Annotated in this window: 100 protein-coding genes, 3 tRNA genes and 2 pseudogenes (2 of these 105 cut by a window edge); 46 read left to right on the plus strand and 59 right to left on the minus strand. The window is 37.3% G+C overall.

Annotated elements, in window-relative coordinates; translation table 11 throughout:
- Positions 1-19 carry the 5' end (the start) of a LysE family transporter gene (locus BEN71_RS18040; protein ID WP_068975637.1) on the minus strand. The gene continues 602 nt to the left of window position 1, outside the view, so only the first 19 of its 621 coding nucleotides appear in the window; it begins with the start codon at positions 17-19; the stop codon falls past the left edge of the window.
- 161 nt (positions 20-180) lie between these two features.
- Here BEN71_RS18040 and BEN71_RS18045 point away from each other — a divergent pair, with 161 nt between their 5' ends.
- A complete protein-coding gene (locus BEN71_RS18045; RefSeq protein WP_068975636.1) occupies positions 181-1,101 on the plus strand; it encodes a Dyp-type peroxidase in 921 nt (306 codons plus the stop codon).
- Between the two features lie 38 nt (positions 1,102-1,139).
- On the opposite strand, the gene BEN71_RS18050 is transcribed toward BEN71_RS18045, so the two are convergent.
- The 5 genes from BEN71_RS18050 to BEN71_RS18070 all read right to left on the minus strand — a co-directional run bounded on the left by BEN71_RS18050 (position 1,140) and on the right by BEN71_RS18070 (position 9,333).
- Positions 1,140-1,625, minus strand: a complete 486-nt coding sequence (locus tag BEN71_RS18050; protein ID WP_068975679.1) for a hypothetical protein — start codon at positions 1,623-1,625, stop codon at positions 1,140-1,142.
- A complete protein-coding gene (locus tag BEN71_RS18055; protein WP_227542633.1) occupies positions 1,622-2,041 on the minus strand; it encodes a hypothetical protein in 420 nt (139 codons plus the stop codon). Before BEN71_RS18055 ends, BEN71_RS18050 begins: the two co-directional genes overlap by 4 nt.
- Before the next feature lie 4 nt (positions 2,042-2,045).
- Positions 2,046-4,178: a LysM peptidoglycan-binding domain-containing protein gene (locus BEN71_RS18060; protein WP_117276792.1), complete on the minus strand. Its 2,133-nt coding sequence runs from the start codon at positions 4,176-4,178 to the stop codon at positions 2,046-2,048.
- Positions 4,179-4,198: 20 nt separating this feature from the next.
- A complete protein-coding gene (locus BEN71_RS18065) occupies positions 4,199-7,477 on the minus strand; it encodes a type VI secretion system Vgr family protein (RefSeq protein WP_068975634.1) in 3,279 nt (1,092 codons plus the stop codon).
- A 158-nt stretch (positions 7,478-7,635) separates the two neighbouring features.
- Positions 7,636-9,333 (minus strand): NAD-dependent malic enzyme, encoded by a 1,698-nt coding sequence (locus BEN71_RS18070; protein ID WP_068975677.1) that lies wholly within the window; start codon positions 9,331-9,333, stop codon positions 7,636-7,638.
- 314 nt (positions 9,334-9,647) lie between these two features.
- On the opposite strand from BEN71_RS18070, the gene BEN71_RS18075 reads away from it, so the two are divergent.
- Positions 9,648-10,241, plus strand: a complete 594-nt coding sequence (locus BEN71_RS18075; protein WP_068975633.1) for a hypothetical protein — start codon at positions 9,648-9,650, stop codon at positions 10,239-10,241.
- Between the two features lie 35 nt (positions 10,242-10,276).
- On the opposite strand, the gene BEN71_RS18080 is transcribed toward BEN71_RS18075, so the two are convergent.
- Positions 10,277-10,549, minus strand: a complete 273-nt coding sequence (locus tag BEN71_RS18080) for a DUF2798 domain-containing protein (protein WP_068975632.1) — start codon at positions 10,547-10,549, stop codon at positions 10,277-10,279.
- Between the two features lie 282 nt (positions 10,550-10,831).
- Between BEN71_RS18080 and argS the strand changes: the two genes are divergently transcribed.
- The 7 genes from argS to BEN71_RS18115 all read left to right on the plus strand — a co-directional run bounded on the left by argS (position 10,832) and on the right by BEN71_RS18115 (position 18,497).
- Positions 10,832-12,622 carry an arginine--tRNA ligase gene (gene argS, locus BEN71_RS18085; protein ID WP_068975631.1) on the plus strand — a complete coding sequence of 597 codons (1,791 nt, stop codon included), beginning with the start codon at positions 10,832-10,834 and terminating at the stop codon, positions 12,620-12,622.
- A 242-nt stretch (positions 12,623-12,864) separates the two neighbouring features.
- Entirely contained in the window at positions 12,865-13,458 is a 594-nt protein-coding gene (locus tag BEN71_RS18090) for an SPOR domain-containing protein (protein ID WP_068975630.1), read from the plus strand.
- 494 nt (positions 13,459-13,952) lie between these two features.
- The gene (gene creB / locus BEN71_RS18095) at positions 13,953-14,690 is read left to right on the plus strand and encodes a two-component system response regulator CreB (RefSeq protein WP_068975629.1); all 738 of its coding nucleotides are present in this window, start codon (positions 13,953-13,955) and stop codon (positions 14,688-14,690) included.
- Between the two features lie 3 nt (positions 14,691-14,693).
- Positions 14,694-16,184 (plus strand): two-component system sensor histidine kinase CreC, encoded by a 1,491-nt coding sequence (gene creC / locus BEN71_RS18100; RefSeq protein WP_068975628.1) that lies wholly within the window; start codon positions 14,694-14,696, stop codon positions 16,182-16,184.
- Between the two features lie 155 nt (positions 16,185-16,339).
- Positions 16,340-17,749 carry a cell envelope integrity protein CreD gene (gene creD / locus BEN71_RS18105; protein ID WP_068975627.1) on the plus strand — a complete coding sequence of 470 codons (1,410 nt, stop codon included), beginning with the start codon at positions 16,340-16,342 and terminating at the stop codon, positions 17,747-17,749.
- Positions 17,750-17,848: 99 nt separating this feature from the next.
- Positions 17,849-18,064, plus strand: a complete 216-nt coding sequence (locus BEN71_RS19410) for a hypothetical protein (protein ID WP_068975626.1) — start codon at positions 17,849-17,851, stop codon at positions 18,062-18,064.
- A 79-nt stretch (positions 18,065-18,143) separates the two neighbouring features.
- Positions 18,144-18,497 carry a RidA family protein gene (locus tag BEN71_RS18115; protein WP_068975625.1) on the plus strand — a complete coding sequence of 118 codons (354 nt, stop codon included), beginning with the start codon at positions 18,144-18,146 and terminating at the stop codon, positions 18,495-18,497.
- Positions 18,498-18,592: 95 nt separating this feature from the next.
- On the opposite strand, the gene BEN71_RS18120 is transcribed toward BEN71_RS18115, so the two are convergent.
- Positions 18,593-19,126, minus strand: coding sequence for a DUF2726 domain-containing protein (locus BEN71_RS18120; protein ID WP_068975624.1), 534 nt, complete (start codon positions 19,124-19,126; stop codon positions 18,593-18,595).
- 484 nt (positions 19,127-19,610) lie between these two features.
- Positions 19,611-22,025 carry a YgiQ family radical SAM protein gene (locus tag BEN71_RS18125; protein WP_068975623.1) on the minus strand — a complete coding sequence of 805 codons (2,415 nt, stop codon included), beginning with the start codon at positions 22,023-22,025 and terminating at the stop codon, positions 19,611-19,613.
- 290 nt (positions 22,026-22,315) lie between these two features.
- Between BEN71_RS18125 and BEN71_RS18130 the strand changes: the two genes are divergently transcribed.
- A complete protein-coding gene (locus BEN71_RS18130) occupies positions 22,316-23,332 on the plus strand; it encodes an alpha/beta hydrolase (protein WP_086322700.1) in 1,017 nt (338 codons plus the stop codon).
- Positions 23,333-23,363: 31 nt separating this feature from the next.
- Here BEN71_RS18130 and BEN71_RS18135 read toward each other — a convergent pair whose 3' ends face one another.
- Both BEN71_RS18135 and BEN71_RS18140 read right to left on the minus strand, forming a co-directional pair.
- Positions 23,364-24,590 carry an MFS transporter gene (locus BEN71_RS18135; RefSeq protein WP_086322699.1) on the minus strand — a complete coding sequence of 409 codons (1,227 nt, stop codon included), beginning with the start codon at positions 24,588-24,590 and terminating at the stop codon, positions 23,364-23,366.
- A gap of 175 nt (positions 24,591-24,765) precedes the next feature.
- Entirely contained in the window at positions 24,766-25,419 is a 654-nt protein-coding gene (locus tag BEN71_RS18140) for a response regulator (RefSeq protein ID WP_068975621.1), read from the minus strand.
- Between the two features lie 377 nt (positions 25,420-25,796).
- Between BEN71_RS18140 and msuE the strand changes: the two genes are divergently transcribed.
- From msuE to ampC, 3 genes are all read left to right on the plus strand, one after another.
- Positions 25,797-26,534: an FMN reductase gene (msuE, locus tag BEN71_RS18145; protein WP_068975620.1), complete on the plus strand. Its 738-nt coding sequence runs from the start codon at positions 25,797-25,799 to the stop codon at positions 26,532-26,534.
- Between the two features lie 42 nt (positions 26,535-26,576).
- Positions 26,577-27,701 (plus strand): dimethylsulfone monooxygenase SfnG, encoded by a 1,125-nt coding sequence (sfnG, locus tag BEN71_RS18150; protein ID WP_068975619.1) that lies wholly within the window; start codon positions 26,577-26,579, stop codon positions 27,699-27,701.
- Positions 27,702-27,846: 145 nt separating this feature from the next.
- Complete coding sequence (gene ampC, locus BEN71_RS18155; RefSeq protein ID WP_068975618.1) at positions 27,847-29,010, plus strand: class C beta-lactamase; 1,164 nt, start codon at positions 27,847-27,849, stop codon at positions 29,008-29,010.
- A 104-nt stretch (positions 29,011-29,114) separates the two neighbouring features.
- Here ampC and BEN71_RS18160 read toward each other — a convergent pair whose 3' ends face one another.
- Complete coding sequence (locus tag BEN71_RS18160) at positions 29,115-30,293, minus strand: acyl-CoA dehydrogenase family protein (protein ID WP_068975617.1); 1,179 nt, start codon at positions 30,291-30,293, stop codon at positions 29,115-29,117.
- A 619-nt stretch (positions 30,294-30,912) separates the two neighbouring features.
- Positions 30,913-32,868: an acetate--CoA ligase gene (gene acs, locus BEN71_RS18165; protein WP_068975616.1), complete on the minus strand. Its 1,956-nt coding sequence runs from the start codon at positions 32,866-32,868 to the stop codon at positions 30,913-30,915.
- Positions 32,869-33,160: 292 nt separating this feature from the next.
- Here acs and BEN71_RS18170 point away from each other — a divergent pair, with 292 nt between their 5' ends.
- Both BEN71_RS18170 and BEN71_RS18175 read left to right on the plus strand, forming a co-directional pair.
- Positions 33,161-33,742: a DUF805 domain-containing protein gene (locus BEN71_RS18170; protein WP_068975615.1), complete on the plus strand. Its 582-nt coding sequence runs from the start codon at positions 33,161-33,163 to the stop codon at positions 33,740-33,742.
- A 159-nt stretch (positions 33,743-33,901) separates the two neighbouring features.
- Positions 33,902-34,879 carry a mechanosensitive ion channel family protein gene (locus BEN71_RS18175; protein ID WP_068975614.1) on the plus strand — a complete coding sequence of 326 codons (978 nt, stop codon included), beginning with the start codon at positions 33,902-33,904 and terminating at the stop codon, positions 34,877-34,879.
- Here the strand turns inward: BEN71_RS18175 and BEN71_RS18180 are convergent.
- From BEN71_RS18180 to prfB, 5 genes are all read right to left on the minus strand, one after another.
- Entirely contained in the window at positions 34,862-35,575 is a 714-nt protein-coding gene (locus BEN71_RS18180) for a 16S rRNA (uracil(1498)-N(3))-methyltransferase (RefSeq protein WP_068975613.1), read from the minus strand. The genes BEN71_RS18175 and BEN71_RS18180 overlap by 18 nt on opposite strands.
- Positions 35,572-36,852, minus strand: coding sequence for a 3-deoxy-D-manno-octulosonic acid transferase (locus BEN71_RS18185; protein WP_068975612.1), 1,281 nt, complete (start codon positions 36,850-36,852; stop codon positions 35,572-35,574). Before BEN71_RS18185 ends, BEN71_RS18180 begins: the two co-directional genes overlap by 4 nt.
- 238 nt (positions 36,853-37,090) lie before the next feature.
- Positions 37,091-38,149, minus strand: coding sequence for an alkene reductase (locus BEN71_RS18190; RefSeq protein WP_068975611.1), 1,059 nt, complete (start codon positions 38,147-38,149; stop codon positions 37,091-37,093).
- A 38-nt stretch (positions 38,150-38,187) separates the two neighbouring features.
- Positions 38,188-38,487, minus strand: a complete 300-nt coding sequence (locus tag BEN71_RS18195) for an ArsR/SmtB family transcription factor (RefSeq protein ID WP_068975610.1) — start codon at positions 38,485-38,487, stop codon at positions 38,188-38,190.
- Between the two features lie 182 nt (positions 38,488-38,669).
- Positions 38,670-39,765 (minus strand): peptide chain release factor 2 gene (gene prfB / locus BEN71_RS18200; protein ID WP_100249700.1). Its coding sequence is split into 2 segments (ribosomal slippage): positions 38,670-39,692 and positions 39,694-39,765, totalling 1,095 coding nucleotides; the frame shifts between segments, so codons are not numbered across the junction.
- Between the two features lie 190 nt (positions 39,766-39,955).
- Between prfB and BEN71_RS18205 the strand changes: the two genes are divergently transcribed.
- From BEN71_RS18205 to BEN71_RS18215, 3 genes are all read left to right on the plus strand, one after another.
- The gene (locus tag BEN71_RS18205) at positions 39,956-40,813 is read left to right on the plus strand and encodes a putative porin (RefSeq protein WP_068975608.1); all 858 of its coding nucleotides are present in this window, start codon (positions 39,956-39,958) and stop codon (positions 40,811-40,813) included.
- Between the two features lie 300 nt (positions 40,814-41,113).
- Positions 41,114-41,881, plus strand: a complete 768-nt coding sequence (locus tag BEN71_RS18210; protein WP_068975607.1) for a putative porin — start codon at positions 41,114-41,116, stop codon at positions 41,879-41,881.
- Between the two features lie 344 nt (positions 41,882-42,225).
- Complete coding sequence (locus BEN71_RS18215; protein WP_068975606.1) at positions 42,226-42,987, plus strand: DUF3883 domain-containing protein; 762 nt, start codon at positions 42,226-42,228, stop codon at positions 42,985-42,987.
- 213 nt (positions 42,988-43,200) lie between these two features.
- On the opposite strand, the gene guaA is transcribed toward BEN71_RS18215, so the two are convergent.
- The 3 genes from guaA to BEN71_RS18230 all read right to left on the minus strand — a co-directional run bounded on the left by guaA (position 43,201) and on the right by BEN71_RS18230 (position 46,074).
- The gene (gene guaA, locus BEN71_RS18220) at positions 43,201-44,769 is read right to left on the minus strand and encodes a glutamine-hydrolyzing GMP synthase (RefSeq protein WP_068975605.1); all 1,569 of its coding nucleotides are present in this window, start codon (positions 44,767-44,769) and stop codon (positions 43,201-43,203) included.
- A 110-nt stretch (positions 44,770-44,879) separates the two neighbouring features.
- On the minus strand, positions 44,880-45,518 hold the full coding sequence (locus BEN71_RS18225) for a hypothetical protein (protein ID WP_068975604.1): 639 nt from the start codon (positions 45,516-45,518) through the stop codon (positions 44,880-44,882).
- Between the two features lie 139 nt (positions 45,519-45,657).
- Positions 45,658-46,074 carry a DoxX family protein gene (locus BEN71_RS18230; protein ID WP_068975675.1) on the minus strand — a complete coding sequence of 139 codons (417 nt, stop codon included), beginning with the start codon at positions 46,072-46,074 and terminating at the stop codon, positions 45,658-45,660.
- A 198-nt stretch (positions 46,075-46,272) separates the two neighbouring features.
- Here BEN71_RS18230 and BEN71_RS18235 point away from each other — a divergent pair, with 198 nt between their 5' ends.
- Complete coding sequence (locus BEN71_RS18235; RefSeq protein ID WP_068975603.1) at positions 46,273-46,935, plus strand: DedA family protein; 663 nt, start codon at positions 46,273-46,275, stop codon at positions 46,933-46,935.
- A gap of 91 nt (positions 46,936-47,026) precedes the next feature.
- On the opposite strand, the gene BEN71_RS18240 is transcribed toward BEN71_RS18235, so the two are convergent.
- The 4 genes from BEN71_RS18240 to BEN71_RS18255 all read right to left on the minus strand — a co-directional run bounded on the left by BEN71_RS18240 (position 47,027) and on the right by BEN71_RS18255 (position 49,094).
- Positions 47,027-47,440: a hypothetical protein gene (locus tag BEN71_RS18240; RefSeq protein ID WP_086322704.1), complete on the minus strand. Its 414-nt coding sequence runs from the start codon at positions 47,438-47,440 to the stop codon at positions 47,027-47,029.
- A 13-nt stretch (positions 47,441-47,453) separates the two neighbouring features.
- Entirely contained in the window at positions 47,454-48,290 is an 837-nt protein-coding gene (locus BEN71_RS18245; protein ID WP_068975673.1) for a ParA family protein, read from the minus strand.
- A gap of 85 nt (positions 48,291-48,375) precedes the next feature.
- Positions 48,376-48,768: a SirB2 family protein gene (locus BEN71_RS18250; RefSeq protein ID WP_068975602.1), complete on the minus strand. Its 393-nt coding sequence runs from the start codon at positions 48,766-48,768 to the stop codon at positions 48,376-48,378.
- Positions 48,769-48,785: 17 nt separating this feature from the next.
- A complete protein-coding gene (locus BEN71_RS18255; RefSeq protein ID WP_068975601.1) occupies positions 48,786-49,094 on the minus strand; it encodes a BolA family protein in 309 nt (102 codons plus the stop codon).
- Positions 49,095-49,327: 233 nt separating this feature from the next.
- On the opposite strand from BEN71_RS18255, the gene BEN71_RS18260 reads away from it, so the two are divergent.
- The 3 genes from BEN71_RS18260 to BEN71_RS18270 all read left to right on the plus strand — a co-directional run bounded on the left by BEN71_RS18260 (position 49,328) and on the right by BEN71_RS18270 (position 49,644).
- Positions 49,328-49,400 (plus strand) — tRNA-Gly (locus tag BEN71_RS18260).
- Positions 49,401-49,447: 47 nt separating this feature from the next.
- Positions 49,448-49,523, plus strand: a tRNA-Gly gene (locus tag BEN71_RS18265).
- A gap of 45 nt (positions 49,524-49,568) precedes the next feature.
- A tRNA-Gly gene (locus BEN71_RS18270) sits at positions 49,569-49,644 on the plus strand.
- 318 nt (positions 49,645-49,962) lie between these two features.
- Here the strand turns inward: BEN71_RS18270 and BEN71_RS18275 are convergent.
- A complete protein-coding gene (locus tag BEN71_RS18275) occupies positions 49,963-50,631 on the minus strand; it encodes a GntR family transcriptional regulator (RefSeq protein ID WP_068975600.1) in 669 nt (222 codons plus the stop codon).
- A gap of 133 nt (positions 50,632-50,764) precedes the next feature.
- On the opposite strand from BEN71_RS18275, the gene madL reads away from it, so the two are divergent.
- Genes madL through nhaA form a run of 10 tightly spaced genes read left to right on the plus strand, consistent with a single transcriptional unit; the run spans position 50,765 to position 59,408 of the window.
- Complete coding sequence (gene madL / locus BEN71_RS18280; protein ID WP_068975599.1) at positions 50,765-51,172, plus strand: malonate transporter subunit MadL; 408 nt, start codon at positions 50,765-50,767, stop codon at positions 51,170-51,172.
- Positions 51,173-51,215: 43 nt separating this feature from the next.
- Positions 51,216-51,977 carry a malonate transporter subunit MadM gene (madM, locus tag BEN71_RS18285; RefSeq protein ID WP_068975598.1) on the plus strand — a complete coding sequence of 254 codons (762 nt, stop codon included), beginning with the start codon at positions 51,216-51,218 and terminating at the stop codon, positions 51,975-51,977.
- Positions 51,978-51,992: 15 nt separating this feature from the next.
- Positions 51,993-53,648 carry a malonate decarboxylase subunit alpha gene (gene mdcA, locus BEN71_RS18290; RefSeq protein WP_068975597.1) on the plus strand — a complete coding sequence of 552 codons (1,656 nt, stop codon included), beginning with the start codon at positions 51,993-51,995 and terminating at the stop codon, positions 53,646-53,648.
- A gap of 16 nt (positions 53,649-53,664) precedes the next feature.
- Positions 53,665-53,982 carry a malonate decarboxylase acyl carrier protein gene (mdcC, locus tag BEN71_RS18295; protein ID WP_068975596.1) on the plus strand — a complete coding sequence of 106 codons (318 nt, stop codon included), beginning with the start codon at positions 53,665-53,667 and terminating at the stop codon, positions 53,980-53,982.
- Complete coding sequence (locus BEN71_RS18300; RefSeq protein WP_068975595.1) at positions 53,975-54,877, plus strand: biotin-independent malonate decarboxylase subunit beta; 903 nt, start codon at positions 53,975-53,977, stop codon at positions 54,875-54,877. The genes mdcC and BEN71_RS18300 overlap by 8 nt, the downstream gene beginning before the upstream one ends.
- A gap of 1 nt (position 54,878) precedes the next feature.
- Positions 54,879-55,595, plus strand: a complete 717-nt coding sequence (mdcE, locus tag BEN71_RS18305) for a biotin-independent malonate decarboxylase subunit gamma (protein WP_068975594.1) — start codon at positions 54,879-54,881, stop codon at positions 55,593-55,595.
- Positions 55,596-55,607: 12 nt separating this feature from the next.
- Positions 55,608-56,285 (plus strand): malonate decarboxylase holo-[acyl-carrier-protein] synthase, encoded by a 678-nt coding sequence (gene mdcG / locus BEN71_RS18310; protein ID WP_068975593.1) that lies wholly within the window; start codon positions 55,608-55,610, stop codon positions 56,283-56,285.
- Entirely contained in the window at positions 56,251-57,138 is an 888-nt protein-coding gene (gene mdcB, locus BEN71_RS18315; RefSeq protein ID WP_068975592.1) for a triphosphoribosyl-dephospho-CoA synthase MdcB, read from the plus strand. The genes mdcG and mdcB overlap by 35 nt, the downstream gene beginning before the upstream one ends.
- On the plus strand, positions 57,116-58,042 hold the full coding sequence (gene mdcH / locus BEN71_RS18320) for a malonate decarboxylase subunit epsilon (protein WP_068975591.1): 927 nt from the start codon (positions 57,116-57,118) through the stop codon (positions 58,040-58,042). Before mdcB ends, mdcH begins: the two co-directional genes overlap by 23 nt.
- Positions 58,043-58,073: 31 nt before the next feature.
- A complete protein-coding gene (nhaA, locus tag BEN71_RS18325) occupies positions 58,074-59,408 on the plus strand; it encodes a Na+/H+ antiporter NhaA (protein ID WP_068975590.1) in 1,335 nt (444 codons plus the stop codon).
- A gap of 396 nt (positions 59,409-59,804) precedes the next feature.
- On the opposite strand, the gene BEN71_RS18330 is transcribed toward nhaA, so the two are convergent.
- The 6 genes from BEN71_RS18330 to BEN71_RS18355 all read right to left on the minus strand — a co-directional run bounded on the left by BEN71_RS18330 (position 59,805) and on the right by BEN71_RS18355 (position 65,937).
- Positions 59,805-60,995 (minus strand): hypothetical protein, encoded by a 1,191-nt coding sequence (locus BEN71_RS18330; RefSeq protein WP_068975589.1) that lies wholly within the window; start codon positions 60,993-60,995, stop codon positions 59,805-59,807.
- Positions 60,996-61,050: 55 nt separating this feature from the next.
- Entirely contained in the window at positions 61,051-62,379 is a 1,329-nt protein-coding gene (locus BEN71_RS18335; RefSeq protein WP_068975588.1) for an MFS transporter, read from the minus strand.
- 176 nt (positions 62,380-62,555) lie between these two features.
- Entirely contained in the window at positions 62,556-63,209 is a 654-nt protein-coding gene (locus tag BEN71_RS18340) for an N-carbamoylsarcosine amidohydrolase (RefSeq protein ID WP_068975587.1), read from the minus strand.
- A gap of 12 nt (positions 63,210-63,221) precedes the next feature.
- Entirely contained in the window at positions 63,222-63,977 is a 756-nt protein-coding gene (locus tag BEN71_RS18345; RefSeq protein ID WP_068975586.1) for a maleate cis-trans isomerase family protein, read from the minus strand.
- 14 nt (positions 63,978-63,991) lie between these two features.
- Complete coding sequence (locus tag BEN71_RS18350) at positions 63,992-64,798, minus strand: alpha/beta fold hydrolase (protein WP_068975585.1); 807 nt, start codon at positions 64,796-64,798, stop codon at positions 63,992-63,994.
- Positions 64,795-65,937 (minus strand): FAD-dependent oxidoreductase, encoded by a 1,143-nt coding sequence (locus BEN71_RS18355; protein WP_068975584.1) that lies wholly within the window; start codon positions 65,935-65,937, stop codon positions 64,795-64,797. The genes BEN71_RS18350 and BEN71_RS18355 overlap by 4 nt, the downstream gene beginning before the upstream one ends.
- Positions 65,938-66,168: 231 nt before the next feature.
- On the opposite strand from BEN71_RS18355, the gene BEN71_RS18360 reads away from it, so the two are divergent.
- Together BEN71_RS18360 and BEN71_RS18365 are read left to right on the plus strand one after the other, a co-directional pair.
- The gene (locus tag BEN71_RS18360; protein ID WP_068975583.1) at positions 66,169-67,206 is read left to right on the plus strand and encodes a 2,5-dihydroxypyridine 5,6-dioxygenase; all 1,038 of its coding nucleotides are present in this window, start codon (positions 66,169-66,171) and stop codon (positions 67,204-67,206) included.
- 107 nt (positions 67,207-67,313) lie between these two features.
- Positions 67,314-67,754, plus strand: coding sequence for a MarR family winged helix-turn-helix transcriptional regulator (locus BEN71_RS18365; RefSeq protein ID WP_068975582.1), 441 nt, complete (start codon positions 67,314-67,316; stop codon positions 67,752-67,754).
- Between the two features lie 82 nt (positions 67,755-67,836).
- On the opposite strand, the gene BEN71_RS18370 is transcribed toward BEN71_RS18365, so the two are convergent.
- The 4 genes from BEN71_RS18370 to BEN71_RS18385 form a co-directional block, all read right to left on the minus strand.
- Entirely contained in the window at positions 67,837-69,093 is a 1,257-nt protein-coding gene (locus BEN71_RS18370) for an HlyD family type I secretion periplasmic adaptor subunit (protein ID WP_227542634.1), read from the minus strand.
- The gene (locus tag BEN71_RS18375) at positions 69,090-71,222 is read right to left on the minus strand and encodes a type I secretion system permease/ATPase (RefSeq protein WP_068975581.1); all 2,133 of its coding nucleotides are present in this window, start codon (positions 71,220-71,222) and stop codon (positions 69,090-69,092) included. The genes BEN71_RS18370 and BEN71_RS18375 overlap by 4 nt, the downstream gene beginning before the upstream one ends.
- Positions 71,219-72,772, minus strand: coding sequence for a TolC family protein (locus BEN71_RS18380; RefSeq protein ID WP_068975580.1), 1,554 nt, complete (start codon positions 72,770-72,772; stop codon positions 71,219-71,221). Before BEN71_RS18380 ends, BEN71_RS18375 begins: the two co-directional genes overlap by 4 nt.
- 278 nt (positions 72,773-73,050) lie before the next feature.
- Entirely contained in the window at positions 73,051-76,896 is a 3,846-nt protein-coding gene (locus BEN71_RS18385) for a BapA/Bap/LapF family large adhesin (protein ID WP_161553514.1), read from the minus strand.
- Between the two features lie 344 nt (positions 76,897-77,240).
- On the opposite strand from BEN71_RS18385, the gene BEN71_RS18390 reads away from it, so the two are divergent.
- On the plus strand, positions 77,241-78,611 hold the full coding sequence (locus BEN71_RS18390) for a phosphohexomutase domain-containing protein (RefSeq protein WP_068975671.1): 1,371 nt from the start codon (positions 77,241-77,243) through the stop codon (positions 78,609-78,611).
- A gap of 63 nt (positions 78,612-78,674) precedes the next feature.
- On the opposite strand, the gene galE is transcribed toward BEN71_RS18390, so the two are convergent.
- The 15 genes from galE to rfbB all read right to left on the minus strand — a co-directional run bounded on the left by galE (position 78,675) and on the right by rfbB (position 94,520).
- Entirely contained in the window at positions 78,675-79,694 is a 1,020-nt protein-coding gene (gene galE / locus BEN71_RS18395; RefSeq protein WP_068975578.1) for a UDP-glucose 4-epimerase GalE, read from the minus strand.
- Positions 79,695-79,710: 16 nt separating this feature from the next.
- Positions 79,711-81,372 carry a glucose-6-phosphate isomerase gene (gene pgi, locus BEN71_RS18400; protein WP_068975577.1) on the minus strand — a complete coding sequence of 554 codons (1,662 nt, stop codon included), beginning with the start codon at positions 81,370-81,372 and terminating at the stop codon, positions 79,711-79,713.
- Positions 81,369-82,628, minus strand: a complete 1,260-nt coding sequence (locus BEN71_RS18405) for a UDP binding domain-containing protein (RefSeq protein ID WP_068975576.1) — start codon at positions 82,626-82,628, stop codon at positions 81,369-81,371. The genes pgi and BEN71_RS18405 overlap by 4 nt, the downstream gene beginning before the upstream one ends.
- 15 nt (positions 82,629-82,643) lie before the next feature.
- Positions 82,644-83,519: a UTP--glucose-1-phosphate uridylyltransferase GalU gene (gene galU / locus BEN71_RS18410; protein WP_068975575.1), complete on the minus strand. Its 876-nt coding sequence runs from the start codon at positions 83,517-83,519 to the stop codon at positions 82,644-82,646.
- 21 nt (positions 83,520-83,540) lie between these two features.
- Positions 83,541-84,161 (minus strand): sugar transferase, encoded by a 621-nt coding sequence (locus tag BEN71_RS18415; RefSeq protein WP_068975574.1) that lies wholly within the window; start codon positions 84,159-84,161, stop codon positions 83,541-83,543.
- Between the two features lie 326 nt (positions 84,162-84,487).
- Complete coding sequence (locus BEN71_RS18420; protein ID WP_068975573.1) at positions 84,488-85,516, minus strand: CgeB family protein; 1,029 nt, start codon at positions 85,514-85,516, stop codon at positions 84,488-84,490.
- A gap of 1 nt (position 85,517) precedes the next feature.
- Positions 85,518-86,654: an NAD-dependent epimerase/dehydratase family protein gene (locus BEN71_RS18425; RefSeq protein ID WP_068975572.1), complete on the minus strand. Its 1,137-nt coding sequence runs from the start codon at positions 86,652-86,654 to the stop codon at positions 85,518-85,520.
- Positions 86,655-86,718: 64 nt separating this feature from the next.
- Positions 86,719-87,507, minus strand: a complete 789-nt coding sequence (locus BEN71_RS18430) for a glycosyltransferase family 2 protein (RefSeq protein ID WP_068975571.1) — start codon at positions 87,505-87,507, stop codon at positions 86,719-86,721.
- Between the two features lie 6 nt (positions 87,508-87,513).
- Positions 87,514-88,641 (minus strand): hypothetical protein, encoded by a 1,128-nt coding sequence (locus BEN71_RS18435; protein ID WP_152033052.1) that lies wholly within the window; start codon positions 88,639-88,641, stop codon positions 87,514-87,516.
- 125 nt (positions 88,642-88,766) lie between these two features.
- Complete coding sequence (locus BEN71_RS18440; protein ID WP_068975569.1) at positions 88,767-89,717, minus strand: glycosyltransferase family 2 protein; 951 nt, start codon at positions 89,715-89,717, stop codon at positions 88,767-88,769.
- A complete protein-coding gene (locus tag BEN71_RS18445; RefSeq protein WP_086322697.1) occupies positions 89,710-91,017 on the minus strand; it encodes an oligosaccharide flippase family protein in 1,308 nt (435 codons plus the stop codon). The genes BEN71_RS18440 and BEN71_RS18445 overlap by 8 nt, the downstream gene beginning before the upstream one ends.
- A gap of 10 nt (positions 91,018-91,027) precedes the next feature.
- Positions 91,028-91,576 (minus strand): dTDP-4-dehydrorhamnose 3,5-epimerase, encoded by a 549-nt coding sequence (rfbC, locus tag BEN71_RS18450; protein WP_068975567.1) that lies wholly within the window; start codon positions 91,574-91,576, stop codon positions 91,028-91,030.
- A gap of 51 nt (positions 91,577-91,627) precedes the next feature.
- Positions 91,628-92,530, minus strand: coding sequence for a glucose-1-phosphate thymidylyltransferase RfbA (rfbA, locus tag BEN71_RS18455; protein ID WP_068975566.1), 903 nt, complete (start codon positions 92,528-92,530; stop codon positions 91,628-91,630).
- Complete coding sequence (rfbD, locus tag BEN71_RS18460) at positions 92,527-93,435, minus strand: dTDP-4-dehydrorhamnose reductase (protein ID WP_068975565.1); 909 nt, start codon at positions 93,433-93,435, stop codon at positions 92,527-92,529. Before rfbD ends, rfbA begins: the two co-directional genes overlap by 4 nt.
- 14 nt (positions 93,436-93,449) lie before the next feature.
- The gene (rfbB, locus tag BEN71_RS18465; protein WP_068975564.1) at positions 93,450-94,520 is read right to left on the minus strand and encodes a dTDP-glucose 4,6-dehydratase; all 1,071 of its coding nucleotides are present in this window, start codon (positions 94,518-94,520) and stop codon (positions 93,450-93,452) included.
- A gap of 398 nt (positions 94,521-94,918) precedes the next feature.
- On the opposite strand from rfbB, the gene BEN71_RS18470 reads away from it, so the two are divergent.
- The 5 genes from BEN71_RS18470 to BEN71_RS18490 all read left to right on the plus strand — a co-directional run bounded on the left by BEN71_RS18470 (position 94,919) and on the right by BEN71_RS18490 (position 100,266).
- On the plus strand, positions 94,919-95,989 hold the full coding sequence (locus BEN71_RS18470) for a polysaccharide biosynthesis/export family protein (protein WP_227542636.1): 1,071 nt from the start codon (positions 94,919-94,921) through the stop codon (positions 95,987-95,989).
- Between the two features lie 2 nt (positions 95,990-95,991).
- A complete protein-coding gene (locus BEN71_RS18475) occupies positions 95,992-96,420 on the plus strand; it encodes a low molecular weight protein-tyrosine-phosphatase (protein ID WP_068975562.1) in 429 nt (142 codons plus the stop codon).
- Between the two features lie 21 nt (positions 96,421-96,441).
- Entirely contained in the window at positions 96,442-98,637 is a 2,196-nt protein-coding gene (locus BEN71_RS18480) for a polysaccharide biosynthesis tyrosine autokinase (RefSeq protein WP_068975561.1), read from the plus strand.
- A 188-nt stretch (positions 98,638-98,825) separates the two neighbouring features.
- Positions 98,826-99,533 (plus strand): FKBP-type peptidyl-prolyl cis-trans isomerase, encoded by a 708-nt coding sequence (locus BEN71_RS18485; RefSeq protein ID WP_068975560.1) that lies wholly within the window; start codon positions 98,826-98,828, stop codon positions 99,531-99,533.
- 43 nt (positions 99,534-99,576) lie between these two features.
- Positions 99,577-100,266: an FKBP-type peptidyl-prolyl cis-trans isomerase gene (locus BEN71_RS18490; RefSeq protein WP_068975559.1), complete on the plus strand. Its 690-nt coding sequence runs from the start codon at positions 99,577-99,579 to the stop codon at positions 100,264-100,266.
- A 223-nt stretch (positions 100,267-100,489) separates the two neighbouring features.
- Here BEN71_RS18490 and BEN71_RS18495 read toward each other — a convergent pair.
- A pseudogene (locus tag BEN71_RS18495) lies at positions 100,490-100,623 on the minus strand (IS481 family transposase); the annotation flags it as partial.
- A gap of 77 nt (positions 100,624-100,700) precedes the next feature.
- On the opposite strand from BEN71_RS18495, the pseudogene BEN71_RS18500 reads away from it, so the two are divergent.
- Positions 100,701-101,086 (plus strand): annotated as a pseudogene (locus BEN71_RS18500) (IS1 family transposase).
- Between the two features lie 407 nt (positions 101,087-101,493).
- Here the strand turns inward: BEN71_RS18500 and BEN71_RS18505 are convergent.
- From BEN71_RS18505 to ampD, 3 genes are all read right to left on the minus strand, one after another.
- Positions 101,494-102,522, minus strand: a complete 1,029-nt coding sequence (locus tag BEN71_RS18505; protein WP_068975558.1) for an acyltransferase family protein — start codon at positions 102,520-102,522, stop codon at positions 101,494-101,496.
- A 50-nt stretch (positions 102,523-102,572) separates the two neighbouring features.
- A complete protein-coding gene (gene murJ / locus BEN71_RS18510; RefSeq protein WP_171405004.1) occupies positions 102,573-104,123 on the minus strand; it encodes a murein biosynthesis integral membrane protein MurJ in 1,551 nt (516 codons plus the stop codon).
- Between the two features lie 123 nt (positions 104,124-104,246).
- On the minus strand, positions 104,247-104,828 hold the full coding sequence (gene ampD / locus BEN71_RS18515; protein ID WP_068975556.1) for a 1,6-anhydro-N-acetylmuramyl-L-alanine amidase AmpD: 582 nt from the start codon (positions 104,826-104,828) through the stop codon (positions 104,247-104,249).
- Between the two features lie 137 nt (positions 104,829-104,965).
- On the opposite strand from ampD, the gene nadC reads away from it, so the two are divergent.
- The 4 genes from nadC (at position 104,966) to BEN71_RS18535 (ending at position 111,079) form a co-directional block, all read left to right on the plus strand.
- Positions 104,966-105,811, plus strand: a complete 846-nt coding sequence (nadC, locus tag BEN71_RS18520) for a carboxylating nicotinate-nucleotide diphosphorylase (RefSeq protein ID WP_068975555.1) — start codon at positions 104,966-104,968, stop codon at positions 105,809-105,811.
- A 177-nt stretch (positions 105,812-105,988) separates the two neighbouring features.
- The gene (locus BEN71_RS18525) at positions 105,989-107,152 is read left to right on the plus strand and encodes a YfaP family protein (RefSeq protein ID WP_068975554.1); all 1,164 of its coding nucleotides are present in this window, start codon (positions 105,989-105,991) and stop codon (positions 107,150-107,152) included.
- A gap of 151 nt (positions 107,153-107,303) precedes the next feature.
- A complete protein-coding gene (locus tag BEN71_RS18530; protein ID WP_068975553.1) occupies positions 107,304-109,166 on the plus strand; it encodes an LTA synthase family protein in 1,863 nt (620 codons plus the stop codon).
- Between the two features lie 80 nt (positions 109,167-109,246).
- Positions 109,247-111,079, plus strand: a complete 1,833-nt coding sequence (locus tag BEN71_RS18535) for an LTA synthase family protein (RefSeq protein ID WP_227542637.1) — start codon at positions 109,247-109,249, stop codon at positions 111,077-111,079.
- Positions 111,080-111,095: 16 nt separating this feature from the next.
- Here BEN71_RS18535 and BEN71_RS19245 read toward each other — a convergent pair whose 3' ends face one another.
- The 4 genes from BEN71_RS19245 to BEN71_RS18550 form a co-directional block, all read right to left on the minus strand.
- Positions 111,096-111,251 (minus strand): ABZJ_00068 family colistin stress protein, encoded by a 156-nt coding sequence (locus BEN71_RS19245; RefSeq protein WP_162994891.1) that lies wholly within the window; start codon positions 111,249-111,251, stop codon positions 111,096-111,098.
- Positions 111,252-111,488: 237 nt separating this feature from the next.
- Positions 111,489-113,684, minus strand: coding sequence for a phosphocholine-specific phospholipase C (locus BEN71_RS18540; protein ID WP_068975551.1), 2,196 nt, complete (start codon positions 113,682-113,684; stop codon positions 111,489-111,491).
- A gap of 337 nt (positions 113,685-114,021) precedes the next feature.
- Complete coding sequence (gene rph / locus BEN71_RS18545; protein WP_068975550.1) at positions 114,022-114,738, minus strand: ribonuclease PH; 717 nt, start codon at positions 114,736-114,738, stop codon at positions 114,022-114,024.
- Positions 114,739-114,938: 200 nt separating this feature from the next.
- A complete protein-coding gene (locus BEN71_RS18550) occupies positions 114,939-115,202 on the minus strand; it encodes a DUF4031 domain-containing protein (RefSeq protein WP_068975549.1) in 264 nt (87 codons plus the stop codon).
- A 100-nt stretch (positions 115,203-115,302) separates the two neighbouring features.
- On the opposite strand from BEN71_RS18550, the gene BEN71_RS18555 reads away from it, so the two are divergent.
- Positions 115,303-115,343, plus strand: partial view of a DUF523 domain-containing protein gene (locus BEN71_RS18555; RefSeq protein WP_068975548.1) — the beginning only. 430 nt of this gene lie beyond the right edge of the window; only the first 41 of its 471 coding nucleotides appear in the window; it begins with the start codon at positions 115,303-115,305; the stop codon falls past the right edge of the window.

Below are 115,343 nucleotides of genomic sequence, written 5' to 3' on the forward strand. Positions count from 1 at the left end.
ACCAAACTTGATATGACATAACAACAGAAGAGGAGATTTTCAAAGTTTAATTATAGCTTTTTTAAATCGAAATTTTTCGATTAATTTAATTGTTAAAAAGTATAAGTCTTGTCTATGCTGTTCTCACTTGATCATGCACAATAAGCTTTGGATAAAAAATAATTGAGGAGCCATCACCATATGACAGCCCAATCTGTAATTCTGCCATTACCTTCAAACCATGCGCGTTTTATTGTTATTAATTTAAAAGATCTGTCTATTGATGGCTTAAAAGAACAACTCAATGCTTTGTTTAGCACTCGCGATCGTTTAATCACACAACATCCTGATGCTGAAATTAAGACTTCTGTCGCTTTTGGTCCTGAACTTTGGGCGAAGCTGTATGATCAATCCCCTGCTGGTTTTAAACAACTTGAACCGATTCAGGGCTCTTTTGAAATGCCAGTCGTTCCAGCGGATGTATTTATTCACATTGCCTCGGCACGTGCTGATCTGTGTTTTGCTATGAGCCAATCTTTTTTTAATGGCATCCAAAATCAAGTTGAAGTTTTGGATGAACGTGTTTGTTTCCGTTATTTGGATGGTCGTGATTTAACAGGTTTTATTGATGGAACTGAAAATCCTCAATTCCCTGATGATCGTGATGAAGTGGCTTTATTAGGTGAAGATGCTGGAATTTTTGCAAAAGGTTCGTTTGTATTTGCTCAACGTTATGTTCATGATTTAGATAAATGGAAACATTTAAAAGTTGATGCGCAAGAGCATGTGATTGGTCGTACTAAGTTAGAAAGTATTGAGCTTGATGATGATGTGAAACCTGATAATGCGCATGTTGCCCGTGCTGTGATCGAAGATGATGAAGGTGAAGAGCTTGAAATCTTACGTCATTCTCTTCCTTATGGTGATGGTCAAGGTGAGCAAGGTTTGTTCTTTCTTGCGTATACCAAAGATTTAACGCGTATTGATAAAATGTTAGTGCGTATGTTTGGTACGAGCGGTGATGGGATTCATGACCGTCTTCTTCATTTTGTCACTGCTGTTGATGGGGCTTATTTCTTTGCGCCAAGTGAGCATTTGCTGGAAGAGATTTTGGAAGGGTAATCTTAAAAGGGCTTTAGTATTTTCTAAAGCCTTTTACTTTATAGCTTACATTTATTAATAATTTGAAATTTTGGTGTACTATCAAAACTTATCAATGTAAAACCACGATCTATAAAGTTATCAGATTCTTCAGTTGCATCATGATAATCCCATTCAGAAATACCATTATTTTTTAAAGCTACGTCAAAATTAAAATTAATACCACCATCTTCATCATAAAAGACAATTTTATAATGATTATTATCAATTTTTTTAATCTTGCTGACTTTATAAAATGGATGATCTGGCGAATCAAAAGTAAATTGGATAGATTTCTTTTTTTTATCAAAATTAACAGTATTAATATTTAATCCTTTCTTTGTCATATTTGCATAAACTAAACAGTCATAGTTCCATTTAGACTGTTTATCTTTATAAATGTAATAATTAGATTTAGCTTTAAATTGATCAAAAAAAGTATCAACAATATTACCAAATGATAAAGTTGGGAAAAGTAACAATAAAATTAAATAATTTTTTTTCACTGACATTTCCCTTCTGTTTTAAATTTACCTATATCATTCTTATCCACCGCATAAAAAGATAAATCATCCATCCTTCTACGACCTTCGTAAGCATCCCATTGATAAACATTACCATTATTCAGTTTTTTTATTTTATAAATATAATTTACATTAAATTCATTACGGACAAATAAAGAATTATTTGTTTTTTTTAAAATTAAATAATCAGTTTTCTCTGGCAAGCCTAAATATAAATGATTCTTTGTCAAAACTATATTTTCAATCTCGTTCGTTGTTTCAGCTTGACATAATCTAACAAATTTATCTTTTTTCTTTTCAACCATCACATAATCACCAGGAGGAACTAATGCAAATGCTGAGGTTACAAAAAAAGATAATATTAAACCTAATAAACTAACCAAAATCTTATCTTTCATGTCATTAATTTCTTCTAACTTGTGTCATTGTATAAGTACTGCCATTGTAAGCAGTTTTACCACGTAAAAAACCATTAGTTATGTAAAGTTTATTAGTTTCACTTGCCCCTTTATCTTTATGTCTAGTTCCTACATCATAAAAACGATAATAATTTTTTCCATTCTCACAACCTCTACCAATAACTACTATAAAATGATCAGTTGTGTTTTCATTGTAACCATAGTTTAGCTTATGATCCACGCCCACCATAACAGGATGACCTGCATCAAGCTCTTTATCTAAATAATTCAATCCATTTTGAAAATCATTTGTTGGATTAATAGCATTATGAACCGAATTTTCTAATGCAACCTGGAATAACTTTGTAGAGGAACCAGCAGTTGAACTTAAACCACTCTTTTTTAAAATCAGTACGCAAGTTCTTGCACAAGCAACATTCGGTCTTGGTTGTGTAAATTGAGAAATCCAATCAACAGATCCACTTAAATCAACATGATTCTTATGACAATCAGGGCATAAGCCTTTTGCTGTTTCTGTTTTCTTTATAGAACATGCAAAGTTTGTTTCTAAATTTTTAGCATCTAACCCTTGTGTAAGATGCTTATTAATTTCCTCAGTTACTTCCCATACATAAGTTTTACCATCATCAAACCCTCTTATTGGAATTTTATTCCCATTTTTATCTGTTTTAAAACTACCATCTTTCTTAGTTCTGTATGCAAAAACATTTTGATATTCTCCTTTCTCTTTCATGAAAGAAGGGTTTGCATGATAAGGACTTGTTTTCCCTCCACCCTCATATACAATATCATCAGGCTTGTTTTTACCTGCCAGCAATGGTCTTGGATAATTTATATACAAATACATATCTGTTAATGATTTCATCAACTTATGACGATTTGCTTTCATAAAATGTTTTTTTACAAGGTCTAATTGCTGAACAGCAGACATATTTGTAAGCGTTTTTACTGAAATTTTTAGGTCTGTACGAACATCTGGACCAAATTGAATTAAACCATAATAGCCCAAACCATTAGGTTGAGCTGGACTAAATGATCCTCCAGTTTCCAAGTGCATACATGCCATCAAATTATTCGCCATATTTTTAATATCATTTGGCCACATGTCCTTACAAATTTGAATAACCTTTTTTCTAAATTCACAATTTACAAACTTTCCACTTTTTCCCCATGCTATTCCATAATCCTTACATACACACCCACTTAAGCTTGCTACAGCTACAGGCTTTTTATCTTCATTATGCTCCTGTTGCACCTCTATCTTTTGAGGTGGAGGTGGTACAGGTTTTTGCTGAGGTGACACAGGGGGTGTCAGTTCTTTTTTAGATTCTATTGCCTTTGGTTGAGGTTGAGGTTGAGGTTGAGGTTGAGGTTGAGGTTGAGGTTGAGGTTGAGGTTGAGGTTGAGGTTGAGGTTGAGGTTGAGGTTGAGGTTGAGGTTGAGGTTGAGGTTGAGGTTGAGGTTGAGGTTGAGTATTTGCAGTTTTCTGCTCGATAGTTTTACTTTTTGTATCTGTTGAAGCTGAGGACTTCGAACCTGAAGACTTATTTTTACGATCTAGAGCAACTGTACCCGTTTTCTTCACTGGTGGAACTTTCACAGTTGAGTTTTCGTCTAATTTTATTATTGCATCAGCATTTCCCTCTACAATGTCTATTTCTTGTTTTTGATAAATTTTATTTGGAGACTTAATATTTGGGTTTAAAGCCAATAGAGCAGAAACCGTTGTATGATGTTCTTCTGCAATTTTAGAAAGTGTATCACCACTCTTAACTTTATATGTCCCTCTCCAATATTTACCTTGCTCTTGATGTGGCAATAAAGTCACATCAAACTTCATTTTTGGACTAATAAGCTTTACTTTTATATTTTTACTTGGTGTATGTATTTCACCAATTTTCTTCATAGTTTTATCAATATCTTTACGAACAAAAACAGTTAGCGTATTCCCTCCAACATATTTAAGAGAAATTTCCCCTTGTCCATTCGTATTACCCTTTTTTACTAACTCTTTACCATTTTTAATTTCATAATATAAATTTGGAATTGGCTTATGTGTTAAATCATGTAAAGTAAAAGTAATATTGTATAATTTGTCTTTTAATGCTGTATTCATTTTCTTTTGCCTTCTTTTTATTAAATGTTTTGATTTTCAGATTCAACCTCTGAATCATCTTCTTCAATTTCTACCACCCAGTCAGTATTAGTATCTACAAATACTTCTGCTGGCTCAGAAGAGTCAGAACCAATTCGTGCAGTTCGACCATTTTCATCTAATGAACCTCTTGAAATTCTTCCATCTTTAAACTTAGCTACATAAGATAAATTTGGTAAATCAAAATCCCAGAACAAATCATAAACATCCAACTTATTACTATACATCACATTATTTGGTAGCTGAGGAACCTCATAAGATACTTTCGCCCCACTCATAAACACCTGCTGCCCACTCTTCACTTCAAACTTGCCACCCGTTTTAATGAAGACACCGCTACCATTCACAATCAGCTGAGTACCACCCGCTTTTAGATCAATCTCTTTGGTACTGGTCAGCTCAATTTTATCTTCTGTCGAAATCAGCTTAATCACTTTTTTGGCAATAATCTCGACCAAATCATCCTGAGCCTGAACTTTTAACGGACCTTTTGCTGCATAAGCACTCAAGCCCTTTTGTGCAGCAAACAAACTCAGCTTATCTTGCGCATGCGCCACAATATTCTTCTGCGCACTCAAATTAATCGAAGCACCAGAACTCTCAGCAATGTCTTGCGAAGCTTGTAAAATAATGTCTTCAGGTGTGGTTAAAGCAATACCGTTTGGAGAAGCCAATAGCATCAATGCTTGACGGAAAATTTTACCTTGTTCTTGTTTTTTATCATCACTACTGGTTTCAAGACCTTGGGTATAACCTTCCATAAAACCTTGTAAAGAGCTTAAAGCTTGCATTGGATTGACATCCAACTTACTACCCTTACCAAACGATCCGCACACACTGGTTAAATCAAAATCTTTAATTTCAACATTACCCAAGACTTTACCAACATCCTTTAAAGCTTCGAGTGGATTAGAATCAAACTTGTCTTTTATGTCTTTAAAGCTAGATAATTTCCCTTTTAAAATATCCGAGCCGTGCTCTTCAATATTTTCAATAAAGTCTTTTAAATTTTCGACTGATTCTTTTGCATCATCAAAAAAGTCTTTAAATTCACTGACAATATTTTGGGTATCTTTGCCAAAGCTTTTAATATCATCAATGAAGTCACCACTACTTTTCAGTGCAGAAATAGGGTCAGAGCTAATCGCATTTTTAAACAAACCTACGGTTGCTTGTAATGCTTCATTTGCACCTTTTAGTTCTAAAGAGTTAATCAGTTTAGGTAGGCGATTGATCACATTTAAAGAGTCTGTTTGTTGTTTAACAGCAATTACACTCAAAGCTTTCATGCTTTCAGCACCTTGATTGAGCAAGGACTGTGCCTGTGCCGCTTCAAGATGATCCGCGATTGCATTTTCCTGTGCATAGGTGGTAATCAGCATCCCTTTACCTGCACGCATTGCACCATAAGCATCGGTTCGGAGTTCAAAACCTTCGCCACGACCATCGCTGACTTCTTTATCTTTAGGATGACTTAAATTACCTAGATTTAACTGTGTCGCTGCATGGCTACTTTGCAACTGAGCACTGATTTGCCCTGTCGTGTCATCGAAACGGAGTTGGTTAAAACCAGAACCACCTACTTCAGAAGAACGAATACCACTGAGTTTTTTGGTATCAGGAAGCTGTCCTTTGATATCGAACATAGTTTGATGACGTTCAGCTTCATGTAAGCGTCCCATCACAAATGGACGATCTACATTGCCATCAAAAAAGTCGATAACGACTATTTCACCGATACGCGGATGGAAACGTGTTCCATAGCCCTCACCTGCCCAAGAGGTCAACACATCGACCCAAGCCGAGTCCGTATCATTATCATTCGAACCTGCACCACCATCATGGGCATTATCATCGGTACGGGTAAAGAGGAAGCGAACCTTGATTCGTCCCCATTGATCCACATAGATGGTTTCGCCTTGAGGTCCAACGACTTTGGCACGTTGTGGGAAAGCCGATGGGCGATGGTCTAAAGGATTATATTCAGGAACAATCGAAATCCCGCGACGAACTAAAGACAACTCATTGGCTTGACGTTGATCTTTAATTAAGTGATTCCAATAACTTAAATTTAAAATCCTAGAGAGCTGATCTTGCAATTCTTTCGGTAAATTATTTTGATTATAAAAATTTTTGCCTAAAATCAAAAATTCGCGATCTGAACCTTCGTGTTGATCAATTTCAGGATGTTCTTTGAGTTCAAACCAATAACCGACTTGTGCATCGCGGACTGAACTGGTCGCAGTGAAATATTTAGACTGCAATTCCTGATATTGCGTAAGTTGATTATTGAGCTTTTCAATTTGTGCAGAACTTGAAGTCGTAGTCTGATCTTCACCCTTTAAGTCACTTGTCCAAGCAGGACTAATGGTCCAAGCTTGTTCCAAACTTAAGGTTTCATTATCTTGTTGATCACTATGCGTATGATGGCTTAATACACTCTCACCTTGATCTTGCAACAAACTGTCTGCTTGCCAGCGTTGCACTTGAATTGCGGTAGATTGAATGGAACGTTGTGCGATCAAATTGGTAATGGTATCAAAACGTTCAGTTGCATGACTGCGATGAAAACGAATACTGCGTCTTGGCATCGCTTCATATTGAGAATTATCATCAATTAAGCGTAATTTCTGCGCTTGAATTTGAGCGGCTGAAACTGGAACAACTCTAGCCGCTTCATCGACCAGCCAATTTATCCCCTCACTACGCCAGAGGCGTGTTAAAAAGTCATAATCCGTTTCATTAGCTTGCATGACAAATGGGCGGACATCATACTCTTTTTTAAGACCACTACTGTCTAGACTCAAACTTGAAGCAAACAACGCACTTTTCGCTTGCCATTCCTTAAACAATATCTCGGTAATTTCAACCACGCTTTTATTCATAAACACACGGCTGTTGCGACGTTTATGCCAAAGTGTAGAAGCATCCTCAAGTGTCAGCTTATACACCGTCAATGCACCATCGCTCTGCCCTTGACTCGCCCCTGTGATAATTCCTGTCGTACGATATAACTCACCAAAATCAGTCACTTGATCGACTGCAACTTGGCAACCAATGAATTGCTTTAACGGAATATGCGCATTGGTCGATAAACACAATAACTCAGCTTTTAAGCCTTGATTGATAATGTGCTGACCTTGAATGCATTGTAAAAATACACTGCTATTTAAATTCTGATTGGAAAACTGCACATGAATGGCACGTTTCTGCATACTTAAGCCGAAGCTTTCAAGTAAGCTATTAATATTTTTTAACATTTTAATGATGAATAGTTATTTTTTATGAAGTTATTTTAAACAATGAAGAATCAAAGGAAAGCTTAAAATTGTTAAATTTTTTATTTTTAGAAAAATCAAACATAAAAAATGAGATCTATTTAAGATCTCATTTTCTTCATTTCAAATTAAATGCATGATTAAAAAGGAACTCGCTTATAATCACGATATTCTGGTTTCCAGAAGTTCTTTTCAATGCTTTCATGCAACTGTTCATCTGTAATCAATGGCGCAACACCATCTTCAATTGCAGCTTTAGCAACTTTGAAAGCAATGATTTTAGACACTTTTTGCAGTTCATTTAAATCAGGCAATAAATCTGCTTGGATGTCTTTTAACTTCGGTGAACAATCTGCCAACGCAGAACTTGATGCCATGAGCATATTATCCGTGATGCGAGTTGCATTCGACGCCACAACACCCAAACCAATTCCTGGGAAAATATACGAGTTATTGCACTGTGAAATATTAAAGGTTTGACCATGATAATTCACTGGAGTAAATGGGCTTCCCGTCGCAATCAAAGCCTTACCTTCAGTCCATTGAATAATATCTGCAGGGACAGCTTCTACACGAGAAGTTGGATTCGACAAAGGCAACACAATTGGATATTCACAATTCTGCGCCATAGTTTTGATGATTTCTTCAGTGAATAAACCTGGTTGACCTGATACACCGATCAATACTGTTGGTTTGGCATTTTTCACAACATCGATCAGGGAAATAATTTCTTCGGCATTGCCCCAATGCGCAACATCTTCAGACTTTTGTGCCAATTTACGTTGAAAATCTAACAGATTCGGCTGATTTTCAGTAATTAAACCAAAACGATCAACCATAAAGACTTGCGCACGTGCTTCAGCATCAGTTAAACCTTCTGAAACCATTTGCGCAATGATTTGTTCTGCAATACCACAACCTGCCGAGCCTGCACCTAAAAAGGCAACTTTTTGATCTTTAAGCTGTTTACCCGCTGCACGACTCGCTGCAATCAATGTACCGACACACACCGCTGCTGTACCTTGGATATCATCATTGAAACAACAAATCTGATCACGATATTTTTCAAGTAAAGGCATTGCATTCTTTTGCGCGAAATCTTCAAATTGAATCAACGCTTTAGGCCAGCGACGCTTCACCGCAGCAATCACTTCATCAACAAATTCATAATATTCATCACCACTGATGCGCGGCTCAGACCATCCGAGGTAAATCGGATCGTTAAGTAATTGCTGATTATTGGTTCCGACATCAATGGTAATCGGTAGTGTATAAGCTGGGCTAATCCCACCGCACGCGGTATACAGCGATAATTTACCGATTGGAATACCCATTCCACCAATCCCTTGATCACCTAAACCAAGGATACGTTCGCCATCGGTAATCACTACGACTTTGACGTTTTTGCGGTTTACATTATGAATAATTTCATCGATATATTTACGGTCTGGATAAGATAGGAACACCCCGCGATGACGACGATAGATGTCTGAAAAACGCTGACATGCTTCACCCACAGTTGGTGTATAAATAATCGGCATCATTTCACTCAAATGATTTTCAATCAGGTGATAAAACAATGTTTCATTGGTGTCTTGGATATTTCGTAAATAAATATGTTTATTGATCGCTTCACTAAAAGAACAGTACTGTTGATATGAGCGTTGACTCTGTTCTTCGATGTTTTCGATCACATGAGGGATTAAACCGTGTAAGTTAAATTGGGTACGCTCTTCTTCTGTGAAGGCTGAACCTTTATTGAGTAATGGTAGTTCTAGCAAGGCATTGCCAGCATAATGAATATATAAAGGATATTTTTTCGAGGTTTCCGTTGGCATTTCCATTCTCATCGAAGCAATCGCTGTGCTTCTCTCTTTTACTAAACTAAGACTTTGGTCGGGTACTAGCTTAAGCCTATTTTAGGATGAATTGGTATTTAGATACGTGATAATGATATTCCAAGTATTTTACAAAATGATAAATTCTGCTCAGTTTAATTTTATTGTTGCTTTTAATTTCAGTTTGTAGCTCACCTCTCATTTAAAATCTATTGAATCTTATATAGATTTGTTAGCAATATTTACCAATGATTGCTTTTTTTTAACTTTAGATTTATTTTGTCTGCAAGATAATAATCTCATAACTTATAACAATGAATGTAAAACTACCTATTCTTCTTTTAAGCACTGTCATCGCATGTACTGGTTGCCAAACCGCTAAAAAAGTATCTTCTGGTGTCTCTAAAACCACGGAAAAAGTAAAAAGTCTTGTCGGTTTAGGTGAAGCAAAAATTCCTGAAATTGATAAAAAAGGCGTAGTTGATGTCAGTAAAGCGACATTAGAAAAATTGGAACAAATGAAAATCAATATGCCAACAGGTCAATGGGTCTATATTGAAAATGATCTCCAAGGCATTTATACACTTCAGAATAAATCAACAGATGGAAATATTTTATATTTACGCCTGAATTGTAAAATTACAACGCAGAAAACCAGTTTTAGTATTGAAGACAAAGATGGCAAAGAACTTTTAAAAGCGCATGATCCAGAGGCAGGTCAAGTCCAGTTTTTGATCGACAATAAAAACTATGGCAATCCTTTTGACTTGGTCAATGCGAAAAAAATGCCGACTTTTAAAACCGCATTAAGTAAAGCCAAAAGCATTAAAGTATTTAATAATGCAAAACTTTATACTTTTGCCAATGGCAAAGCAGAGTTATTAGAAAAACCTGTGACCTGTAATTAAAAATGGGTGAATAGCCAAAAATAGATGGATAGAAATCAATTTTTCGGCATATCTACAAATACAGCAGTTAAACGTCGAACCAAAGGTAAAACGAATAATACGACGGGATATGCCACAGCCCACGACACCATCCATGCAGAAAACCACTTGATAAAGAAGCCATTAATCAAACCGACATTGATCAGCATATTAATCAGTGACACCATGCCACTCATTAAACAGGACAAGAAGAATGGCATGATCCATGTGGCGAATTTCGCAGGAAGTTTTGGAATATTGCCGATAATCGTGGGAGGTGTATTTGACATCATGCTTTCATGAAAAAAATTTCGTCAATTTTAGCCTTAACAATTCGGGCTGACAAACAAATTTCTTGCCCCATTCCACACGATTTATCTCGTCTATTTTCATCAATTAATCATTCTAGAAGTGATTCACTTCTCTATAAATCACTACACGATCTAGCAAAATGTCGAGTAAGTACATTTTTCTAATCGAATAAGTTTTATTCTATACAAATGCATTCACCTAAAAGGCTCAAAATTTGCTATATTTACCGTTTTTCTGCGACATTTATTTCTCTATAGATTATGAATACGGCCATACAAGCAGCTCTCGATCATGCAGTGCAATCCCTACAAGCTGAAGGGACTCTTCCATCTGACTGGAAAAACACAAGTGTTTTAACGCGAACTAAAGACCGAAGCCACGGCGATTTCGCTTCTAACATTGCCATGATGGGTGCAAAAGTTGCGGGTATGAAGCCACGTGATCTTGCTGAGAAAATTTTAGCAAATCTGCCAGAAGTGGTTGATATTGCTAAAGCTGAAATTGCGGGTCCTGGATTTATCAACTTCTTTTTAAATGCAGATCAACGCTTTACGGTACTTGATCAAATCCAAGCGCAAAAAGATCAGTTTGGTAAAACCCAAGCCAATGCTGCGAAGAAAATTCAAGTTGAATTTGTTTCTGCAAACCCGACTTCAAGCCTGCATGTGGGGCATGGTCGTGGTGCAGCGTATGGTATGACTGTTGCAAACTTACTAGAAGCAACAGGTGCTAAAGTTGACCGTGAATATTATGTCAATGACGCAGGTCGTCAAATGGACATACTTGCGACTTCAACTTACTTACGTTATTTAGAATTGACGGGGCAAACTTTAGTTTTCCCTAAAAATGCCTATCAAGGCGATTATGTTAAAGAAATCGCACAAAGCATTATCGACAAAGATGGCGATGCCTATGTACGCCCTGTTGCTGATGTCTATAAAGACGTGCCTGAAGATGTGCAATATGCTGAAGAATTGGATGCCGATGGTAACAAAGTGGTTCTGTCAGGCGATAAAGAAAAGCATATTGATGGTTTAATTTTTAATTCTCAAACTTTGATTGGCGCAGGTTATCGTGTATTCCTACAAGCTGCTTTAAAAGCCATTCTTGATGATATTAAAGATGACTTGGGCGAGTTTGGTGTAACCTTCAATCAATGGTTCAGTGAAGAATCATTGACTGACAAAATTGATGAAGCATTACAAACGCTTGACCAACGTGGTTTCTTATACGAAAAAGACGGCAATATTTGGTTCAAATCAACTGAATTTGGCGATGAAAAAGACCGTGTTGTAAAACGTCGTAATGGTCAAACCACTTATTTTGCGTCTGATATTGCGTACCATTTGAATAAATTACAACGTGGTTATACTGACCTTGTGGATATTTGGGGCTCAGATCACCACGGCTATATCGCACGTGTTAAAGCTGCGATTGATGCAATGGGCTATGACTCTAAAAAACTCACTGTACTATTAGTTCAATTCGTGAGTTTATGGCGTGGCGGTGAGATGGTGCAAATGTCATCTCGTTCAGGTCAATTCGTGACTTTACGTGATCTTCGTAAAGAAGTGGGTAATGATGCTGCACGTTTCTATTATGTAATGCGTAAGTCTGAACAACACATTGATTTTGACTTAGATTTAGCTGTTTCACAAAGCAAAGATAATGCAGTGTATTACATCCAATATGCACATGCGCGTATTTGCCGTATGTTAGAAAAAGCGACAACGACAGGTCTTCAATTTGATGCAGCAAATGCACGTCAATTTGCAGCGAAATTAGACCTTGATGCTGAAACTGAGATTTTGGCGAAGCTTGCGGCTTATCCTGAAATTGTTGTTCGTGCTGCCAACAACTTTGAGCCACATCAAGTGGGTAACTACTTGAAAGAATTGGCTGCGTTATTCCACGGTTGGTACAACGAAAATAAAGTTTTAGGTGATGATGCTGATTTAACTCAAGCACGTTTATTGCTTTCTGTGAATGTACAGCAAGTTTTACGCAATGGTCTTGAGTTATTGGGTGTGTCTGCGCCTGAGAGCATGTAAGCAAAACATCGTTTTGCATGCTCGCAAGACGAGAGCTAAGCTCGAAGTAAAAAGCATGTAAAGCATCGCTTTACATACTCGCAAGACGAGAGCTTGGCTCAATGTCAGCATGCAATGTGTGCATGACTAAAAGTCTCAATATCAGAAGTGTCTAACAAAGTAATAAATCATTACTTTACATCAAGCTAAAGCAAACTTATGCTTTAGCTTGATGTTAAAAATAAAGAATAAGAGGGTTCCAAGTGTTTGGAAAAACGCAACGCGGTGTATCTGAAAGACCGACAAAGCCGAAACAGCCATTAATTCCTAAATGGTTAGGCTTACTTGTGGTCGTATTAATCGTGTTAAGTTTTGGCGTAGCCTTGCTACTCTGGAAACCTTGGGCACCTGTTCAACCTAGAAATGAAGTTACTTCTGAGCATTATCAAGAAGATACTAACAAAGACTATCGTTTCTATGACCTTCTACCTCAACAACAAGTGACGCCAATCCCTCAACAAGCTGTACCTGAAACTCAAACTCAGCAACAGCCTGTGATTGTTGAAGCACCATCTCAGACAAATGATGTCGATGTAGGTGTCAATGCTGAACCTACTGCGCCCGTACAACCTGAATATATTCTACAAGTTCGTAGTTATGATGACCCTGATGCGGCTGATGCTCGTCGTGCTGAAATCATTTTGAATGGTCTATCTGCCGACGTGGTACAAAGTTCAGAAGGTGGGAAAACGTGGTACCGCGTGATTTCAGGACCGTATGACTCGCAAAATGCAGCCGTGATTGCACAACAAACGCTGCAACATAGCGGTATTGATTCAATCGTAGTGAAACGCTAATACTTTGAATCTATGAATAAAATAAAAGATGCTTTGGCATCTTTTTTTATTTCTCATTTACCTAAACACACAATTTAAAAGAACAATAAACTAAGTAATATCAATGATCTTCTTGAATATTGATCACTTTACAACCAAAGAAACCTTGTTCGACTAAATACTTAACCCTATTTGCTCAAAATTAGAGTAATCTATTCCACGCATTACATTACCCATGTTTTGCCGAGATCTCAAAAGTCACCAATACTTTTGATTTGCTGTCCTGTGATTGGCGTGACGATCAAATCCGAATATTACAGGGCGCTCAGAAATTCACATGGGTATACTGCCCTTTCAATACTTCTATTAAAATAAAATTTTCGAATTCATATTCTGTTCAATAAACCCAAACAATAAAAGTTCACCTAAACTTCACTTAAATCATTCGCCTAAATACGTCAATTTCAGTACACTCAAACGCAGTTGCTCTTATTTAAATCAAAGTTTAAATCACGATGAATAATAAAAAACAGATCTTATGTGTCGAAGATGATGCTGCAATCCTGATGCCTTTGCGCTATGTACTAGAACGTGAAGAGTGGCAAGTGACTTGGGCAAATACAGGGCTTCAAGCAATTGATTTTATTCAACAACAAGCTTTTGATTTTATTATTTTAGATGTCGGTTTGCCTGACTTAAATGGCTTTGAAGTGTGTAAAAAAATTCGCCAATTCAATCATACCCCTCTTCTTTTTCTAACTGCGCGGGATGATGAAATTGACCGTATTGTCGGTTTGGAAATTGGTGCAGATGACTATTGTGCCAAGCCCTTTAGTTCACGAGAAATTGTCTCTCGTATCAAAGCCATTTGGCGTAGAATGGAAATTCAAAACCAATTACAACAAAGCAAAGTTGATGTAATTATTCATACCGAATTACAAGACTCCAATGTTCAAAATGCTGAAATATGGCAATGTCACGATGAATCCTTACGCATCCAATATTTAAACACAGCCCTACAACTGACTCGTTATGAATATCGTTTACTCAAATTGTTGATTCAACACCCTGAGCAAGTGTTTAGCCGACAACAACTGATGGATCATGTGTGGGAACATCCTGAGCACAGTTTAGAACGAACCGTCGATACGCATATCAAAAGCATTCGCAATAAACTCAAACAGATTGCACCTGAACAAGACCCGATTGAAACCCATCGTGGTTTTGGTTATAGCTTGAAAAAGCTGAGTTAAAGCATGTCTATCTTTATCCGTATCTGGTTTTTCTTCGGGCTGATTATCCTGCTCGGTCTATGGTTTATGTCTTATACATTTAACCAGCAAGTTAAACCCAATGTACGCCAAGTAGTTGAAGATACCTTAGCTGAAAATGCCAATATCATCGCCATGTTAGTTGCTGAAGATGTCTATGAAAATAAGGTCAGCACACCTCAATTCGATGAGAAAATTCAGAAAGCACTAAAACGAAAACTCAATGCCAATATTTGGCAACACAACAAAGATCAGATCAATCAGCAAATTTATATTACCGATGAAAAAGGCATTGTGATCTATGATTCACAAGGGATTGCAACAGGACAAGATTACTCACAGTGGAATGATGTCTACCTCACATTGAGAGGAAAATACGGCGTGCGTTCCACACGTAGTTATGATGTCAAAGGCAATGATTTAGGCAGTAGCAATAGCATCATGTTTATTGCTGCACCGATTTATTATCAAGTGAATCAACACAATAAACTCATCGGTGTGGTCAGTATTGGTAAGCCGAATATTTCCGTACAACCCTATATTCAACGTGCTGAAAATCAGCTGATTCGTCAAGCAGCATGGATTACTTTAATCAGCTTATTTCTTGCCAGTTTGGTCGCCTATTGGCTCAAACACAGTATCGACCGTGTACGGAAATATGCGCAAGCACTGGCTCCTGTCAATCAAACCCCACATTTCCGTTCTGCCCAAGAACTCAATCTGGTCGCTCAAGCAGTTGAAAATATGCGTGAAAAACTAGAAGATCGCGCTTATGTCGAACATTATGTCAATACGCTCACGCATGAGTTAAAAAGCCCACTCACGGCGATTCAAGCCAGTGCTGAACTGCTCAAAGAAGATTTGCCCCTAGATGATCAACAACAATTCGCCACCCACATTCATGAGCAAAGTCATCGCCTACGTAGTTTGATTGATCACATGCTTTTATTAACGCGCTTGGAAAAATCAAAGCACCAAATCGAAATTCAAAATTTCAACTTATCTGAACTGATTCAACAGGTTTTAGACCAATATGCCAGTCAAATTCAGACAAAAAAAATTCAATGCTTATTAGATATTGAACCTGATTGTATGATGAATGCAGATCGTTTTTGGATTCAGCAAGTCATCATCAATCTTATCGACAATGCTTTGGATTTCTCTGCAAATTCAGCCAAACTTTTGATTCAGCTACACCGTTCACATCATCTTCAAAATGATCAAAACATTGAGCTTACTATTTTTAATGAGGGAGAATGGATCCCTAACTATGCCCTGTCTCAAGTATTCGATACTTATTTTTCACTACCTCGCCCGATTAGCCAACAACGTAGTTCAGGCATTGGTTTAAGCATCGTCAAACAAGTGATTGAACAACATTATGGAAAAATTCAGATTGAAAATATTCAAGAGAATAGCATTTCAATCATTCAGCCACATCAGCAAGGCGTAAAGGTCAATATTCAATTGCCCTAAATCCATTGCTCTAAATCCATTGCTCTAAATCCATTGTCGTGAAGAATATTACACTTCACCTAAACTTCACAGAAAATACAAACCTAACGCAAACAAAACACATTTCAATTTCGCACACTCAATCCTGACAAAAACAACCATTCAGGACAACAGTGATGCGCTCTAGCTTCCTTACACTCAAAATCATCGCCATCGTGATTTTGGTCGCCCTCTTTTGGGTCGGTTTATTCTTTATCAGTAGTCTTGTTTCCGAACGACAAGGCTACCAAAAAGCATTTCTACAAGAAATCACCCAAAATAATATCAGCCCTCAAACCATTATCTCACCTTATGTCCGTGTCCCTTACTTAGAACAAACAACTTGCCTAGACGAGCAAAAAGTTGCACATGCATGTACGCAAGAACACTGGATGTATGTCAGTGCGGATAGCACTCAATGGCAATCCAATTTTGATGTCAAAAATGATCAGTATAAACGCACGATTTACCGTGCCATCAGCTACCAAGCCAATTTAACGGCAAAAGGCATCTTTCAAAAACCAACTTTGGAAAATAAAAATTACCAATGGGAAAAAGCAGAAATTCTCTTCCCAATCCATGATCCACGTGGTTTAGCAACTCAACCGACATTGAAAATGCTCAATAAAAACTACGCCTTTGAAATGAGCCCTCAAGGCAATGACAGCACTGGTTTTGATTTTATGCGCATTTCGGCTCAGAAACATCCAGAATTAATCTCTGCGATCCAAAATGGTTTTGCCTTTGATTTAGATGCAAAAATAGCAGGTTTAGGCAAATTTACTCTCATTCCAACCAGCCGCAGTGTAACTTATCAAGCCAAAGGCAATTGGGCTGATGCTAAATATTCAGGGCAAAATCTACCGCTTGAAAAAACCAGTGCTCATCAACAATTCACTGCCCAATGGAAAAATATTGCGCTAGGTCATCAGAATTTAAACAAACTCATCAACTGTGAAAACAATGAATGTATCCGACAACTCAGTGATGGTAATTACATCAAAAATTCAGAATATGAATCTGAAAATAATCAAAAAATTGGCTTAAGCACCGAGTTTTTAGATTCAGTAAATGTCTATACCCAAACAGACCGTGCAATTAAATATGGTATTGTCATTATCATTATTACTTTTGGTTGCTTCTTCTTATTTGAAGTGTTGAAAAGCTTACGCATCCACCCGATTCAATATTCTTTGGTGGCAATGGCGCAAGGAATCTTCTTTGTCCTATTACTCTCGATCAGTGAATATTATGCCTTTGCATGGGCCTATGTAGTGGCATGTATCGCCTGCGTGGGGTTAATGACGTGGTATCTGTTCTTTGTGATGAAAGGCGCTAAACCTGCAATGCTATTCGGCATCATCCTTAGTACGCTCTACGCCATCATGTACATGTTATTGCAGTCTTCAGGCAAAACATTCTTGATCGGCTCAATCATTTCATTTGTCGTTCTTGCAGTCGTGATGTTCATTACTCGCCATATCGACTGGTATCAAATCAGCAATCGACCAGAACGTGAACTTAAATCTTACACGCCACATCAATAAGCACTGTAGCTCTGTGGATGGTACACACCATCCACTTTTTGCATCAATCATTTTTCTAATCAAATCTTTAATCATCACTCTGAATCTAGAGGTTTTAAAATGAATATGTCCATCATTCAAAAACAGCAATACATAGAAAATACCCAACAACTTTGCCCTTTAAAATGTTCAATTGCGTACTGTTTAAATCAATTACGTAGTGCAAAAATTCAATTTTTAAATTTGGGCAATTTGATCATCTGCCCTAAACAAAACTGCTTGATTTTTTTTCAATCTAAAATATTAATCCGTATTGATACATTCACCAACACATAACACAAAGTCTGAAAAACCAGATTTGCAGATCATGCATGATCACGTAAACTTGAACACAAGATAAAATTTGGGAATGATTATGACTGTACAACGTCTGCATGTTGCAAAACGCTTTTCTGAAATTGCAATTTCAGGAAATTTAGTTCACTTGGCTGGTCAATTGGCAAGTGATTTTAGCTTAGACATTAAAGGTCAAACCCAACAGACTTTCGACATTATTGACCAGTTTTTGGCAGATGCAGGCACAGATAAAAGTCATATCATGTCAGTAACGATCTATTTAAAAGACATTGAAAAAGATTATGCCGCATTTAATGAAGTTTGGGATGCATGGGTGTCTGATATTGAAGCCTTACCACGGACTTGTGTAGAAGCTAAACTGTATGATCCCAATGTATTGGTTGAGTTGACTGTCGTTGCTGTAAAGCCTTAATTGTTCAATCATTTGAATCAATTCATTTGTTTTAAAGCAAAAAAATGCATGTAAAAACATGCATTTTTTATCGCGTATTTATAGGAACTCAACACTTATCCAAAAACACGTGAATCACGATTCGCGTAAAGATCAAACTTCCCCATAGTCTGCTCTTCCATCAATTGAGGGCGACTCATCTCAGAAAACTCTGAAAGAAAATCTTCACGTAAATATTGATATTCCGGAATACCCATATAACGTACTACACGATAGCCTGCCGATTGTAACAGGGCATCTTCATACCGACTGCTTGTAGAACGCTTCACCGAGTTAACATCGTCTAGGGCGATCACCGCCAAAACTTTACAATCTTTATCTAACACCACAAAATCAGCGAACATTTGCTGATATTTGCGACGTGTATGCAAATATTTGGTTGTGAGTAATGCATCAAATGAAACATGCGCCAGAATATTCGCTTCTGGTAATATTTCTTTTAGACGAGTAAAAGTCATTTGTTCATGCGAGTTAAATACAGCTCTTCTGCGTAAAGCACTATCTGTCTGTTGCTTATTTTTTAGTCCTTTATAAGCAACGCCAGTCACAATAGCAAGTAATACCAAACTTGCGACAATGATCATGTCCATTGTTGATGTTCCTTATTTCTTTTTTATAGTATGGTTCTTAAAAAAACCAATTTTATGTATCTGTAGATACTTTTCCCATTCAGTTTAATGTTTTAATCGTTCACTAAAAATCGATATTCATTATTCTAAATACTCGATTAAACCACGGTTTTAATTTATAATTTGAACCAACATTCATTTTATTCACTGATTATTGAAAAAAATGAATGTGTTCAGTACTTTTATACCGTTTCTCTATACGGAATACAACACGCTCTGTCGTAACTTTAGTATGATTGTTCGACAATTTACATAAAATTATTGTGTGTTTTCTGTACTAAAGTTTTCAACAGTTTTGCAATGACTTATCCACAGATTAGATTATTCATTAATCGATCTAGGTTTGTACTGAAATTTTACTTCTAATTAGACTATTCAATTGATTATTTTATAAAAATAAAAAGGATGCTTCCGCATCCTCTTCAATCCACTATTATCTCAAAACCTAAGCTCTATGCTTCGGCTTAGATTTTCCATTACCCTTTCCACCAAACGGTTTTTTATCACCTGTTTCGCGAGGTGGTAAACCTGTATGTTGCGTTAGAATTTGACCACGTTCAGGACGCTTTTTGGTATTCGATGGACGTGACTGACCTTGCGCAGCTTTGGTTCGATTCCCCTGTTCACCATTACGCTTTTGTGAATCGCCATCCACCGTTGAATTTTTCTTACGCGCAGATTGATACTGACCCTCTGCACTGCCCGCAGGCTGGTAAGTCGGAATCAAATGCTGTTTCGAGTTCCCAATAAGATCGGCACGACCCATTTCTTTCAGGGTTTCACGTAACAAAGGCCAGTTGTTCGGATCATGATAACGCAGGAAGGCTTTATGAATACGGCGACGCTTATCACCTTTCACGATGTCGACATTTTCAGTATAACGCGCCACTTTTGCCAGCGGGTTCTTACCTGTGTAATACATGGTCGTTGCCGTTGCCATTGGCGATGGGTAGAAAGTCTGTACCTGATCAGCACGGAAACCGTTCTTTTTCAGCCAGATCGCAAGGTTCATCATGTCATATTCTGTCGTACCTGGATGCGCTGCAATAAAGTACGGAATTAAATACTGTTCTTTACCTGCTTCCTTACTGTAACGATCAAACATCTGTTTGAAGCGATCATAAGTACCGATACCTGGTTTCATCATCTTCGACAATGGACCTTTTTCGGTATGTTCAGGGGCAATTTTTAAATAACCACCAACGTGATGCTGAACCAATTCTTTGACATATTCAGGGTTCAAAACTGCAAGGTCATAACGTAACCCTGAACCAATCAGAATCTTTTTGATGCCTTTTAATGCACGTGCTTTACGGTATAACTGTGTTAATGGTGCATGATCGGTATGCAAATTCTGGCACACACCTGGGAATACACACGATGGTTTACGACAGTTCTTTTCAATCTCAGGATCTTTACATGCCAGACGGTACATATTTGCCGTTGGACCACCCAAGTCCGAAATAATCCCTGTAAAACCTGGTGCGGTATCACGGATTTTTTCCACTTCACGCAGAATCGATTCTTCCGAACGGTTCTGAATAATACGACCTTCATGCTCTGTAATCGAACAGAACGTACAACCACCAAAACAACCACGCATGATATTCACAGAGAATTTAATCATGTCAAATGCAGGGAATCGTGCTTCACCATAAGCAGGATGTGGCAGACGTGCATAAGGCAAGTCAAACACATAATCCATTTCTTCAGTGGTCAATGGAATCGGTGGTGCATTCAGCCATACATCACGCCCCGCATGATTCTGCACCATTGCACGCGCATTACCTGGATTGGTTTCAAGATGAAGAATACGGTTGGCATGTGCATATAAAACAGGATCTTGGGATACCTCTTCAAAAGCTGGCAAACGAATGACCGCTAACTCACGTGGAGGCAATTTGTGTTTAATCGCTTTCGATGCAGGTTGAAGCTGAACAATCTGGGTATTTTCATCCAGATTGTCGCCTTCACGGACAATCGGATTGGCAACCAGTTCTTTCTGGAAGTTTTGATACTGCGTTAAAGAATTGCCTTTGCCCTGTTCAATTTCACAACCATCCAGATCTTCAGTCATCACATAGGGGTTGATAATAGGATCTACACGACCAATCGAATCCACATCATTCGATGCAATTTCAACAAAGTGTGCTTTTGAAGCACGGTTATTTTTATTGACAATAAATGCAGTACCACGAACATCAGTGATTTCATGGATTTTTTGCCCTTTGGCAAGACGATGCATCACTTCTACGATAGAACGCTCACCATTTCCGTACATCAACAGATCGGCTTTAGAATCCATCAATACTGAGCGACGGACTTTGTCTGACCAGTAATCATAATGCGCAATACGACGCAAAGATGCTTCAATCCCGCCGAGTAATACAGGCACATCAGGAAAGGCTTCACGGCAACGCTGACAATACACTGTCGCAGCACGGTCTGGGCGTTTATTCGGTTGATTGTCTGGAGAATAAGCATCATCAGAACGGATTTTACGGTCAGCCGTATAACGGTTGATCATCGAATCCATATTCCCCGCGGTCACACCCCAGGCAATATTCGGCTTGCCTAAAACTTTGAATGCTTCAGCCGATGTCCAATCAGGTTGCGCAATAATACCAACACGGAAACCTTGCGCTTCCAAAGTACGACCGATGATGCCTGAACAAAACGATGGATGATCAATATAGGCATCACCACAGACTAAAATAAAGTCACAACTGTCCCAACCGAGCTGATCCATCTCCTCGCGTGACATGGGTAAAAAAGGTGCTGGTTCAAAGCACGATGCCCAATATTTGTCATAATCAAACAACGCAGTAGGCGCAGTCTGAGCAGTATAAGCGGTCGACATGTTGAATTTCTCGATTGGCGGTTGGCGATCGGGAGAGATCTAAGATGAAAGTTGATCATTTTACCATGAATTGAATTCATTTTCATTGATTAAAAAACAACCTAATTTTTAAAATGTAGAATATGACTCCTAAGAAATTCAAAAAACCGACAAATGGTGGTTTTAAATCAAATTAAAAATCAATTTAATAGCCTAAATATTGACCATTAAAATGCGATGTTTGTCCCAATTGTCAATCCATTTTGTGCCATTTTATTTATTGTATAAACAAAATAAATAGGTGATGACTGATGCCAATAAAAAGATTTATCGTCTCCATACTGGTGTTCTTACAAAGCTTTATTTCCGCACATGCAGCAAAAGAACAATCTTATGCTGAACAAAAAGCATGGAAAGAATTACAAGATCGCATGCCAGAAAATTATCGTTTAACCCAAGATCAGTTACCACAAGAATACTTTTGGTCATGGAAAGAGAATCAAGTCCATGTCGATTACTACCCGCGCCCCAATTCACCTGCTAAAGTGATTTTATTACATGGTGTGGGAACCAATGGTCGTCAAATGAGCTTAGTCCTCGGTCATCCACTGGCTCAGGCAGGCTATGAAACCATGTCTCTCGATCTAATCGGTTATGGGCTCAGTCAATATCCTAAAAAAAGTAAAATACGCTATGAAGATTGGGTGCAACTCGTCAGTGACTTTGTTGATACAGAAGCGAAAAAAGATTCACGTCCAATATTCTTATACGGCTTATCTGCTGGAGGAATGCTGACCTTACATGTAGCGATGCAGAATAAAAATGTAAAAGGCATTATTGGAATGACCTTTCTCGATCAAAGAAATTTAGCGGTCAAAAAAGGGACAATGCGCTTTAGCCCACTCAGTTCAGTTACATTACCGAGTATGAAACTGAGTGCAAAAACGCCTATCGGTAATATTGCTTTACCGATGTCATTGGTTTCTAAAATGTATGCTTTAAGCAATGATAAAGATGCATTAAAAATCATGCTCAATGACAAAACTTCGGCAGGAAATACCATGTCGATTAAGTTTTTAAATAGTTATATGAATTATCAACCAAAATACCAGCTCTCAAGTTTTACCCAATGTCCTATATTACTGACCCAACCTGCGGAAGATCATTGGACATCTTTAGAACTAAGCCAACCTGTATTAAAACAATTGTCTGTTCCGTATCAAGTGGTCATGTTACCCAAAGGTGGACATTATCCTGTTGAAGCAGAAGCCTTGGAACAACTGAAAAAAAGCAGTATTGAATTTATTCAGCAGAATCTTAAAAATTAGCAAATCGAGGGAATGCTGAATTGTAAGATGCTCAATTCACTGTTTTTGATTTAGATATTTTCTGCATTTGATTCAGTTTAAACGCGACCAATAAACCTATACTTAAAATGCATGTAATGCTCACAGTTAATCCAAACCATCCATAATTTTCCCAGACCAAACCACTACTACTGCCTAATAAGCTTGAACCCAAGTAATAGCAGAATAAATAGAGGGAAGAACCGACAGCTCGATACTGTAAAGATTGCACAGATACCCAACTGCTTGAAGTGGAATGTGCTGCAAAAAATGAAAAGGTGAAAATCAACAACCCGATTAAAATCATTGTTAATGAGGGGATTAACATGATCCATAGACCAAGAATCATCGTTAGAAACATGGCAATCAAAACTTTATCCCGACCAAACTTACGACTCCAACTGGCGGCACGTGGTGAACTATAAATCCCAGATAAATAAGCAATCGAAATCAAACCAATCCATGTTTGTGAAAGTTCAAATGGTTTTTCCAGTAGGTGATAACTCATGTAATTAAAGACTGTCACAAAACAGCCCATAAGAATAAAACCTTCGATGAACAGTAATCTAAGTTTAGGGTCAGATAAATTTTTCTTAAAAGACTCAATAAAACGAGAGAATTGAATTGGATAAGATGTGAAATGTTTTGAAGCAGGTAGCGCGAGATAAAAAGTAATGGCGATCAATAAATTTAAAATTCCAATGATCATGGTTGCTGTTTGCCATGAAATATAGTCGAGCAATACCCCTGCAATTAAACGCCCACCCATTCCGCCAATCGCAGTACCTGAAATATATAGTCCCATGGCAAAGCCAACATCTTTCTGGGCAATTTCCTCCCCAATATAAGTCATCGCAACGGATGCGACACCACTTACAGCCAGTCCGACCATCATTCGAGTCGCAAGAAAAACTTCCCAATAAGGCAAAAATGAACTGATCAATAATAATATTGCCGTAGAGAATAGCGAGATTGCCATGATTTGTTTTCGACCAAAACGATCTGAAATCAGTCCTGCAAATAGTAAACCCAGTGCCAAAGCAATGGTTGAGAATGACAGCGGAAAACTACTGTGGGTCGGTGTGACGTGGAAGAATTTTGCTAAGAATGGCATCATCGGTTGCACACAGTACAATGATGAAAATACAGCAAATCCTGCTAAGAACAACGACAGGAGAATCGCAATAAAAGGTTTTGTACCATACTCAATATAAGGCGTAGACTCAGACATTTCAGCCATCATTGTTCATGAGATAGAATCAGTATACGCCTATTTTTAAGTGTTCATAAAAGCAAAAAAGCGTGTATAGCTCCATACACGCTTTTTAAATCTTCAATCATTTTGCAATTGTCGTCATTTATTTGTTTTCAGCATTCAAGCTAGGTCAAAATAAACTACTCAAAATGATAAGCAATTAAACTTTCTTCTCTTCAATATTTAAAGCATTGATGGCTAATACGGCTTGAGTACGATTTTGTACGCCGAGCTTACGGAAGATTGCCGTAACATGTGCTTTGATCGTTGCTTCAGAAACATCAAGTTCATAGGCGATTTGCTTATTCAGTAAACCTTCCGCCACCATCATCAACACACGGAACTGTTGAGGTGTTAAAGATTGAATACGTTCAGCCAAAGCGGTTTCATCTGCCGCACGCGGATCAAAATTCATATTGGCAGCAGGTAAATTTGGCGGTAACCAAATATCACCTTCTAAAACCTGACGAATCGCTTCACCGATATGACTTGGATGTGCTGATTTTGGAATATAGCCCATCGCGCCATGTGCGATCGCACGTTGGATAATAGATGCTTCTTCATGTGCAGAAACCACAATAATCGGAATCGATGGATACTGCGCACGAACGTGTACCAATGCAGAGAAACCTGATGCACCGGGTAAGTTCAAATCCAATAAGACTAGATCTGGTTCTGGACCATTTTCCAAACGTTCATAAAATTCATTTACAGCCGCAGTTTCACTGATTTGAGCTTGTGGCAAACTATAGCGAACCGCCTGAATGAGCGCATGGCGAAACAGTGGATGATCATCAACGATTAAAATATTCATAAGCGAAGCGAGAGATCTCTAGCACAGTTATTCCATTCTAACCGTACTATTAGTATTTAGGATACGGAAATATTAACGAATTTTTAAATGATTTGTTGGCTTTAATGAAAATTCCCTACACTTTTTATGTTATTACTCAAATTTGAGATTTAAATATCACATTTACATATAAAATAAATATTTTAAAAAGAATTAGTTATTCTAATTACGAATAATATTTAGCTTCAAACACTTAATTTGATCATTCGTTACTTATTTCAGCAATTTCTCATTTATCTCAAAAAATGATAACCAATTTTTTTTTCGTTATTTTACAGCAATAGGCAGATATAGATAAATAAAAGGCATTCCGAGATTTAATTTATTAGGTTGCCAAAATGTCTTTTTATACCCAACAAAAACCACTCAACATCGTCGCTGTATCTGGTGGCTTAAATAACCCTTCAAAAACCGAAGCACTTGTTCAGGCGATTTTGGATGAGCTGGGTGAAGCAACACCAATCAATGTACATTTCATTAAATTCAGTGAAATTGGACATTTACTCGGTGGTGCAATTTATCGTAATCAATTGCCTCAACGTGTCCAAGATGATTTAGCTGCCGTAGAAGCAGCCAATGCTTTAATTGTAGGTACACCTGTGTATCGTGCCTCATTCACAGGTCTGTTTAAACACTTCTTTGATTTTGTTGAACAAACTGCACTGGTGGATGTACCAGTATTACTGGCTGCATCGGGCGGTTCTGATCGCCATGCTTTAGTGCTTGAACATCAGTTACGTCCATTGTTCAGCTTCTTCCAAGCGCAGACTTTACCAATTGGCGTCTATGCCACAGATCGTGACTTTACTCCTGAATACACCATTCACAGCGAATTTCTACGTGACCGTATCACGCTTGCGGTTGCTCGTGCATTACCGATTTTAGAGTGGGCGCCTGCCAAAGGTCAGCGTGCTGAAGTGGTGAAAGCGAAAACTGAACAGGCAAACCAGAACTTGGGCATTAACAAACAAATTGAGCAAGAAGAAGTGCTTCCATCTGCAGCAATTCCAAACTTAGATGCTGCTGAATCTCGTTTGCATGCCAAATCTAAAACACCGAAAACACAGGTTGCCTAAGCGCAACCTCGTATATAGAGAATAAAAATAGAGGGTCATCACATGTCACAAAAACAATTTACTTCCACAGACCAAAATTCAATTAAATTTGCCTACTGGGTTCCCAATGTCAGTGGTGGCTTAGTTGTGAGTAATATTGAGCAACGTACCGACTGGAGCTATGACTACAATGTGCGTTTGGCGCAAGCTGCTGAAAAAAGTGGTTTTGAATATGCGCTGACGCAGATTCGTTTTACCGCAGGTTATGGTGCTGAAAATCAGCATGAATCGGTAAGTTTCAGTCATGCACTTTTAGCAAAAACTGAAAAATTAAAAGTCATTGCTGCCATTCTGCCTGGTCCGTGGAAGCCTGCGCTTGCAGCGAAGCAATTGGCAACCATTGATTATCTAACCAATGGACGTGTGGCAATTAATGTGGTCAGTGGTTGGTTCCGTGGCGAGTTTGATGCCATTGGTGAGACTTGGCCTGAACATGATGAACGTTATGTCCGTTCTGAAGAATTTATCCGTACCTTAAAGGGCATCTGGACAACGGACAACTATAGCTTTGATGGTAAATATTATCAGTTTAAAGATTACACCTTAAAGCCAAAACCTGTGCAAAAACCACATATTGAAGTGTTCCAAGGCGGAAGTTCTCGTGCTGCACGTGACATGGCTTCTCGTGTTTCTGACTGGTACTTTACCAATGGCAACACCCCTGCTGAACTGAAAAAGCAGATTGATGATATTCGTGAAAAAGCCAAAGTGAATGGTCATCGTGTAAAAATTGGCGTAAATGCCTTTATTATCGCCCGTGACACTGAAGAAGAAGCGCAAGCGGTACTGCAGGAAATTATTGCCAAAGCCAATGTTGAAGCCGTCAATGCCTTTGGTGATGCGACCCGTGAAGCTGGTGCCGCTTCTAAAGAGGGCGAAGGTAACTGGGCTAAATCTACTTTTGAAGACTTAGTGCAATATAACGATGGTTTTAAAACTAATTTGATCGGTACACCACAGCAAATTGCGGAACGTATTGTCGAGTTAAAAAGTGTCGGTGTGGATTTAGTCCTTTCAGGTTTCTTACATTTCATTGAAGAAGTCGAATATTTTGGGGAAAAGGTGTTGCCATTGGTTCGTGAATTAGAGGAGGCTCAAAAGAATCAAATTACAGCAAAATCCGCTTAAAGGATGTGCTTAGAAAATAACAATAAATAATCAAAAATAAGGTTTTTAGTTTTCCCTCATGACTCGGCTTGAGGGATTTTTTTCTTCCAAATCGTTAATCAACATGCTATTCAGACAGTTTGTTTCGAATGGAAGATGTTCCTGTATGTTGTTTTTCAATAAAAGCACCGCTATTTTCTGCTTTTTTATCAGTTGTACAAGCATCACCACTGCAAATACCAATCAAGCAGGAATATCTTCAGATCAGCTCAAGGTTGAAAAAGCGATAAACCAGTCATTTCAGCCCCTGATGAAAAAATATGATGTCTCAGGTATGGCAATCGGCGTGATCTATAAGGGAAAAAGTTACGAACAATATTCAGGTTTACAGTCTATTGCTGACCATAAAAAAGTGACTAAAAATACCCTTTTTGAATTAGGTTCAGTCAGTAAAATATTTACTGCTATTGCGGGAACGTATGCGCAAAATCTTGGAAAAATGTCCCTTCAGGATTACCCTGCACAATATCTGCCTGCACTCAAAAACTCAGAAATCAATCAAGTGACACTGCTGGAATTGGCAACCTACACCAGTGGCAATCTTCCTTTACAGTTTCCTGATCAAATACAGACAGATGCCGAAATTATTCAATATTTTCAAAACTGGCACATCAAAAATCCGATTGGAAAATACCGTCAATATTCCAACCCAAGTATAGGACTGTTTGGTGAGGTGACGGCTAAAGCGATGAAGATGCCTTTTAAAACCTTATCTGAGCAGGTTATCTATCCGCAACTTGATCTAAAACACACCTATATTCAGGTACCTAAACAACAACTGAAAAATTATGCCTTTGGTTATAATCAAAAGAATCAGCCCATACGTGTGACTGCGGGGGCTTTTGATACTCAAGCCTATGGCGTGAAATCGAACCTCACGGATCTGTTGCATTTTATCAATTTAAACATAGACCCTGAGCTTGCCAGAGCAACGATCAAACCTGCGATCAAGGCTACACATACAGGTTATTATAAAATTGGAGACATGACTCAAGCACTCGGATGGGAAAAATTTACTTATCCAGCGACATTGCAGACCTTACTGGAAAGCAACTCTGAGCGTGTTGTCATGCAATCAAACCCAGTTGAAAAGACAACGGTTGATACTAGCTCAAAAGTCTTCCACAAAACAGGTTCTACCAATGGTTTCGGGTCTTATATTATTTATATTCCTGAAAAAAAGTTTGGCTTAGTTATGTTGATGAACAAAAAAATACCAAATCCAGAACGCATCAAAGCCGCGTATGAGGTATTTCATTCATTGCAGTAAAATCGACATGATTCTGGAAACTTTAGATAGCCTATCTCATAAAATGGATCCTCTTAACATTTCCCGTTAAGAGGTCATCATAAAACTGAAAGATTTTATTTTTCTTAAGAATAAAAACTTGGATCAGGTACTTTTCCTGTCAGCACCCATTCACCGACTTCCTGATATTTATAATCAATCGGATCATGCAAAGTCTGCGTGCGTACATTGCGCCAAAAACGATCTAAATTCAGTTTGGCTGTCGTAGCCCTTGCACCCATAACTTGGAAAATATTCTGTGTCACAAATAGCGACGTATTGGTCGCTGCAATTTTCGCAGTGGCGATCGCAACAGATACCTGTCCACGCTGTTCTCCGGTTAAACCCTCACCTACATTCCACGCATCCTGCAAGCTTTCCACGGCTTTATTAGCAAGTAAACGTACACTTTCAAGCTGCACATAAAATTCAGCAAAATGCTTTTGGATAAATGGATCATTCACGGCATTTTCAGCCAACGATTTTGACCATGCTTTCTGACTTTGCACAGCCTCTTTCGCAACCTCAAAAGCCCCCTCAGCCACACCTAAAAATAAATGTACAAAAATCAATTGCGCAATCAACGGACGTACACTCGAATACGGTGTGCTTAAAGGGCCTGGGTTGAGTAATAATTCATTTTTGGAAATTTTGACCTGTTCAAAATGGCTCGTACCGCTATCGGTCTGGCGTTGTCCCATATTGTTCCAATCACCTAAAAAACTTACGCCCTGACGCGCAGTGGGAATCACCCCAATCAATAATTTCCCTGCTTCATTAAAACCTGAACACAGCAAAATATCTGAATCGATCGAACCTGAACAAAAACTTTTATCACCCTGAAAAATATATTCATTCTCTGAGATTTGAATTGCTGTAGTCCGTCGATCCAATGGATTTAAAGTATTGCCCCAGAACAGATTATTTTTAGCCGTATCTTCAAACCATTTTGCATATTGCTCAGGCTGGGAAAATAATTGCACTGTCGCAATCAACAAGTGGTGAAAACCATAGACATGCGCCAATGAACTATCGACTTGCGCGATGGTGCGAATGGTCTGGAAAATAGTTTTCCAATCCGCCCCTTGCCCACCATATTGCTTAGGAATAGACAGTCCAAGCAAACCACTGCGACGAATCAGATCACGTTCATACTTTGGATTGCCCCCTGTCTTGTCTCTTTCTGCCGCAGTCTGCGCAAATTGTTCAGCCAGTCGTTGGGCAACGTCGAGGGGAGATCGGTTTAAAGCTTGTGGCGCATTCATGTGACTGTCCTTATTTTTAATATTTTTAGCTTAGCAGATCATCCTGAACTGCTTTATCTGAATGCCTGCTGAACTTATGCACTATTTTGAAAATACTGAGCCACACAAAAAATACCGCTAACCTGATGCTAACGGTATTTAACTTTTATATTAATCGCTGATGTTACACAGTAATATCAAATTGTAGATCGCATCTCAATAAAAAGTGGATACGCGATAACGTCATCCGCAACGTGTTTGAGGCAGGACTACATCTGTAAATTAATGTTTCTGTGATATATCAATCAAAAGATGGTATTTGTCGAGTTTTGCGGTGAGGAGCAACGCTCCGCAAGGTGGTTTTCTTGCGAAGCTTCGTTTCTCATTTTCCCGAAAGAAAAATAGGTCGAGCCGAAGGCTAATCCCTAAATCAAAACTTTTGATGTAAGACTCCGTCTAGTAAGTTTAAAGCTGTTTTAAAAAATGCATTTCTTTTGAAGTGCGTAACATCAGTTAATCAAGAAAAGTCCTCTCTCCCTGTGGGATAAGGAGTAAAACTTCACAAGTGAGCCCTCATCTTCAAAGCCCCCTCATCCTAGCCTTCTCCCAAAGGGAGAAGGAACTTCCAATGCATGTGAATCTAAAGATCAAATCGACTGTTCGCCTGAACTTCTTTAATCAACTGATCCACCACACTCGGGTCTGCCAGTGTTGATGTATCTCCCAGACTGTCCAGCTCATTGGCAACGATCTTACGCAAAATACGGCGCATGATTTTACCAGAACGGGTTTTTGGCAATGATGGCGCCCAATAAATGGCATCTGGGGTCGCAACAGGGCCCAAAACCTTACGTACCCATGCCACCAGTTCCTGACGTAATTCTTCCGTTTCAACTTCACCTGCCTGCAAAGTGACATAAGCAGCAACGCCCTGACCTTTAATATCATGTGGCATACCCACCACGGCTGATTCAGCCACTTTTTCATGCGCCACCAAAGCGCTTTCAATTTCAGCAGTTCCTAAACGATGCCCTGAAACATTCAGCACATCATCAACACGTCCTGTGATCCAGTAATATCCGTCTTTATCACGACGTGCCCCATCACCTGTAAAATAACTCCCTGGATAGGTCGCAAAATAGGCTTCGATAAAACGTGCAGGGTCGCCCCAAATGGTTCGCATCTGCCCAGGCCAGGAATCTTTGATAATCAGATTCCCTTCAGCCTCACCTTCAAGTTCATTGCCATCTGCATCGACCAAAGCTGGCTGTACGCCAAATAGAGGGCGTGTTGCAGAGCCTGGTTTAACCGCTGTAGCACCAGGAAGTGGGGAAATCAAAATACCGCCTGTTTCAGTTTGCCACCATGTATCTACAACTGGGCAACGGCTTTCACCAACAACCGTGTAATACCAATTCCATGCTTCAGGATTAATCGGCTCACCCACAGTGCCTAATAGACGTAAACTGCTACGGTCACTTTCACGGACATAGGCATCACCCTCACGCATCATCGCGCGAATCGCAGTTGGTGCTGTATATAAAATGGTGATGTTGTGTTTATCGACAATATGCCCTGTACGTGCCCAGCTTGGATATTGCGGAATACCCTCCGACATCACTGTGGTTGTACCATTGGACAATGGGCCATATACAACATAAGAATGCCCCGTAATCCAGCCAACATCTGCTGTACACCAAAAGACATCATTCTGTTTAATATCAAAAACTTCACGGAAAGTTGAATTTACATAGGTCAGATAGCCACCTGTGGTATGCAACACCCCTTTCGGTTTTCCGGTAGAACCCGAGGTATACAGAATGAAGAGTGGATCTTCTGCATTCATTGGTTCAGGTGGACAAATATCCGTGACGGTCATAATTTCCATGTGATACCACAGATCACGACCTTCTTTCATCGTAATCGGGTGCCCTGTACGATGTACCACAATCATTTTTTCAACAGAAGATGTACCATCCAATTGTAATGCTGCATCGACATTTTCTTTGAGTGGAATGGTTTTACCACCACGCATCCCTTGGTCAGCAGTAACCACCAATTTTGCCTGACTGTCATCAATACGACTCGCCAAAGAATCTGGTGAGAAACCACCAAAGACCACGCAATGCACAGCACCAATACGGGTACATGCCAACATTGCAATCGCCGCCTCTGGAATCATTGGCATATACAGCACCACACGATCACCTTTGCTGACACCGTTTTTCTTCAAGACATTGGCGAAACGACAGACTTCATCATGCAACTCTTCAAAAGAGATTATTTTATGACGTGACGGATGATCACCCTCCCAGATAATCGCAGGTTTCAATGGATGTTCTTTTAAATGACGATCCAGACAGTTTTCACTAACGTTTAACTGCCCATCTGCAAACCACTCGATTTTGAAGTGATCGGGGTCATAACTGGTATTCTTCACTTGTGTAAAGGGTTTAATCCAGTCAAGTTTTTTGGCTGCTTCTGCCCAGAATTCATCTGGATGTTCTACAGACTGTTGGTAACGTTCAAAATACTGTTGTTCATTGGTTCTTGCTGTTTTTACAAATTGTTCTGGAACTGGATAGATTTCTTTCATAATCACTTCCTTGATTTTGCATTCCATCTCGGAATGTATGCCTACGTTATTGATTTTATTTGTTGCATCTGTTCAGTATTACGATAGCTCATTTTGGTTAACAATTGTGCTTTGGTCGTAGACACGGGCGTCACTTTAACCATCGAAAAATGCTCAGTCATTTGCCAAAACATTCGAATTTTCAATATCTATGTACTATTTTTGATCTTATAATTTGTTGTGGTACATGCATATGTCTTTTTTCAGAAAAAAACATTTCCTTACCGAATTTCTTGATCTGGACAACTTCTATATGTCAACGCAACACGCCTCAACTTTTTTTTCAAAAAAAACCTCTCCCAAAACAGACCATCCTCTTTCAATACATGGGCGTTTCAATCGTCTCAGTTATATTGCTTGGTTTGGATTACTCCACATTTTAGTGTCCGTTATAGCAGTTGCCCTGAGCGTTTTTTTTGGCGTGCTTAATTTAAATAACTTACATCTCAGCCAGCATGCGATGACCTCAATTTCTGGAATGGGTGAAATTGCTTATTTATTTCTCAGCTGTTTTTATCTTTATGGATTGGCTGTCATTATTATTCGTCGTTTCCATGATCGTAATAAGTCTGGCTGGCTCAGCCTCTTACTTTTTATTCCGATTATTCAATTTTTTACATTGCTTTATCTGCTTTTAGCACGCGGTGAACAACATCCCAATCGTTTTGGACACCCACGTTCATCAGCTTTTATTGAAAAAATTGTTGCGTGGTTAATGATCATTTTCTTTGTACTTGGGCTATTTGCTTCTGCGAGTGTGATTTCGTTTATGATGGGTTCAGGTGAACTTGAACAACCTCATGAAATTATTCAAAAAGGCACACAATATTTTTAAATTTATGAAAGCCTTTAAAGTAAGAAGATGATTGATCAATGTGAATGATTAAATGACAAGTTTAAACTTTGTTTACAAGTTATACGAAAAACTGTAATCAATGCTGAACATCTTTGAAATTTCAGGCAAAATATCACAATCATTTTACTGGACACGACAGTGGCTGAAGAAGCAAATAAATTAAGTGAGGTCGCACAAGACACCACCCAACTCATCCAATCCGCAGGTGAAAAAACGGCGCAATCCGTGATTCAACATACTGCAAAATATAACGATGCCTACTCAACGATCGACAAATTTGTAGATGGTTTTTGGGAACGTCTGCCTTATTTAACTATTGCTTTAGTCGTCATTACCATTTTCTGGTTATTGTCTAAACTGTTTAAATTCTTTGTCCGTAAAACCTTATCCAATCGTAACTATACTCGTCAAAACTTGGTTCTAGTTTTGAACCGTGTGGGTAGTACTGCGATTATGTTCTTTGGTTTCTTGATCGCCATGGTGATTGCCATCCCTGGTTTTACACCAGGTCAATTGATGAGTGCTCTTGGGATTGGTTCTGTTGCAATCGGTTTTGCATTTAAAGATATTTTCCAAAATTTACTTTCAGGGATTCTGATTCTAATTTCTGAGCCATTTAAAATCGGTGATGACATTATCGTCACAGGCATGGAAGGAACCGTTGAAGATATTCAAATCCGTGCGACATTCCTCCGTTCACCAGATGGTCGTCGTATCGTGATTCCCAATGCGACCGTCTATACCAGTGCAGTGACTGTAAATACAGCCTATCCACGTCGTCGTTGTGAGTTTGTGGTCGGTATTGGTTATGAAGATGATGTGCAAAAAGCCAAAGACATTATTTTAAAATTATTAGATAAAGATCAACGCATTTTAAGCCAACCAGGTTTCTCGGTAAATGTAACAGCACTTGCTGATTTTTCTGTGAATTTAACCGTGCGTTGGTGGGTAGATACCAGTCAAGTGCTCACGGCTTCATCTATCAGTGAAATTCAAGAATTGGTATTGGATGCATTTGCTGAAAATAACATCTCAATTCCTTATCCAGTACAAGAAGTCAAAGTCTATCGTGGTGATCCATCTGTAGATGAAAACGACTCAGGTCGCGCTAAATAAACGCCCCAACACATAAGGAATTGCGGTTTCAGTTCTTAAAATTCGGTTGCCTAAGCTCACCGCTTGGCAGCCGTTTTTTATGAGTAAATCAATTTCATAAGGAATAAAACCACCCTCAGGTCCAATGATCACCGTACATGAATGATCAACCGCATAGGGCATTTTTAAATCTGTATAAGGATGTGCGACATAAGCAGGGTTTTGTTCACTGATCATGGTGGGTAATACATCTTCAACAAAAGGTTTAAAACGTTTATATAACTCAATTTTCGGTGCAATCGTGTCACCAGCTTGTTCTAAGCCTAATGTCACAAAATGATCAAGCTGTTGTAGGAATGGAGTTTGCCAGTAACTTTTATCCACGCGATAACTGTGGATAATAATCAACTTATCCACACCCAGTGTAATCGCATCCATAATTAAACGACGTAAAACTTTGGGACGTGGTAAAGCCACAATCAGCGTGACAGGTAATTTTTCAGGGACAGATTCTTCTTTTAGCGGTTTGAGCTGAATCGAATTTTCTGAAATATCAATAATTTCAGTTAAATAGCGCTTACCTTCACGAATCCCAACTTTCAGCGTATCACCGACTTTGACACCGACATGGGTAAGTAAATGTTCAAGCTGTCGCTTGGAGCTAATAGTCCAAATTTCAGATTCAGTCTGACGCGGGTCTAACAGAACGATGTTCATAGATAGGCATCAATCACTGCAATATGCTTTTGCAAAGACCCTTTATTTTTATTCAATACTTCAATCGCATGCTGACTGAGTTGCTGTGCAAATACCTGATTTTGCAGACAACGAACCAGTAACTGTGTCACTTCATCCACAGACTGCCCGACCGCAACTGCATCTGCCTGAATAAACTCATCGACAATGGCTTGGAAATTAAAATAATTTGGACCAATTACTGTCGGTACATCTAAAACCATCGGTTCTAAAATATTATGTCCACCACCAGGTTCATTCAGCGACCCACCGACGAAACAAGCCTGACTTAAGGCATACCACAGCCACATTTCACCCATACTGTCGGCTAAATACACCTGAGTATCCGATTGAATCAATTGATCTAAGCTACGGCGTTGGGTATTTAAATTCAGACTTTGAGCACTATTAAACACTTCATCAAAACGTTCAGGATGACGTGGTACGACAATGAGTAGCCAATCCGAATACAGTTCCAGATAGGGTTTAAAAGCGGTAAGCAGTTTTTCTTCTTCAGGAGAATGGGTACTCGCAATCGTAATGATTTTACGGGAACTTAAATTCCAATCCTGCTGTAATTGTTGAGCTTTCTGTACAAATTTCTCAGGTGCTGAAATATCAAATTTGATACTCCCAACCACTTCAGTTTGATCTGGCTGACTGCCTAAAGCAATAAAACGTTGTTGCGTTGCCTGATCTTGCGCCAATAAACGATCCAGTTTTTGTAACATCGGACGGGTCAGACTCGGCACTTTGCCATAGCCTTTGGCTGACTTTTCCGAAAGTCGTGCATTGACCAAAATACAGGGAACTTTAAATTCTTTGGCTTGATCAATCAGATTTGGCCACAGCTCTGTTTCAACCAGAATCAACAATTTAGGCTGATATTTCTGATAAAAATCAGCAATTAAATACTTTTGATCTGCAGGTAAATACACCGCCTGAAATAACGCTTCATAGGGCACTTTTAAGAATAACGATTTAGAACGGGCCTGCCCTGTCTTGGTAGTATTGGTCACAAGAACTGCATGACCCAATTTTAAATAATGCTCGATCAAGGGTTGAGCGGCATTGGTTTCACCCACAGAAACACAATGAAACCATATCGTTTGCAAGTTTTTAGCAGGCTGAAATGGGCCAAAACGTTCAAGACATTCCTGTTGATATTCCGCTGTATTTTGCGCACGTTTTTTTATTCGTGAACGATACAATGGTTTGACGATCGTCAGTGCTGCGTTATACCAGAAAGGAGTAGCCAAACAGAATGCCCCAGAATCAATTTAATGGGCAAATATAACAGAGCTATATTCAGTTGTTAATGAATAATATTTAACGAATTGTTGTGAAAAATCACAATATCTTTTTTTTGGGCAGTAAGAACAATATTATTTAGCGCTATTCTCAATAAAATAATGAAAGTCCCTTCTCCCTTTGGGATGAGGAGTAAAACTCCGCAAGAGGATGAAGGGCTGTTTTTTATAAAACTAAATCACTGAATTAAACCAAAGCAGGATAATCAATATACCCTTCCGCCGTTTGCGAACCGATCATATTTTCAAACACCAGTTCATTCAAAGGTGCATTCTGAACCAAACGCTCAAACAGATCAGGATTGGCAATATAAGCCTTACCAAAAGACACCGCATCCGCTTTGCCTGAAGCTAATAACGTAATCGCATCATCACGGCTCAACTTCATATTGGCAATATAAGGCACACCGCCTGAGCGCTGTTTCATATCTTCACTGATACTGTCATCAGCCAGATATTCACGAGTAAAGAAGAATGCGATCTTACGCTTTCCTAACTGCTCCAAAGCATAACCAAAGGTTTCACGTGGATCAGCATCCCCCATATCATGTTCATCACCACGTGGAGCTAAATGCACGCCAACACGACTTGCGCCCCACACCTCGATCAAAACATCAGTCACTTCCAGTAATAAACGAGTACGATTCTCTACCGAACCACCATATTCATCATCACGCTGATTGGTTGAACTTTGCAGGAACTGATCGATCAGATAACCATTGGCAGCATGCAGTTCAACGCCATCAAAACCTGCTTCTTTGGCACGGATTGCAGCCTGTTTATATTGCGCAATAATCGTTTTAATTTCAGAGATTTCTAAAGCACGTGGCACAACATAATCACGTTTTGGACGCAGTAAACTCACCTGCCCCGCTTGTTGTACAGCACTTGCAGATACAGGCGTTTCACCATTTAAAAGATCAGGGTGCGATACACGCCCCACATGCCACAACTGAGCAACAATCAAACTGCCTTTGTCATGCACCGCTTGAGTGGTCAATTTCCAACCTTCCACTTGTGCATCTGTGAATAATCCTGGAGTATTTAAATAACCATTGGCTTCTTCAGAGATCACCGTCGCTTCGGAAATAATTAAACCTGCACTGGCACGTTGCGCATAGTATTCCGCCATCATTGCGGTTGGAACACGATCCGCTGTTGCACGACTGCGTGTTAAGGGAGCCATCACGACACGATTTTTGAGATGTAAATCGCCCAGGACGAGAGGAGAAGAAAGTTCAGCCATATTTGCCTCATCACTCGCTTTCCAACCTGAATCAGGAATTAAAGCGAGTTTTTAAGATATTCAATATATTGCTGAATTAAAGCTTCATTACGTGAAAAGTACGACCATTGACCATACTTTTCTGCTTGAATTAATCCTGACTGTTGCAAAACTGACAAATGATTGGACATCGTGGACTGAGAGACATTACCGAGTTTCTCGATATTCCCTGCACATATGCCACGACTAAATCCACCGCACTGCTCTTCACACAGATACTGTTGTGGATTTTTCAACCACTCCAGAATCTGGCGTCGAGTCGGATTTGCCAATGCTTTAGAAATTAAATCAATATCCATAGCCACAACCCGTATCAGATACATCCAATTTTGAGCAAAGCTCTATTCAGCATCTTTGTGGACAATATATCGCATTTTTTCGATTTTAATATCGAATATTTTAGATATATTATAAAAATACTGATAAAGCCTTGCTATTTATCATAATTTAAATAGAAAAAATTTATGAAAAATACGCCGTATTAAAGCCCTTGCTTTAAACTCGCTTCAATAAATTTATCCAGATCACCATCCAGCACCGCACCTGTGTTGGAATTTTCCACACCAGTACGCAAGTCTTTAATCCGTGAGTCATCTAAAACGTATGAACGAATCTGACTGCCCCAACCAATATCAGACTTAGAATCTTCAAGTGCCTGCGCAGCTTCGTTACGCTTACTCATTTCCAGCTCATACAATTTTGCACGTAACTGTTTCCAGGCATGGTCACGGTTCGCATGTTGTGAACGCTGGTTCTGACATGCCACCACGATACCTGTTGGCGCGTGGGTTAAACGTACCGCAGAGTCAGTTTTGTTAATGTGCTGACCACCCGCACCTGATGCACGATAAGTATCGGTACGGACATCGGCTGGGTTAATATCAATTTCAATATTATCATCAACTTCAGGCGATACAAACACTGCTGAGAATGAGGTATGACGGCGGTTACCTGAGTCAAACGGTGACTTCCGTACTAAACGGTGTACGCCAGATTCGGTACGCAACCAACCGTATGCATATTCACCTTCAACACGGATCGTTGCAGATTTAATCCCTGCCACATCACCGTCAGATTCTTCCATCAGTTCAGCTTTAAAGCCATGACGTTCGATCCAACGCATATACATACGCAATAACATGGACGCCCAGTCCTGTGCTTCAGTACCGCCTGAACCCGCTTGAATTTCCACATAACATGGGTTCGGGTCCATTGGGTTGCTGAACATACGACGGAATTCAAGCTTCGCCAATTCTGCTTCTGCTGTATCCAACTCAGCCTGTACATCTGCCAATAAGCTTTCATCATCTGCTTCAACAGCTAAATCTAAAAGTGCTTGTGCATCTTCAATTTGTGTAGCTAAACCTTCTAAAACGTTGAGTACGTTTTCCAGTTCGCCTTTTTCTTTTGCCATGGCTTGCGCACGGCTTTGGTCATTCCAGATCGCAGGATCTTCTAACTCGCGGAGAACCTCTTCTAAACGCTCTTTTTTTAGATCGTAGTCAAAGATACCCCCGTAGTGTTAGACCACGGTCATTTAAGTCTTTTAGCTGTAATAGATAAGGATTGATTTCCACGAGTTTTAATCTCACATTGGCTGTTTTTTAATTCGGACGCATTCTACCACAGAGTGAAAAAAGTTGAGATATTGCTTTTCTTGTCTAACAAAGCAATTGACCACAGTTTAATATTTATGAAAAATACGCACGCTTTTACAACCAATATTACATTTTTTTGACAACAACAACTTAAATTAGGGTCACAACAATGAAACGCTCACTACTCGCAATTGCGATCGCAACGCTTGCTTCTTCAAGTTTCGCCTACAATGTTCAATTAGATGGCGGCTTTAGCTACTTTGATCATGACAATGATTTTATTGATACAGATAATCAATTTGATATCAAAGGAACCTATTATTTTAACCCAGTACAAAGCAAAACTGGCCCTTTAAATGAAGCTGCTTTCTTAGGTCATAACAGCAATGTTTATGCAAAATACACATATAACTATATGGAAAGCAAAGATTATATCGACGATTTCGGCAATAGTTATGCGCTTGCTAAAGACGAGCGTGAAATTCACCATGTTGTGGGTGGCTTAGAATATTTTTATGAACAGTTCTATGCAAATGCTGAAGTTGGTTTTGGTCGCCTCAAAGATGAATCTGAATATCGTTTTGCCAACGCCAAAACAACAGTCAAAGATGATTATGATGTAACAACTTACCGCGCATTAGTCGGTTTTACCCCGATCAGCAACTTACTTCTTGCTGCGGGTGTAGATGGTTATTATGGTGAAAATGATGGCGATGATGATGCAGCATTCGCTGTAACAGCAAAATATGTTGCTCCTGTAGGCCCATCTGGTCAGTATGTAAACTTAGAAGCGAATGGTACATTTGGTGATACTGACCATTATGAAATCGGTGCAGATTACTACTTAAATAAAACATTTAGCATTGGTACTGCATACGAACGTCAAGATGAAAAAGATACTGACGCAGTCGATTATTTTACACTTCGTACAAAATACTTCATCAATGACGTTGCTGCGGTTGGTGCTGCAATTGGCTTTGGTGATGACGTACAAGCATACAATATCAACGCGACATTCCGTTTCTAAGCTATAAAAAACCGTAGTTTTTAAAAGGCATTCTTTAAACAGAGTGCCTTTTTTATTTCAAAACATGTCTAAAATTTACGCAAAACCCACCAATATCCACATTTCCCACACAGTTTTAATAAAACAAAACATGAAAATTAATTTATTATTTTCAATTACTTAATCTTTAAAAATTACACAAAGTTACCTATATTACAGTTTGATTACTTACTTGGGTTGACGATTTATTTATTTCACCTAGACTTAAAGTTGTAACAAAAAATGTATATCGAAACGAATCATTTTCAGAGGGGATCAACCATGAAAAAATTAACAATCGCTTCAGCAGTTTTCTCGGCACTCGTTATGACTGGCACTGCACATGCATATCAAGCAGAAGTGGGTGGTTCATATACATATAATGACCCAGATGATTTTGATGCTACTCATCAGTTTGGTGTTGATGGAACTTATTACTTTAAACCAGTTCAAACACGCAATTCACCATTGAATGAAGCTGCATTTTTAGATCGCGCAAGTAATGTAAAAGCCAATGTAAATTATGCCAACAATGACGGCGTGAAAGACACTCAATACGGCGCAGGTCTTGAGTATTATGTACCTGGTTCTGACTTCTATGTTAGTGGTCGTGTAGGTCGTGATGAATATGAAGTTGATAACACACCGATTGATCGTAAGGTAACAACTTATGGCGCGGAAGTGGGTTATTTACCAACTGCTGGCTTATTGCTTGCGCTTGGTGTAACAGGTTATGACGAAAAGCATGGTGATGACGGTGCTGACCCAACTGTTCGTGCGAAGTATGTAACGAAAGTAGGTCAATATGACGCTAACTTTGAAGCATTTGGTGCTTTTGGCGACCTAGATGAGTATAAAGTACGTGGTGACTTGTATTTAGATAAAACTTTAAGTGTTGGTGCAGATTACTACAACAATGACTTAACTAATCGTGACGAGTTTGGTATTTCTGCGAAAAAATTCTTTAACCAAAACGTAAGCTTAGAAGGTCGTGTTGGTTTCGGTGATGATTACAACACTTATGGTGTTCGTGCAGGTTACCGTTTCTAATCCATCCGATTTGAGCGTAAAAGAAAACCAGTCGAAAGGCTGGTTTTTTTGTGTCTATAGAAAACATTTAATCATCTCTGCTTTTAACATCGTAAAAGTTAGCTGATTACACAGCCCTTTTGCTAAATTAAATCTATAACGCCACTGAATTTTATTGGAAGTCCCCTCTCCTTTTTAAGAATGAAAAACAACGTTTCGCAAGAGAGGGGGGTTAGCTACAGTAAACCTATCTCGACTATTAAATTTATTCTAAATAACTGAAATTGTTTTCAAATGTAGATTATTTCAATATAGTTCACTCATTCAACTTTGATTAATAACTTTAAATCTAAAGAGAAAATTCTGTGACCGAACGACATCAAAATTACGAAATTTTAAATTTAATTGGATATGGTTTAGCTAAGTTTGATCATGAGTTAATTAGACAATTTGGTTTTGAAACTAAACACAAATTTTATGAATATTTCGTTCAATTAGGAATCGTTGAAACTGCCAGTGTTGTTAAAAATCGAATGGACTTGTTTGACCCTTTTTTTGAGAATAATAGAAAAGGCTGGTGGCAAAAGGGGGATGCTTATATTCATCGAAAATTACTGATTGATAGCCTATTTGGCAATGAAAATGTTTTTGAATATGCAAATATTATAAAACTTTTTTTGAAAGATAATTTCAATATTAAAAATATCTTAGTCGAAGTAAAACCCATTGTAAAATCGCGATTTAAGAAGCTTCAAGAAACGGGCTTGGAAGCAGAATTATTTTTTTTAAATAATTTCAATACAATTGAAAAGTTTAAAAATGGCTGTATTGAAGATGCTCGACTCTATGGTGATGGCTATGATTTTCAAGTTGATGTTCATGAAAATTCATTTCTAGCAGAAGTAAAAGGAATTAGGGCAAAAAGAGGTAAATTTCGCCTGACTGAAAATGAATACTTAAAAGCACAAGAATATCAGGACAATTATATTGTCACTCTAGTTTTAAATTTAGATGATTTACCTACGTTCTTAACCATTGAAAACCCTTTGAAACATTTAAAATTTGAAGAAAAAATTATCAATGCTAAAGCAACTAAAGAATACCATTTAATATCTACATTGGATTAAATATCGTTATAACAAAAAAGAGCGCCTAAGCGCTCTTTTCATTTAAATGATTTCCATCACTGCCACGTGCATCTTGCACAAAATTCAAAGCAGTGCTTTGAATTTTATTCATGGCGTAATTTAGGCAAGAAGCTTCGCTTCTTGAAATCCCTGAGCGGTGAAATAACAAAGCAACGCTTTGTCACCTCGCAAGACTTTCAGCTATGCTGAAAGTTACTCCCATTCAATCGTAGCTGGTGGTTTAGATGATACATCATAAACAACACGAGAAACATCAGCGATTTCATTCATGATACGAGTCGAGATTTTATCAACAAGATCATAAGGAAGATGTGCAAAACGCGCTGTCATAAAGTCAACAGTTTCAACCGCCCGAAGTGCAATCACCCATGCATAACGACGACCATCACCCACTACACCAACTGATTTAACAGGTTGGAATACAGCGAATGCTTGCGCAGTTTTATCATACCAACCGCTTGCACGAAGCTCTTGCATAAAGATGTCATCAGCAAGACGAAGAATATCAGCATACTCTTTTTTCACTTCGCCAAGAATACGAACACCCAAACCTGGGCCAGGGAACGGATGACGGTAAAGCATCTCAAATGGTAAACCTAAAGTTGTACCTAAACGACGTACTTCATCTTTAAACAAATCACGGATTGGCTCAACCAGTTCAAATGCTAAATCTTCTGGTAAGCCGCCCACATTGTGGTGTGATTTGATCACATGTGCTTTACCATTTTTAGTTGCAGCAGATTCGATCACGTCAGGATAAATCGTACCTTGCGCAAGGAAGTTTACGCCATCAAGCTTACGTGCTTCTTCAGCAAAAACTTCGATGAATTCACGACCAATGATTTTACGTTTTTTCTCAGGGTCAACTTCACCTGCAAGTGCAGACAAGAAACGATCTTCAGCATCAGCACGAATCACACGGATACCCATGTTTTTCGCAAACATATCCATCACTTGCTCGCCTTCGTTCAAACGAAGTAAGCCATTGTCTACAAATACGCAGGTCAATTGATCGCCAATCGCTTTATGTAAAAGTGCAGCAACTACAGATGAATCCACACCACCTGAAAGACCTAAAAGAACTTTTTGATCGCCAATTTGCTCACGTAATTGTTCAACACGTAAGTCGATGATGTTTTCAGAATTCCAAAGGTTACGACAACCACAGATGCCATGTACGAAGTTCGACAGAATTTCCGCACCTTTTGCAGTATGCGTTACTTCAGGATGGAACTGGATACCATAGAAACGACGAGCTTCATCAGAGACCATTGCAAATGGGCAGCTTGGCGTGCTTGCAGTCACTTGGAAACCTTCAGGAATCGCAGTCACTTTGTCACCGTGGCTCATCCACACTTTTAATTGGTTTGCTGTATCTTCAAGATCACCGATTAATTTATCACGAACTTGAATATCTACTTCTGCATAACCAAATTCATGCACATCACCTGGCTCAACTTTACCACCAAGTTGTTGCGACATGGTTTGTAGACCATAGCAAATACCGAGTACAGGCACACCTAAGTTGAACACAACTTCAGGGGCACGTGGACTACCCGCTTCATAAACACTTTCTGGACCACCTGAAAGGATGATCCCGTTTGGGTTAAATGCACGAATGTCTTCTTCAGACATATCAAATGCGTACATTTCTGAATAAACACCAGCTTCACGTACACGACGTGCAATCAACTGGCTATATTGAGAACCGAAATCCAAGATGAGGATACGATCTTCAGTAATTTGGGTATTGGTCGTCATGGTATACAACTATGTAGGCAACGAATATAAGCGCCACATTCTAACATTTTTCTGAACAGGACGCACTTTATTCAGTCACCTAGATGAAGAATGAATAATCCATTTGAAAATTAACCATTATTTTCACTTTTTAAGCGCTTTTCGATGATCTCAATCAATTCATCTGGTGTCATACAACGATTTAAAAATTGCTCTAAACTTCCTTGATTGCTAACTTCCCTAAAAAAAACAGTGTGATCTGTACCAAACAAAGTTGGATTATCCAGATTTGGATCGGACAGACAAATATAATATTGATCAGGAAAACTATAACGATAAACAAGTTGTAGAAAATCAGGCTTTGAATTTTGTGTGAATTGAATGACTTCTTTTAAATCAATATCATCCTGTAAAAAGTCATAATTCCATTCTTCAAAATCATCTGTACCTTGTTTATATGGTGTAAATAAAAAAGGCTGCCAAAAGGTTTGCCCTCTAGGTTCTTCACTGAATTGATAATAATCTCGAATCAATTGCTGAAAAAACTGCTCAGGATCACGATCAAATAAAGCTTGGTGCTGGTCAAAATATTCACCCAAACCATAGATCGGTTCCTGATCATCAGACTCTGCCCATGGTGTGTCTTGCGGACGTTCATATAATACTGTGTTGAATTGTATAGAAAGAAGATCATCCACAAATGAATGACCTTGTACATTATCAATATTGCCGCCAAGTGCTTTTATTCTATCAAGTATTTGCTTTTTCATTTATAAAATTTAATTAGATCAACTACACCACTATATTAATAAAAATAACCAATGATCGCACTGACAATCTTTTGCTTTTTTTTAATCAAAAAAGCCAGATCATCATCTGGCTACTTTTAATAATTGAAATCTCAATTCATTATTTTTCAATGATATGATCAAGACTGAATTTACCTGCGCCCTGTAGCATCAAGAAAAATAAACCACCTGCCATCGCAAAGTTTTTCATAAAGTTAATGCCATCTTCTGCACCACCATGGAATAAGAATGCTGTAATTAAGCTAAATACACCTAAACCAAGTGCTGCGAAGCGTGCTTGGAAGCCAAATAACAATGCTAAACCACCACCAAACTCAACAAGAATCGTTAAAGGGAGCATTGCACCAGGAACACCCATCGACTCCATATAACCGACGGTTGCACTATAAGCCGTTAATTTGCCCCAGCCTGCTACAAGGAAAATGTAAGCCAAGAGGATGCGAGCAATGAGTGCAATTGTTGCTTCTGTGTTTGGTTGATTAACGATATTTTTAACAACGACATTTGGGTTTAACATGATCTTTCCTAAATTTGTATTTCGTTCTGAAGATATAGCCATATTAATCATCGCCAATTTCAACATAAATACTAAAAAAAAGACCTATTGTTTCATTTTAAGAACAATCATCTTAATGTAATAAAGTTACGTTTTAATACTGACTTTCAATATCGACACTGTTAGGATTTGCCTACGAGTTCGCATAGTTTTTGCCTTATGAATCTTATTGATTTTATTTTGCACGTTGACCAACATTTATTTGAATTTATAACCAATTATGGTGTTTGGGTTTACGGAATCTTATTCCTGATTATTTTTGTAGAAACGGGTTTGGTAGTGATGCCATTCCTACCTGGGGATAGCTTACTTTTTGCCGCAGGTGCTTTAGCTGCATCTACAGGTGCGATGGATCCAGTCGTCTTAGTGATCATACTGTTTATCGCAGCGGTTTTAGGTGACACACTAAATTATCATATTGGTAAATATATCGGTCCTCGCGTCTTTGAAATTGAATCCCGATTTATTAATAAACAACATCTGATCAAAACTTCACAATTCTTTGAAAAACACGGTGGCAAAACTATTATTTTTGCACGTTTTATTCCTTTTGCACGTACTTTTGCTCCCTTTGTTGCAGGCGCAGGTAGCATGAATTATAAGTATTTCCTCACTTATAATGCTGTTGGTGCAATTTGCTGGGTTGGTTCTTTTATTACACTCGGTTATTTATTTGGCAATCTGCCTGTAGTCAAAGACAATTTCACCCACCTTATTTTTGGTATTATTATTTTGAGCGTTTTACCTGGTGTAATCGGTTATATTCGTCATAAGTTTTTTGATAAAAACAAAGCCATTGAAGGTAAAACTGAGAGCAAATAAGATCACTAGATCAAATTGAATATAAAAAACCGATTCTCAAAAAGAATCGGTTTTTTATTGCGTCTGATATTCAGTTCGAAAGATGAAATAATTACTTTTTCACTTCCTGACGCTTTGGTACATAAGGACAGTTTTTAAATTGTGCAGCTTGCGAAAGTGCATCTTGCTCGCCATATAGACGAGACAGCTCGGTATTTTTGGTATTTGAAGATTGTCCCATATTGACAGAAATACTCGGACCAATTCCCCAACCAAAACCGCCACTGCCCCAACCACCGCCAAGACCTAAGCCAACACCAACACCTGTACGTTTTGCAGGTGTGACACCATTGTTGATGTATTGCTGAATACGGTTAAATTCAGCAGAAATTTGCGCACAGTTCATCGCTTGATACTGTGTAGGTGAAACATAAGTTGGTTTTACCGTTGTCGCACATGCCGACAATACTAATGTTGCAATCGTTGCTGTCGCTAATTTTACAGCATTCATTTTTAATGAACTCATCACAATCTCGAAATTATTTTTTATCAATCTCATTGAACAATGATTGATAGGCTTGAGTCAATTTATGATCTGTAGCCAAATGGATTAACGGTAGGTTTTTATGATGAGATTCTTTCATCAATACTGATGGAGGAAGCATATTTTCAAGTACAGGCAAACCTTCATCTTTTAATTGTTGTACCACTTCACGCGGTAATTTTGCCTGAGCTTGGTATTGATTGACCACAATCCCTTCAATTTCAAGACGATCATTATGATCATCTTGGGTTTCAATAACATTTTGAATCAAGGTTTGTAAGGCTCGTTTTGAAAATACATCACAATCGAAAGGAATCAGCACACGATCTGCCGAAATAAGCGCAGACAGGGTAAAGAAGTTAAATGCAGGTGGTGTATCAATATAAATACGATCATATTGACCGCTTAAAGACTGGATTGCATCGCGTAGCTTATAGATCTTATGTTTAGATTCTAAAGCATGCTCTAACTCACCCAAACTTGGACTTGCAGGCAATACATCGAGGTCTTTGAATGGCGAACGGTGAATATATTGGTCAAAACCTTTATTTTTACCTTTTAGCAATGAACCGATGGCATTGCCAATCAAGCCTTTTTGCTGATTGTTTCCTAAAACATCACTAAAAAAGTTTTCAATATTCGGTTCTAAAGCCGTTTTTTCCGCAGAATAGGTCGCATCATCACCCAAAAGGTATTGGCTAGAATTGGCTTGTGGATCTAGATCAATGACCAATGTTTTAAAACCTTGATGTGCGCTAATCGCCGCAAGATTTACGGTAATACTTGATTTACCAACACCGCCCTTTTGGTTAAACACCACACGCGTCAACATACCCATTCCCCGAAATATCATTATTTTTAAACTTGTCTATAGTTTAACCTAGACACGCTATAAGTGTGAAATCTATGTCTAACAATCAACTAAAAACTGGTTTGATCACCACCAAAGCCAAAGTGGCGATGAGCGCGACAGCACCGATCACTAAACCCGCACGGCGTTGTGCCAAGAGTATGCGCTCATCTTTTTTATAAGCTTTAATTTGTGATGATAAGAACACAATAAATAGAACAACTTTGGCATAAAACCATGGTTGAACCTTAAATTCATTCATCACCAAGAGTGTCACACCTGTGACGACAATCAATGTGAGTGATAAGTGTTGCAATGCAACAAAAGCCACACGACCTTTTTGATTGGGTTGTTGATTTTGAGTGCCTATAAATAAAGTACTTGCACGTAAAACAAAAACCAGTATCAACACCGCAACACTGGTCATATGAATGATTTTTATCAGTAAATGTATATCCATTTTATTATCCCAAATACTTAAGCTTTAGGCGCATGTGCACATTCAGGACTTGCAGGCGCTTGACCTTGCCATTCACTTGGTAAATAGGCATGGATCGCCAAGGCATGAATTTTTCCTGGGGAAAGTAGTTCTTTAGCGACAGCATAAACTTTTTGATGACGCTGAACTAAACGTAAGCCAGTAAAAGCTTCACTGACAATAATCACTTTAAAGTGTGATTCTTTGCCAGGGAAATAGCCACCATGACCTGAAGATTCGTTGATTACTTCTAAGTGAGTAGGTTCAAGTTGATTTAGGCTATCAATAAGTTGCTGTTCTAAGGTCATGCTACTTCCTTTGAGATACATCAATGGTTTTTATTAGTATAGCTGATTATCTTTAAATGGCTTATTGAAAGCTCCAAATTATGCAGAATATCCTTTGTTAAAAAGACAATTCTGTATTTTATGAGAACTTTCTTGGATTATTTTCATAAAAATGACTTTATTTTATGCAATTAACATTCTCCTGAGCAAAAAAATCTTGACCCTGTTATCTGTTGATGTATTATACACCGCATGCGGGAATAGCTCAGTTGGTAGAGCATAACCTTGCCAAGGTTGGGGTCGGGAGTTCGAGTCTCCTTTCCCGCTCAAAATTTTTTCATTCGGTTTTTTATTTAAAAAATTGGACAGACTCCGCGGGAATAGCTCAGTTGGTAGAGCATAACCTTGCCAAGGTTGGGGTCGGGAGTTCGAGTCTCCTTTCCCGCTCCAAAATTTTTTCATTCAGTTTTTTATTTAAAAAATTGGACAGACTCCGCGGGAATAGCTCAGTTGGTAGAGCATAACCTTGCCAAGGTTGGGGTCGGGAGTTCGAGTCTCCTTTCCCGCTCCAAATTCAAAAAGCCCTGATCGAAAGATTGGGGCTTTTTTATTGTTGTTTTAATAGATATTTCTCTGATAAGTTAAAAACCTTCACAAAAATTCATGATCAAATTTTAATGTGCTGTATTTTTAGTGACCCAAATATGCCTAATCACAATAAACCACGCTAAATAACCACGAATTTCAGCCAATCAGTCAAACTGAATATAATTTAGCATCATCGATCTTGCGCAAGCTTGCCAAGATTTAAATGCTTTTACCATCATTCACCTAAAATATCGAAAAGCAATGTGTCTCGTTACTTTTGCAATCACTCGACACACTCAACTCATTTTCCATAAGTATTAATCGTCGCAATTAAATCAGTAAATTTTTGCCCTTGTATCACAACATGTTCACGCAATAGACGTTCAGCCTCAACTTCATTACCATGGATAATTGCTTCGACAATACCTTCATGTTCCGTAAAAGAATTGCTCATACGGTTGCTAACTCGAAGCTGTAAGCGGCGATATGGATGTAGCCTTTTATGCAAACTTCCCGCCTGCTCAATCAAAAAGCTATTATGACTTGCAGCATAGATTTGGAAATGGAACTGCCGATTCATTTCATAATAGTTTTCAGAATCACCCGACTCTAGATATTCGGCACAACGTTTGTGTAACTCCAAAAGCTTACTTTTTTCATTTTCTTGTATCCGTCTAGCTGCAAGTCGTCCACACATCCCTTCTAACTCAGCCATCACTTCAAACATTTCACACAATGTCATCGGGTTCACTGCAGGTACGATAGCGCCCCGTCGTGGTCGAATTTCCACAAGCCCCTCAGCAGCTAACAGCTTTAAAGCCTCACGAATAGGAGTTCTTGATGCTCCATAGCGTTCACATAGCTCAGCTTCATCGAGTTTAGTTCCCGGTAAAAAGTGTCCAAAGATAATATCATCCTCTATTTTTTTACTCACTTGCATGGATAAAGGTAAGTCTTTGATTAAATTCATTTCACACCATTTTGTATACAATATTTTGCTTTTTGAGTACAAACGTATTGTTATTTGAATACATTCCAGATATAACTATAACAAAATATAAGGATGTTTATTACTACTAAATCTCAGTCCATGGAGGATCAAGATGATTATTTACGGAACAGCATTACTCGCAATCTGTCATCTGCTAGGTGACTATCTAGGAAATACGCTTGGAATCTTACTCGGTGTAAAAGCCAATGTTGGTGGGGTTGCTATCGCCATGATTCTATTGATCGCCAGTAAGGAACTGTTGGCAAAAAAAGGGTATCTGCCTCAGGTCACTCAATTTGGTGTGTTGTATTGGTCAGGCATGTATATCCCAATCGTAGTTGCAATGTCCGCTGGACAAAATGTTGTCGCAGCAATGTCTGGTGGCATGGTTGGCGTGGTCGTTGCCGTTATTTCTCTAGTTGCAACAGTATTGGTGATTCGCTGGCTAAATAAACTAAGCAATGACTATCACAGTTATGAGTGGCCTTCTGAACAAACAAATCAACCGGCTGAAGCTTAAGCCTCGCACTCCTCACATATAAAGGAATTCAGGGAGTTATTGTATGGACGTACTAATTCAGGTTCTGACCAAAAATGCACTGGTCACAGCACTCGCAGTAACAGGGCTGATGATGTTTATTTCCCATCTGCTGTCAAAATATTTGACTGGTGGGAAACTTCAAAGCTCTGCGATAGCCATTACCCTCGGTCTGGTGATTGCCTATTTTGCAGGTGTATATACAGAAGGTTCTAAAGGTGTTTCAGATATTGCCATTTTTTCAGGATTCGCCCTGTTAGGTGGCGCGATGTTACGTGACTTAGCTATTGCTTCCACAGCATTTGAAGTCGATGTAAAAGAAGTAAAAAAAGCAGGCAAGGTAGGCATGATCGCTCTTGCACTGGGTTGTATCATCCCGTTTGTTGCGGGTGCTGGCGTTGCATGGATGATGGGTTACAAAGATCCAATTTCGATGACTACAATTGGTGCTGGTGCCATGACTTATATCGTTGGCCCAATTACAGGCACAGCAATTGGAGCAAGTTCAGAAGTCATTGCGCTCTCTATTGCGATTGGACTAATCAAATCCGTTTTCTTCATGGTAGGTACTCCTCTCCTCGCTAAATTCATGTACCTAAAAAGCCCTCGTTCAGCCATGATTTTTGGTGGTATGGCTGGTACAACCAGTGGTACAGCTGCTGGTCTTGCAGGTACAGATGTTCGCCTTGTCCCTTATGGCGCATTGGTTGCGACATTCTATACAGGCTTAGGTTGCTTACTCGGCCCGTCTATATTTTTCCTGACAGTCAATGCAATTTTTGGTTAAACATCAGGTGATGAAATGAATAATATGATCAACAAGCGGATATGGAACAGTCAAAAATCCAAACGTTTACAGAAACTTGAACAAGCAAGCCAAAAGGGATTTGAAAAACAAGTTGCTCATTCACGTGCAGTTGAATTGCTTGAAACGGTCATCTCCTGTGGTGACAAAGTTTGTCAAGAAGGCAACAACCAGAAACAAGCTGATTTCTTATCCAAAACTCTAAGTCAGTGCAACCCTGAAATATTGAATAATCTACATATTTTGCAATCTGTATTGGCACTACCTAGTCATCTCGATGTATTTGAAAAAGGGATTGCTTCTAAAGTTGATTTTTCTTTTGCAGGACCACAAAGTCTGCGCTTAGCTCAACTGGTACAGCAACAGAAAATTTCGATTGGTTCGATCCATACCTATCTGGAATTATATGGTCGTTACTTTATTGATCTAACACCGAATGTCTGCCTGATTACCGCACATTCGGCAGATGCTCAAGGCAATCTATATACAGGTGCCAACACCGAAGATACCCCAGCCATTGTGGAAGCAACCGCATTTAAGAGTGGCATTGTTATTGCGCAGGTCAATGAACTAGTTGATCACGTACCTCGCGTAGATATTCCTTCCGACTGGGTTGACTTCTTTATTGTTAGTCCTAAACAAAACTATATTGAACCATTATTTACCCGTGACCCTGCACAAATTACCGAAGTGCAAATTTTAATGGCAATGATGGTCATTAAAGGTATCTATGCACCCTATCAAATTCAGCGTCTGAATCACGGTATCGGCTTTGATACAGCAGCCATTGAGCTATTATTGCCAACTTTTGCTGATGATTTAGATTTAAAAGGAAAAATTTGTACAAATTGGGCACTGAATCCACATCCAACCCTGATTCCTGCTATCGAAAGTGGTTTTGTAGAATCCATTCACAGTTTTGGCTCTGAAGTCGGCATGGAGGAATATATCCGTAACCGTTCAGATGTTTTCTTTACCGGTGCAGATGGAAGTATGCGTTCCAACCGAGCTTTTTCTCAAGCTGCTGGATTATACGCCTGTGACTTATTTATTGGCTCTACGCTACAAATTGATTTGCAAGGTAATAGCTCAACGGCCACTGTTGACCGTATAGCTGGTTTTGGTGGCGCACCCAATATGGGGTCTGATCCACATGGACGTCGTCATTCTAGTTATGCCTATAGCAAAGCAGGTAAAGAGGCTGTAGATGGCAAAGCCATTAAAGGTCGAAAACTTGTCGTACAGCTGGTAGAAACTTATCGTGAACATATGCACCCTGTCTTTGTTGAAGATCTAGATGCATGGCAACTCCAAGATAAAATGGGTAGCGATTTTCCACCGATTATGATTTACGGCGAAGATGTCACACACATTGTCACTGAAGAAGGCATTGCCAATTTACTGCTTTGTCGTACAGCAGAAGAACGTGAACAAGCCATTCGCGGTGTAGCAGGTTATACCCCTGTAGGGATGAAGCGTGATCATCAAAAAGTTGAAGAACTCCGTGAAAGAGGAATCATTCAACGTCCTGAAGATCTTGGCATTGACCCATCCAAAGCAACACGTGACCTACTTGCAGCTCAGTCTATTAAAGATTTGGTGAAATGGTCTGAAGGTATGTATTCCCCACCAAGTCGTTTTAGAAATTGGTGATGATGGAGCAAATAATATGGAACTATTAAATTTTAAACTTTCCTCCACACACGCAGCGCAGGCTGAACACAATATGATTTGTGGTGTAGTTGGTTCAGGTAATTTGGAAGTATTGGTCAGCCCATTGCAAGACCATCAGACCTGTGAAATTTCAGTCAATACGTCTGCGACTGGATTTCAAACAGTATGGCATGCAGTGCTGACAGAGTTTTGTAATCGACATGCAGTGGGTGGTCTGAAATTTCAGCTGAATGATATGGGTGCAACACCTGCTGTGGTCAGTTTACGTTTAAGTCAGGCTGTTGCAATGCTGAAGGATGGCGAACATGCATAAGATGATTAAAAAAAGTTTTTATGAAAAAACAGCACGCAACCGAATCAACAGTATCGTGGATCAAGGCAGTTTCACCGAGTTCCTTAAACCTGGAACTGTTGAACTCAGCCCTAATTTAAAAGCACTTGATATTCCTGGCAGTTTTGATGATGGCGTGATTATTGGTACAGCTCGTATCCAAAGCTCACCTGTACATATTATTGCCCAAGAAGGTCAGTTTATGGGTGGTGCTGTGGGTGAGATTCACGGCGCTAAAGTGGTTGGCTTATTGCTAAAAGCCATTCAAGACCAGTCATCTGCGGTTATCTTCCTTGTCGATTCTGGTGGTGTACGCCTACACGAAGCCAATGCGGGGTTGATTGCCATTTCTGAAATTATGCGGGCAATGCTTAAAGTCAGAAATGCGGGCATCCCTATCATCACTGTCATTGGTGGCACTTGTGGCGCATTTGGTGGCATGGGCATCAGCGCGTGTCTAAGCAGTCATATCATCATGTCTGAAGAAGGTCGTCTTGCACTTTCTGGACCTGAAGTCATTGAAACCGTCAAAGGTGTAGAAGAGTTTGACTCCAAAGACCGTGCATTGGTATGGCGAGTGACGGGTGGCAAACATCGTTATCTACTCAATCATGTACAACAGCTAACTGAAGATGATACCGATGACATCAGAGATGGCATTATCCATGCACTCTCAGAAACAAGTCAAAAAAAGGATTCAGACATACTGAACCTCGAAACACTGTTGCAAAAGCAGCAATCTCTTGAGGAACAATACACACGCTGGTTCGGTCAAAAAGATGGTCTAGAAATTTGGAAAGGCATGAATATTGAACATGCTGAACAGATTCCAATGCTCAGTGCAGCCGAAGTGACTCAGATTAAACAAGGAGTTTAATATGGAAACTGAAATGATTCTGAAACAGCTGTTTCCACATGATCTGAACTATGACATTCAGGGACATTTTATCTGTGGTTCAGCGCAAACTGCTGTAGGTAAAGTTCGCATTGTAGGTACTGTAAATTCTGCACCGATCAATCAACAAATCGCGATGCAAATTGCATCTGAAGTACTTAATATTATTGCTGAAGATGCGCAGACACCTGTGGTTTTTATTGTAGATACACAAGGGCAGGCTTTATCTCGCTCTGATGAACTATTGTGTCTGAACAGAACCTTTGCTCATCTGGCAAGTTGCGTGGATTTACTGCGCAGAAAACAGCATCCTAACCTTGCCATAATTTTGGGAGAAGCTGTCAGTGGAGGCTTCTTGTCTTATGGTCTGATGTCCAACCAAGTCTTTGCCCTAGAACAAAGTCAGGTCAAGGTCATGGATTTAAATGCGATGTCGCGCGTAACTAAAATTCCAGTTGAACGCTTGAAAGAACTGTCTCAAAGCTCTGCTATTTTTGCACCAGGTGTAGATAACTTCTACAAAATGGGCGCTATTTCTGCCATTTGGCATACATTAGATGAAAATTTAGTACCCGATGCAATCCAGCAACAACAGACTCAGATTGATCAATATCTAAATGATGACCGAGGCACTCTTGCCCAACAAAGACAAGGTCGCCATTTGTGCAACGATATCGTACAGGCTGTACTTTCAGCTTAGAGAGGTCGTGATATGAACCGCCACCACCTGATTTATCTACAAGCAAATGAGACATTTAGGTTTCTCGATACATCTCTTGCTGTGTCTATACAACAGAAAATACACCAAATGATTGAGCAAAATATACCATTTACCATATGCCGTCAGGAATCTGTAGATTATTTCAAAGTGGCGGTCAGTTGTTTCATAGATGGGCGAAAATATCGAGTTGCTTTGGCACTGGATACTGTGCCAGTACAGAGTCATAAACCACCTTTGCTTTCTGTGATTGCTGAAAACCTAGACACGCAAACGCAGGCATTGTTACAGGCATTTATACAAAAGATGGAACAACTGTCCTGTTCTGTACAGGTTTACGGTTCTTATGCCAACCAATATTTGTATAAAGAAAATTTTGTTCATGCTCAGTCTGATCTAGACCTACTAATTGAAGTGAATGAGATGAATAAACTTCCGCAAATTATTCAGGCAATCGAACAACTGAAAATACAGATTTCTATCACCATTGATGGAGAAATTGCACTACCTACTGCGCAAAATTTTTCATTCAATGAACTGATTTTCGCCTTGAATCACCAACAAGATACTTTGATTGTTAAAGAATTATACGAAATTCGTTTGCAAAAAATTGCTGAAATACTAGGAGGGAACCTATATGAATTACAGCAATATCGCACTTGCCCTGCCTGAACGTCAGCAACTTGTTCACGGTCTAGCGGCACATATCGACCAACTTGCACTATCGGCACTACATGAAGAAGTGAGTCTTGAGCTTAAACCAGGTCTAGTCTGCCCATCGAGCCAAGGTAGTCATGATGATATGGACTATGCCCTATTCGAGACCAGCATCCATGCTATGCAGGGATATTATGCAACGCTGTTTGAATATGGTTTTCATCAACAACCTTTTCAATCCTTACAACAAGCAGGCATCCAGTGTGAACAACGCATGATGCGAGCAACCGATCAAATTAACACACATAAAGGTGCAATTTTTAATCTAGGCTTCGCAAGTGCTGGTCTAGGGCAGTGTTTCAGACAAAATCTCCCTTTGAATGCTGAAAATATCTGCCAGCAGATTATGCTCAACTGGCAAGAAGATCTACTACAAAACCTGAGCAGAAATCCTAACAGTCATGGCCAACAAATGCGTAAAAAATATGGCATTTCAGGTGCGATTGAACAGGTGGCACATGGCTTCCAAATTATTAAGCAGCTTGCTCTACCCTGCTTTCAATCCACTCTCGCAACAACAGGTTGTCACAACAAGGCATCTGTTCAAACCTTACTGACTCTCATCAGCCAATTGCCCGATACCAATATTGTTTGGCGGGGAGGCATGAGTGCTTTGTTTATTGTTCAAGAAATGACTCAACAATTTCTCAAAGATGGTGGCGTTCTTCAAGCCGATTGGGAAAATAAACTCAAACAAATCAATTATTATTTTACTGAGCATCACCTGAGTCCTGGTGGCAGTGCAGACCTACTCGGGATTACCCTATTTTTTCATAAGGTGGAACATGAACTTTGCCGTGATTTTTAGTGGACAGGGTCTGCAATCTGTCCAGCACCTTCATGAAATTCAAGATCAAGCTTCACAATACGGCTTAACTACACAGCTAAAGTCGCTCACGAATCAGCTTGAGTCTACACAACTTGAGCAAACAAAAACTGAGCAGGAAGCTATTTTTGAAAACACGATTGCACAGCCCCTTATTTTTGCATTGCAATATTTAAGATGGCAACAAATTCGTGAGTATTTACCACAACCTGAATTTCTTGCAGGTTATTCATTGGGTGAAGCCAGCGCATTCTGTTGTAGCTCATCTCTGCCATTTGCTCAGGCTTTTGAGTTGATCTCTATCAGAGCTAAGCTGATGAGCCAACAAACGAATACCCGCTGTGGCATGGCTGCCATACAAGGGCTAAACCGAAATCAATTATTACCCCTGTTGGAAAGAACAAAGACAGAAATTTCCATCCGATTAAATGAAACACACTATATTGTCGCAGGCCCTGTCCAACGCATAGATCAATTAATTCAAGCGGCCAATGAACAAGGGGCACAGCAGGTCAATAGACTGAAAGTTTCTGTACCTTCTCATACTTCATTTTTAAAAAATGCCGCTGAACAGTTCTCCAATTATTGTCATCAATTGCCCATAGGTCGCATGGAACTTCCTGTGATTAGTGCCAGTGAGGGACAAAAATATTTTTCTTATACTCAAGCTTTGCCTATTTTGTCTCAGCAAATTGATCACCCACTAGATTGGTACCGTTGCTTGGAAACACTTAAGGAATATCAGCCAGACATCGTTCTCGAAATTGGTCCAGGCAATGCCTTGAGTAAAATGATTGGTACCGTAATGCCAGAAGTACAAGTTCGGAGTATTGACGATTTCAGCAGTTTTGATGGCGTCAGACAGTGGATTTCACGGTTTATTTAAATTCGCGCGCAATTCAGGGAAGGAATCCGAAATGATTCAGAATTCATCATACAAAATACATCCTCTGCAAAAAATTACCGAAAGAGGAATGCAGTATTATCAACTGATTCGTGGCATCGAAGCCATTGGTGGTGCAATTTTATTGTTATTTGCTGCAATTGCCCTAGTATGGGCAAATTCACAATATGCTGACAGTTATGCAGCTTTCTTACACACCCAAATCGCTTTTAGCTTAGGTTCTATTGAAATAAAAACAGACCTACATTTTATTATTAATGATGTGCTGATGACTCTGTTTTTCCTAGCTGTAGGGGTTGAGGTACGCAAAGAAATTCATGATGGTACTTTGGCTGATCTAAAATCTGCCTGTCTACCTGTCATCGCAGCCTGCGGTGGTGTTATTGTTCCTGCGCTGATTTATCTGAGTATTAGTTTATCTGCTGGTCAGGCACATCAAGGTTGGGCGATTCCAACCGCCACCGACATTGCCTTTGCAGTAGGCATCCTCGCTTTATTGGGTAAAAGAATTCCTGCTTCTGCTCGAATTTTTCTGCTCACTCTCGCCATTATTGATGACATTATCGCAGTACTTATTATTGCGCTATTCTATTCTTCAGGTCTGAATGCTACTGGTGCAATTTTTGTTGTCATGGGATTATTACTGGTCTTTATCATGCAACGTATGGGCATTTTTTCCATGCTACCCTATGTTGTTCCTGCTTGCCTAATCTGGTATGGATTATACATCACAGGTGTACATCCATCACTTGCTGGTGTAATCCTCGGACTGTTAACCCCTGTTGCTGTTCGTCCGTCTAGCCAACATGGATTTAACGGAATAAAAGCGGCTTATGAGCAAATCAAAAAACAACAGGACTGCGTAGAATCTTCTAAAAAATTACAACTGGCAAACCGTGAATTACACAGCCCCGTCAACCGTGTCAGCTATGCTTTTTCACCTTGGGTTGCATTTCTAATTATGCCGTTATTTGCTCTAGCCAATGCTGGTGTTAACTTGACCCAAATCAATTTTGATTATACAGGTGTTTACTCCGTCATTACGGGGATTTCCATAGCCCTAATTTTAGGCAAACCACTCGGAATTTTTCTGATCACTTGGCTTTGTGTCCGTATCGGTATTGCGCAGTTTCCAGCGACGTTTAATTATAGATGGTTACTGTTGGTCAGCTGCCTCGCAGGTATTGGTTTTACCATGTCTATTTTCACTGCAACACTAGCATTTCAACTAGACCCTATTTTAATGGATGCTTCAAAAATCGGGGTTCTGATTGGTTCCATCATCTCTGCATTGCTTGGACTTGCTATAGGTATTTATTTTTTAAAAACTGAACCGCGTAAAATTTGAGGATTTTAAAATAAAGCACTCACCGTAGTGCTTTATTCATTTGACATTTTAGTGTTGATTCTTTGAACTATAGGATCATCAACTAAAAAGAATTGACCCAAAAAAATAATGCTTAAGACAAATCAAACTAATGACTTAACCATTCAACCCAAACATCGAACGAATTCCTCCGTCGTTCCACTCGGTGTCTTGAGCTGATTAATACTGTCTATATTTAAATAAGCTAAAGACACAAATAAAAGGAAAACTATTACATTGAATAATATAAATATGATGGGAAAAATTAAACCTCACTCACCTCCGCTGAATCAATGAAATTTACGGAAACTACAACCTAGCTCTTAATCTGTGGTTGTAGCCCTATAAATTTCACACTTAAATTTACAACCTCAAACTTTAGAAGTTATAACCAATGTTGATATTCCATCTAAACTTCCAATCGTTACTATAATCAGAATTTGCCGAGGTATAACCGGTAGAGTTTTTCGCACCACCCAACACATTCACATTTTTTCCTACACTACCATCAACCCAGATCAAGAAAGGCATCGCATTAAATTGCACACCAAAAGTGTCCATTTGTGAATCTGCCCAATCAGAACGATCCTTCATTAAAATACTGTAATCATTGTAGAATTTTACAGATTTTAAATTCGGAAAATATTTGCTTGTTACAGGTTGGGTATAACCTATATTAAAAATACCAATCGTTCCCTCAGAAGCAACAAAATATGCAGGCGTTAACCCATTGGATTGCATCAATATTTTATCGTCATCGACACCTGTTGGATTTTTTGCATCATATTTATAGTGAATCGCTGATGTTTGAAAATCCCATTTGCCATAATTATTTAAAGCATGTAAGCCAAGTGCGTAATAACTGCCATCATCATCGGTCGCTTTATTGTGCAACTGAGAATATGCACCACTCAGTCCAAACTCTTGCTTACCAAAGTCATAATTAAGTTTTTTGGCGACTCGAACATTCACCTGATTGCGCTTTTCGTTCAGATATTGCTTCTGGTTAGGTAAAACATAATCGAGATCATCGGCTGAACCTGCTTCAGGTGCATAACGAACACTACCATTACTCATGATTGGCATATAGGCCAATGTCAGATCATAATCATCACTGGAGTTTTTCCAACTCACACCGGGTGCAACACTGTCTGCAAATCCTAAAAAGAACGGAATTTGAAATGTCCAAGCATGTTCAGGAAATGGGTAGATGGCAAATGGTTTGTAAATAATACCTGCTTGAATGTCATTATTTTCATTTGGTTTATACCCTACAAAAGCATGCTCAATAGATCGCTTATGATCATCTTGAAATGCGTAACTGGTATCTAAGTAAAATTGATCATATTTACCTTTAACATTTAAACGCGCATTATCAAATAAAACCTTACCATTATTGTCACTGTCCCAACGCTCATCACGATAGTTAGCTCGGATAAAACCACCGACCTCTAAAGATTTAGAACCATCTTCAGTTTGCCATTTAAATGGTGTCCCTTGCGTTTCTGCAAAGGCATTCATTGACATCAAACAACCGATAAATATGCTCAAATAACTTTTTTTAGACATGAATTTCCCCTTAGCAAATAATTTTTTGAATTATTTGCCCAATCAAATTGTTCAATTATTTATTCACTAAAGCTTTCGGTAAGGATAAAACGATCAGACAACTCAGTAGCAGACACACAGCAAATACCATCAAAGCACCTTCAGGCCGACCCGTAATTTGGATGGCATAACCCACAAGTGTATTACTCACTAAGCCTGCTAAATTGGCGATTGAACAAGCCAGTGCAAAACCAGTTGCTGCTGCTGTACCTGATAAGAAAGTTGCTGGAAGGCTGAAAAACACAGGAATAGTTCCAGTCGTTGCAATTGCTGCGATTGAAAATAGAACCAAGGTCATCACAATATTGGCACTAAACATATGTGTGAAAAATAATGCGATTGAACCGAGTACAAATGGAATAACGAGATGCCAACGACGTTCTCTAAATTTATCTGAACTGCGACCAATCAATAACATTGCAACCAAACCAATAATGCTTGGAATCGCAACGAGCAATCCAATGTGGAAAACATCCGTCATGCCTGTGTTCTTAATGAATGTCGGCAACCAGAATCCCATCGAGTAAGTACACAGCAACATAGAGAAATTAATTGCACCTAATTTCAAAATATTGAGATTAAAAAAACCATCTTTAAAACTATGCTTTTCTTTAGCAGATGAATTTCCCTCAAGATCTTTCTTTAAATTACTATCAATAATGTGCTTTTCTTCTTCATTTAACCATTTTGCTTTTGAGAAATGGTTCGGTAACATTTTAAAAGTTAAGATTCCTAATAATACACTTGGAATAGCCTCTAAAAAGAACAACCACTGCCAACCTGTAAATCCATGAACTTGATCAAATGCTCCCATAATCCATCCAGAGAGTGGGCTACCAATAATCACAGCGAGAGGTAAGCCAATCATGAACAAAGCAATAATTTTTCCACGATAATAGGTTGGAAACCAAGTGGTTAAATAATACAAAACACCCGGTAAAAAGCCTGCTTCCGCAGCCCCTAGCAAAAAACGTAAAACATAAAATTGCATAGGTGTGGTGACAAACATCGTCAGACCAGAAAGAATTCCCCAAGTAATCATAATTCGGGCAATCCAAATTTTTGCCCCAACTTTTTCCATCACCAGATTACTTGGCACTTCAAAAAGAATATAACCAACGAAAAACAACCCTGCGCCTAAACCAAAAGCTGCTTCACTGAGGTGAATGTCGCTTAGCATATGTAACTTTGCTAAACCGACATTAATACGATCCAAATAGGCCGCAATATAACAAAAGCATAAAAAAGGAATAAGTTTCCAAATCACTTTTTTATAAACTTTAACTTCCTGTTCGGTATAACTTACCTTTCCAATAGATTCAGAAACGACAACATTGGCAGACATATCTAACTCCTTTTAGATAACAAACCAAGTTTAAAATTGATACAATGCAATTGATCATATTTTTCAGCCAATTAGGTACTCCTCTCCTCATTTGACTAATGATCAGATTTAATCCCGCATTGCACTATTCCCCTCGGCTTGTGATCATAAGCATAATATTTTTCATCACTATGTATCTATTTAATCACTTTGATTTTTTGAAAATAATCGACAGTTTCTTGCTTAGACACAACATCCCCATACTTACTATCGATATCAAATAAATTGGCCTCATGCGGTGCTTGATGACGATCACCCACACATTCACGAACCACAATTGTTCTAAAACCATGTTGTACAGAATCCACTGCTGTAGCACGTACACAACCGCTTGTAGAACAACCAACAATTATAATAGTATCAATAGCTTGAGTGCTTAAAATAGATGCTAAACTTGTGCCAAAAAAAGCACTTGCATAGTTTTTTGTGATCACTAATTCACCATCCAGTGGCTTAACCTCAGGGCAAAATTGCGTCGCAGGATTTGTTGCAACCATGGCTGCCATTACGGGTGACTTTTTGACCCACATTCCCCCGTCGAGTTGATTAGGGTGATACAAAATATTGGTGTGAATCACCAATATATCTTGTTCACGAGCGAGCTCTAGAATGTCTTTGGTTTCTTGCACCGCTTTGATCACATCTGGTGCAAAAAGAGGCTCTGTTTCGGTGGTATAAGACTGCATAAAATCTACAAGGAGAAGTGCTGGTTTTTTACCAAAACCAATTCTATTTCCCCAAACACCTTGATAGTTGCTCTGTAAATTTTCTTGTACATTTTGCTGAGACATCTCGACCTCCAACTATGCATAAGCACCAGACAATAGCGCACCAGCACCTGGCGCAACTGGCTCAAGATTCAATGCTTTTAGCATTTGATAAGTAGTTGCAATTGCAGCAGAAATTACTGGTTTACCAGTTAATGCTTCTACTTTTGCCACCGCTGGAAGAGATTGCATCTGTACACATGCGGACAGCACAATGACATCAGCATCTTGATAATTCAGCTTTTGAACAATCTCAGGCAAATTATTTGGATCATGTTGTGCCACAGCGATATTGTCTGCAATTTCTAAAGCGACGTAATCCAACACTTCAAAACCTTCAGCTTTAATATAGTCCACCACCAATTCTGTTAATGGCTTCATATATGGTGTCACCACAACAATTTTCTTGGCATTCATGACTTTTAAGCCTTCCACCAAAGCACCAGCACTCGTCACAATCGGTGCTGCTGCATCATTGTCGATCGTCACTTGATGCAAACGCTTTTCAGACTCACGGTGGTAACCAATACCCATCGACATAATCGCAACAAGGCATGCATATCCCAATACATCTACACGTGCATCTGAAAGCTCTAATGCACAACGATCAGATTGAGCATCCATCGCAGCCAATTCTTCTTTTTTCACATGCTTCATACGCATACGACTTGAGTGAAAAGTAAACTTTTCAGGGCGAATGAGTTGACGAGCTTTTAACATCGCAGGAATTTCAGTTTCCATTGTCGTATTCGAACTTGGTACGATTTGACCAATTTTATATATCTTTTCCATGACTTATTTCTTCCTTAAATAATTGACTGATCTAGAAAATCACCAAATGCTTGATAAAAACCTTGTTCATCATCCCAAGGGATCATATGGCCTGCATTCTCTACATGACTGACCGATATATTTGGATTAAGCTTCTGAATTTCATCAATATCATCTGCCTGAATCACGCCACCTTTACCTGCAACCATAAGTAAAGCAGGCACTGAAATTTGTGGAATATATTGATGAATATCAACATCATGAAAATCATTAAATGCTTTGACAATTGCAGGTAAATAACAAGTATGTAGCCATTCAGCACGTAATTGACGTTGTTCCAAAGTCCATGTCGGGCAGAATTTTTTCATCTCTTCAGCATCCATACCTTCGATAGATTGCTGAATAGAATCGACATACCACGGCAACTGACTTGGATAAGCACGGCGATTTGGACCAGAAACAGGTGGGTCAATCAGTACGATTTTCTTTAAACCTTGTGGATGTTGCGAAGCACAACGAATTGCAAAACGCGCCCCCATCGAATGCCCGACTAAATGATATTCAGTAAGTTCCAATGCTGCGACGAAAGCCAAAATATCATTCACGCACGTTTCAGTATCGTACTGAAGATGATCGCCTGAAGATGACAAACCTCGACCACGAACATCTAAAACATACACATCAAAATATTCTGCGAGCTTCTCAGCAACAAAACCCCAAGTGATTGCAGGACTGGTAATCCCTGGTATTAAAACCAGAGGATGACCTTGCCCACCATATCGGAGGTAATGTAGACGAACAGCGTTCGCAACTACATTACCGCCATATAGTAAGTGACTCATGCATTTTCCTCCGCATGTAGAGGTTGTGCATAAACCTCATAACCATATACCCAAGCTGGATCTTCTTGCGTTTTCAGGAAGGTATTTGCATTGGATACTTTTTGAACTTCACTTGCGCGTTCTTTACGATTTTCTTCATAAAGATTAAATGCTTGCTCGTAGTTATCTAAACCTTCTTCAAGCAAACAGCGTGTCAGCATTGCAGCGTCTTCAATCGCCATGCCAGCACCTTGCGCCATGTGTGGTTTCATTGGATGGCATGCATCACCTAATAACACTAAACGCCCATTACTCCACACAGGTAAAGGATTACGATTATTTAAAGGCCACTTTGTCACATCATCACTGGCTTCAATCATGGCTGTAATCGAAGGATGGAAATCTTTAAATGTTTCAAATAATTCTGCTTTGTCACATGGTACAAAACTCTTACCTTGGAAATCCCAAGCAGGATGTGGAACACCTGTGACGAAATAATATTCATCACGTTCTTTCGTGGTGCAATATGCCATGATGTGACGATCTTCATACCACCATTTCACGCAATCATCTAAATCAAACTGCTGTTTTAGTTTTGCTAATTTTTCACCTGAAATAATGGCACGATGTGCGACCCAACCACTATAGAGTGGTGCTTCAACACCCAGAATAGTTTCGCGGATTTTCGAGTTAATCCCATCTGCTCCAATCACAATATCTGCTTTTGTTACAGTGCCATCTTCAAAACTCAGTGTTACACCCTCAGCATCTTGCTCAACATTGCTTAAACGCTTACCAAAATGTAATTTATCTTGTTGTAATGCTTCAATTTGTCGTGCGTGCATATCACCACGATGAATCGTCAAATATGCAGCGTCATAACCCGTTAAAGGTGCTTTAGCAATTACTTCACCCGTATTTCCATCACGACTAATCCAATAATCTGGATGACAACCCATGTCTTCTAAATCTTGTTCCAAGCCCATTTCACGAAAAATTTTCATGATATTTGGACCAATATGAATTCCTGCACCTAAACGTGAAAACTCAGCCGCTTGCTCATAAACTTCAACATCAAAACCTGCTTTCTGCAGCAGGATTCCCATGGATGCTCCACCTAAACCAGCACCGATTACCGCGATTTTTTTAGACGTATTCATTGCTTACTCCTTCAAACAAATATTTCCTACTAAATAGATATACATTAAGAGAAATTTAAAGTCTATACACTTTAATTATTTTTTATAAAAATTTTAGCAATTTCGCATTATTTCATTGTTTTATCTATATTTTAAATAAAATACTTTTGAAATAATATTTTCTTTACTATGCAAATATAAAGCGTATACTCTTTATTAATACAAAAAACGATCAGCAAAGGAGCGCTATTCATGCCAGTTAATTCATCCGAACTTACGCAAATGTTTGAACATGTATTGCAACTATCTAAAGTAGATGAGACTCAAACTGTTGCGATCTTAAAAAGCCATTATTCACATCCACAAACAGTTCAAGCTGCAATGGATGCAGCTTGTCGATTAAAAGCAAAAGTATTTATCTTGGAACTTCCGTCATTTAATCATCCCAAAGCGATGGGCAATGATATGACGGCATATTGTGGAGATACGGCACTCACTGGGAATTTGGCTGCACAACGTGCTTTAGAGTCTGTAGATTTAGTTATAGACACCATGATGCTGTTACATTCACCTGAACAAGAACAAATTTTAAAAACAGGCACTCGGATTTTACTCGCCGTTGAGCCACCCGAAGTGCTCGCTCGAATCCTGCCAACTCTAGAAGATAAAATACGTGTACAAACTGCTGAGAAATACCTCAAAAAAGCGCAAAGTATGCATGTGACATCCAAAGCAGGCACAGATTTCTATGCACCACTCGGGCAATATCCAGCGGTCACTGAATACGGCTTTGCGGATGAACCCGGTCGATGGGACCATTGGCCGAGTGGCTTCCTATTTACATGGCCCAATGAAAATACCGCTGAAGGAACATTGGTTTTAGATGTGGGGGATATTCTTCTTCCTTTCAAAAACTATGTTCGCGAAAAAGTTACCTTAGAAGTTGAAAAAGGCTTTATTACTAAAATTCATGGTGGCTTTGAAGCTGAATATTTACGTGACTATATGAAATATTTTAATGATCCTGAAGTTTATGGCATCTCTCATATTGGCTGGGGCTTACAACCTCGCGCGCAATGGACAGCAATGGGCTTGCATGACAAGAATGATGGTATGTGTATGGATGCCCGTGCTTTTAATGGTAATTTCTTATTTTCAACAGGCCCGAATACAGAAGTTGGAGGCAGTCGTAAAACACCTTGTCATATGGATATTCCACTAAGAAATTGTACCGTTAAATTAGATGATCTTATCGTTGTTGACCACGGTGTTCCGACCGACCTAGATTAATCTTTTGATCAAAACATATAACGGCTATAGCGCTATAGTCGTTATTTTTTTTAAAGTCTATAATCCAGTAATTCTTCGTTTTTATTTCTCTTTAGGGTTAACAATAAATGAATCAAGAAAATAATGAATATATTATTGAAGACCAAGTTGGTTATTTACTACGTCGTGCGTACTACCATCATTTATCCATTTTCCAGCAAAGCCTAGATGAAACTCAGCTCACATCCGTGCAATTTGCAACACTTTATTCGATTCACAAATTACAAGAATGCTCTCAAAAGGAACTGGTCAATGATACAGGTATAGATCAGGCAACGATTCGTGGCATTATTCAACGTTTAAAAGATAAAGGACTGATTTCCCAAGACCCAGACAGTATAGATAAGCGCAAAGTTTTAATTCATATTACCCCTCAAGGCAAAGACCAATTAAAACAGGCCATCCCGATCGCTGAAACAATCACAGACTTAACACTCAAGGCACTGAATCCCGCAGAAAAAATTGCCTTACAGTTTTTGCTCAAAAAAATTGTAGATGATAAAAATTAAGCTTTTTATATAGCTCGACATACTCATTCATACAAGCTCAAAAAACCGCCTTTCGGCGGTTTAATTTTAAAAACATTCTAAATTATCGTTCTCTTAATGCTTCTTTCGCTTTATTAAATGGTTTCAACAAGTACTCGATAATGGTTTTTTGACCCGTACGAATATCCACTGTTGCGACCATACCTGGTGTAATTGAGAAAGATTTTCCAGCTTTGTTCACTAACTTGTCTTTATCAGTACGAATATAAACACGATAGTAGAACTGATCTTGCTTTACTTCATCGCGAATTGTATCAGGTGAAATTACTGTTACCTTACCTTCCAATCCTCCATAGATTGAATAATCGTAGGCTGTAATTTTTACCATCGCTGGCTGATTTGGATGGATAAATGCAATATCTCGTGGAGAAATACGCGCTTCAATTAGTAATTGTTCATCAATTGGTACTATTGTCATCAATTTACCATTTTGAGGAACTACACCACCAATCGTAGTCACTGCAATTTCTTTAACCACACCACGCACAGGTGCTTTGAAAGTAGAACGTTTAACCGAATCAGTACGACCAGCAACCACTTGTTGCAAAGATTGAATATCAGCATTTGCCTTCGCAAGCTCTTCACGTGATTTCACATAATAATCATTACGCTTATCATTGATTTGATTTTCAAAATTGTTAATATCACGTTTTAATCGTAATACTTCAACTTCAGAAGCGGCACCTTTTGCAACCAATGGTTGTGTCATTTGCAATTCATTTTGAACCAAAGCCAATGCATGCTTAAGACCAGTGATTGATTCATCAAGATTGGCACGGCGCGAAGTGTACAATGCCGTTTCTTCTCGAACTAAACTTGGTACCGCTAAAACAGCTTTTGGAAAATTAATGGCAGTACCATTCACTTCTGCTTCTAAACGTGCTGCTGTTGCCTGAGTTGCCAATAATTTAGTTTGGCTTTCACCCACTTGAGACTCAAACCGTGTTGGATCGATCTGTGCAAGCGTTTGCCCTTTTTGGACAATATCACCTTCTTTCACATCCAAGCTAGTCAAGATACCACCATCCAAAGACTGAATAATTTGCTCTTTAGATGAAGGAATGACTTTACCCGTTCCTGTTGACACTTCTTCCAACTTGAATAGACATGCCCAGATTAAGAAAGCCAACAACCCTATAGCCACTATCCAAATAATGAATGTTGACTTAGGCAAAGGAGGCTCAGAGAACTTCAAAGCTGAAGGATTGGTTGGGCGCTGCAAAACATTGGATGCACTATTTTCAGATACAGTCTTTGTTTCTGGAACAACTTCATTTTGATTATTTTGCTCTTGGCTCATGCTGAAGCCCCTCCTGCATTTGGTTGATTCCCAGGATTCAGGATGGCATCACGAGGTCCATCTTTAATAATCTTACCTTCATGTACAACAATAATACGGTCAACGAGTTGTAAAACCGCAGGTCGGTGTGTGGCAACAACCAAAGTTCGATGTCCCAACCACTGTTTTAGATGCTGAATCAATAATTTTTCAGAAACATCATCAATCGATGCTGTTGGCTCATCGAGCAATACAATATTTGAGTTTCTTAATAACAATCGTGTGAGCAACAATGCTTGTTTTTGCCCACCAGAGAAGCCTACACCACCCTCAAGAATAATGTGGTCTAAACCTTCTTTTTTCTGTTCTACGATTTCCATCGCATTGGTAATTTTCAATGCACGAATAATTTCATCATTGGTTGCCAAAGGTGCGCCCAACGTTAAATTCTCACGAATCGTACCAAAGAATAAGTGTGCATTTTGATTTAATAAAGACATATCACGGCGGATATCATCTGGGTCAAGTAAAGATTGATCCACACCATCTAAACTAATTTTGCCTTGTATTGGGCTTTGCATACCTGAAAGAAGCTGCAACAAGGTCGATTTTCCTGCACCATTACGGCCCAGAATTGCAATCTTCTCACCTGGTTTAATTTTTAATTGCGGAATCACTAAGGTTGGACGTGGATCATCTTCAGTATATTTAAATACCACACCTTTAAATTCATAATCACCATTTAATACTTTTCGCTGAATTAATTGCGCGCGATCAGGGCGATCAACAGGTTTTTGCATCAACTCATCGAGACCTGTTTTCGCTACTTTCGCTTGTTGCCAACGACCCAATACGCCTGTAATTTGCGAAATTGGTGCAAGCATACGAGAGGATAAAATTGAACATGCAACCAATGCACCCGTAGTCATGTCCCCTTTCATGACCGCAAAGCATCCTACTAAGACCACAATTGCAAAAGTCAAACCTTGAACCTTCTGCGTCCAAGAATTAAGCCAACCAACGATCTTCCGTTGACGCATACTAATTTCAGCAGAAACTTCATTCATATGATTCCACTGATTTTGAAATCTTGCTTCAGCACGCAATAATTTAATATCTTCAATCCCTTGCACGGCTTCCACTAAAATCGCATTACGGATTGCAGATTCACGCATCCCTTCTGTTGCCAATTGTGCTAATTTTTTCTGTACAAGAAACCCAGGAAGTATCATCAGTGGGACGACGATCAACATCACCCAGAAAATGTTGCCACCAATAATCCAGAAAATAATAAGAAATAGGAAAAAGAAAGGTAAGTCAGCAATCGCACTAATCGTGGTCGAGGTGACCAATTCACGAACACCTTCTAACTCACGAATTTGGGAAATGAAAGATCCTGTTGAGCGAGAACGATCTTTATTACGAATCCGTAAAGCATGCCCAAAGACCTGATCAGAAACCTTCAAATCTGCGCGTTTACCAATAATGTCTGATAAATAGATTCTGGCAATTCTTAATACAAATTCAAAAATAGCAGCAATGAGAACACCACCTGCCAGAACCCAAAGCGTTGGTATCGACTGCGAAGGGATTACACGGTCATACACTTGCATCGAAAAAATAACCGTTGCTAATGCCAAAATATTGGCCATCATCGATGCAACCATAATATCTGTATAACGCTTCCAATCCTTTAGAACGATATCCCAGAACCAGCTTTTCTCATAAGGCTTAATATATTCGTCAATACGTGCATCTGGCACAGATGTTTCTGGTCTAAAAATGTAAACTCGTTTCGCATTACTTTGTAATTCATGTAAATTAAAAGTTTGAGATAGGCCTTGATCGCCACTCAATTGCAAGCTTGCATTCCCAGCACTATCTACCTTCTCAATGACTGCAACCTGACCATCATTAAACTCTACCACCACTGGCAATCGCCATGGGTTTAACACATCTGTGGTAAAATCTGCCTTGCGAACGTTTAAGCCAACTTGGCGCGTAATAATCGCCAACATATCATCGAGGTCTGAATATTTATTCCAATCCAGTTGAAGTCGAATTTGCTCTTCAGAGGGTTGAACTCGATAATGCTGTGCAACCGTAATAATGGCTTGTAACCATGGTTGATAATTTATTTTTTGATTCATGGTTGTACTTCAAACCCCTGAATTTGAATATTATTTAAGTGGTAAGCATTTCTACTTTTACCAGTCACATTGATAAATACAGCAATTGTATCGTATATATCAAAACGCGCGCCTTCTCTTTCAATTCTTGAACTTTGATATGACTGTTCAGAACTGAGCAAATCCAAGATAGAACGTTTGCCTAGTTTGTATTGCTCTTCATAAAGCTCACGTGTTTTTGCTGTAGATCGTTCACGATCCATTAGTACCCAAATTTGCTTATCTGTATTTTCAATACTTTCACGGGCAATCTGTGCTTGATCAACAATATTCAAATAAGTTGCATTGAGCTTCGCTCGTGCTGCCTGCTCCGCATAGTTGGCTGCCTTTACTTGAGAACCGACAGCACCGCCCTGATAAAAATTACTCGACATTTGTACAGCAATCGAACTATTCGTGTCATCCTCAATACCTGTATTTGGATTTTTACCATTTAAAGCTTTACTGACCGAACCCACTAAAGAAATTGTTGGATAAGCACTCAATTGTGTCTGTTTTTTCTGGCTTTGTGCAACATCAATTTCCGCTTTGGCTGCAATCATACTCGGAATTAAATTCATTTCAGGTGAATCATAGAGTCCAGACATTTTTACGTATTCATCTGGAATGACAAAATCAATCCGCCCCACATCAAATCCTAAGAAAGTTCGCAATTTTTGCTCTTGTTGCTTTAACAGGTTTTGTTGAGTAATCAAATAAGAACGCGCATATTCCACATAACTTTGTGCTTGTACTGGATCAGCATTACTACTGATACCTGCCTCCGCTCTTAAACGTGCAATTTCATGTAAGCGACTGACACCATTATATTGTTCTTGTGCTATTTTTATAATATTTCTATATCTCATTAATGACAAAATCGTACGTGCAGTTTGTGTAGATATATCATCAATACTCATTAAAACATTCGCTTGCTCAAGCGCTAATTTATTTTGCTGTGTATTTACACTCGATTTTACTTTACCAAAATCATAAAGCATTTGGTTGGCTTCAACAGAATATAACTGCCTTCCTTTATCACTTGAAGTGAAATCACCTGTATTCATTCCTGCTTTTAATTGTGGATAATATTGCGCTTTAGCAACATCAATATTGGCATTTTGTGATGCCAATGTTGAGATTGTCTGTGCAATACTCGGATTCCTCTTTACTGCGATTTGAATAGCATCTTCTAAATTCATTGTTCGCGTCTGACGAGTATTCAAACTAGTTGCTTCAGCATTTTCTAAATATAAATTATTTAATGATGCTTTTTGCCCAGTATAAGGCTTCACAACTGGTAATGAATCATTTGAACTCACATCTGGTTGATATGTAAAATCAGATAGTGCTTTCAGCTGAGCAGTTCTAAATGATTGATCATCTTTAGGTTTAATTAAACCTGCCACACCTTGTTTAATATTTTCAATATAGTTTGTATCTTGTGCATATCCATTGCTCTGTGACAGAACAAATAAGCTCACTGCACTCAAACTTTTAAAAAAAATGGATGGCTTTTTCGCTATTAACATTCGTGAATGACACCTAGACAAGCTTTTAATTATCGGCATTAAATTATTTTAGATTATTCTCTTAACTAATACCTATTTTACACATTATAAAAAGCAATCAAATACTTATTTAAAGTTAATTTTCGTTAAATCAATCACAAAACATTTAAATCTAATGTTCAAAGCATAAGTTTTCAATCTAAATTTTAGACAATTTAAACCATAAAACTTAATTTTAACTTTAATCATGAATAAAAAAGAGAGTATAAAACTCTCTTTTTTACTAAAAATTAATTAAATTAATAAATGATATGATTACCTTTTAACAAATCATCTAATGCTAATGTATTATTTTCTAGAATCACGAGCTCTTTAGGGGTGTATTGAGTACCTTTACCATCTAGGTCAATTTTTACAACTGCATCTTTTCCACTTTGCTCAACTGTTACATATTGGCTAATGTTACTTGCAGTCACACCTTTACCACTTAATAAGCTAGATACATCAATCTTGTCACCTTCGGCCTTAGAGAAGTCTGACCAGATATCACCATGTTCATCTGTATTCAATGCAGTGAATTTCACAGTGTCTGCACCTGCACCCATTTGAAGAACATGGATGATGCTTCCAGTAGAATAAACTTCACTTGCAGCAGAACCTTGAATCGTGTGTTCATAACCGATATTTAGGTGCGCTGTTGCAGTCTCACCATTACTATTTGTGACTTTATACACAAAGTCTTCAGTTGCATATTTATATCCTGTTTGACTGTAGTTATATGACCCATCAGCTTTGATTGTTAGAACACCATTCACTCCTTGAATCGTGTTACCACTTGCAGATACGGTTTCAAACGTTACGCCACCATCTTTTGAAATTGACAATTTACTTCCGATACCCAAAGTATCTTGAGATGTTGTTTCAACACCTACACCATTGAAAATATTACCTGTTGCAGTACCAAAGCTATCTAAATACCAGTCATTTAAGTTCGTTGTGGTCACTTGAACAGAAGTGTCATAACTTGAAGTAAACCAACTACTTGTTGAAGCACTAAAATCAACGCGATATTGTCCAGCTGAATTGATTTTAAATTCTGCATTTAGCACTTCATTACCACTCGTAATACTGTTACTCAGTGAAGAGCCAATAAACTTAGAACCACTTGCACCTACTACATTTTCCCACTGATTCGTTGCCTTATTGAATTTCTGCAACTGCCATTTGAAAGTGGTGTTATCTGGATCTTGAGTTGTAGAAACTGTACTACCAAAGAAACTCTTACCATAAGCAGCCTTAAATGCAACTTTAATCGTAGATTCAGCGTTATTATCAATATTAAATGTATTTGATGTTGTCGATATCAATCTGCTCGAACTGGTTGTAATAGACCCTGAACTTACAGAAGACTGAGAAGTCGTGTGATACACATTTGATTTAACTGTATCCAAGTCATTGAACAGCTGTAATGTCGTACCAAATTTTGATGGATCTGTTGGATCCCATTTCACTTTAACTTCATCTGAACCAATTTGTACAAATACTTTCGCTTCCGATGTATTACCATTTGCATTTTTAATGGTATACGTAAATGTATCAACTTTCCCGATATTACTAGAATCTTTATTTGGCGTATAAGAATATGAACCATCTGCTTTAATCAGCATTGTTCCGTATTTACCCACCAATGTCGTAGTTCCAGTAGAAGCAACATCCGCACCTTTACCATCTGAGTTCACAAGTTTAGAGACTTGTGTACCTGCAGTTGTAACATCATCTGCCAATACATTACCCGAAACTACATTCGCTTTTTGAGCATCTAATGTTGTAGATTTAGTTGTAGTTGTATATGTCACATTTAAGCTGTTCGCGGAAAAAAAGCTAAATGCAGTTGTATCTTCAGCAATAATTTTATAATTACCTTGCACCAAAGAATCTACAGTTTTAAGACGTGCTTGTTGTGGGAAGAAAAAGAAGAAAGCATTAAACAGGCCCGTATCTGTACTTGAAACAACTTTAGCCCATGAACCATCCGAATTTTGCTTATACAGAGTAATTCGAGTTGAATCTAAAAATGATCCAAAACCAGCATTTGTCGAAGAAATATCAACTGAAGTTGCCTGAGTTTCACCCACAGTGAAGTTAATTTCTGCTGCTGGTTTTCCAAGAAAAGAAATACCAAAGAATTTAAAAATAGATCCAAAACCTTTTGTTTCAGAATAAGTCGAACTGGTAGATGTATAACCTAAGTCAAGATCTGCACGTACAACATCATCATTTGCATGTAATAAAACTGGTGCAATCGCTGCTTTAGGTAGGCTTGAGTTACCGGCAGCATCTGTCGCGGTAACAGATATTTTTTCACCAGCACCGTATGCTTTATCTAAATTAACAACAAATTTACCATCAGCACCAGTTACAGTAGTCCCAATAACCGTTCCTAAAGCATTTTTTACTGCAATATTACTATTCGCTTCAGCCGTTCCAGACACTTGGTTACCAGTCGCATTGAACAATGGGGTACCTAAATCTGGAGGAGTAAGGTCAAGTGCTTGTACATTACCGTCTGGTGACTTATTACCAGCTGCATCAAATGCGTTCACTGTCAGTTTTTGACTATCTTTTTGTGCAATAGTTAATCCTACTGAAAATAAGCCATTTGCATCAGTTGTACCTGTACCAATGATATTTCCAGCTGGATCTCTGATTACAATTTTAGAGTTTACTTCTGCTTTACCTGTTACAACCGTGCCGTCATTGACAACTGCCAAGTTGGTCGGTACTGGTGGTGGTGTTAAATCAAGTGCATTTACTGTCGCATCTGGTGATTTATTTCCAGCTGCATCAAATGCGTTTACTGCCAGTTTTTGACTATCTTTTTGAGGTGTGGTCAAAATTACTGCAAATGAACCCGTCGCATCGGTCAAACCTGTTCCAATCAACTTTCCAGACGGATCTTTAATTTCAATTTTAGAATTTGCTTCTGCTTTACCTGTTACAACCGTGCCGTCATTGACAACTGCCAAGTTGGTCGGTACTGGTGGCGGTGTCAAGTCAAGTGCAATTACTGTTGCATCTGGTGATTTGTTTCCTGACGCATCAGAGGCATTCACAGTCAGCTTTTGGCTGTCCTTTTGAGGCGTAGTCAATGTTACTGCAAATGAACCCGTAGCATCTGTCAAACCCGTTCCTATTATCTTTCCTGACGGATCTTTAATTTCAATTTTAGAGCTTGGTTCAGCTTTGCCCGTCACCACACTACCTTCTTGTACAACTGCTAAGTTTGTAGGTGCTGCTGGTGGTGTTAGGTCTGAAGCATTTACTATTGCATCAGGCGACTTATTCCCAGCAGTATCAATTGCATTTACAATTAATTGTTGACTATCTTTTTGTGGAACCGTCAAAGTTACCGAAAAAGCACCATTTTGATCTGTCGTGCCAGTTCCGATGACCTGACCTTTTGAATCTTTGATTTCAATTTTTGAATTTGGTTCTGCCTTACCTGTAACCACACTACCATCTTGCACAACTGCTAAGTTTGCAGGTGCTACTGGTGGTATTAAATCTGGAGCAGTAAATTGAGTTGCAACTGATTCATTATGGCTTGCTGAATTATCTGAAGCTGTAGCACTGAGTTGCTCAGATGCAATTCTTGGTGGAACTAATGCAACAGCAAATTTACCAAATTGGTCTGCAACAGTAGTTGCGATAACTTCATTTGCTTGATTTTTAATTTTAATTAGTGCGCCTGGTTCAGTAATACCAGAAACTAGGCTACCTGCTGCATTAATTGATACAGTAGGTGCGACTGGTGGAGCGAAATCTTTTAGAACTTGCGTACTTTTAATATCAAACCCTTGTGGGTTGATACCTGTAATAATAGCTGTCTCGCCATTAATAAATTCTGAAGTTGTATATTCTATACGACCTCTTGCATCAGATTGAACCACAATAGCTTTAATCAGAGCATTAGTAATTGCATCATAAAAGCTAATTGTAACGTCGCTATTCGGTTTGAACCCTGCTACTTTAATAATGTTGCTTACAAGATCTAGGACACCTCCAACGATGCCACCAACACCGCCAACCACTCCACCAACAACACCCCCAACAGGCGTGAGTACAGAATCTAGTAAATTAGCCATTTGCTTTTCCTCATTTTGAAATTTTAATGTCAATTTTTTGTAATTATAAACCATAAATTATGAGAACTAGTTATCACTTTATCGGAATTGCGCACAAAAATTAAACTATTTATTTAGATTAAATGTAAAATCATGACTTTAATCGCTATTTATTGAAAACTACGTCTCATTTTTATTGCTAATTTTTAAAAATAAAACCGTACATCGGCAAAATCAAGGTATTGGGAAGAACATTTTAAAAAACTTAGAATCAAATATGTGTCTTTTTGTAGTATCACTTATATACTTTAGCGTTAAAATGAATGCTTCGTTATGATCCAATTTTAGACAATAGAAAGATGATTATGAATAAACTGACCTGTTTTAAAGCCTATGATATTCGTGGCAAACTTGGCACAGAATTAAATGAAGAAATTGCCTATAAAATTGGTCGTGCTTATGGGCAAATTTATCAACCTAAAACTGTTGTAGTGGGTTGTGATGTTCGTTTAACGAGTGAGGGTTTAAAACAAGCGACGATTCGCGGTTTAAATGATGCAGGTGTCAATGTCTTAGATCTTGGCATGACTGGAACTGAAGAGGTTTATTTCGGTGCTTTCCATCTTGATGTTCAGGGTGGTATTGAAATCACAGCAAGCCATAATCCGATGGATTATAATGGCATGAAATTGGTTCGTGAAAATGCTCGCCCAATCAGTGCAGATACAGGCTTGAAAGATATTCAAGCTTTGGCTGAATCTGAACAATTTGATGAAGTTTCACAAAAGGGTACATCTCAAAAATACAATATTTTGCCAGAATTTGTTGAACATCTACTCACCTACATTGACCCAAAAAAAATTCGCCCACTTAAACTCGTTATGAATGCTGGAAATGGTGCTGCAGGTCATGCCGTTGATGCCATTGAAGAAAAATTCAAACAACTGAATATTCCCATTGAATTTATCAAAATTCACAACAATCCTGACGGGACTTTCCCAAATGGGATCCCTAACCCTATTCTCGTTGAAAACCGTGATAGTACCTCAAATGCTGTTTTAGAGTATAAAGCCGACATGGGGATTGCTTGGGATGGTGATTTTGACCGTTGCTTCTTATTTGATGAAAAAGGACAATTTATTGAGGGTTATTATATTGTCGGTCTGCTTGCACAAGCGTTCTTACTCAAACAAGCGGGCGAGAAAATTGTGCACGATCCTCGCTTAGTTTGGAATACTTTAGATATTGTTGAGCAATACAATGGTGTTGCTGTTCAATCTAAATCTGGGCATGCATTCATCAAAGATGTTATGCGTGAGCATAATGCTGTATATGGCGGTGAAATGAGTGCGCATCACTATTTCCGTGATTTTGCTTATTGTGATAGTGGCATGATTCCATGGTTATTGGCTGCTTCTGTTCTTTCTGAAACCAAGCAATCGCTTTCTAGTCTTGTCGAAGGCATGATTGATCGCTTCCCATGTAGTGGTGAAATCAACTTTAAAGTTGTAGATACTCAAGTGACGATTCAAAAAATATTTGATCATTTTGCAAATCAAAAACCTGAAATCGACAAAACAGATGGGGTAAGTTTAGATTTTGGTGCATGGCGTCTAAATGTTCGTGCTTCAAATACTGAACCTTTGTTACGTTTAAATATCGAAAGCCGCAAAGATAAAAATCCTAAACCAATGCAAAATTATGTGGATGAGTTAACTCAGTTGATTCAAAGCTAATATTTTCACTTGGTCATAAAAATAGGCGCGGATTGCGCCTATTTTTTTCTCATCTCTTTAAAACTATACTTTATAACCTGTTGGATTCTGCTTTTGCCAATTCCAACTGTCAGCCAACATGTCTTCTAAATTATGTTTAGGTGTCCAACCTAACTCAGCGACTGCACGTGCGTTATTGGCATAAAAACTTGGTAGATCACCCGCCCGTCGATCTGAAAATTCAGTTTTTACCGCTATCTGATTCACTTTTTCAAACGTATTCTTGATTTGCAAGACTGAAATTGGTTGACCAGTCCCAATATTCCAAGCTCTACATCCTTTGCTCTTTAATCGATTTTCAACGGCTAAAACATGTGCCTCTGCTAAATCAACGACATGAATGAAATCTCTCTCACATGTTCCATCTTGTGTTGGATAATCATTGCCAAAAATCGACAATTTTTCACGTTGCCCTACTGCAACTTGAGTCAAATATGGCATTAGATTATTCGGTATTCCTAATGGATCTTCACCAATGCACCCACTCTTATGCGCACCAACAGGATTGAAATAACGTAGTAATGCAATCGACCAACGATCATCAGCAATCGAAGTTTTTTCTAACATTTGCTCAATCACTAATTTGGTATAACCATAGTTATTATTAGGCATACCTAAAGTCATATCTTCTTGATAAGGTGATGGGTTTTTTTCGCCATAAACTGTTGCAGATGAACTAAAGACCAAATTAAAAATATTGGCACGCTCCATAGCCTGAACTAATTGAATCGAACCCGCAATGTTATTATCAAAGTAAGCCAATGGGATCTGCTGACTTTCACCGACCGCTTTTAACCCCGCAAAATGAATCACCGCATCAATCTGATGTGAAGCAAAAGCCTGATCTAAATCTTGCTGTAGACGGATGTCACCCTGAATAAATTTTAGCGATTTCCCCGTCAACACTTGCACACGTTTTAGTGATTCTTCTGAGCTATTTGAAAGGTTATCTAGAACAACAACGTCATGCCCAGCTTCTAATAACTCAACACAGGTATGTGAGCCAATATAACCTGCACCACCTGCCACTAAAATTGTTGCCATACTTTTCCCTATATTTCTATTCTTTACCTAATAAGATTTTAATTAATCCTTGAGTCGATGCATCTAATTGAGAAATATCTTTTTCTTTACCACTCAAAATTGGCAGCAATTGATTGGCAATTTCTTTGCCTTTTTCAACGCCCCATTGGTCAAATGGGTTGATATTCCAAATCACAGATTGCACAAATACTTTATGTTCATATAATGCGATCAGCATACCAAGACTATATGGACTCAGTTCTTGTAGCAAAATTGTAGAACTTGGCTGATTCCCTTCATACTGCTTATACAATGGTAATTGTAACAATTCATCCGCGTTGAGCGCCTGATTACCAAATGCCAATAAACGCGATTGCGCCAAACAATTTGATAAAGCCAAGTGATGCTGTTCAATTAACGCTTCTGCATTTTCCGCATAAGTAAATTGATTGGCATTATAACGCTGTACGGGTGCAATAAAGTCACAACTGACTGCATGTGTGCCTTGATGCAACAATTGATAAAATGCATGTTGCGCATTTGGCCCAACCTCGCCCCAAACAATTGGACAGGTATTTAGTTCAACTTTCTCATCATTACGTTGAATTGACTTACCATTAGACTCCATTTCCAATTGTTGTAAATAGGAAGCAAAGTACTTAAGACGACCATCATAAGGAAGCACTGCATGCGTTTGAATATTCAGGAAGTTATTATTCCAAACGCCGAGCAAGCCCATTAATACAGGAATATTGTGTTTAAACGGTGCTTTTTGAAAATGCTGATCAATCGCATACGCACCGGCTAATAACTGTTTAAAGCCTTCAACTCCAATTTGAAGCGCAATGGGCAAACCAATACACGACCAAAGTGAGTAACGTCCCCCCACCCAATCCCATAACAAGAACTGATTATCTTTGGCAATTCCCCACTCCGTCATTTTTTCGGGCTTGGTCGAAACCCCAACAAAATGATGTTGCACCACACTTTGATGTGAACCTAGTGCTTTTTCTAACCATTGGCGAACAGTTTGTGCATTCGATAAAGTGTCAATGGTGCCAAAAGATTTCGATGAAATAATAAATAAAGTCGTTTCTGGACGAAGTTGATGCAGTAATTCAGAAAGTTGGCTTCCATCCATGGTTGAAACAAAATGGACTTTTAAAGGCTTTGCAGTACTGACTTTATAATCCGATAAAGCATGACTGACCATCAAAGGTCCTAGATCTGATCCCCCCACGCCAATATTGACCACATCCTGAATCACTTCTCCAGTAAAACCACGGCATTGCCCAGCATGCACTTTATCCACCAACTGATACATACGATCTAACTGTTGATGCACCATACTGGAAAGTGCAGGATAATCTTGGTCATCTTTAGGTAAACGTAGCGCCCAATGCATTGCTGCACGGTTTTCAGTATAGTTAATTGCTTCATCGGTAAACAGACGTTTTATCCATTCACCCAGTTGCTTTGAATGAGCAAAATCAAATAAATGATCACGCGTTTCTTGCGATATACGATGCTTACTATAATCAAAACTCAATGAATTAAAATGAACTGAAAAACGATCAAATCGCTGCGCGTCTTGTTGAAATAAATCCGTCAATTTAACAGATTGTTGTGCAAGCGCATTATCCTGCAATTGTGTAAAACTGAGTTCAGCTTGCTCATTCTTATAAATAAAATCCGTCATACTCGCCCCACACCTTGATAAGCAAAACCTTGTGCTTTGACAAAATCAGGATTCAAAATATTACGACCATCTAAAATCAGCGGATGTACCATCTTTATCATTAACTGATGATAATCAGGACTCCAATATTGCTTCCAAGCCGTCAAAATACATAATGCATGCGCTTGTTGAGAAGCTTGGTACTGATCTTCACACAAAATTAAATCAGCACGATCACCATATAACTGTTGCACTCGATCCAATGCTTCGGGATCATGTAATTGCACAATTGCACCCTGCGCCCATAATGCTGTCAACATCGCATGAATCGGAGAATAATCAATACTGGATGTATTTTCTTTAAATGATGCACCCCAAACTGCAACAACTTTCCCTGACAATTGACCTTGATAATAATTCCATAGCTTGCGGAATAAAATCTCTTTTTGCTGTTCGTTGATCGTCCAAACTTGGTCTAATAATTGACTTTTTATACCCGAACCTGCCACTGTGCCAGTGAGTGTCAAAATATCATGCGAAAAATTTTCACCGCCAAAGCCTACCCCTGGTGATAAATATGTGGAACCAATACGGCTATCAGCCGCTAAGCCTTGTTTGACATTTTGAATATCAATGTTTAACTTTTCTGCAACTTGTGCCATATCATTCATGTAGCTGATACGTGTTGCCAACATGCCTGAAATACTCAACTTGGTAAATTCGGCATCCAAGAATGGCATAAATAAGTATTGGTGTTTGAGTTGGAAAAATGGACGTAATAATTCTTTAATCAGTATTTCTGTTTCAACATGATCAACACCAACAATAATTTGTTTTAAATCGACAAAACTCTCAACAGCATTACCTTCTTGTATCGTATCTGGTAGATACGCCCAATGATCTGAAGTTAAAATTTGTTTTAGTTTTTCAGTACCTTCCAAACCAAAAGTAGAGCCATTAATCATCAATTTCGGATGAATCACGGGTTGCACTTTTAATTGTTCAGCCAATGCAATTACTTGATCAAATTCCGTCGGATTAAAGCTAAATACAAAAACTTCACTTTGAAAATCAATATTACTCAAATCCACCAATTGCAAAGCATTATTAGAAAATTGCTTATGAATCAATTGATTCAGATTAGAATCTTGATAATGAATCTTGATTTGCTTTTCTTGCCTCACTTGAGGACACCATGAAACTTGATGCCCATATTCAGCAAACAAGCCGGCAATCACGCCAGCTTGTAAGGTTGTGCCAAAAACACAAATTTTCATATAGAGTCCAATATTTTATAAATTTAATTCTTTAATCAGTTCTTTGAATTCATTACCTAACTTAGGATGTTCTACACCATAGTGCAATACTGCTTTAAGGTAACCAATTTTACTACCACAATCGAAAGTTTGTCCTTTCATACGATAAGCTTCAACATTTTCAATTTTTTGTAAGGCAGCAATTGCATCCGTTAATTGGATTTCATTACCCGCACCTTTTGGTGTTTGCTCTAAGAGTTGCATAATTTTCGCAGGCAAGACATAACGACCAACAACTGATAGATTTGATGGTGCAGTACCCACAGTAGGCTTCTCTACAATACCTTGCATCACAATACTTTCACCTTCATTCGGTGAGTGAATAACATCAACAATACCATATTGATCAACTAGGTGCTCTGGCACAGCTTCGACCATAATTTGCGATGTTTTAGACTCATCGAAACGCTGAATCATACGAGTTAAATCATTTTTAGTACTATTTTCTTTGACTAATACATCTGGCAATAACACGGCAAAATCATCATCACCTACAACAGCCTTTGCACAAAGTACAGCATGCCCTAAACCTAAAGGCTGAGGTTGACGTACACTAATTACACTGACATGCGCAGGTAAAATTTCTGTAATTTCTTTAAGCAAATCAATTTTTTTCTTATTTTCTAAAGTTGTTTCTAACTCAAAATTACGATCAAAATAATCTTCGATTGAAGCTTTTGAAGAGTGTGTGACCAAAATAATTTGTTCAATTCCTGCAGCAACTGCTTCTTTCACCACATATTCTATTGCTGGGCGATCTACCACAGTGACCATTTCTTTTGGAATAGATTTGCTTGCTGGTAAAAAACGTGTACCAAGACCAGCGACAGGGAGAATAGCTTTTTTGATCATTGCAAAATTTCTTTCAATAAATTAATGGTGTGTTGATTTACGGTCTGTAGTTTCTGAACCAGAAAAACGGCTCGCCCCAACAGCTTGATCAGGTGAATCAATACCTTCTTTCTTAAACATGACTTCAACCGTCTTGAACATAATTTTGAAGTCAAAAATGATAGTTTGCTTTTCTACATATTGCACATCTAAATCAAATTTTTCCTCCCAAGAAAGATTATTTCGACCACTGACTTGAGCTAACCCTGTCATTCCTGGTTTGACCTCATGACGGCGCATTTGTTGAGCTGTATAATGTTCAACAAATTCAGGAAGTTGAGGTCTAGGGCCAACAACACTCATATCACCTTTTAAAACATTAATAAGCTGTGGCATTTCGTCTAAACTAGTTGCACGTAATTTCTGCCCAAATGGAGTAATACGTTTTTCATCAGGCAAAGGCATTCCATTTTCATCTAAAGCATTACGCATAGAACGAAATTTCATCATTTTAAATAATTTACCATGCCTACCTGGGCGCTCTTGATAAAAGAAAATTGGGGAGCCTAAGTTTTTACGGACTTTATATGCTACTAATAAAAAAATTGGGGATAGCAATAAAAGTGCTAATGAAGCAATAAAAATATCAACTAATCTTTTCATTTAGATCTTTTAAACCCATAATTTCAAATAGCTTTGTATTAAGTTATCAATCATACCTAATTTCTCATAAACTATTTTATATTTATAACTGACCAAATCCATAAAATATACTTATAATGGACAGGCTATAAAATAACATATTTTTCCTACCTAATCTTGCTGATGATGTTGTGATATTACCCCTATTAATACATATTAATTTCGATTTTTATCATGAGTATACAATTTAAAAAATAACTCGTACACAATAAATCAGAAACTTACCCAACAAACAATCTTGTAAATAGAAATTTATTTCATCTGTATAAAAATATACAGTTACAATTTCAAACCTTCCAAAAATTATGTTCACTACCTAAGAAAAGATCCTCAATCCAACCATCTATTGAACATCGTTCATAACATTCTAAATCAATTGGTTCATACTTTTTTGAAAAAAAATTGATATCCAACTCTAGATTATTCCGATCAATTAAATAGATATTATTGGGATTATAAAAAGGATATTTCACAATATTACTATTTGTTGTGATTAATTTCTTCCCAGCTCCTAAAGTCTCAAAAGTTCTCATGGTAAGTCCTGATTGACCAGGATGGCTAATATCTAACACTACATCTGACTTATCATAGAATTGAACTATTTCAGCTGATGTCAAACTTTTAAAACTTAATTTTTTAAAAGCAAAACTTTTAAATGTTGGATCAAAAAATTTTTTAAAAAAATAAACTAATTTACCTTGCATAAAATAATAATTATAAGCAATTAAATTGTGATTTTTGCACCAATCCTTGATGTTACTGCTGATAATGTACCTATCAGAATGAGCAGTTCCTAGAAATAGTAAATCTATTTCTTTTTTGCAGCCATTCTCATAAATTTCTCGGTATTTATCAGTAAAATAAAGTGGTCTAAAACCAATACCATACTTTTCAGCATCCTGAAGATCAAAAGTGAACTTCGTATCAAAATAATTTATGATTTCCAAGCCATTACTATGGTTACCAAAACTATCCCAAGTATAAAAAATTCGTTTACAATTCGGTTGTAATTTAATAAATTCTTCTAAAAAAAATTTAGTAACAACTTCACCACGGTTTACCAATAAAAAGTCGAATCTTTCATTTTTTATCTCTTTTAATATTTTTTTATAATATTTGTTTATTTTTTTCTCTAATAAATTTTTCCGAAGTCGAATTAATCCCTTTGTAAAGTTATTATTTGCAGGCCGTTCATCAAAATAAGTGACCAGAGCACCATGTTTTTCTAGCTGCTTAACAATATCTTTTTCTAAATTAAATGTTTGTACACTAAAAAAAAGTACTTTTTTACCTTTCAGATGCTCTAGCTTATTCATATTACTTGTACAGCCCTTTTGCCTTCATTTCATCAATTGATTTTTGATATTTATCTTCCTGAACTTCTTGAGTATTTACCCATTCAGCAAAATTCTTTAAACCAGCTTCAAATGAAACTTTTGGACTAAAACCAAGTAGCTTATTAATCTTCGTTAAATCAGCATAATTATGACGAATATCACCTAAACGATAGTTACCAGATACATGAATTGAAACCTCAACTCCATAGTTTTTAACGAGTTCGTTTGCGACTGTGAGCACATTGGTTGCAACACCAGTGCCAACATTAAAAACTTGGTTATTAGCTTCTTCTTTTTCTAAACCTAAAATTGTTGCATCTACTACATCATCAATATATACAAAATCACGACTTTCTAAACCATCTTCAAAAATATTGATATTATTACCATTTTTAATTTGAGTTGAGAAAATTGATAAAATCCCTGTGTACGGGTTTTTTAATGATTGGCCAGGTCCATAGACATTTTGATATCTAAAAGCAACCCCCGCAATCCCTACTGTAGGGCACACCGTTAAGACCATTTGTTCTTGATTTTGCTTAGTAATACCGTAAACCGATGAAGGATGAATTTTTGATTCTTCATCTGTACCAACCAAAGTCAATGCAGAAGAGTTTGGATATTTAACCTCAAAATCACTTTGATCCATATGAACAGAATCACGTTGTGTAGGGTATACTGCACCTAACTCTTTGCTAATGTATTTTCCCTCACCATAAATTGAACGAGATGAAGCAACAACCACTTTTTTTATATTATATGAACCATTAACAAGCAAATTTAACATTAACGCTGTTCCATTGATGTTCACATCTACATATTTTTCAACTTCGTACATTGACTGACCAGTGCCAGTTTCCGCAGCATAGTGGACAATAGCATCTTGACCTTTCAGCGCTTCTTCCCAATCTGCTTTACTTGTCACTGTACCATGGATAAATTTCACTTTATCTTTGATACTTAAATATAGTGGAGACGTTTCAATCGGATTTTCACCATGAATTTGAGGAGATAGGTTATCCAGTACTGTAACAGTATAACCTTTTTCAATTAACTTTAAAGCCAAATTAGAACCTATGAACCCAGCTCCACCAGTAACTAATACATTTTTTACCATGATAATACCTGTCCTATATACAACAAATTTCAAATATCCAAAATAAACAAAATTTTTAATAAAATTACTTTTTATTACCAAAAATCCGTCTTACATATCTTAATGGATATTTAAAGTACTCAAAAAAACAAGAAGAAAGAAAAAATAAAAAAGAAATTTTTTTATTTTTCAATAAAACAATATTTGATTCAACATAACCTTTATGCATTTTATTAATACTGGAGGACAAACCACTAAAACCAATCGCAGGTTTATAACCATGAGCAAGGAACTCATTAATCATATAAAACCCCCTCTCATCCATATTCATCATCCAACATAAATAATCTTCACAATAGCTTATTTTTTCATCGAAAAGTATAAATTTTGACTTTTTAACCATTACTGTAGGAGTAGCAATAAACTGTTTGTAAATAAAATTAATTTTACTAATATGCTTTATTGAAAATGATGAAATTTTTTTAAATTCAGATAACGGTAAAGCTTGATACATATGAAAAGAAAAATCTAACCCCATACCTTGCATTAAATTAAGTTGAATTTCTAGTTTTTGAGGATGCCACACATCATCAGAATCTAAAAAAGCAATATATTCGCAATTAGATAACTTAACCCCTATATTTCTTGCATGTGAGACGCCTGAATTATTATTTAACTTAATAAGATTTATCCTTAATTGTTCAAATTTTTTTAATTCACATATTTTTTTCAAATATAAATCATCACAGCCATCTATAACAATAATAATATCTGAGGGTTGCAATGTTTGATTCACAACAGAGTCGAGGGTGTTCTCTATTGTTTTTTCAGCTTTAAAAAAAGGAATTACAACAGAAATGCTTTTATTAATCATAACCAATTACTTCCGACCTTTAATTCCAGAAAATATATAAAACAAAGAGAGAAAGGGAATAAGGTTCGCAATACCCTTAATATTTAAAATAAAAAAAACAAATAAAAAACCTATTTTTTCAATCCACCCTATATATTCATTTTTTATTTTTAAAATCATATAACAATGAATAAAGCAAAAAACGAATAGACCGAATAACCCTACTGAATATATAATCCTAAAATAGCCTACATCAGTATCCATATAATAACCATTATCGGTTCGTAATAAAACATCACCATATAATAATGTTCTGATTCCACTAGGAATAACTTGCCACATATCCATTAATTCACCAGCCGAATTTGAAGCTTGTGAATCCTTATAATTAAATAAAAAATCGAATCCAAAATTTAATAAATCAGTAAACCTTTCACTATTAGGTATAAAGATCAAACTAACTGCAATGACTGGAACAATTAAGAAAAAATATTTGATAGTTTTAATTAAAAGATTGAAATTAAGTAAAATTAAAAAAATAGAAATTAGTATACCAATAATTGTTGTTCTAGAGCTCATTATACCAATAGATGCAATAATAATAAATGAGAATAAAAGTAACATCAATTTTACCTTATTCTTCTCTTTTTTAAGCAATGCAGCAATTAGAATCAAAGTAAAAGAATTAACTATACCTGAACCAAAAAAAGCAGCGCCCAAGCCAACCAATCGAACTTCATTTAAATTTATGATTTTAGTATCAACATCTGACCTAGAAAAAATACTAAAAACTAAATCAAATAAAGATGGCACCATATAACATATAAAAGAAATTAAAAGTTGAAAAACAACTACATAAACAAAATTTTGAATTAAATCATCATCATTAGTAGTCTTATCTAACAAAACCACCACAAAGAGTGCTGAAAAATAACTAAATAAACTATATAGAATTATCTCCTTTAAAAAATAAAAATCAACAATCTGATTCATCATCATAGAAATTAATAAAATAAAAAATAAAATAAGTATCAAAAACAAAAAACTAAATGAGTATTTTTTTAATTTAAGATTATTTGTTATTAAATTCTGAAAAAAGTATAAAAAACCAGCTCCGCCTGTAAGAAATAACAGACTATAAGGTGGTAAAGCCATTTTCAAATTAAATATTGTGATAAAAAAACAAAAAGGTACTATGAAGTATTTTATTATCATACTAATTTCCCATACCACAATTTTTGATAATGTATAGAACTATATAACTGTTTCATATCAGAACCTTACCCAACTTGATATTTAGAATTTAAAAGTTTCGTTACCAAGTTTGGGGAAAAATATAATATGAAGCCTATTATTTTAATTTTAACATTCTTTACAGGAAGTTTCCTAATTATCATTTTTATTTCTTCTTTATTTTTTGCTCCTTTATACATAGCAACACCTCTTACTAAAATTGCATAAATCATTTCATTAAATCTATAGTGATATAGCTCATTGATTTTATTCTCTTCTAAAAACTCAATAAGGTTCTTTACAACACAAAGAACACCTTTATACTTCTCTTCAGAGAATTGACTACGAATAGCAGAACCATCTCTCAATCGATAATAATAAAAATACAAATTTACTGCACTTACTTTATTAGCGTGAAAAAGCACTCTAAACAGCCAATCAAAATCTTCAGCAATAGCAACTTTTTTTAAAAAAAACAATTCATTAGTAACTAAAAATTTTTTATTATAAATACCTTTCCAAACAGAAGGAGTTATATCTTTCAAAAAATTATTATATAATATATCAACACCATTACAATTAATATATTCTTGTATTTCACTATTATTTTTTTCCAGTTTATCCTCTCCACGAAAACTAACAAAGTTTCCAATTACAACATCAGAATTATTTTTTTCTGATATTTCTAATACTTCCATTAAGTTCTTATAATTAACATAATCATCTCCATCAATAAACATAATATATTTCCCTTGAGATAATTCTATCCCCAAGTTTCTCACATTAGAAATCCCAGAATTTGCTTGAGTAATAACTCTTACATTCAAATCACTCATGTCAATTTTATTGTGAATTTCAGCTAAACTATCATCAATAGATCCATCATTAATCAATATTAACTCAACATCATTCGTTATATTTAAAGAGCTCAAACACTCTGCTATATAATTTTCAATATTATATACCGAAACAACTATAGATAATCTAATTTCATTCATATTTACGACCCAATATTGAAAATTTCAATAATTTTACTAACTTCAAATCTTTATAAAATAAGTTAAAAATAATATTAGATAAAAACTCCGTAATTAATGATGAAAATGCCGCTCCTATCATCCCATATTTTCTTACTAAAAAATAACAAAGTATCAAGTTTATTAAACATGTGATAAACATTTTTTTTGCTAAAAAATTAAACCCTGAAAACTTTATAATTAATCTATAAAAATAAAAACCGATTATAGAAAAAAAATAGGATATTAAAAGTATTTTAAAAACTAATATACTTTCCGAATATGCATCACCATATAAAAAATCTACAACTCTCCCCCCAATAAAAAACAAAGAAACAACTATAAGCAAAGTAAATAAAATCAACCATCTTAAAATAAATGAAGCTTCTTTTAAGTACGATTCCTCGCTTTTAGTTTCATAAATTTTTGGAAGAAATGACAGTATAAATGTTGTAGGTAAAAAATACCAAGAACCTGCTAGCATAACCGCTATAGAGTATTTACCAACACTTTCCATATCCTCATACTTTGCCAAAAAAAAATTAGCAGACTGCAAATATATATTAACTGATAATATTGATATTGTTAAAGGAAATCCGACTATATAAATATATCTTGTATATCTAAAAAAATTCTGAAAACTATTTTTTTTGCTATGTAATATTTTATATTTATGAAAAATTAACAATCTTAAGAAATACGGAACAATTGTTAAAATAATAATCGGGATTGCAAAAAAAACCACGGGAAGCTTATATAATATTATAAAGTATCTAACAAAAAGACTTAAAACCAAACCGATAATATTTGAAAAAACATTAAGTTTAGATCTCAAAACTGCATCCAAATGTATTGCCCTTACATCTGCACTTAAAAACAACATTGAAATACAAACTGAAGTAAATAAAATAAATTCCTCGATTTGAGTTTCAAAAAAATAATAAAATAAAATGATAAAACTTATAAATACATACAGTTTAACAATTATAAATATAGAATTTTTTAATAAAAGGTTACTCTTTGTATTCCCCTTACTGGCATGTTTAAAGTAAATTTGATCTAAACCCATTTGTGCAATGGCCTTTACCACCAAAAAAATAGATGTTGCTAAGGCAATATATCCATATATTTTAGGTCCCATATATTTTGCCATAGCAGAAATTACAAATATCAAGCCAAATAAAGAAATGCTTTTTTCGGCAATCATCCATATAGAATTTTTAAATCTAGGATCTAACAGTACTTTATTTAGAATAGTATTCAATCTATCCATTACACTCATAATAAATCAACTATTTTAATTTTTCCGCTTTTTTATCTTTATCGGATATAAATATATTACTTAAGTCATGAATAGGCCATTTAATCTTTAAATTTTCATCATTCCAAACAATTGCACCTTCACTATTTTTATTGTAGTAATTGGTCGCTTTATATAAAAACTGCGTATTATCTTCCAATGCAATAAATCCATGAGCAAACCCTTCTGGAATCCAAAATTGTCTGTGATTTTCAGCAGACAACTCAACCCCAACCCATTGCCCATAAGTTTGGGAATTTTCTCGAATATCGACCGCAACATCCCAAACCCGCCCTTGCACTACACGAACTAATTTTCCTTGTGCAAAAGGAGCTCTTTGAAAATGCAATCCTCTCAAAACCCCTTTTTGGGATAAAGAGTGATTATCTTGAACAAATTGTGGAATATCCAAACCCCGTTCCTTAAGCGCATTTTCAAAGGCTTTTTGATTAAAACTTTCCATAAACCAGCCACGATCATCGCCAAAAACTTTCGGTTCAATAATTAACAATCCTGGAATTTTTGTTTCAATAACATTCATTCTTCATTCTCTTTATACAACTAACTTATCAACAGAAAATTAAAAGCAATATTATGCTTTTGATTTTTTCTCATATTCAGCGTGCAATTTTAATAAGTATTGACCATAACCTGTTTTCTTAAAGAAGTTTGCACGACTGAATAATTGATCAACATTTATCCAACCATTATTGAATGCAATTTCTTCCAAACATGCAATTTTTAAACCTTGTCTATGCTCGACAGTTTGAACAAATTGACTTGCTTCCAACAATGAGTCATGTGTCCCTGTATCCAACCAAGCAAAACCACGCCCTAACAACTCAACATTAAGTTCTTGTTGTTGCAAATAGACGTTGTTCACATCTGTGATCTCCAACTCACCACGATGTGATGGTGTTATATTTTTTGCAATTTCAACCACTTTACTATCATAAAAATAAAGCCCTGTTACCGCATAATTTGATTTAGGTTGTTCAGGCTTTTCCTCTATACTAAGCGCTTTACCCTCTGAGTCAAAATCCACAACTCCAAAACGTTCAGGATCATTGACATAATAACCAAAAACAGTTGCGCCAGTTTCTCTCTCTGAAGCTCTTTTTAATTGCGCACCAAAGCTTTGACCATAGAAAATATTATCTCCTAAAATAAGGCAAGCATTGTCATTTCCAACAAATTCTTCACCCAAAATAAATGCTTGAGCCAAGCCATCAGGAGAGGGTTGTACTTTATAAGAAAGCTTAATCCCCAACTCATCACCCGTACCCAATAGTTTTTCAAAATTAGGTAAATCTTCAGGTGTGGAAATAATTAAAATCTCATTAATTCCCGCCAACATCAAAACTGATAATGGATAATAAATCATCGGCTTATCATAAATTGGTAATAGTTGTTTTGAAGTTCCCATTGTAATTGGGTATAAACGTGTACCCGAACCACCAGCAAGAATAATACCTTTACGTTTTTTGGGATTCATTTAATTATTTCCTCTAATACCTGAGCTACACCGAGCTTCCAATTCGGCAGGTGAAGTTTAAAATTTGTTCGTAATTTAGTTGTATTTAAACGTGAGTTTAATGGACGTTTTGCTGGTGTTGGGTATTCAATAGTTTCTATCGCTCTGACTTTTTGTATAGCCAATGTTTGACCTTTTTCTTTTGCCAAATCAAAAATAAAACTCGCATACTCAAACCAAGAACATTCGCCAGATGCGGCCAAGTGGTAATGACCAAGCAAATTTCTCTTTTGACTCTCAGAGCCTAATGAATAAAATTTCAAAGCTTGAGCTGTTACATCCGCAATCAATGCAGCACCTGTCGGTGCTCCAATTTGATCATGAATAATACTTAGCTCTTCTCTAGTAGATGCTAACTTCAACATAGTTTTTATAAAGTTATTACCATGAGAACCATAAACCCAACTAGTTCTAAAGTTTATAAATTCACAGCCACCATACTCAAGTGCAATCTCACCTAAGCGTTTAGTACTTCCATATAAATTCACAGGGTCTGTTTCATCGCCTTCAGACCAAGCTTGCACCCCTTTCCCATTAAAAACATAATCTGTTGAATAATGGATCAGCAGTATTTTTTGATTCGCACAACACTCAGCTAAATGTCTGACTGCCAAATGATTAATCAGATCAGCATTTTCCCGATCTGTCTCAGCCTTGTCTACAGCTGTATAAGCAGCTGCATTAACAATGATATCTGGTCTTACAGCATCAATAGTCGCTTTAATTTGATCAAAATCAGCCAAATCCCCAGACAAACCATTTTTATCAACAGAACGATCCAGTGAAAGAACTTCACCAAGTGGTTGGAGCGCCCGCTGCAACTCCCAACCGACCTGTCCATTTTTACCAAGCAACAATATTTTCATAATTTACTCAGCATTCAGGCTAATCTATTTTCATATTGCTGTTGAACCCAATTTTGGTATTCACCACTTTGAACATGAACAACCCAATCTTGATTATTTAAATACCATTCCACAGTTTTTCGAATACCTGTATCAAATGTTTCTTCTGGCTTCCAACCTAAATCATTGCTAATTTTTGTCGCATCAATCGCATAACGCAAATCATGTCCTGGACGATCTTTTACAAATGTAATTAATGACTCATAAGATTGTTGATTTGCTTGCGGTCTTAACTCATCTAAAATTTTACAGATCGTTTTAACAACATCTATATTTTGTTTTTCGTTATGACCACCTATGTTATAAGTTTCGCCAACCACACCTTCCGTTACAACCTTATAAAGTGCACGTGCATGATCTTCCACAAACAACCAATCACGAATTTGATCACCTTTACCATAGATCGGCAAAGGCTTACCATCCAATGCATTTAAAATGACTAATGGAATCAATTTTTCAGGGAAATGATATGGACCATAATTATTTGAACAATTGGTCACTATCGTTGGCAATCCATAAGTACGTTGCCAAGCACGCACTAAATGATCTGAACTGGCTTTACTTGCTGAATAAGGTGAACTTGGTGCATACGAAGTCGTTTCAGTAAACAAATCCGTTGTACCCTCTAAATCCCCATACACTTCATCCGTAGAAATATGATGAAATTTAAACTTCGTTTTAGCTTGTTCATCGAGTTGCATCCAATATTTACGTGCAACTTCTAAAAGTGTATATGTTCCAACAATATTGGTTGCAATAAATTCAGCTGGACCATCGATAGAACGGTCTACATGCGATTCAGCTGCTAAATGCATCACTAAATCAGGTTCAAATTCATTAAAAGCCACAGTCAATTCATTAGCATTACAAATATCAATTTGCTTAAATTGATATTTTTCATTTTGTTCAACGTCTTTTAAAGACTCCAAATTACCCGCATAGGTTAACTTATCAATATTTAATACTTCATCTTGAGTATTTTTTATAATATGTCTTACAACTGCTGATCCAATAAATCCGGCACCACCAGTAACCAAAACTTTCATATTGTTTCCTAATGAATCATTTTAAAAATTTTAAAGCTGTTCTAATTCAACAATATCTTTTTTACAAGACTCATTTGAAATTGAACTTTCAAAACCTGAATTTAATAAATATTATACTCAGTATAGTAAGCAATTCCTATCATAAACCAAGTCAATAAAATACAAATACTTAATCTTGGTAACATTCTGTATATTGGCTTAACAAACTTTTTTGCTCATATAAAATATTACAAGTCTAAACACGATGTTTTATGTTTTACTACATTAGTATCAGCCTAGAAGATACCCTTCTTCACTTTTTTAGCTTACAATTCACTTTCAAAATTGGATTCAAAGCAACAACGCAATATAAAATAAGGGTATTAAATGTGAAGCATTCGCGCATATCACTTTTTACAATGTTAGCAATTTCGGTCTCATTCTCTGGTTGCGCTATTACATCTGGACTTCAAACTTATGATTTACCAGATCAAGGTCAATATAAAACTGACCAAGGTGCTGAACTTTCTGTTGTTCAATTGAATCAAAACAATATCCCTAATATCAGTACAATCAATCAAAAAAATTTTGGTCAAGTTGCATCACTTTTTCATAACCAGCAGAATATTTATCGTTTAAGTGCTGGTGACGTACTCTCGATTCAACTTTGGGCTTACCCTGAAATTACCCCGCCTATTCAAGATGCAACCAATGTTAAAGCTGTTGGCTATCCAATTGATCCGAATGGCAATGTCCAACTACCTCTTATTGGCTCTGTACGAATCGCAGGTAAAACCTTAGCTGAAACAAATCGTTTTTTGCATAATCAATTTGCAAAATATTTAAAGCATCCTGATGTTGTTGTTCGTGTACTGTCTTATGAAGGACGCCGTTATTTTGTCAATGGTCAAGTCATGCGCAGTGGACAATATACACTCAATGATCAACCTATTAGTATCTATACTGCTTTAGGGCAAGCTGGGGGTATCGATACTAAAACTGGGGACAACACTAATATTCAATTGATTCGAAATGGTCAAACCTTTAACTTAAATACTATACAACTCGAACAGCAAGGGTTATCTTTACATAACTTGTTGATTCAACCGAATGACACTATTTATGTCAACACCAAGCAAGATCAAAAGCTATATGTGATGGGTGAATCTAGTCGTAGTCAGGCATTAACCTTACGCGATCAAGGAATGACGCTCAGTGATGTGCTTGGTGAAAGTGAAGGGATTAATCCCTATACAGCAAGTGCTGCGCGTATCTATGTGATGCGCACTGACTTAAACACTAAACAATCTACCATTTATCACTTAAATTTAAGTAGTATAGGAAACTTAGCTTTAGCCAATCAATTTGCAATGCAAAAAAATGATATTGTTTATATAGATGCGACTGGTTTAAGCCGTTGGCAACGTATTATGAATCAGATCATTCCATTCTCTAGTGCGCTTTATTCATTTGATCAATTAGGGAAGTAATCATGCAGATTCAAAATATACTGGTAGTATGTGTGGGAAATATTTGTCGTAGCCCAATGGCTGAGTATTTTCTTAAACATAATCATCCAAATCTAAATATTGAATCTGCGGGACTTTCTGCAATGGTTAATCATCCTGCTGATGATAAAGCCATTGCCTGTATGGATCGCCTCAGCATAGATATGCGTACTCATACTGCGCGTCAAATTAATGCAGAACTCATTAAAAAAGCTGATCTCATTCTGGTGATGAGCAAAAATCAGTCTCAACATATTGAGCAAAAATGGCCATTCGCCAAAGGGAAAGTTTTTCGCTTAGGTCATTGGCAAAGTCAAAATGTGCCTGACCCATATCAGCATGACCAAGCTTTTTTTGATGAAACATGTAAAAATATCCAGGCTTATGCCAAAGACTGGCAATCACATCTATAAATTTTAATTAGTTGTTAACTTATGAACCAAAATTCAAATATGAATGATGACACAATTGATTTAAAAGAGTTATTTTTCTCTTTAATTGCGCAATGGAAAGTGATTGCTCTTTGTGTCATTTTAAGTTTGATCTGTGCTTTACTCTATCTCCGAGTCACAACACCTGTTTATTCTACTGATGCTTTGGTTCAAGTAGAAGATGGTAAAAGCGCTGCATCATCAGCATTAATGGGCCAATTGAAAGACGTTGCTGGAGGCATGGGAGCAAAATCCCCTGCAGATGCAGAAATTGAAATCCTCAATTCTAGACTTGTCCTCGGTAAAGTCATTCGAGACTTGAATCTAGATATTCAGATTAAAGATACTAAAGATACCTTTTTTCATAAATTAATTTCGAAGGATAAAACACAGTTAAGCTATAGTGCTAAAGCGGTTCATTATCAAAATAACCAAGCCAATTTATCTATCCTCAAATTTGAAGTCCCTCAATATTACTTAGATAAAAAATTAGTCATTCAGTTTATTGATCAAAATAAATTTAATCTCAGCTATAAAGAGCAAACTATTTTTAAAGGTACTCTTAATCAATTCAATAAATCACAAGACAATAAAGGGATTTGGAATATTCAAATTAATAGCAGTTATCCGTTTAAACAAGATATTGCTGTAACCAAACTTTCACTTCCTTCTGCGGTTAAGTATTTACAAGAGAGCTACTCTGTTTCTGAAAAAGGCAAAATGACTGGCGTCATTGGTTTAAGCCTTACTGGAAATAATCAAGAACATATTACTCAAGTACTGAATCATATTTTAAGTACTTATCATGAACAAAATATTGAACGTAAAACCTTAGAATCAAAGCAAACTCTTGGTTTCTTAGATCAACAACTCCCTGAACTCAAAAAACAGCTTGAAGAATCAGAGATCAAATTTAATAAATTCCGTGAACAATATAATACTGTCGATGTCACTCAAGAATCTGAGTTGATGTTAAAGCAAAATGTTGAATTGGAAAAAATGCGAATTGAATTGAAGCAAAAACAAGCTGAATATTCTGCAAAATATACTCCAGATCACCCTTTGATGACTGAAATCAATGCACAGCTTGCAGCAATTAGCAAGAAATCTACTGAACTTGGACAAGCGATTAAACGTTTACCTGAAACTCAACGTTTATACCTACAACTCTACCGCGATGTTAAAGTCAATACTGAGCTTTATACTGAGTTACTCAATAGTTACCAACAATTAAAGATTGTCAAAGCAGGTGAAATCGGGAATGTCCGTGTTATTGATACTGCCATAGAGCCTGTTAAACCAATTAAGCCACGTAAATTGATCGTTTTAATTCTTTCAATTTTTGTCGGCGGCTTTATTGGTGTTCTTATTGCGCTACTCCGTAACATGCTTTCGTCTGGAATCAAAGATTCATCTCGTATTGAAAATGAATTGGATCTTCCTGTATATGCAACAGTGCCGCGCTCTCCGATTCAAGAAAGCCGTGTTCAGTTACTGAAAAAGAAAAAATCGATTCCTATTTTGGCTGTTAAAAATAGCGAAGATGTTGCAATTGAAAGCCTACGTAGCATCCGAACCACGATTCATTTTGCTTTAAACAAAGCTAAAAATAATATTATTGCAGTTTCTGGTCCTGCACCTGAAATTGGTAAATCATTTATCTCAACCAACCTTGCGGCAATTTTTGCACAAGGTGATAAAAAAGTACTCTTAATTGATGCAGATATTCGTCGTGGTTATTTACATAAATATTTTGATCGTGAAACCTCACCAGGCTTAACCGAGTATTTAACCAATCAAAGTTCAATTGAACAATGTATTGTACAGTCTGAAACAGTCAAAAACCTTGACTTCTTGGCTCGAGGCAAGAATCAAGGCAATGCTTCTGAAATGTTAAGTTCAAGCCGTTTTAGCGAACTTCTAGCGCTATTATCACAGCAATATGACCATATCATTATTGATACACCACCTGTACTTGCAGTAACTGATGGCATCATTATTTCTCAGTTTGTTGGGGTAAATCTTGTAGTTGCACGATATGCGAAAACCCAGATGAAAGAGCTTGAATTAACCATCAATCGCTTTGAACAGGCAGGTACTAAAGTGAATGGCATAATCTTAAATGATGTCCAAGCTTCACTAGGTGGAAATTATGGTTATAACTATGCATATGCTTATGGTTCTTCTAAAGAAGATTAACTCCCAATAAATATTCACATTAAGAGAAGCCAGATTTAGATCTGGCTTTTTATTACTATTCGAATCTGTATATTTTTAGTTGTCATGATCAGATTACTATATCGTTTATGATGAAGACGTTATATGCTTATTCAGTCTATGCTAATGATCAAATTAGCCTCTTAAAAGATTAATATTTGGATATTTTCATGAGTAAAGCCTTACCCATCGCAGTTGCTGTTATTTTAGGTGGTGCTGCACTTGTACCTGTTTATTATGCAACTCAACACCCTGCTGATGTAAACAGTAGTTCAATGTCAAAAAACGCAAAACCTGTTGAAAAAATTAGCTATGCACTTGGTTATGAAGTTGCAAGCCAAACACCACCGGAAGTCGATGTAAACACATTTATTCATGGTATTCGTGATGGTCATGCAAAAAAAGAACGTATATACACAGATGAAGAACTTCAAGCCGCTTATGTAGAATTCCAAAAAGAAATGCAAGCGAAACAATTAGAGAAAACCAAACAAACCAATTCAGCCAATGATTCATTCCTCACAGAGAATGCAAAAAAAGCAGGCGTGATCACGACAGCTTCAGGTCTACAATATAAAGTCACCAAAGAAGGTACAGGCAAACAGCCAACTGCTTCATCTATGGTGACTGTACATTACAAAGGGCAACTTTTAGATGGCAAAGTATTTGACAGCTCATATGATCGTGGACAGCCTGTTGAATTTCCACTCAATCAAGTGATTCCTGGTTGGACGGAAGGTCTGCAACTGATGAAAGAAGGCAGTAAAGCAACCTTCTATATTCCTGCAAAATTAGCTTATGGTGAACAAGGTGTACCAGGCACGATTCCGCCAAATAGCACTTTAATTTTCGACGTTGAATTACTTCAAGTTAAATAATTAAAGAAAGGAGAGCATCGCTCTCCTTTTTTGGATATTCATTATGAAAAAAACACTGATCACACTCGGTTTATGTACACTTTGCACAACTGTTTTTTCAGCACCTATCAATAATAAAAGTTCCCAACAAGATCAATTGGGTTATAGTTATGGCTATGTCATGGGACGTAGCAATGCTGAAACATTAAAACAAATTAATCTCAATGCATTTATTCAAGGGATTAAAGAAGGCTCTTCTGGTCAAAAAGCGACTTTAACTGATGAAGAAATGGCAAAAGCTTTAGCGCAATACAAGCAACAAAGTGAAGCCAAACAAATGCTTGAGTTTAAAAAAATTGCCAGTGAAAATGCCAAACAAGGCGAAGCTTTCCTTGCTAATAATGCGAAACAAACTGGTGTAGTAACACGCCCAAGTGGCTTGCAATACAGCATTCTCCAGCAAGGCACAGGACAATCGCCTACAGCCAAATCAAAAGTTTCTGTCAATTATGAAGGGCGTTTACTCGATGGCACTGTATTTGATAGCTCTTTCGCACGTAATGAAGCTGTTGAATTCCAAGTCAGTCAAGTAATCCAAGGTTGGACAGAAGGTCTACAACTCATGAAAGAAGGTGCGAAATACCGCTTCTTTATTCCTGCAAAATTGGCGTATGGTGAAATCGGTGCTGGGGATAGCATTGGTCCAAACAGTACTTTAATTTTTGATGTTGAACTGTTAAAAGTTTTAGATTGAAGATATTCGTATTTATGGCCTAAAAAGATAAAGTTTCAGAAACAGCTCGGTATATCAATGCAAATACTTTCAACTTGATACAATAAAAGTTAATTTAGAGAATTAGGGTCTGTTGGCATTTAAAGTATAGAATTTATCCATTAAAGGATTTCAAATAAATATACTAGCTGTAGTAGCTCAGACCTGAGCTGACAGTTACCCATTTTTAATGGTGACTGTCATTTTAAATTTGAGCTAAATTCTTCTCAGTCCAAATTCGTTTTCCATCAAGTAATGTTTCAAATGGTGTTCGACTATTACACATTTTGCCCTGATGGATTCGTCCAGTATTAAAATCTTTAACCATTCGTCCAGATCAATGTGTGGCGGTGTTCTAAATTGTATGTTCGCCATAAATTAGAGCATCGAGAGACAATTCGGTTATATTTTAATGTGTGAAAATCTCAATAGAACTTCATTGTCCTCGATGCCAAGGTACAAGTATAAAGAAGAATGGCATCAAACACGATGGTAAACAAAATTACCGTTGTAAATCTTGTGCTCGACAGTTTTTACTGCAATGAAGCTTAAAAATCGTATTAAAGAGTTAGAGATTACTTATGACCATATTTCAAGTGATCTTTGGGAAAGTTTTATTAAAGTCTTTAAGACTCGTCAGTAAGGTACATCTCATACAATAGGAATTGAAGGAAATAATTGTCGCTTAAGACATCGTATTAATCGAACAGTTAGAAAAACTTGCTGCTTTTCAAAGAAGGTATTAAATCATGAAAAAGACTTTAACCTTGAATTCTTTTACATAAATAATGGTTCTATATAGTGGTGTTAAAATAAGCAGCATACTTTTTGAAACACCGCCAAATATTAAAATTACGCAAAATAGATTTTAACTTAGACCAATATTGATCATTCAGCATTGTACGAGGCACAGTGAATTAAGTTTAGCGATTTAATTTTACTATCTCGCTATTTTTTTAAGCAACAAATGTCAACACGCCCTAAATGATCATTTTTTGATTTATTAAAGACACTTATATAGATTAGGATATTTATAAAATCCAATACTTAGTTAAGAATATATTTTGTATATTAAAATAATTTAGAGGAATTAAAATTCGATATGACAAGCTAAAACGAAACTATTAAAGTAATATCGCTCTAGCTTGTATATTTATTTTCTTCCCTTTATAAAAATTTTACAGACTAAAAATACCAACATACTCTAATTTAACTTGATAATTTCTTTTTCAACCTCATAGAAGGTTTTTCTATTAAGTTCCAAGATAAAAAAGCAAATATTATCACTATAACTAAACTTATCAATGAGTGCCAGTAAACATTTAAGCTATTTTTTGTAAAATAAACTAAAGATTGCTGTATAGGAAAAGCATAAATATATATTCCATACGAAAAATCTCCATATTTAGCAAAGTTTTTAAATGTACCACTTATGTAAGATAAATAGATTATTATATACGTACCAAAAATAGAAAAACCTACATAATATAGGTTAAAATAAGTTAAAAATATCAAGAAGAAAATACTAATAAAAAATATTTTTTTCTCAAGCTTAATAGACTCCCTATACAAATAAAAAGTTGCCCCCATCATAAAGTATGATATTAGAACGAATAAATTATGTAAGTTATCATTTACTTTTAAATATGACAGCCCTACACATATTAGTGCAAAAGCAAGAGTTAGATGTTTTTTAAGTAACAGCATTAGCCCTAATATCGCGATTAGAATGTAACACCCTAATTCAAATTTTAGCGTCCATAAAGAACCATTTATATATAATGGATATGGATTATTTAAAAAAACTCCTGGTAATGTTGGAGCTAAAAAATTTAATGTAGTCGCACCAATAAAAAATTTATAAGTTTGTATATTTTTAAAATAATCTATAACAGAAAGTTCTGTCACCATAGGACCCATTATAAAAATCATAAAAATGAAACACCCTATTAAAGCTGGAAATATTCTTAAGCTTCTAGCAAGAATATAATCTTTTAATGATTTACTTCTTTGAAAGCTTTGACAGATTAAAAAGCCGCTAATGATAAAAAAAGCTCCAACAGCAATACCTCCTATTGTTGTCTGTCCATGGAGTAAAATTGCTAATGGATCCTCATTCCCTTTACCATAAACTATAGGAAATGCATGCGAAAAAATGACTAGAGAGGCTGCTATAAATCGAATAATATCAAGATTATTTTTCCTACTGTCCATATATGCTGATATTGTATTTGACATAAATTATCCTATTTATTTTTTAACCTTAAATAAAAATTAAAACCATTATGTTAATGCTTCAAATGTCTTGGTCTAAACCCTGTTGCCAATAATGCTACTGCATAAGCAAACACACCAAGTACACATAAACCAACCACTTCAAGAATACGAATCCATTGCGAAACATCGCCTTTGTACCAAGTCAAGCCGATCCACAATGCAATAATCATGACAGCATTTGCAATCGCATATTGGATGAATAATTTTTTCCAATGTGCACCAAATCTAAAAATATCTTTCTTATGCAAATAGAAATATAACATCCCTGCATTGACCAATGCTGAACCTGAAGAGGCAATTGCCAAAGCCATATGTTCCGCTTGCCAATCAATCAGTTTAAAAATCCCAATAAAGATGACGTTTAAAATCGCATTGGCTGCAACAGCCATTAGACCCACTCGCACGGGTGTCTTAGTATCTTGAATCGCATAAAAACCGGGTGCAAAAACTTTAATTAGCATGAATGCCAATACACCGCCACTCATACATTGCAATGCCATCGCAGTCATTTGTGTATCACGGGCATCAAATGCACCGTGTTGGAATAAAGCTTGAATAATCGGCGTTGAGAGCATAAATAATGCAATACTTGCTGGAATACCCACAAGGAAAATGACACGTGCTGCCCAATCTAACATTCTGCGGAATTTTGCTTGGTCTTGTTCAGCCTTACTTACTGAAAGTGATGGAAGAATTACTGTACCAATCGCAACACCAATCAATCCAAGTGGCAGCTCAGTCATACGTTCTGCACTATACAACCAAGACACTGAGCCATCTTGCATAAATGATGCCCAGATCGTATTGAGGAGCAAATTGATTTGCGTCACCGATACACCAAACAATGCAGGCAACATCAACTTAAGAATTCGATCTACCCCTTCATGCTTAAAATCAATCTTGGGCGGAATCAGTAATTTTTTATTCCACAATTCAGGAATTTGAATAGCGAGTTGTAATACACCTGCTGCAACGACAGCCCAACCTAATGCCATAATCGGTGCAGCCATATGTGGTGCTAACCACCAAGCGCCAGCTATCATCGCTACATTTAGCAGTACAGGTGAAAATGCGGGCGATGCAAAAGAACCATAACTATTCAGAATACTACTTGCAAATGCAGTTAACGACATAAACATCAAATAAGGAATCGTTAAACGAAACATATCTACCGCAAGATCAAATTTAGCAGGATCGTTATGAAATCCAGGTGCATATACATACAAAATTACAGGGGCTGCGATCATACAAAATAAGGTCAGCAAGGACATGACAGTTAACAAACAGCCAAAGACCCGACTAATTAGAATTTGCACTTCTGCATGTAATTTTGTGGTCTTGTATTCTGTTAAGACTGGAATAAAGGCTTGAGAAAAAGCCCCTTCGGCAAATAATCGCCTAAAAAAATTGGGAATACGAAAGGCAACAACAAAGGTGTCGAAATCCTTACCTGCACCAAACACATTGAGCAAAACCATATCTCGCACAAGTCCTAAAACTCGAGACAACATGGTCATTGCACTGACAATAAAGGTGGATCGCCACAGCGCCATCGCATTCACCCAGTTAAATAAAGTCGCTATTGTAGTTAAATATTCTTAAATTTGCGTTGTTAAATCATAACCAACACGGCATTTTACTTGAGTTTTCACCAACTAAATTGGCTTAATCTATACGTTAATCCGTTATTTTGTTTCAAGCTGCTTTTGAATAGACAAACTTTGTCTAAATTCTTGCCATTGAAAATGCGGTCCTGGATCAGTTTTACGACCCGATGCAATATCAGAATGCCCTGCTATATGATGATCAGTTTTTGGATATACGGTTTGTAATGTTGCCACAACATCGACCAATGTTTGATATTGAATTGCTTCAAAATCAGTATCATCACTGCCTTCAAGTTCAATACCTATCGAATAATCATTACATTCAACTTTGCTTAAATACGTTGAACGTCCCGCATGCCAAGCACGATCATTAAAATTGACAAATTGTAGAACTTCACCAGTCCGTAAAATCAATAAATGTGTAGACACTTGCATCCCTTCAATCGTTTGAAAATAAGGATGCAAAGACCAATCGAGTTGATTTTGAAAAAATTGTTCAATATAGCCGCCACCAAATTGTGATGGTGGCAAACTAATATTGTGAATCACGATCAACTGAATTTCGGTATTTTCAGGGCGCTGATTATAATTGGGGGATGGGACTTGTCTCGCGCCAATCAATTGTCCATTTACGACCTGAAACTGCGGTGCAGATTGCATAGCGTTTTTTCTATTTTCAAGAATCTATTGGAATTCTAGTCTACTCTGATCTGATTAAAATAAAAACTTATTCAAATTACAAAGGACGGTGATAATATAGCGCTCAGTTTTTGAAGCTTACACCGATAGGGACATCCATGAGCATACCTGCATCTTTGCTTGAACAATCTATTCAAATCAATATTCAACAAGCACTTCAAGAAGATATTGGTGATGCGGATATTACGGCACTCTTGAGCCCTGAAGATGAACAAGCCACAGCAACCATTATCACCCGTGAAGATATGATCTTGGCAGGACAGCCGTGGGTCAATGCTTTGATTCAAGCCTATGATCCAAGTATCGAAATCACATGGCTTAAAAATGATGGTGATTTCGTCAAAGCCAATGAAACCATTTATAAACTTGCGGGTTCAGCACGTAGCTTATTGACTGTTGAACGCCCTGCTCTGAATTTTGTTCAAACGCTTTCAGCAGTAGCAACTAAAACAGCTGAATATGTAAAATATTTGGATGGAACGCATACCAAACTTCTCGATACCCGCAAGACATTGCCAGGTCTACGCATTGCCCAAAAATATGCGGTTGCGGTTGGTGGTGGTCAGAACCATCGTTTAGGCTTATTCGATGCTTTTTTAATTAAAGAAAACCATATCATGGCAGCAGGTGGTATCGCACAAGCGATTGCCAAAGCACATCAAATTGCACCAGGTAAGCCTGTAGAAGTTGAAGTCGAAACTTGGGAAGAACTCGATCAAGCCATTGAAGCCAAAGCAGATATTGTGATGCTCGACAATTTCAGTCAACAACAAATGATTGATGCGGTAAAACATGTGGCGGGGCGCTGTAAACTCGAAGCATCGGGTAATATTACCCTTGATAATTTAAATGAAGTTGCACAAACAGGCGTGGACTATATTTCGATGGGTGTTTTAACCAAAGATGTCAAAGCAATTGATTTATCTATGCGCTTTAATGCCTAAGTGAATACGCTCATGTTTCAAGCAGTGCATTGCTGCTTGAAACTGAGCAATCATTCAAAATAATCCTTACAAAATATAACGATGCAAAAATTAAAAATCCGTTAATTTTGTTCAAAACATCTTCAAAAATGCAACTTCCTCATATAAATATCCCCATATAAAGAAGAGTAATAAACAATGAAGAAACATCTTTTATATTCATCTATCTTAGCACTTACAATTCCAATCCTCAGCCATGCAGATGCGATCAATGTGCATGTGCTCAGTGCCACGATCAAAGATCAAAATATTGCCAATGCCGAAGTGATTTTACAAAAGAATGGTGAACGTTCTGCTTCAAGCTCAAGTAATAGTAATGGTCGTGCAACGGTGAATGCCAATACCACAGACAATGCTGATAACTTACTCATTATCAAAAAATCGGGCTATTCAACATTAGTTGCCAAATGCCCTTGTGATGGTATGACTTATGCGCTGAGTCCTGTGCTCAAAGACTTAAATAGTATGCGTATCGTCCTTAACTGGGGTAAAAATCCATCTGATTTAGATTCACATTTAAGTTATAAAAATCAGCACATTTACTGGGATCGCAAGCAAGGTTTAGAAGCCAATCTAGATGTGGATGATGTCGACTCCTACGGTCCTGAAACCGTGACGATTGATCGACGTTTAGAGGGTCAATATTATGTTTATTCTGTACATGATTTCTCAGATCGTGGACAACCGAATACGACAAACTTATCCAATAGCCAAGCCAAAGTCATGGTGTACACTGGTGAGTCGCTAATTCGTTCTTATTATGTCCCGACGGGTCAAACCGGTAATTTATGGACGGTTTTCCGTATCAGTCCTGAAGGTGAGATTCAGGACATTAACCGCATGTCAGGAACAACGGTGAATGCCAGCCAAGTAGGTTCAAGTGTTTCCAATTATCAAAGCCAAAGCACACGGGTAAATATTGTTCCTGTTTCAGCAGCTGCTCAAGCCCGTGCCAAAACTTTAAATTTAAATGCAGATAAAGCCTATAAAAACAATCAGTTTGAACAAGCTTCTATGCTTTATCAACAATCAATTGATTACAATCCGAATGCAGGGCAAACCTACAGTAATCTTGCTGTGACTTATCAAAAGTTAAATCGTTCATCTGAAGCACTTTGGGCAAATCAAAAGGCAATCGCCCTTGCCAGCAATGACAATACCCGTGCCTATTCTCATTATAATATGGGTAAAATCTATGAAAATAATCAAGACTTTGCTCAGGCCAAACAGCATTACCAACTTGCCAATCAGTACAAACCTAGCCCAACTTATGATGAAGCAATTCAACGGGTGAGCCGTTAATATAAAAAACCCAAAGCCTCTACTGACTTTGGGTTTTTACACTTTATTTATGCATCAAATTTGATTACAAAATCACCAATTTATACATGGAAAAAGGCTGTCAGAAAGCCTATAATATTGGGCTTTCCAATCTATTCTTGAAATTTAGCCAATGAAGACTTTGAAACAACAAGTTTTATTCTTACTTGTCGCGTTTTTATCTGTATTTGCTTTTTTCTTATACCAAGAAGATATCACGCGTTTCTTTCAATTACGTGACATCTATCTAAAACCCCGCCTATTCAAATACGGCTTTTCAATTTTATTGAACTATGCCTTTATTAGCTTATTTTATTTAATTTTAAGAAAAACTTTTGCGACGATTTTGTTGAGCCAATTTGTTATTTTCTTACTGACTTTTATCAATATCAAGAAAGAACAATACCTTTCGGCAAGCCTCGTGCCGAATGATTTTTTACTTTTCAAAGAAACCTTTATTGCTTCACCGATTTTTTTAAAAATCGCGGTATTTGGCGCAATCGCTGTATTCGTTGCCTTATTTGTTTTCCTCTATCGTAAAGAAAAATTAGGTACGAAGCCCTTACTTCTGACCAATAGTATTTTATCTTTTGCGATACTCGGATTCTTTATCACGGCGAATTTTAAAGATAATTTTAGAGAAAACTGTCCCGCGCCTAAAAAGGGGACACTGTGTGAATATTCATTGTATTTACCTAATACACGTGGTGATTGGGTCGGTGATCATTTAACCATAAAACACTTAGGCTTTTCGGCATTCTTTTTCTCTAAAACTGTCGATGGGTTGAATAATAAAATTTTCCAAACTCAGGTGATTCCTGAAAAAGAAGTGGAAACTTTTTATCAAACACCTCAGGAGTTTAATGAAACTCCAGCACCCGTTTCTGATGAAAATTCAGCAGAAAAACAACTGCCGAATATTGTTTTTGTGATGAGCGAATCACACTGGGATGCAACACAACTGGATAAAAGTATTCCACGCAATATCACCCCAACGATCAATAAAAATCAAGTATCTACCCTGCTTTCTCCAAGTTTTGGTGGCGGCACAGCCAATGTCGAGTTTGAAGTGCTGACCAGTTTAAATACCTTTTTGAATCATAATGAATTGGCTTATGTTTCAAAATTAAAACGCCCGACCTATTCATTGCCGATGTATCTCAATACTTTAGGTTATGAAACAACAGCCATGCACAACAACGGTAAATATTTCTATAACCGTAGTGCCGTGTATCAAAATATGGGCTTCAATCGTTTTACTTCGATTGAAAATATGATCAACATGGCGGATCGTGCTAAATATATTAACGCTGCTGGTTGGGCGACGGATGATCTGATTTATAACAGTATTGAAAATCAACTTAAAAATACCGATAAACCTCAATTTATCTATGCTATCAGTGTCGAAAACCATCCAATGTATGGTGATGATCGTTTTGGTAAAGATAATTTTAAAATCACTAAAAAGGGTATTAGTGACAATTCAAAACGTGCGCTCAATACCTACTTAACAGGTATGCAACGCGCAGATAATAAACTTAAAGCTCTGATTGAAAATGTGAAGACTTTAGATCGCCCAACGATTGTGATCTTCTTTGGTGACCATTTACCGAACTTACAAAAAGTCTATGATGAATATGGTTACTTTAAATCTGAACAAGAGAAAACTGAGAAAAAAGATACACGTTTCTTTGAAACACCACTCTCAGTTTGGGCAAACTTCCCGATTGACAAAAGGCAGTTTGAAGGGCAATTTGTGGCTGCACACTTCTTAGCGCCTAAAGTACTGGAAGCAGCACACGTTCCGCTGTCGCCTTATTATACTTTTGTGAACAAAGTCAGTTCTTGTTATAAAGCAGTGCATAACACAGGCACACAAACTCAAAAATCGTGTGATTTTGATTCACAGCAAGTATTGAAAGAATACAAGGACATGAATATGGATGTGTTGAATGGTAAGAACTTTACTTATCAAATTTTAAAACCTGAAATTTAATCAATATTTTAAGAACATTATAAAGATTAAATTTTCTGAATAGTGTAAAATATATAATATATTTAATTAAAATCGCTAAAATGTTAATGTTTTTTGTTAAACAACAAATGGTTTTTTTTATAATTTCATTTGTTTCTGTAATTTTCTCCATCTTTGTGAGTAATTCTTTCTCCTATAAAATTTTGAATGGGGGTTATATATTTACCTTAGTTCAATATTTTTTTTCTACGCTGATTATTTTTTCTATATTGAATTTAATTTATTGCATTACAAAAAAATTTAAATTCTCTATCATATTTTTCTTATTTTTCTATCTCTTACTTAACTTTATTAATATCAAAAAAGAAGCATATCTATCTTCACCTTTTACACCAAGAGATTTTTTATTATTTAATGAAACTTTAACTTCTGCTCCTGCTTTGCTTATTTTAAGTGTACTCATTGGAGTATTTATCTTTACTTTTTCTTTAATTAAAGTCTATAAATATGAAAGAAAACAATCACAACATCCTTTCATTTTAAATTTTTTAATATTTATAATCACCTTTCCTTTTTTTATTTTTATGAACGCAAAAGAAAATTTTTTACCTTATTGTGAAAAATTAGATGCTCCTTCTTTATCTTGTAAATTTGCATTAGCGATGCCCAAAACACGAAATAATTGGGTTGGAGATCATGAAATCATTAAATCCTATGGATTTTTAACTTTTTTCATTTCAAAAACATTTGATAATATTTATAAAGCGAAATTTCAAAAACCTATTCCTAAAGAAACAATCTCTTTGCTCTATAAATCTAAAGATCAAAAGCAAATAGATAAATTACCCAATATTGTCTTCGTAATGAGCGAAGCTCATTGGGACGCATCCCAACTGGCTCAATCACTACCTCAAAATGTTACACCTACAATTAATCAGCACCAACTATCTACATTTCTCTCTCCAAGTTTTGGTGGAGGTACTGCAAATGCCGAATTTGAAGTATTAACCAGTTTAAATTCGTTCTTGAACCATAATGAATTAGCTTATGTATCAAATTTAAAACGCCCAACTTATTCTTTACCTATGTATTTAAATACATTAGGTTATGAAACAACAGCAATGCACAATAATGGCAAATATTTTTATAATCGCAATAAAGTCTATCAATTATTAGATTTTCAACGTTTCATTGCTCTTGAAAATATGGTCAGCAAAAACGAACAACCTAAATTTATCAACGATGCAGGTTGGGCAACTGATGACTTGCTTTATGAAAATATTAAAAATCAACTAAATAAACTCGATAAACCTCAATTTATTTATGCTATTAGTGTTGAAAATCATTTCAATTATTCAGATGATCGCTTTGGTACTGACAACTTCAATATCAATAAATTAAATATTAGTGAATCATCTAAGCAGAAGCTAAATACTTATTTCTCAGGAATGCAACGTGCTGATCAACATTTAAACTCTTTAATTCAATTTATTAATCAAACTAATCGACCAACGATTGTCATTTTTTTTGGTGATCATTTACCTAGTTTGCAAGAAGTATTTGATGAGTTTCATTTCTTTAAATCCGAACAAGAGAAAACTGAGAAAAAAGATACCCGTTTCTTTGAAACACCACTCTCAGTTTGGGCAAACTTTCCAATCGACAAAAAACAGTTTGAGGGACAATTTGTGGCTGCACACTTCTTAGCGCCTAAAGTACTGGAAGCAGCACACGTTCCGCTGTCGCCTTATTATACTTTTGTGAACAAAGTCAGCTCTTGTTATAAGGCTGTACATAATACTGGGACACAACCTCAAAAATCTTGTGCATTTAATCAAGCAGATGTACTCAAACAATACCAAGATATGAATATGGATGTGTTGAATGGTAAGAACTTTACTTATCAAATTTTAAAACCTGAAACAAAAAGTTAAGTCAGTTTAAAAAATACTAAGAAGATTCTTTCGAATCTTCTTTTTTTCGCTCTGGCTGTAATTGATCACTATCTTGCGCAGTTGAATCACCTTGTCCAAAATAATCTCTGCGAGGATCACTCACCATTAAATAAAACGTAATCATTGCGAATAGAAAAATCAGAATCTTCATGATCACACCATTGTTTTAAAATTTTTAACTATCCTAAATACTTCACCCTGCAAAATGTTGGAGAATGTGTATATCAAACACAGCTATTTCCGCGATTTTCTGTATCTACTGGGTACTTTAGATAAACTGAATCTTAAACATGTAAAATTATTACTATATACAGTTAAACAACTCAATAAAACTAGAAGAAAAAATAAGGTGCAATTGCACCTTATTTTTATAATGAGGCTCTGAAATTTAAGACTCGATAAAACCCATATATGGGTCAGAGAATGAATCTTTCCCTGTTTCAATACGACCTGCAAAGCGACGTTTATAACTATTATCACCATCTATGGTCACAGTAAAATCATACCAACCACCAAAATCTGCCATATCCCAATTCAACTCTTTTTCAGTCGATGCAGTTTCGATGCTCCATGTCTTATTTGGTAAATAAGCATTGGCTTTTACGGTTAATTTGGTCGTTTTCCCCGCATCATTCCGGACTTTTAGATAGATTTTTGAACTACAGTCTTCTACGCAGACACGGACTTCTGCCAATGAATCTGTTTGTGTGGTTTTGGTTAAATCACCCGTAAACCCGCGATGAAATCCGTTAGGTCCCAAAACCCATAAATCATATTGTCCTGTCGAAGTATTCCACACATCATCCAACTGCTTGCCTGCTTCAACCATATAACGTCGTGGTATCGCATTTAGATCCAACTTGTCGTAAACATGAAATACAGCTGCATGCGTTCCTGTATTTGAGAACATGAGCTTTACTGACTTGTTTGCCACATCTACTTTGGCACTGGTATGTAAAATATAAGGCAGAGCACGTGAGAAACGCGTCCCCGTTTGTTGAACAGGATAAACTTGACTCAAAGGACGGGAAACTTGTGGCAGCAATCCTTGAGCAGTACGGATCGCATCTGCCTCACTCTTGGTCTTTTTACCCACTAAATCAGGAATTACGGCAGTGTTCGGATTTTTAAAATCGAATGCTGTGGTCAAATCACCACACACTGCACGGCGATAAGGGCTGATATTCGGTTCTTGTACACTAAAACGTTGTTCTAAGAAACGAATCACAGATGAATGATCAAACACTTGTGAGTTGACCCAGCCACCTCGACTCCACGGTGAAATCACATACATCGGAACACGAATCCCAGGCCCATAGACACCGACCCCATTACTTACAGTTGGATCGGTAAAATTAGGCTGCCCTGCTGATGCTTTAGGATGTGCCGCATATTCATAAGACATCTGTTCATCTGTTAATGTGGATTTACCATGAACTATCACAACTTTTGTGTCTTTATCTAATTCTTTAGATGGTGCACTCGGTGATGGAACATGATCAAAGAAACCATCATTTTCATCAAAATTCACCAATAAAACCGTCTGACTCCAAACTTCAGGATTCGCTGTTAATGCATTCAATACTTCTTGAATATACCAAGCCCCTTGTACTGGGCTAGATGGTCCAGGGTGTTCACTATAAGTTGCAGGTGCAATCATCCAACTGACTTGAGGCAATTGACCTGTGGCAATGTCTTCCTTGAATGAGCCTAAAAAACCACCATCTGGCATGGTATTGGCAATGCCTTTATATAAGGGCTGGGTTGCATCAATTGCTGGATCATAAGCTGGACAAATTATATTGTTATTGACGGGTTTCCCTGACTGTTCATTAGCACGGCGATATTGTTTAAAACCCGCCAAAGGATTGTCGGTAAAGTTATCTGGCATGTTTTGATAAACTTTCCAAGTCACCCCCGCTTGCTGTAAGCGCTCTGGATAAGTTGTCCAATCATAGCCCGTCGTTGATGGTCCAATCGCATCCAAATCATTCACCACACTCGCCACACCTGCTGCTTTAGGACCATTTGAACCTGTCCAAATAAACATACGGTTTGAGTTAGTACCTGTATGCATCGCACAATGGTAAGCATCGCAAAGGGTAAAAGCATTTGCCAGAGAAAATTGGAATTCGACTTCTTGTTGTTTGTAATAGCCCATGGATTGGGGATTTTTATATTGTACCCAATTGCCCATACGCCCATGATTCCAAGCGTATTGCCCATCTGTCCATGAATGCGGTGTACCGCTCACGCGCTGTGCATTGCCACGAGTACTGTCTAAATGATAGGGATAAATTTTATTCTTATCTTTATCATACTGTTCCCAAACTTTACGATTGTCTGAGAGTGGAATTGTGAAACGATCACCAAAACCACGAACCCCTTTTAAAGTCCCAAAATAATTATCAAATGAACGATTTTCTTGGGTCAAAATAATCACATGCTTAACGTCTTTAATCGTTCCTGTTTCAACTTTGGCATCGATGGCTAAGGCTTTTTGAATGCTGGCTGGAAAGCTGGCTAATGCTGCTGTACCGAAAATCGTTTTACTTGAATTGACTAAAAAATCACGACGGTTCATGAATATATCCTTATATTTTTATTATGGTGCACAATGGATTTTGCAGTTTGAAACTGGTGGCTGTGTTGTAGTGTTATCACCACTATCATTATTGTCATTACATGCGCTGAGTAACACACTTATACTCGTGACGCAGATCAGGAGAAAATTTCGCATTGTCCTATCCATAAACTAGAAGTACGAATAGTCAATACGACACCAATGACAGTTAAGTTAAACTTTCATGGCAATTTAATGAAGCTTCATGAATAAAAAGGCATAAAAAACGCATCCGAAGATGCGTTTTAAATCTCAAAGAATCTGGAAAGTTATCAATTAAAAAATCATCAACTAAGAATTACCAACCCAGTGCTTCTTGTTGTTTTTTCACCAACTCTTGAATCCCTTTTTCAGCCATTTCTAACATCGCATTTGATTGTGCACGTGTAAATGGTTTTTCTTCCGCAGTGCCTTGAATTTCAATAAATTCACCAGCTTGTGTCATCACTACATTCAAGTCAGTTTGACAGTTAGAATCTTCTTCATAGCAAAGATCAAGTAGAACTTCATCTTCAAAAATACCCACAGAAATTGCAGCAACGAGACCTTTTAATGGGTCTTGTTTGATTTTTTTCTTTTCTAAAAGCACATTCATCGCATCGATCAATGCCACTGCAGCACCTGTAATTGAAGCAGTACGTGTACCACCATCCGCTTGGATCACATCACAGTCGATAGTAATGGTGTTTTCGCCTAATTTTTTCAAATCAACCATTGAACGTAGACTACGACCAATCAAACGTTGAATTTCTTGGGTACGACCTGACTGTTTACCACGTGCTGCTTCACGGTCACTACGTGTATGTGTTGAACGTGGCAACATACCATATTCAGCAGTCACCCAGCCTTGACCTTTTCCTTTTAGAAAACGTGGAACTGAATTATCAATACTCGCAGTACACAGCACTTTTGTATGACCAAATTCAACCAAAACAGAACCTTCCGCATAACGTGTGTAGTTACGGGTAATTTTCACATCACGTAATTGATCTAAGGCACGTTGGTCGATACGCATAGTTTGTCCTATTTGGATTTAAATAAATATTGTGCGTAATTATAACAGATCATAGAGGGATGGTTTTATTACATCATGCTGTTTTTATTTTGAATGAAAAACCCAAATCATCATCTTATTCATAAAACAAAATAATTCATAAACTTAATATCTGAAACAAACATCGAATGATGTTTTAAACTGCGGAATAATCTATTGTGTTAATAGCCAAGCTGTAATTTCAAACGTTTCCCACAGGCGATAATCGTTCTGCGATCGGCATCTATTGCACCATGCTCGATGACCAAAATCCGCATTTCCAAAGTAATATCATAATGTGGATAAGATGCTGTACGATGAAACAAACGTGCATCAATCTCTAAGCTCTGAGCAAAAGCATGCAACTCTTCCAGCGTATCTGCCATGAGATGACACCATTCTCGACCTCTAAATTGAACCTTTGCTCGATCTACATAAACAGCCACATCCTCACCCCTTAATCCCTGCTATATTGAATATATGAATGATTGGTTGTTATTTCAAATATTCAATCGTAAACGACAAACTTCTGTGTGATCCATTCATATGAAAAAATACCTCATCAGCGCCTGCCTCATTGGTGAAAA

Origin of the sequence: Acinetobacter wuhouensis (genome assembly GCF_001696605.3) — a bacterium.
Taxonomy (GTDB): domain Bacteria; phylum Pseudomonadota; class Gammaproteobacteria; order Pseudomonadales; family Moraxellaceae; genus Acinetobacter; species Acinetobacter wuhouensis.

What these genes read in the sequence shown, in the direction of transcription:
- BEN71_RS18440 (WP_068975569.1), bottom strand. Translation starts at nt 89,717, where the DNA reads ATGAATGAAATTAGATTATCTATAGTTGTTTCGGTATATAATATTGAA.
- msuE (WP_068975620.1), top strand. Translation starts at nt 25,797, where the DNA reads ATGTCTTTTTATACCCAACAAAAACCACTCAACATCGTCGCTGTATCT.
- BEN71_RS18210 (WP_068975607.1), top strand. Translation starts at nt 41,114, where the DNA reads ATGAAAAAATTAACAATCGCTTCAGCAGTTTTCTCGGCACTCGTTATG.
- BEN71_RS18235 (WP_068975603.1), top strand. Translation starts at nt 46,273, where the DNA reads ATGAATCTTATTGATTTTATTTTGCACGTTGACCAACATTTATTTGAA.
- BEN71_RS18240 (WP_086322704.1), bottom strand. Translation starts at nt 47,440, where the DNA reads ATGAGTTCATTAAAAATGAATGCTGTAAAATTAGCGACAGCAACGATT.
- BEN71_RS18480 (WP_068975561.1), top strand. Translation starts at nt 96,442, where the DNA reads ATGAACCAAAATTCAAATATGAATGATGACACAATTGATTTAAAAGAG.
- sfnG (WP_068975619.1), top strand. Translation starts at nt 26,577, where the DNA reads ATGTCACAAAAACAATTTACTTCCACAGACCAAAATTCAATTAAATTT.
- BEN71_RS18445 (WP_086322697.1), bottom strand. Translation starts at nt 91,017, where the DNA reads ATGAGTGTAATGGATAGATTGAATACTATTCTAAATAAAGTACTGTTA.
- acs (WP_068975616.1), bottom strand. Translation starts at nt 32,868, where the DNA reads ATGAAAGAAATCTATCCAGTTCCAGAACAATTTGTAAAAACAGCAAGA.
- BEN71_RS18405 (WP_068975576.1), bottom strand. Translation starts at nt 82,628, where the DNA reads ATGAAAATTTGTGTTTTTGGCACAACCTTACAAGCTGGCGTGATTGCC.
- BEN71_RS18330 (WP_068975589.1), bottom strand. Translation starts at nt 60,995, where the DNA reads ATGTCTAAAAAAAGTTATTTGAGCATATTTATCGGTTGTTTGATGTCA.
- madM (WP_068975598.1), top strand. Translation starts at nt 51,216, where the DNA reads ATGGACGTACTAATTCAGGTTCTGACCAAAAATGCACTGGTCACAGCA.
- mdcA (WP_068975597.1), top strand. Translation starts at nt 51,993, where the DNA reads ATGAATAATATGATCAACAAGCGGATATGGAACAGTCAAAAATCCAAA.
- BEN71_RS18525 (WP_068975554.1), top strand. Translation starts at nt 105,989, where the DNA reads ATGAAGAAACATCTTTTATATTCATCTATCTTAGCACTTACAATTCCA.
- nhaA (WP_068975590.1), top strand. Translation starts at nt 58,074, where the DNA reads ATGATTCAGAATTCATCATACAAAATACATCCTCTGCAAAAAATTACC.
- BEN71_RS18430 (WP_068975571.1), bottom strand. Translation starts at nt 87,507, where the DNA reads ATGATTAATAAAAGCATTTCTGTTGTAATTCCTTTTTTTAAAGCTGAA.
- mdcC (WP_068975596.1), top strand. Translation starts at nt 53,665, where the DNA reads ATGGAACTATTAAATTTTAAACTTTCCTCCACACACGCAGCGCAGGCT.
- BEN71_RS18420 (WP_068975573.1), bottom strand. Translation starts at nt 85,516, where the DNA reads ATGAATAAGCTAGAGCATCTGAAAGGTAAAAAAGTACTTTTTTTTAGT.
- creB (WP_068975629.1), top strand. Translation starts at nt 13,953, where the DNA reads ATGAATAATAAAAAACAGATCTTATGTGTCGAAGATGATGCTGCAATC.
- BEN71_RS18535 (WP_227542637.1), top strand. Translation starts at nt 109,247, where the DNA reads ATGTTAATGTTTTTTGTTAAACAACAAATGGTTTTTTTTATAATTTCA.
- ampD (WP_068975556.1), bottom strand. Translation starts at nt 104,828, where the DNA reads ATGCAATCTGCACCGCAGTTTCAGGTCGTAAATGGACAATTGATTGGC.
- BEN71_RS18385 (WP_161553514.1), bottom strand. Translation starts at nt 76,896, where the DNA reads ATGGCTAATTTACTAGATTCTGTACTCACGCCTGTTGGGGGTGTTGTT.
- BEN71_RS18340 (WP_068975587.1), bottom strand. Translation starts at nt 63,209, where the DNA reads ATGTCTCAGCAAAATGTACAAGAAAATTTACAGAGCAACTATCAAGGT.
- nadC (WP_068975555.1), top strand. Translation starts at nt 104,966, where the DNA reads ATGAGCATACCTGCATCTTTGCTTGAACAATCTATTCAAATCAATATT.
- BEN71_RS18425 (WP_068975572.1), bottom strand. Translation starts at nt 86,654, where the DNA reads ATGGTAAAAAATGTATTAGTTACTGGTGGAGCTGGGTTCATAGGTTCT.
- BEN71_RS18345 (WP_068975586.1), bottom strand. Translation starts at nt 63,977, where the DNA reads ATGGAAAAGATATATAAAATTGGTCAAATCGTACCAAGTTCGAATACG.
- BEN71_RS18245 (WP_068975673.1), bottom strand. Translation starts at nt 48,290, where the DNA reads ATGTTGACGCGTGTGGTGTTTAACCAAAAGGGCGGTGTTGGTAAATCA.
- galU (WP_068975575.1), bottom strand. Translation starts at nt 83,519, where the DNA reads ATGATCAAAAAAGCTATTCTCCCTGTCGCTGGTCTTGGTACACGTTTT.
- galE (WP_068975578.1), bottom strand. Translation starts at nt 79,694, where the DNA reads ATGGCAACAATTTTAGTGGCAGGTGGTGCAGGTTATATTGGCTCACAT.
- mdcH (WP_068975591.1), top strand. Translation starts at nt 57,116, where the DNA reads ATGAACTTTGCCGTGATTTTTAGTGGACAGGGTCTGCAATCTGTCCAG.
- BEN71_RS18375 (WP_068975581.1), bottom strand. Translation starts at nt 71,222, where the DNA reads ATGAATCAAAAAATAAATTATCAACCATGGTTACAAGCCATTATTACG.
- BEN71_RS18390 (WP_068975671.1), top strand. Translation starts at nt 77,241, where the DNA reads ATGAATAAACTGACCTGTTTTAAAGCCTATGATATTCGTGGCAAACTT.
- BEN71_RS18350 (WP_068975585.1), bottom strand. Translation starts at nt 64,798, where the DNA reads ATGAGTCACTTACTATATGGCGGTAATGTAGTTGCGAACGCTGTTCGT.
- BEN71_RS18140 (WP_068975621.1), bottom strand. Translation starts at nt 25,419, where the DNA reads ATGAATATTTTAATCGTTGATGATCATCCACTGTTTCGCCATGCGCTC.
- BEN71_RS18130 (WP_086322700.1), top strand. Translation starts at nt 22,316, where the DNA reads ATGCCAATAAAAAGATTTATCGTCTCCATACTGGTGTTCTTACAAAGC.
- BEN71_RS18125 (WP_068975623.1), bottom strand. Translation starts at nt 22,025, where the DNA reads ATGTCGACCGCTTATACTGCTCAGACTGCGCCTACTGCGTTGTTTGAT.
- BEN71_RS18070 (WP_068975677.1), bottom strand. Translation starts at nt 9,333, where the DNA reads ATGCCAACGGAAACCTCGAAAAAATATCCTTTATATATTCATTATGCT.
- BEN71_RS18225 (WP_068975604.1), bottom strand. Translation starts at nt 45,518, where the DNA reads ATGAAAAAGCAAATACTTGATAGAATAAAAGCACTTGGCGGCAATATT.
- BEN71_RS18045 (WP_068975636.1), top strand. Translation starts at nt 181, where the DNA reads ATGACAGCCCAATCTGTAATTCTGCCATTACCTTCAAACCATGCGCGT.
- pgi (WP_068975577.1), bottom strand. Translation starts at nt 81,372, where the DNA reads ATGACGGATTTTATTTATAAGAATGAGCAAGCTGAACTCAGTTTTACA.
- BEN71_RS18195 (WP_068975610.1), bottom strand. Translation starts at nt 38,487, where the DNA reads ATGGATATTGATTTAATTTCTAAAGCATTGGCAAATCCGACTCGACGC.
- BEN71_RS18540 (WP_068975551.1), bottom strand. Translation starts at nt 113,684, where the DNA reads ATGAACCGTCGTGATTTTTTAGTCAATTCAAGTAAAACGATTTTCGGT.
- BEN71_RS18300 (WP_068975595.1), top strand. Translation starts at nt 53,975, where the DNA reads ATGCATAAGATGATTAAAAAAAGTTTTTATGAAAAAACAGCACGCAAC.
- BEN71_RS18415 (WP_068975574.1), bottom strand. Translation starts at nt 84,161, where the DNA reads ATGAAAAGATTAGTTGATATTTTTATTGCTTCATTAGCACTTTTATTG.
- BEN71_RS18275 (WP_068975600.1), bottom strand. Translation starts at nt 50,631, where the DNA reads ATGAATTTAATCAAAGACTTACCTTTATCCATGCAAGTGAGTAAAAAA.
- ampC (WP_068975618.1), top strand. Translation starts at nt 27,847, where the DNA reads ATGTTGTTTTTCAATAAAAGCACCGCTATTTTCTGCTTTTTTATCAGT.
- BEN71_RS19410 (WP_068975626.1), top strand. Translation starts at nt 17,849, where the DNA reads ATGAATATGTCCATCATTCAAAAACAGCAATACATAGAAAATACCCAA.
- BEN71_RS18120 (WP_068975624.1), bottom strand. Translation starts at nt 19,126, where the DNA reads ATGGACATGATCATTGTCGCAAGTTTGGTATTACTTGCTATTGTGACT.
- BEN71_RS18335 (WP_068975588.1), bottom strand. Translation starts at nt 62,379, where the DNA reads ATGTCTGCCAATGTTGTCGTTTCTGAATCTATTGGAAAGGTAAGTTAT.
- BEN71_RS18255 (WP_068975601.1), bottom strand. Translation starts at nt 49,094, where the DNA reads ATGACCTTAGAACAGCAACTTATTGATAGCCTAAATCAACTTGAACCT.
- rfbA (WP_068975566.1), bottom strand. Translation starts at nt 92,530, where the DNA reads ATGAATCCCAAAAAACGTAAAGGTATTATTCTTGCTGGTGGTTCGGGT.
- mdcB (WP_068975592.1), top strand. Translation starts at nt 56,251, where the DNA reads ATGAATTACAGCAATATCGCACTTGCCCTGCCTGAACGTCAGCAACTT.
- guaA (WP_068975605.1), bottom strand. Translation starts at nt 44,769, where the DNA reads ATGACGACCAATACCCAAATTACTGAAGATCGTATCCTCATCTTGGAT.
- BEN71_RS18380 (WP_068975580.1), bottom strand. Translation starts at nt 72,772, where the DNA reads ATGTTAATAGCGAAAAAGCCATCCATTTTTTTTAAAAGTTTGAGTGCA.
- BEN71_RS18170 (WP_068975615.1), top strand. Translation starts at nt 33,161, where the DNA reads ATGTCAACGCAACACGCCTCAACTTTTTTTTCAAAAAAAACCTCTCCC.
- BEN71_RS18080 (WP_068975632.1), bottom strand. Translation starts at nt 10,549, where the DNA reads ATGTCAAATACACCTCCCACGATTATCGGCAATATTCCAAAACTTCCT.
- madL (WP_068975599.1), top strand. Translation starts at nt 50,765, where the DNA reads ATGATTATTTACGGAACAGCATTACTCGCAATCTGTCATCTGCTAGGT.
- BEN71_RS18055 (WP_227542633.1), bottom strand. Translation starts at nt 2,041, where the DNA reads ATGAAAGATAAGATTTTGGTTAGTTTATTAGGTTTAATATTATCTTTT.
- rfbC (WP_068975567.1), bottom strand. Translation starts at nt 91,576, where the DNA reads ATGAATGTTATTGAAACAAAAATTCCAGGATTGTTAATTATTGAACCG.
- BEN71_RS18135 (WP_086322699.1), bottom strand. Translation starts at nt 24,590, where the DNA reads ATGGCTGAAATGTCTGAGTCTACGCCTTATATTGAGTATGGTACAAAA.
- BEN71_RS19245 (WP_162994891.1), bottom strand. Translation starts at nt 111,251, where the DNA reads ATGAAGATTCTGATTTTTCTATTCGCAATGATTACGTTTTATTTAATG.
- mdcE (WP_068975594.1), top strand. Translation starts at nt 54,879, where the DNA reads ATGGAAACTGAAATGATTCTGAAACAGCTGTTTCCACATGATCTGAAC.
- creD (WP_068975627.1), top strand. Translation starts at nt 16,340, where the DNA reads ATGCGCTCTAGCTTCCTTACACTCAAAATCATCGCCATCGTGATTTTG.
- creC (WP_068975628.1), top strand. Translation starts at nt 14,694, where the DNA reads ATGTCTATCTTTATCCGTATCTGGTTTTTCTTCGGGCTGATTATCCTG.
- BEN71_RS18075 (WP_068975633.1), top strand. Translation starts at nt 9,648, where the DNA reads ATGAATGTAAAACTACCTATTCTTCTTTTAAGCACTGTCATCGCATGT.
- BEN71_RS18360 (WP_068975583.1), top strand. Translation starts at nt 66,169, where the DNA reads ATGCCAGTTAATTCATCCGAACTTACGCAAATGTTTGAACATGTATTG.
- BEN71_RS18470 (WP_227542636.1), top strand. Translation starts at nt 94,919, where the DNA reads ATGTTAGCAATTTCGGTCTCATTCTCTGGTTGCGCTATTACATCTGGA.
- BEN71_RS18205 (WP_068975608.1), top strand. Translation starts at nt 39,956, where the DNA reads ATGAAACGCTCACTACTCGCAATTGCGATCGCAACGCTTGCTTCTTCA.
- BEN71_RS18355 (WP_068975584.1), bottom strand. Translation starts at nt 65,937, where the DNA reads ATGAATACGTCTAAAAAAATCGCGGTAATCGGTGCTGGTTTAGGTGGA.
- BEN71_RS18065 (WP_068975634.1), bottom strand. Translation starts at nt 7,477, where the DNA reads ATGTTAAAAAATATTAATAGCTTACTTGAAAGCTTCGGCTTAAGTATG.
- BEN71_RS18435 (WP_152033052.1), bottom strand. Translation starts at nt 88,641, where the DNA reads ATGGCTTTACCACCTTATAGTCTGTTATTTCTTACAGGCGGAGCTGGT.
- BEN71_RS18485 (WP_068975560.1), top strand. Translation starts at nt 98,826, where the DNA reads ATGAGTAAAGCCTTACCCATCGCAGTTGCTGTTATTTTAGGTGGTGCT.
- BEN71_RS18505 (WP_068975558.1), bottom strand. Translation starts at nt 102,522, where the DNA reads ATGTCAAATACAATATCAGCATATATGGACAGTAGGAAAAATAATCTT.
- BEN71_RS18230 (WP_068975675.1), bottom strand. Translation starts at nt 46,074, where the DNA reads ATGTTAAACCCAAATGTCGTTGTTAAAAATATCGTTAATCAACCAAAC.
- BEN71_RS18160 (WP_068975617.1), bottom strand. Translation starts at nt 30,293, where the DNA reads ATGAATGCGCCACAAGCTTTAAACCGATCTCCCCTCGACGTTGCCCAA.
- BEN71_RS18490 (WP_068975559.1), top strand. Translation starts at nt 99,577, where the DNA reads ATGAAAAAAACACTGATCACACTCGGTTTATGTACACTTTGCACAACT.
- BEN71_RS18115 (WP_068975625.1), top strand. Translation starts at nt 18,144, where the DNA reads ATGACTGTACAACGTCTGCATGTTGCAAAACGCTTTTCTGAAATTGCA.
- rph (WP_068975550.1), bottom strand. Translation starts at nt 114,738, where the DNA reads ATGCGTATCGACCAACGTGCCTTAGATCAATTACGTGATGTGAAAATT.
- BEN71_RS18060 (WP_117276792.1), bottom strand. Translation starts at nt 4,178, where the DNA reads ATGAATACAGCATTAAAAGACAAATTATACAATATTACTTTTACTTTA.
- argS (WP_068975631.1), top strand. Translation starts at nt 10,832, where the DNA reads ATGAATACGGCCATACAAGCAGCTCTCGATCATGCAGTGCAATCCCTA.
- BEN71_RS18370 (WP_227542634.1), bottom strand. Translation starts at nt 69,093, where the DNA reads ATGAGCCAAGAGCAAAATAATCAAAATGAAGTTGTTCCAGAAACAAAG.
- BEN71_RS18250 (WP_068975602.1), bottom strand. Translation starts at nt 48,768, where the DNA reads ATGGATATACATTTACTGATAAAAATCATTCATATGACCAGTGTTGCG.
- mdcG (WP_068975593.1), top strand. Translation starts at nt 55,608, where the DNA reads ATGAACCGCCACCACCTGATTTATCTACAAGCAAATGAGACATTTAGG.
- BEN71_RS18180 (WP_068975613.1), bottom strand. Translation starts at nt 35,575, where the DNA reads ATGAACATCGTTCTGTTAGACCCGCGTCAGACTGAATCTGAAATTTGG.
- BEN71_RS18365 (WP_068975582.1), top strand. Translation starts at nt 67,314, where the DNA reads ATGAATCAAGAAAATAATGAATATATTATTGAAGACCAAGTTGGTTAT.
- BEN71_RS18475 (WP_068975562.1), top strand. Translation starts at nt 95,992, where the DNA reads ATGCAGATTCAAAATATACTGGTAGTATGTGTGGGAAATATTTGTCGT.
- rfbD (WP_068975565.1), bottom strand. Translation starts at nt 93,435, where the DNA reads ATGAAAATATTGTTGCTTGGTAAAAATGGACAGGTCGGTTGGGAGTTG.
- rfbB (WP_068975564.1), bottom strand. Translation starts at nt 94,520, where the DNA reads ATGAAAGTTTTGGTTACTGGTGGTGCCGGATTTATTGGATCAGCAGTT.
- BEN71_RS18190 (WP_068975611.1), bottom strand. Translation starts at nt 38,149, where the DNA reads ATGGCTGAACTTTCTTCTCCTCTCGTCCTGGGCGATTTACATCTCAAA.
- BEN71_RS18530 (WP_068975553.1), top strand. Translation starts at nt 107,304, where the DNA reads ATGAAGACTTTGAAACAACAAGTTTTATTCTTACTTGTCGCGTTTTTA.